Below are 115,343 nucleotides of genomic sequence, written 5' to 3' on the forward strand. Positions count from 1 at the left end.
GAAATTGAGGCTTTTCGAAAAAAAATTGAGCATAGACGTATAAGTTTATTACGCCAAGGTAAGTATTGTAGTGGAAATAGGATAGGGAAAGGCCGTAAAAAACGAATTAAACCAATTGAAGTACTAAATGATAAAATAGCCAAGTTTAGAAATGCTACGAATCATAAGTATGCCAATTATATAGTGCAACAGTGCTTAAAATATAATTGTGGCACTATACAATTAGAGGATTTACAAGGAATAAGTAAAGAACAAACATTCCTAAAAAATTGGACGTATTTTGATTTGCAGGAAAAAATCAAGAATCTGGCAAATCAATATGGGATTAAAGTGGTGAAAATTGACCCATCCTATACAAGTCAACGATGTAGTGAATGTGGGTATATCCATAAAAATAATCGGCAAAATCAATCTACCTTTGAATGTCAGCAATGTAGTTTTAAAGTTCATGCAGACTACAATGCTGCCAAAAACATTTCTGTGTACAATATTGAGAAGGTAATACAAAAACAATTGAAGTTACAAGAAAAATTAAATTTAACAAAATATAAAGAACAGTATATAGAGCAGATGGAAAATATTAATTAAATAATGTAGTAGGAAGTAGTTTGGCGGATTTCCACGCCATAAATGGAGAAGTGATACACGGTAAATTTACCAAGTGTCAACGCCCCGTAAGGTAGTATCGAATGTTAAAAAACATTGATACATAGGCATTCTGAATGCTTTGAAGGATGTAACACAAAGACCGTTACATAATACATTAATTTGCGGATAAAAAAGCAGGATATTGTTGATATATAAGGGATTGTCGCAATATTTATTGTTAATCATCCATATATTATCGAGATAAAACATAACAATAGATGTATTGAAATGCGGACAGCCAAGTAACCATATGAGTAGGAATCTTAGGAAAAACATAATAATAGATGTATTGAAATGCGTCCTCTTTTTATATAAAAGGAGGAACCTGGTAGGTAAAACATAATAATAGATGTATTGAAATACTTATTAATAAGTCGGTTAGGACCCTCTATTTAGGGTTTAACAAACTAATAGATGTATTTAAAAAGATAACAAATCATTAAGAAACCCTGGGTGCAGGAGTGTGAATTATTAAATTTTCGGCGGATTTCCACGCCATAAATGGAGAAGTGATACACGGTAAATTTACCAGGTGTATACGCTCCATAAGGTAGTATCGAATGTTAAAAAACATTGATACAAAGGCATCCTGAATGCTTTGAAGGGTGTAACACAAAGACCGTTACATAATACATTAATTTGCTGGTAAAAAAGCAGGATATTGTTGATATACAAGGGATTGTCGCAATATTCGTTATTAATCATCTATCTATTATCGGGGTTAAAACATAACAATAGATGTATTGAAATTGGGGAAATGCTCGGCACTTCACAAAATCATTGCGAAGTTTAAACAACCTGATAGATATTTAGGAGTCTCATTGAACATTGATTCGATTTGTATATAAATAGAGTAAATGTTATTATATAAGTAATCCAATACTGAAAAAATCATATTGCAAAAGGACACACCTACGCATAACCATAGCGTAGGTGTGTCCTTTTTTTGCTTAAGGAGGAAAAAGTTATGGGGAAAACATTATTTATTGCCGAAAAACCAAAAGTGGCCAATGAAATTATGAAATCGCCACGATTCCGTCACTCACAAAAGTACATTGGTAGCAAACCTTATTATGGTTATTATGAAAATGAACATTATATTGTCAGTTGGTGCCGTGGGCATCTGCTGGAATTAAAAAATCCAGAAGAGATGGATCCAAAGTACAAAGTGTTTAGTTTAGAACACTTACCTTTAATTTATGAGCCAGCTTATAAGGTGAAACAAGAGAATGCTGAACAATTACAAATCCTTGTTAAACTGCTGCAACGCCCTGATGTTGACCATGCGGTGAACATTTGTGACGCGGACCGCGAGGGAGAGTTAATTTATAGGGAAGTATATGAATTTGCAGGTGTGAATAAAAAGCAATCTCGTGTATATAAATCCTCTTTTGAAGCGGCAGAATTAGAGACAGCTCTCAATCGATTAGAAAGTGCGTCTAAATACGATGGACTCGCGTATTCTGCTAAAGCAAGGCAGTATCTGGATTATCTATTAGGGATGAATATAACCAGGGGATGTACCACAAAATTAGCACAAAATAAGTTCTTATTGTCATCCGGCCGTGTACAAATGTGTTTATTAAATGAGATACGCCAACGCGAATTAGCAATTGAAAACTATAAAGAACAATCTTATTATCATCTGCAGCTAATAACAGATTTAGGACTTAAACCGGTTATGAAAACAGAAGACCAAGTGTTAAACCCATCGCCATTAAGAAGTTTAGGAGAAGATTTAAAAGGACAATATCTTGTAGTAGAAGAGTTTAAAGAGGGAACCAGGAAGAAGAATCCTAAATTACTATATAACTTAACAGACCTGTATAAAGATGCTCATGCGCAATTACAAATTAATGCTGAAACTTCCAGAAAACACATTCAAACTTTGTATGAAGAAGGTTTCATAACCTACCCTCGCTCATCTTCTAGGCATTTACCTACAGAACAAGTGGACCGTGTAAAAGGTGTTATGCAGGCACTAGCTAAGAGTCAGTATTCTTTACTGGTACAATCCGTCGACATTGAAGCAATTGATGTGAAACATAAAACGTTCAATGATGAGCTTGTATCAAGCCATTTTGCTATTATACCGACGACTAAACAATATCAAGAGGAAGGTCGTCCAGAGATTGAAAAACAACTATATAGCCTCGTGGTAAAACGTTTTGTGGGTAATTTCATGCGTCCTGCAGTATACCTGGTAAGAGAAGTATCGCTTATTGACGCGATGGGAAATAACTATCAAACAAAAGAAAGTGTACTTCGAGAAAAAGGGTTTCTAGAAGTGTTTCAAGAGGAAATAGAGGAAGAAAGTGTGGAAGTATTTAAAATTCCTATCATGCAGAAAGGACAGGAACTTCAAATTTGCGATTTTGAGTTACAGGAATCCAAAACAAAGAAACCAGCTCTACACACAGAAAGCTCAATTCTGACTTTCATGGAAACAGCAGGACGGAAAATTGACGATGAACATTTAAAGGAATTAATGAAGGGGAAAAGAATTGGAACCGTTGCAACCGAAGCAACCTTTATTCCAGCTTTACATGAGAAGAACTATATAGCCATTGAAAAAGGGAAAATTACTACGACTCCAATTGGCCGTGCCTTTATTGAACAATTTCCTGTTCAGCAAATTAAAGATCCACTATACACAGCTGAAATGGAAGGAATGATACACCGTATTGAAAAAAATGAAATGAGTTATGAGGACTTCATTGCCCAAACAAATACATTTGTACAAAAAATAACACAAGAGATTATAAGAATACCTGACACGGTTTCGCACAACCTAATAGAGACCTGGAAGCAACAAATAGAAGTCTGCCAATGTCCTTGTGGAAATGGAATAATTTTAGATAGAGGGAAATTTTTCGGGTGTAGCAATCATCCAAACTGTAACATTGGATTACCCAAAAGAATAAAAGAAAAAACAATTCCTGCAGCACAAATTAAAAAACTGTTTGAAGAAAATAAAACGGACATTATAAAAGGTTTTAAATCTAATGGCAAAGAGTTTTCTGCTTATCTAGCATTTGTTAACGGTGAAGTCAGCTTTAATCTACCTTCAGTTGAAGAATTATCGCTAGGTCAGTGTCCAAAGTGTCAAAAAGGACAAATCCTAAACCGTAAAACGTTTTTTGGGTGCTCAGAATATCAAAACGGATGCGATTTTATGTTGCCGGCTAAAATTAAAGGCAAGAAATTATCCGATAGCCAGATTAAAAAGCTAGTTAATAACAATGTAACAGACTTCATTAGTGGTTTTAGTGGGGGAAAAGGAGAATTCACAGCTGCGATTCGATTAAACCCGGATCTTAGTATTTGTTTTGAATTTCCAACTACAGATGATCGTACAGTAGGTAAATGTCCATTATGCCAGAGTAGAGTCATAATAGGGAAAACAAACTATCTATGCGAACAATACAAGAAGGGCTGTGATTTCATTGTTTCAGGAATGATACTTGAAAAAAGAATTACAGCTAGTCAAATAAAAAAATTATTAGAAAAGAATATGACGGATACAATAAAAGGATTTATATCGAAAAAAACAGGAAAATCATTCGATGCGAAATTAACATATGACTCTTCACAGAAGAGAGTCTCGTTTATATATGAGAAGAAGAAATAATATCGCAAAATCTTAAATTTCATATATAAAATTAATTAGAACTATGATATGATAAAAGTAACAAAATACTTCTAAAACTATCTTGCAAAAGGACACACCTACGCATACATATGCCATAGGTGTGTCCTTTTTTATTTGTTTTTGAAATTTCAAGACTCAAAAGGGGGATATATATTGTGTACCACTAGTATAGCATCTACTAATGTTTCTTTTGAAAAATTGAAAAGTCAGGAAGAGAATGAAGAAAATATAGTTTCAATATGTCCAAGTTGTAAGAAACGCTCATTTAGAGCGCTTTATAATGATTATCCAAAATGGATACAGTTTTGCCTATGTTGTAATTATCGAGAAGTAAATACAATAGAGAGTCCGTTTGTTTTTTAGATGCGGCTATTCACGTATTTTGATTAGGAGGAAGAAATTTCGATATGAAAATATGGATTAAGGCTATTTGTATAACATCATTCGTATTTCAAATGGCAGCATGTAGCAATTCAACGCAAACAAAAAATGATTCAAGACCTGCCCAAGCAGTACAAAACGGTATACAACAGCACGTGGAAGGGAAAGGTATTGTTGATATTCCAGAAGCTTATAAGGGGAAAATAAAAGGCTTAGAGACTGTTAAAGGGAAGATATTACATATAAAGGACGGAGATACGATAGACGTGAACGTAAAGGGTCAGAAACAGACGGTAAGGTTACTGTTATTGGATACTCCTGAGTCTGTATCTCAAAAAATCCCACCACAAAAGATGGGAAAAGAAGCCTCTTCCTTTTTAAAGAAACAGCTAGAAGGGAAAAGTGTCACTTTGGTTTATGATCGGGGACAAAAAGAAGACAAATACGGTAGGAAATTGGCTTATGTATTTTGTAACGGAATACATATTAATGAATTAATGGTCAAGTCTGGTTATGGGATTATAGCCTATATTTCTAGACCTAATACTACATTTCTACCTGAAATGCTAGAAGCAGAAAAAAAAGCAAAAGAATTAAAGGCTGGTGTGTGGAGCATTAAAGGATTTGTAGATGAAAAGAATCGGCATTATAACCGTAATGATGCAGCTTAATATCAATACTTATTCCAAAAGGAGGTTTCTTGAATGAATGGAAACAAAAGAAACATGCTCTTATCTTTTTTTATTTCTACTTTCTTTATTTTTTTGAGTCTATTTTCATTTAGCGGTAATGAATATGTGTATGTTATATCAAAAATTGGAGCTGCAGCTGGTGTGATAAATATTGTCATAATGAGTGTGTTCTTGTATTTTCAAAGCAAAAAAATGAGACATCTCTTAAATTAATACAGCAAAAGCGCTTGTTTTCCTTACTCGTATATAACAGAAAAGGGTAAGGAAAACCGAAAGGGGAATGTTTTAGATGAGTCAAATACCAGGGTTCTTGAAGTTTGTTTTAGCAAAGGAAAGACGATATGTATATTTGGCTGTAGCAGAAAAGAAAAACAAACGAGTGAAAACACATATTGTATATAGATTCGGTCCACTAGAAACAGCATTAGAAACTATGTACGGAATGCGTGATGATTTTGAGAATTGCTTTCCACCAGAGTTGAAAGATAAGGGGTATGACTGGGAAGATCTAAATGATTGGATACTATCCATTGAAACCGGTTATTCCAAATACGGAAATAAGTTAGTGACATTCTAAATAGATAATTGAGATAATATCACATCCTTATTATAAAACCTTCAATGCAACTAAAATCGTGTGAGGAGAACATAAAATGGAATGGATTCGTAAGTACCACATTGCAATTGCTTGGACGATAGCTACTAGTGCAATGTTAATTAGTTTGTTTTTTAGTGAATGGATGAAGCTGCCGCCATGTGATTTGTGCTGGTACCAAAGAATGGCCATGTATCCATTAGTATTAATACTGGGGATAGGAATGTATAGAAAAGATCCGCACGTCAGCACGTATGCATTTCCATTTGCGTGTATCGGTTTAATGTTATCTGTCTATCAAATTACAATTCAAGCGTTTCCTATTAGTGAGATGAAGACTTGTTCAGTAGGAGTTTCTTGTACAGAGGATTACTTAAATTTATTCGGATTCATCTCAATACCTATGCTATCTTTTATTGGATTTTTAGCCATCATAATACTTCTATATATTAAATCTGATACAGAGACAAAAGAACAAACAATATAGTGGTTATGAACAATGTACTCAAGTAAAAAAACATACTTAAAAATAGATAATTAAAACAAAAAGAAATTATAAAAGGAGAAATTAAAATGACAACTATTCAAGCAAGTAATGAAATGTACAAAATCCCAGAGGCGGATGTAGAATTATTAAAGATTATGGCTCATCCAGTTAGATTACAAATTGTGAAGGAGCTAGAACACCGCAAAATTTGTAATGTAACACAATTAACAGAGCTATTAGATGTCCCTCAATCAACTGTATCTCAGCATTTATCTAAGATGCGTGGCAAGATTCTCCGCTCCGAAAGAAGAGGATTAGAGATGTACTATCATATTGCAAATTCCAAAGCATGTCAGATTGTTAGTGTACTAGGTTTATAAATACCTCAAATTAAATAGCGGATTATGAAATTAAAAATAAAATAAGGGCAGCCTAGCATAGCTGCCCTTATTTTATTTGTGATTTTGCATATATTTGTGCGCATTTAGTATAGCAAACATTAATCTTTGCTATCAACCTTCAATATTTTTTGTTTCTCAATATGTTTAGTATGCTTTTATTTTATAATAAACTTAATTCTTTTTATTTATCTATATTTCCTGGGGTGAATCCTTTTACTAAGGATTCCTTTTTTTATTTTTACAACTTCTTAAATTAACAAAATTCAATTTTAAGCAGATTTTTATTTATAAAGAAACCGTTGAAATAGCTTGTTTATAAAGGAATTGTTGCTTTCCGTTACTGGAGACTAGCACTGAAAATTTATCAACAGCAATAATGACTCCAGGTACTCTTACTCCGTTTATTAAAAATATCGTTACTACTCTTTGTTCCTCTATTAATTTCTTATAAAAATCTTCTTGTGTATGCATTAATAGTTGCGCCTCCTCTCTAAATGTCCCAATCTTTTTAACTCATTCTAATAAATGTATAAGGAATGGTGTAATTATATTTTTTTATAACATATACACTTGAACGGTTATTTTCTTGAAGGAATAAAACCACAAATTTTTTAATTTATTCTAATACATATTCATGTAGGTCTTCTTTATCAAAATACAACATTATACAACATTCTTGTTTTAATTGTCTTTTCTAATTTGTCGGGAGTCATTTTTTAATTTAAACTTTTAGTATTAAAATGCGATGTTCGTATTCTTCCTTTTATCTACCGTTTCCAATCCATAAGATCTTAGCTTTTCCCAACTCTTTTTAGGATGCCTTTTTCTTGTATGTCTTCTCGTTTGTTCAGTGGTTATAGCTTCTATCAAATCTAATGGGAAATGGTTATAAAGGGCATGCATATATCCTTGCTCTATCATACCGAAGCAATCACAATCGTTGTCCATGAAGTAATTATCTTCAATTAATCGCTCAAGTTCCCTTTCAAGATAGCTCAAGTCATGCACTTTACTTTCAGAAATTAAAATGCCATTAGAAGTTCTTTCGATCTTACCAAGTAAATGATCTCCAATTTCTTTAGATATATTATCTAATTCCTGTATTTTTTTCATATGTTCCTGATTTTCTAAGATAAATTCAATATACTTTTTTTTCATTATATTCAACTCCTAGTATCTTTCTATATCCATGCAATAATAACCTATCTCTAATTTAACAAATTTTTATGGTGTTATTAATTAAAAAAGTACAACCTTCAATGACAAAATGTATCTCTCGCTGAAATCTAGTTTTGTCACGTTAATGTACTTAAGGAGGAACTTTAATGAATTTTGGGTTGGTTACCTGATGATTATTTTATGAACAGAATTAATGAAAATCTATCTATTGTATTAGATTTAGGTACAATAATTTATAATTCTAACGATTCACCAAGAATTATAATAAATAGACAACAAAGTTTAGACAGTAAAAATAGAAAAATAACATATACAAAATAAAATAATCTAAAAAAGGGAAGAAAAATTTCTTCCCTTTTCATAATGCATGAGTTATGAAAAATGAATTAAATTAAGACTTTAACCACCATGATTTCCGTGTGCATATTGAATAACATCAATAGCTTTCTGTGTTTCTGTAGGGGATTGGGCACCAAACATTAAAGTAAAAATAGTAATTACACCAACTAAACCGAGCATTGTCTTTTTCATTTTAATGCCTCCTTCTCAAAAGCTTTTTTTCCTGCTTGAGAACATGAATAGAAATAATGACTTGCTTTAACATGGTTATTTTCTTTATAAAATGCAGTAGCAAGATATTCTTCATACTCTTTAATGTATTCGAAAAGTTCTTGCTCTTTAAAATATGATACGCCTTCTAACACTGTCTTTTCAAGTGTTTCGGCAGGAAAATCTCCATTCATTGCATCTAATATTTTAAAATGGTGCAGATACTCTATATTTGCAACCTCTTCACAAATGGAATGTCCTGTTACTATGAGATCTTTTGCAACGGAGTGATTTCCTTCTTTCATATGTTCCCTTGCCTCAATAAATAGTGCTTTATAATTGTTAGGCATTTTTTGATTTACTTCTGAAAGATATCTAATAGCTAATGACGAGAGGTTTTGAGTAGCATACATTAACCCTAAATTTTGACGCACCATTAAAATAAATTGCTCTTCGTCTATTTTTTGGAACATATCCATTGCTTTCGTAAAATACTCTTCTGCGAGTTCCCATTCTCTCAAATGAGTACAAGCTAGGCCTATAAGGTTATCACAAAAAGCGACATTAATTTCATACCCAGCATGTTGAGCAAAGATTTCCCTTGCCTCTGATACTTTTTTATAAGATAAGAGCCCTTGATACATATCATAATGGAAAGCTCCAACTTTATAATAAAATTCCGCTTTTTCCAATTCATCAGGAATGCAGTCTAAAAGTTTTTCTGCGTTTTCATAACTCTCTTTTGCGATTTGATATTCTCCAATAGTAGAGGCATGAATTCCTTTGAAAAAGTGATAATAATAAGCTAAGAAATTATCTGTAGGCATATCAAAAGCCTCAACTTTGTCAAAACTGCTTTTTGAAACGCTTAAATTATCAATTACAAATTGATATCTAAAATCTAGTAGTGAGTAGTAGAGCAATAAATTCTGATCCTCTTCAATACTATGAATCTTAGTATCAATTATTTCTTTTAATTGATGAGCATTACCTATACGTCTTGAGCGGATTTCAAGATACCAATCGTTTAGTAGCTTTGTAATTTCATTGTTTCCCTTAGTTGAAACAATCATTATTTATTCCCCCATCCTATAGAAGTCTACTGATGTTATATATTACCATTGTAGCAAAATCCCCATTGTATTTAACTGTTTTATTTTTATTTTTCAACAAAATTCAGAAAAATCAATCAACAAATAAAAGCGGAACAGATTTTTGAAGGTACTGGTGCAGATGGTATATGGAATAAGGCTATATTCAAAGTAAAAGAAGGTAGCTACTATTATATATCTGAGAATAGTACGATTGAGGTAGCTGCCAATGAGTATCTAAACGTAGAAGTGTTAGAAGAGGTCCATCAGGGAGAGGATTATAATTTATTTGCTGTAAAAGGGGACGAAAGAGACATGCTGCAGCAGTTAGAGATGGATAGATTTAATTTTGAAGATGTAGAACGGGGAGACCTTAATCTATTGGATAACGAAATTATGAGTAGTACAGGTGCTATAGAAGAGTGGGGAATTGAATCATCAACATTACGTAAAAGAATAAATGATTTCCCAAAAGGCTCAATCCGTAAAATTGGAACTACATATGCTGTGCCTCGATTTGGAATGCGCTGTGTCTTCGGTTCGGATAAGAAGTAAATAAAAATAAAATAGGAGGAGCGATCAATGAAGAATCACATAAGGAATTCTAAGAGTCAATTACTACAAACCAATAAGAAATGATCTCACCTAAGCAAAAACAGCGTGAAACCATATAAAATTGATTAAGAGAGGCTTATATAGAGAAGATTAAGGTTCATAACCGTAGATTGAAACCTCAGGAGCACGCGGATGTTTTAAGCTGGGTATTGTTTAAAATTCGTGAACACAGTATATGATATAATTTTTCTGATAGAGTTGGATAAGTTAACAAAAGGTGGTATTAGCTATGCGTAATGAAAAAGATGTTTCGGTTACCAAAAGAGCTTCTGATGATCTGAATGATTTGGATGATTTAAGAAAAAAGGTTATAGATTTAACAAAGGAAACAGGGGAATCAATCAAAAGAAATATTATTAGTTGTAAAGCATTTAAAGATTCAATCCCTATGGATTTACTTTATATGAGAAATACTAAAGATTCGAATTTATTAGATTTAGTAAAAAGTAATAAGTTTATTGTATTACTTGGGGATGCAGGTGAAGGTAAGAGTATATTTTTAAAAAGAAGTGCTTATGAAATTATGAGTAATCGCGATCCAAGTAACAACTATCTTGCCTTATATTATTCATTAAATATGTATGCAGATGAAGATATTCAAATGTTACTAGAAAAGGAATATGGAGACTTTACTAAATTTAAAGATTTAAAGTTTCTTTTTCTATTTGATGAATTTGATCAAGTCCAAAATAAGGCATTACTTATAAAAAAATTGCAGTCTTTTCGGGATAAGTTTTGTGATTCACACTTTTGTATTGCATCTCGCTCAAATGCTTATTCAAATAACTTTAATAATGCAGAATTGGTTCAACTATTACCTTTTTCCTCCCGTGATATTGAACAATTTGTAAAAAATAAATTACCTTTGAAATATAATGCACTTCTACAGGATGCTAAAATATTTAATTATATGGAATTTATGAAAAATCCATTCAATCTAAATGCAATTATTGATTATTATAAAATAAATAATTCTCTCCCTAAAAATACTGCGAAAATTATTAATGAAGTTATAAAATCTTCAATCAATGAAAAACTAAATGAATTAGAAGAAGATATCTTATTTAAGGAATCGTATGAATTAGAAAAAGTATACTTCAATTTACAAAAAATAGCATTAGTTATGGAAAGCATCCAATCAAATTTCTTAACAAATAAACAGCTTATGACAATTATCCCTAATAAAGAAACTAGGCATGTCATTAAAAATTTATCTATAATTAAAAAAAGATTTAATAATAATAATATTAGTTTCCAGTTTATTCATAATAATTACAATGAGTATCTTGCTGCAGACGCTTTAAAAAATAAGAGCCTCGATGATATTTTACAATTAATTACTATAGATGGATTGCCTGAATTTAATATTCTGCCATCATGGAAAAACACTGTAGCTTTTTTGTTATATTTGAGAGATAGCCAAGATCTAATTGAAAATCTAATTACTATAGATCCTTCAATGCTCTTAGATTTAGAAGTTGGAAGATTAACAAAGCAACAACGTAATCAAATTTTTAAAACTCTATATGAGAGATACTCCTCCCGTGATATTTGGTTAGGAGATAATCCATTTGATTTAGCAAAATTAGCGATGAATAATGAAACATACAGTTATTTAAAGGATAAAATCATAAGTTCAAGTAGTAATATGGATAAATACAACGCTGTTTATATAATTCGATACTTCAAAGAATATGCAGAAATGGATTTAAAAAACAAACTCATTGATCTTGTATTAAACATAGATATTAATACTGAATTGCGGGCAGTTAGCTTATCAACTTTAACAAGTTTGTACCAGGTGGATAATGAACTTGTTAATGCTGTATTACCTATTCTTCAAGAAAAAGAAAATGTAGGCTTAATTGGTTCTTTTTTTAGATTCTTAACTAAATATTCAACAGTGGATGATTATATTGAATTTATTATTGAACACATTCCTTTAATGCACTTTAATCTTGATTCAACCATTCATTTATCAAACTATGCTATTTATGATTGTATAGAAAAACTGCAATCACTAGATGCAATTATAAAACTACTGGATTATTTTATTGAAAACACCCAGATACTAAGGGATATTCATATTGATGATTTAATACCTAGCATAGTAGGTAAAGCATTAATTTATCAGGAATCTTCGGTTGTTTGGAATAAGATGCGGGAACTTTTAAGGAAATCAGATATCATATCTCCGCACAAAGCAATGTATACTATTTTCAATTTTTTTGTAGCTTCAGGTACTTTAAATCAGCTGTTCGATAGTTTTTACAATCGTGCGGAAATTAAAAAAGATCGTTATTATTACAAAGTAATTGCTTTATCGATGACAGAGGAGAATATACTAAGACTTATTTCCGATAAAAAAGATGATGTAATATCTGAAAATGAAATAATGAAAATAATTTTTGAAATGCGTGTGTATCATCAAGAGGAGGATTTCGTAGAAAAATTAGTACATGATCTTAATATCGAAGAGCCCACTTCTAAAAATTATGAAGAAATACAAAACAATAAACTAATGGAATTTATTGAAATTATTTTCTCAAAAGAAAAGTTTTTAGCAGAAGTTAAAAACATATTCATAGGTGAAGAAAAAGAAGCATTATGTTTCGATGATTTGGAAATCGATAAAATGTGGGATAATTTAAAAGGTGATGAGAAATATAATAGTTTTATGTTGCGGTGCTTAAGAGAAATATTGAAAATAAAACCTATTACATTTGATGAATTCGAAACATTAATTCCAGATTATGATGTATTCACACTGAATGAGGCGTATAAAATAAAAACGAATAATTCGAATATCGAATTTTCTAAAGAACAAAGAGAGAAAATTTCACAAATATGCTATGACAAAATAAAACACGTTGATTTTAATACTGCAATTACTTACAACGAAAATAGTGTAACATTTGGTTCAATATATGTGTCATTATGGTTTTTCCAAAGACTGTTTAACCTTCAATATCCGGAAAACATATTGTTGGATATGATATCATTTGATTATGTTATTAAAAACAATCATGTGGGAATTAAATATATAGAAAAATATGTTAGTTTGTCTTTAATGCAGGAAAGAATCCTTTGGAACCTAATAAATAAAGACATCAGGGAGCAAATACTATACAATCATTTAAGCTTTTGTAAAGAGTATAAGGTAAGGGATTCAATAGAGATAATAAAAAAATTATTTAGTAACAGTAATCTTTCTAATCGTGATAAGTTGGAATGTCTAAAAACTTTAATTTATCTAGGTGTAGAAATTTCATACTTAAAAGAGTTAATGGTGTCCACTGAAGACGAGAAGATTTTTGATACATGTGCCGCTTATTTAAGTCAGCTCGAACCTCAAAAAACTCAAGATATTTTAATAGAAAGTCTTAATAAAAAAGACAATATAGCTTTAAAGAGTGCTGCACATTTAATAAACTATCAAAATATAGAAGGTATTGAGTATTACATTAATTACATTCGAAAACAAAAAAAATATGGTTCTTTTACTTCACAAATGTTAATTCAAAAGATATCGAATATAGAAGCATTGGAACTCTTATTTACTTTATTAAATGATGTTGTAAGAAAAGAAATTAAGCAAGAACCATTTGAACGACTTCAAGAAGAAATAGTATCTGCGTTTAAAAATATAGCCGTAAAAGACGCAAGCAGCTTAGGAAAAGTACTTGAAGGGATTTTGGGATTTATTGAACAAAACAAAGAAGATATCGAACTAAACGATTTCCATGTAATCCACGATGATGTGTTGAAGTTTTATAAATCAAACTACAAAAAGAGCAATGATATTTACACTACTTTAACCTCAGTCAATCGAATCCTCTTTGTCCCAGAGGATGAAGAATATCGAAATAAACTAATAGCATGCATAAATCTTCAGACTGATATTATGGAGAATACGACTGCTATAGATATTTTCAAGTTACATCCTAAGAACATGGGGAATATTGCTTATTTAGTTTCCCTTAAATTAAGTAAAAGCAACCGCGAATTCGAGAATTTTATCAATTATATGCAGCAAATCTTTTTTGAATCACTTCACAAAGAGCAAAAGCAAAAGAAAGATATCGATGGGCGTATATATAAAGAACATCGTACACTTTTTGAAATCTTAAATCTGATTCGATGTTTAAGACATTACTATCTTCATATGGAACTTAATGATCTAAATGTGGTAGAAACAGTGAACAACTTCTTTTTAAGCTTTGGAGGTCAACCAGATACTGCCGAAAAGTGGATGTTATTACATTCGAAAATAATTAAAGATTTAGAAGAAGCTCTTCTGAAGACTAAATCTACTCTCTAAATCGCTGCAAATTACAAGGATTAATAATAGAATTTATCCAATATAAATTACGCGATTAGAATTAGTACCTTTGAATTAATTCATTGGATAAAAAAATCTTCAATTTCACATCGAGATTAAGCAACTATATTTTTACCCCCGTCCTATATATAGAACGGGGGTATGTTTGTTCAATTCTTTAAATTTAAATCGCTCAATTTTCGTTCTACAACAGGTGCTTAGTGAATAGATGAACTAGACTGTAATTCTCGGGAATTATATGCTAAATTATTCAAGTTGCCTTTTTTCTAAACAATCAATAGCTTCACGTTTCTTCTCATTACTAATATTTGTATAGATACTAGTAACTTCGACTGAAGTATGTCTAAGTTGATCTCGAAGTAATACTAGGTCTTTGTTTTCCTTATAATGATTGGTGGCATATGTGTGCTGTCGTTTATGAGGGCTACGTTTTTCATCAAATGCACTTGAATATTTGTCAAATAACTTCTGTATAGCTCTAACAGTTAACTGCGTATATTTCCCTTTATAATTTGTTACAAAAAGTAAGTCTTCATCTTGAGGGCAGTTATATTTATCAGGACGAATCCTAATATACCCCTGAACATCATCTAAGCAAGAACGAGTGGCTATCTTTTATTACCTTTACGAGTCGCTTTTATGGTTCCCTGACCGAAGTTTATACTAGAAATAGTAAGACTAGCTACATGGGAAACCAGAAGTCTATTGTTTAAAATGAGGCTTATGATGGCTATATCTCTTTCCTTATCCCGCCGGAAAAACTATATTTTTGTGGTGATATATTTTTCAATATTTCTCGGTAATCAATTATAAAAATAAAATAAGCCATATCTTACTTGTTATTCGTTTAAAAGCCTAAATAGAAATAAAAAAAAAGAGAATAAGAGCAGTGAAAATATGACTAAATATAAATAAAATACTTTCATTTTTGATTGAATGAGAATATCTAGAATTATGACGAATTAATATTTTTATTATTAATCCATATATCATCGAAATTAAAATGAGTAGAAGTAACAGCCAAACAAATTGCACCCTATTATAATCTATGGACGTAGCATTAATAATAGCAGGTTTTATAGCGATAAAAAAAATTATTAAATATATAAAAAGACTTAGAATACAATATAATGAAAAATTCAACAAGTTTCTGTACAAATAATTCCCCCCTCTCATAGAAGTAACCTAGCCCTATTTAATTATTACCATCATAGCAAAATAAAGTTAATCTGAAGTTGATTTTAAACTATTTATTAATAAGAATCAGAAGATAAAAATAAGTAAGCATAGAATTTCTATTAATAATTAAATGTATATATTCATAAATTTTAATGCGTGAATAGTATTATAATGAATTAAATGGATGGTAATAATATTCCTCTTTGAAAGGGTGTATATTAAATGCAGTATTCTTACATTAAGTATTTTGATGGTTGGAAAAAAATATTTCCTAGTGGTAACTTAATAGAATTTCAGGAGAAAAGTTATATAGAGTTAGATTCTATGATTATAGATAATGAAAAGGAAGCTAAGCTTATTAAAGGAAGAAAAGCTATATATCAGGCAATATGCCCTATATGCGAAGACATCATGTCGTTTAATAAAGGATCTAAGGCCGTTAATAAAAATCCATATTTTTTTCATTTAGATAAAGAACAATGTTTTTCATTTGAATCACTGGCACATGCTAGAACTAAGAAATACTTATATGAATTATTTAGTAAGGCTGGTTACATCGTAAAAGAAGAGAAACGATATAAAGACATTTCACGTGCCGACGTAGCAGTACTGCAAACAATTGATGGAAAAGAAGAGCTGAAGCTGGCAATCGAGGTACAGGCGTCAAATATTCGGACTAGTAATATTGCAAAGAGAACAAATATATATTTTGAAGAAAATGTACCAACTGCATGGGTGTTAATACTAGATAGTTTCTTTCCACCTAAGGAAAAAGAAGTAAATGGTGAAAAAATATACACGGATAGTTATAGTGGCACAAGAATTAGTAGTTTTAATCCAGAAACAAATTCATATGAGTATACATATATTGCTCCATTAAAAGAGGAGTACTTCTTTGTAACAGGGGAAAATAATAAAGCATTTAACTATTTGATGGATGTATACCATGTTATTGTAACTGTTGATCATAATGGACATGTATTTTTAATTCGAAGAACTCCCGAAAGTTCTAAGTTAAGGGTAGATGCATTATTAGAGAACCGAGAACATTCAACACAAGATGATATATTTCTGGTTAACCGAATAGCAGAGTCTGACATTGTACCAGTATTATTAGAAACAGAATTATTGCGTGCACCAAATAGTGAAAATGATACGAGGCTGAAAAAGAGTACTCAATTAAATGAAAAATTTAAAGGCCAAATTCATAGAAGTGATTCTGATCCCACGAAGTTAGTAGATGCTGCTATTGAGTTTGATAAAGCCTGGCAGATAGAGGAAGCATTAAATAGTATAGAATTAGCGAGAAAAACAAGAGAAGAAATAAAAATAGCCTATACTAACAAACTACTAGAGATAGAGCAACAAAAAGCAGAGGAGCGCAGAAGGCAAGAGGAAACATTGGCTGAACAAATGGCAAAGGATTATATGAACGACTTATACAATCAATATAAAAAGGAATTTAATATGCTAGTAGACCGCTTGGAGGCAGAAAAGGTTCAATTTCATTTATCTTCAATCGGTAAGTGGTATTCTTGGTTGAACTATTTAAATGAAGAGTGCCATAAGTGGTATATAGTCGTAAAAACTTTATTTAAAGGATTTCCAACACGTTTCTTAAGTGATAAGAATGATTATGAAATGTATTTTAATAAGGAACAAAATAGTTATAAAAAATGGATTGAGGGTAGAAGTTTAAATGAGTTTGTAGAGGAATTACAGCAACATTATGAACAGGAAACAAATAATACTAAGGAAAAAATATTTTATCAAAAGCTTTTGACTAAGTATGGACAAAAGTTAGATAAAGTGCAAAAAAAAGAAAAAATACAAAGGGAGCAAGAAGAGCTACGTATCCGTCAAGAAAAAATAAAGAAAGAGGAAGAAGAACGAAAACGCATTCAATTACAGAAAGAGCAATTATATAGAAAACAAGAACTTTTAAACAAAGATTATGATGATATACCACTTTTAACAAAAAATGAAATCGATAATTTTAGAAATAGGTTTTGGGAGGAATACAAATGTATTCCTAAAAAAGAACGCACTGCTTATGAAAGAAAGTATTTTCCTTCAGGACTACCACGGTGGTTTATGAAAGACAAGATTCTCCATGTAGAAAAAGAAATAGAAGCTGAATTAAAAAAGAAAAATAGCAAGAACAAGGAGCAAAAAGAAAACTTAAAAGATAACGACGATGGCTATATTCAGCTGAAGTTATTATAAAAGAAATTTTTGTAATTGGAAGATAACATATATATCATTAAACTTTATTTCTTTATATTATAATTTTAAAATCGTGTTTTTTAGGAGGATACATATGAGATTAAATAAAAGTGAAAGATCATTGCCTGTATTATTAGCCTATGAAAGAGATGAAAGTGGAAATCTTGCAGTTTGGTGCCCTTATTGTGCGACATGGCATCTTCATGGACGAGGAGACGGGCATCGTAGTACTCATTGTCAAAATAGGAGAAGTCCATTTATAGAAACCGGGTATATTATTAAAAAGGGATCGAAAAAAGATTATGCTTTCGGTAGAACATATTATGACAGCTATGACAAATTAGATTTGAAATATCGTTACTAGAGGGTTTTTCTTTAATTTAAGAATCAATTTATAAGTAATGCCAATAAGTTAGTCTTATATAATCAGATAAGATATTAAAAGGAAGTGGAAGTTTAATGGGATATAGTACTCTATCTCTTGATTTTAAAAATAAAGTAGTTGTCGATAAAACGAAGTGGAAAGAAATATGGGATGATTGTATGGAACCAGATAGTTTTGCTGAGTATGTGTATATAGTGATTGAAAATGCGGCGCGTCGTTATAAATTTAAACATGACTTTGAACCAGAGATATACATGTTTAATTTGAATAGACCTTATAAGGTGAATCTGAGATTGGGTAATAAAAAATACATATTGATAATGAATCCCTTTGATGAAAGTCAACTTGTTAGTGGAGAATAAGGTTAATAAAAAATAAAAGAAAACCATCGTATTTTTCATTACGATGGTTTTTTAAATGGATGAAAGCCCTAGTTAATTAAGGATGAAGTGGATATTGTAACATACGTGTCGTAGTACGTAAAATGTTTTTTCTAATTACTCAATTAGTATTTTATTTTACATTATAGATGCTTCTTAAGATATTAATGAACCCTATACAAACATTTTCAAGCCAATTATGAATTAATGTTTAATTTGAAGAAATTTAAAAATTCAACGCAACTAAAATCTGATTATTTGAAAATTAATTAGATTTTATGGTAAAATTAAGGTTATTAATACAAAAAAAGGGTGGTTTGATTATTTGATAAATTCTAAAATTGTTTCATTGCAAGAAGGTTATACTTTATCAAAAAATGCAAGAAATCTATTCATTAATAGAAATAATCGTGCATTATTAATATATAGTCAATATGCAAAGCAAAATGCTCAATCTCTGTATAAATTAGCATATACGTATTTGGATAGTCCGTCCAATGAAATTGATAAAGGGTTTAATTATTTTACAAAGGATGAAATTATTTTATTTAATGATACATTAGCAAATGTTATAAATCAGTGCAGAGATGAGTGGATTGGTGATGTAAATCCTTATGAGATTATTGAAGATGAGAAAAAAAGGAAAAAATGTACATTGTGTAAGCAGAAAAATAAATTAATTTTTCATATCAAAAATCAATTTAATGGAATGAAAATGAATGTGGGAAGTAAATGTATAACAGCATTTCATTCATTAGAATATCCTTCTGGTCTGACTAAAGCAGAAGTTATGAGACGTGCACACCGACAATCTCGTATTCAGAGTTTAACATTAAAATTTCCTGGTATAGAAAAAATAGTATCGTCATGGGAATCTGAATTAGAAAAGTATCACGTCTTAATTCCTGAATTTTTAGAGAATAAGTACCTTGATATTGGGAGTGAATTAAAAGAGATATATAATAACTATTTAAAAAGACGGGTTGGAAAAGCTGATATAAAAAAGATTTCTAAACTTTTAAAGTCAAGGGATTCTTTTTTGAGCAATATGAGGGATTATGAAACGGAAAACAAACTAAAGGATTATGTTGTTACACGTAAAATTGTTAAATGGCTTCAATTAAAAAATGATTATGAAACAATTAAGCATATAAAAAAAACTGGTTATGTCACTTCTGATATAGTACATAAAATTTTAGAACCGAATTTTTTGGAATCATTAATCCCTAAAATTAATAGGCTTTTTGAAAAGCAAGGAATTAGTGTTATCGCATATGAGAAAGAATATGTAAATTATAAAATCAAACCTTTTTCAAATTTGGAATTCTATTTAAAAGTAAACAGCAGAATATTATTAAAAAATTTTGGGCCATTGTTATTTAGAAAGGCGATACCAATCGCTCCTAGCTTACAAAATATTTTTAAAATATCACATTTATATTCAGAAAATGAACAGAACATGGTACTTAATGAATTAAATAGAATGGATTCTGTTATAGGAACTGAACTTTTAGATTATGGATATGCATACGATCATTTTGAAAGAAATGAATTAGATTTATTTGATAAGAGAATAAAAAGATTTATTGTAGTGAATTTATCTAAATTTCTTGAAGAATTTAAAGGAGTTGCTTTTGAATTAGGGAAGATAGCGTCTATTGAACAATATGTAGATTATCTCTTAAAAGAAAATACTAAAACGTATACCTATTTAGATTTAAGAGGCATTCGTGATAGAACTGATAATGATATAGATAACAAAGAATAAAAATGACATGTAGTTAAATAATAAACAAGAGTAATAGTGATAATTTATATATTACTTAAATAAATAAATAAATAAAATCTATTAAAAATTTTATTTTAAAACTGAATTTTGCTTTAATTGATTAAAAGCTGTGATATGTATAATGAATAATAAAGGAAAAGCATCCTAAATAGGATGCTTTTCCTTTATTATTCAAACTGTCTTTTTTCTAATCGATCAATAGCTTCACGTTTCTTCTTATTATTTATATTTGTATAGATACTAGTAACTTCTACAGAAGTATGGCCAAGTTGATCACGTAATAATACTAGGTCCTTGTTTTCTTTATAGTGATTTGTAGCATATGTGTGTCGTAGTTTATGAGGGCTACGCTTCTCATCAAATGCACTTGAATATTTGTCACATAACTTCTGTATAGCTCTAACAGTTAGCTGCGTATATTTCCCTTTATAGTTTGTTACGAAAAGTAAATCTTCATCTTGAGAACAGTTATATTTACTAGGGCGGACCTTTATATATTCTTGAACATCATCTAAGCAAGAGCGAGTGGCTAATATAGAAGATCTTTTATTACCTTTACGAGTCACTTTTACGGTACCCTGACGGAAGTTTATACTAGAGATAGTAAGACTAGCTACCTCGGAAACCCGAAGGCCAGTGCCTAAAATAAGGCTTATAATGGCTATGTCTCTTTCTTTATCACGCTGAAAAAAGTTATATTTTTTTGGTGATATATCTTTCAACATTTCACCATAATCATTTGCTAGAAATTGGAGAAAAGCTACATCATCTTTTTCATTAAATATCATGTTTGCAACGTCATCTGCTCTTGCTGCTGCATCTACTTTCTCCTTATGCAGTTCAATTTTCTCCATTACATTACGTGAGATGTAATTTTCCCCTTGTTCATTCTCTGTGTTTTGAGCTAAGTACTTGAATAGAGATTTTAAAGCAGAGAAAGTTCTGTTAATAGCTCTTGTCTCAATACCTTCTCCCTGGAGATATCTTTGAAAAGTTCTAGCTTCATTTAATGGTAGATTTTCTAGTGTTGAAATTGGTACATCACATATATTAGTGACAACCTTACCGTTTTCAACGGCTAATCGATTACTTATAAGCCAGTTTAGAAACTTTTCAAATTCAGTAATGTAAGCATACAATGTAGCGGGGGAGAGGGCTGTTTTCATTTCTGCATACTCTATGATATACCAGGGCATTTTACTTTTATGTTTATCTATTAGGATTTTAAACTTTTCTTTTTCTTGGTTACTCATGTTGTACACCTCAAATCAAATAATGTAAATAAATTTTTAAACTAATACTTAAACTAACTATTCAAATTTTTGAGCTAGAATACTATTTTAATAAATAGCTTGATTACATATATGGATACCATACTAGTCTTTGAAAAAGAAGAGAGGTATCAATATATGATTGATACCTCTACTATACTCAATTCTATGAAATCCATCAAACTGTTCGTTAAATACACTTTTAACGAACTATTGGATGCTGATATTCTATCTCAACTAGGTGTAGCATCACATTACTATTAAGTTAAGGTTTTGAAGTACCCTCTAAATGAAAATTTTCTTTCTCTATAGTTAGTTATTCTGAGAAGTCAGCTTATTTTTTCAATTTAGGGGTGTTTACTCTTCTTAAATTGATGGGCATGTGGCGGGATCACTATTATCCAATCAGTTAGTAAACATAACATGAATTATAGTATTCGATAGATTAAGGGATAAACTGAAATCTAGTCTCAAAAAGGTAATTAGTTTAAATTATATTTATAGTAGAAACATCATTGCAGCATAATGAGCAGTAATTGAATATATACCTAGATTTTAAGTAATGAGAAATTAAAAATCTCCAAATTTTAACAAGTGCTATGATTATCTTGTAAGTTAACTATTTACTCCAACATTTAACAATGTATTGAAGTAGTAGTACTTAGTTTAGTATATAATAAATTATTTTAATTCCTTTCAACTATGTCGCGATGGAGTATATCAAAATATTATAAAGTAATGTAGAGCCATAAACTTTTCATACAGATTATGAATTTAAACAAGAAGTAATGCAAAATGCCATGGATATTGGTATGGGACAAGAAAAGTTCTTATAACAGGCTTTAGAATATTATGTAATAAAAGTATAGAGGTATTAAGTATTAAATCAAATAAAAAAGAGAAAAACTAACTGAAATAGTTGTTCTCAAATAATAAATGAAAATTTATTATTTATAAGTTAATATTAATAAATAGTATACAAATTTCTATACATCTATCAATAATGATAGTGAGGAGAGAATAATGGCAAATAATATATCAGATATTGCAAAATTAGCTGGTGTTGCAAAAAGTACTGTATCCCGTTATTTGAACGGTGGATACGTCAGTGAAAAAACAAAACAAAAAATTGAATTGATTATTCAAGAAACAAATTTTTCTCCCAATACATTTGCACGGAGTTTAAAAGCGAAAACCACAAATTTAATTGGAGTAATCGTCCCTCGGTTAGATTCTTTTGCAACAACAAAAACACTTATCGGAATCGATATCTCACTTCGCGAACATGGCTATCAAATGCTTGTTGCAAACGCAAGCCAAAGCCAAGAAATAGAGATAGAAGCAATTGAAAACTTTGTAAAGCAAAAAGTAGCTGGTATCATTTTATTAACCACAAAATTAACTGCTCAGCACAATAAAATTTTGTGTAAGTTACAAATTCCTATTTTGTTTGTTGGCCAGCAATACGAAAATCAATACTGTTTGATTCACAATGATTTTGAAGCAGCATTTGAATTGGGATCTTATATTTTATCCCAAGGACATTGTGATATTGCATATGTAGGAGTGACGGAAGAAGATGTTTCGGTAGGTATAAAAAGAAAACAAGGTTTTCAAAAAGCAGTTCAAAAGTTTGCCCCATCATGCAATGTTACATACTATAAGACAACATTTCAAGTGAAAGATGCTATGAAACAAGTATCAGACATTTTAAATAATCAGTTTCCAACTATTATTGTTTGTGCAACAGATAATATTGCAATTGGGGCAATTAAGGTGATTCATGAAAGGAAGCTTTCTGTACCAGCAGATATATCAGTTACTGGTTTTGGAGGATATGATATTTCAGAGATGATTCATCCTAGTTTAACAACCGTCTCGTTTGATTACCATTACACTGGTACTGTTGCAGCGACATCTATTATACAATTAGTTGAGAACAAGGAAGTACCAAAAATAATCAGTTCAAAATATGAATTGAAAATTCGAGAAAGTGTTGACAAAGTGTGAAAGCGCTCTATAATCTATTGTAGAACCGGTTCCATTCCGGTAAGGTTAAGACAGGATTTTTTTACATTTAAAAACCTGTCTCCTATTTTGAATATTTACGGAACCGGTTCCATAAATATTTAGGAGGATTTCGGATGGATATGAAAGCAATTGCTAACAGTGTATTACAGCATATTGGCGGAAAAGAAAATATTGTAAGTGCAACGCATTGTGCAACACGTCTCCGCCTCGTTTTAAAGGATGACTCAAAAGTAATACAAACAGAAATCGAAAACATTGAAGGGGTAAAAGGTGCATTCTCTACAGGTGAGCAGTATCAAATTATTTTCGGAACGGGACTTGTTAACAAGGTATATGAACCTTTTGCAAATCTTATTGGCTCATCTCAAATCAATTCGCAAACAGATACAAGAGTCGTAAAGAAAAATATGAATCCAATTGTTCGATTAGCAAAAGTTTTATCTAATATCTTCGTGCCAATCATCCCGGCAATTGTAGCAAGCGGTTTATTAATGGGTCTACTAGGAATGTTGAAAGCGTTTAAAGTGGTGCCGGCTGATCATGCTATGATTCAATTATTTGATATATTTTCAGGTGCTACTTTTATAATTTTACCAATCTTACTTGGTGTTAGTGCTGCAAAGGAATTTGGTAGTAATATTTTCTTAGGAGCTGTAATTGGTGGGATTTTAACTCATCCTGCATTAACGAACCCTTGGACACTTGTAAATGCGAAGCCAACAGTTTTACATTTTCTTGGTATGGATATTGATATGATTGGTTATCAAGGTACAGTCCTTCCAGTTTTATTATGTGTATACGTTATGAGTGTTATAGAGAAACAATTACGAAAACATGTACCAAATACTTTAGACTTATTAATTACACCTTTTTTAACAGTTATGATTACAGGTTTTCTATCGCTCATTATTATTGGTCCTGCGGGTTATAAGATAGGTGATGGAATTACTTACATTTTAAATACTGTATACGAAGTTGCAGGACCAATAGCTGGTTTTATCTTCGGTGGTTTATATTCAACTATTGTATTAACAGGTTTACACCATAGTTTCCACGCAATTGAAGCCGGATTGCTTGCAAATAAAGAAATTGGTGTGAATTTTTTACTCCCGATATGGTCAATGGCCAATGTTGCACAAGGTGGAGCAGCCCTAGCTGTTTACTTTAAAACAAAGAATACCAAAACAAAGGGAATTGCAATTCCGTCTGCAATATCAGCATTTTTGGGTGTTACAGAGCCGGCAATTTTTGGTGTGAATTTAAAATTAGGAAAACCATTTATTGGTGCGGGAATTGGTGGAGCTTTAGGCGGAGCATATGTTGTGTTTATGAATGTTGCAGCAAATGCTTACGGTTTAACAGGAATTCCAATGCTTACGATTGTAGTTCCATTAGGGGTAATGAATGCAGTCCATTATATAATTGGTTTTGTGATTGCGGTAATTACAGCTTTTGTAGCAACAATTATTTTATATAAAGAAAAGAATTAATATTTTGAGGTGAATACCTGATGAGTAAATATAGAAAAATACAGGATGCAAAAGAAGGTGAATTGACTTCACTTGAAAAAGTTGCAAACCAAGACTCTTGGAAGCCAATCTACCACATTCATCCTCCATATGGATTAATGAATGATCCAAACGGTGTATCTTATTATAACGATGAATATCATATATTCTATCAGTGGTATCCTTTTGCTCCGATTCATGGAATGAAGCATTGGGGGCATGTAAAGTCGAAAGATCTCATTCATTGGGAGCGTATGCCTGTGGCCATTACGCCAACAGAAGATTACGAATCACATGGTGCTTATTCTGGTGGGTCTTTTGTGAAAAATGATATACTTCATTTATTTTATACCGGAAATGTAAAATATGACGATGGCTCCAGTAATGCGAATCAATGTCTGGCTCTTATGAATAACAAATATGAAATAGAAAAAATAGCATATAATCCGATTATTCGAGGAGTCCCAGCTGGATATACTAGGCATGTTCGTGATCCTAAAATTTTGGAGCATAATGGGTGCTATTATATGCTCCTTGGGGCACAACGGAGTAATGAGACAGGAACACTTCTCATTTATCACTCAAAAAATTTGTTTAGTTGGGAACTATATGGAGAACTACAAACTAACTTGAAGGATTTTGGTTTCATGTGGGAGTGTCCTGATTTTTTCCATTTAGATGGAAAAGACATCTTGGTTTTCTCCCCACAAGGACTTGAAGGAAAAGGGGATAGTTACCAAAATGTTTATAATGTCATTTATGCAGTTGGAACACTAGATTTAGAGAATTTATATTTTCATATTGAGTCTTATAATGAATTAGATAAAGGATTTGATTTTTATGCACCGCAAACATTACAAGATTCCAATGGAAGACGCATTATGTTTGCCTGGGCGGGATCCAGTGAAATATCATACCCTTCAGATGATTTCATGTGGGCACATTGTTTAACTATTCCTCGTGAGCTTACTCTTGAAGGGAATATATTAAAGCAACGACCTGTTTCTGAATTGAAAGAATTGCGTACATCTTCAAAGTCTATATCAGGTTGTGTGCAGAATGAAACATGTGTATTATTAGACCTCCTTAAAGAACGCTCTTACGAATTAGAAGTACAACTACAAGTGGAAAAGGCTAATGTCTTCGGTATTTCGTTATTTCATCATGAGGAAGAATCATTCCCTATTACTTTTCATCGTGAAAAGGGAACTGTTTCAGTTGAACGTGGAAATTTTCAACATCGTTTTGGTGGAGAGTACGGTTATACACGTTGCAAACAAATTCAAATTCAAGATTCGATGAGTATGCAGATTTTTGTTGATCAAAGTATTGTTGAAGTTTTCTTATGTGATGGAGACACTGTCTTTACATCACGTGTGTTTCCTCGTAAAGATTTAGAAAGTGGCATCTCACTTTTCGCAGATGAAAAGATGGAATTTCAAATTACACAATACAAACTTGGGAGAGGTTTAGAATGAAGAAAGTTTTTTGCATCGGAGAATTGTTAATTGATTTTATTTGTTGCAACAATGAATCTTTAAGTGAAGGTATATATTTTGAAAAGAAAGCGGGAGGTGCCCCAGCAAATGTTGCGGCGGCAATTACAAAATTAGGTGGTAAGGCTTCCTTTATGGGGCAAGTTGGAAATGATTCTTTTGGGACATTTCTTGAAAAAACATTACAAGAAAATAATGTTGATACTTCTATGCTTGTAAAAGAAAAACAAACAACATTAGCATTCGTTTCCATTGACCAACACGGGGAACGTGATTTTACATTCATGCGTGGTGCAGATGGAGAATATCATTTTCAACAAATTGATTTTTCTAAGATGAAAATGAATGATATTATTCATTTTGGTTCTGCAACAGCTTTATTACCTGGTAACTTGAAAGAAACATATTTTAATTTATTTCAATACGCTAAAGATCAAAATCACTTCATTTCATTTGATCCAAACTATCGTGATACACTCATTACAGATAAGGAGCAATTTTCTAAGGATTGCTTATCTTTCATTGGGCAAGCTCATTTCGTAAAAGTAAGTGAAGAGGAAGCGATAATGCTTTCAAAAGAAACAAATATGATTAATGCTGCAAAATTTTTACTTGCAACAGGTGCAAATGCTGTTGCCATTACGCTTGGAAAACAAGGAACACTTATTGCAACAAATGAAGGGGAAGTACTTATTCCTTCGATTACTGTAAAGCAAGTAGATTCAACAGGTGCAGGTGATGCTTTTGTAGGAGCTATGCTCTATCAATTTGCGCAGGAAGAAAATATATTTGATGTAAACTCAGAAAAAATACACACTTTTGTTAAATTTGCAAACAAAGTGGGAGCAATTACATGTATGAATTATGGTGCTATCCCATCATTACCTACGTTAGAAGATATTATTGAAAAATAATACTGTTTATCTATTACTAATAGAGCTTTAGTAAAGTTGAATTAAACCATTTTATTTAAAGTGTGAGTAGATTTGAGTAAATATAAAAGAGTCTTTGTACAATAGTATGTAGCAAGGCTCTTTTACTTGAAGTTGTAAATCGTTTATAAAAACAAAACAATCTACTTTCTTACCTTACAAATGTATAAGAATCTTTTTTGTGTAGAAATAATAAAGTTTTTTAATTTTGTTCTTAGAAATACAATAATCGCCTATCAATAAATTTGATAGGCGATTATTGTATTTGTTTAAAAATTGCTTTAATGCTTTCATAAAACGATATTTCATGAAAAATAAAGCTATTTAAATTTGGAAAGTGATTAGTTACACATAGCCTCCTTTTTAATTAGTTATTTTAGCGAATACAGATTTAACTAAGTTTGTTTTATCATCTAAATACTTATACTTATATTTATTATCGGGATTATCCCGCTCGAATTGAGTCTTTAACTGCTCATACTCAATTCGAGCGGTTTTATTATTTCATAAGTAATCTCTAAAACACAATTGCTCAATTAAATATTTATTACCCTTTTCATACATATGGTTTGATATGTTCTCGGTTCTCCTTAGTTAAAATAATATCTTTCAAGTAATACACCTTTTCTTTTTCTATACCCATAATATAGCTGTTCTAACTTAGCGATACATTTCAAACCATTTTCAAAATTCTTTAATTCAAGTGCAATATTAATATTAGGTTTTGCACTCAAGTTTGGAGTGACAGTACTTTCACAATAGGGTGTATTGCCAAAATGTATTCTCCAATTTGTTTTTCAATTAATTTTTTCTCTTTTAAGAATTCTACCTCCTATTCCTTAGTCAAAAAAACTAAAAAACTTTACTACAGGGTAATCCTAACATTTAATTAACTCCTCCTGCATACAGCCCTTTTTTTAACAAGAAATGTTACAATATTCCTTTTTATTGAATAGCACAAAATAAAATAGAGGGCATAAAATCCTAATTCAGCCCAGCCTGTTAAATAACTATTCTATTTTTAAAAGGCTTTATTGTAATTTAGACAACTTTATTATCCATGCACATTCTTGCATTTTCTAAATTGTTATATCATTGAAGATGTTTTATGAATAGAAGAAATAAGTAATTTTAAAGGTTTTTCTGAAATGAATTTTTTTAACAAATACATACGGAGCGATAATAAATAATTTTACTTTAATATATAAAACGACAAGGATCCAAATAAATACATAATTTAACGAATAGTTTATGTAATAAAGTTATTGTCAACCTAATGCTTTTTATTACATTATATGTGCTATTGAATAGTGAACTACTGTATTGTTAAATTTATTCAACTATTAATTCTCCAAAATGGTCATAAAGTAATTTTAAACCAATAGCATGGTTTTCGTTTAAAAGTTCATATGCTTCACGAAGTAACTTATGTCTTTTGTTATAAAGTGTAGTACATGTAAATGTGTTTGAATAGCAACAAGGACAGACAATCCCCATAATGGCCGTGTTAAAAGCAACAATAGTATTCTGCTCTGGATCAATCTTACAATATAAACGAATAGAATTACCTGTGTCTGTATTTGCAATGATTGTAGCCATGTTATCTTCCTTACGAATATTTCCGTTAGAATCCATCTCTAAAATTGCACTTGTTAGTTTCAATTACTTTCACTCCTTAATTTTATATACAATTAGAATTTGAGGAGTATCTAAATAAACAAAGCTTATATTTAGATACATGACATTTCATAAGTTAATACAATTAATATTATATAATATATATATTAAAAAATAAAGTGTTCGTTAAATAGGAATTTAACGAACAGTTGAGGAAATGTGAGTTAAACTCCCCTCCTATCTTAATGTACTGTACAAAGGCATGAAACTCTAAACTCTCATTTTTGGGACTAGCTTGGGCCAAGAAAATCCAAACTAAAGTTTTATAGATTTACAGAACTAAATACATGTGATCTTGTGTGAACGTATATGTTTAAATACTACGTTACTTTTATTTATAAAAAAGGCATCCTAAGATGCCTATCTATTCTGTAACAAATTTAAATACATAGTACATAAAAAATAGACAAGATAGATAGGCTAGCCTGCCAGCAACGGATTCTCTCATAAATTTCATAAGTATGACTTTGACAAGCAATGCTAAGAATAACGGTATAAATAGTACCATAGCAAGTTTGATCGCTATGTCATTCATTATTGGATTAAATGGTTCGAAATTAATTATAATATTCACTTACCTTTTGTAATCAACGATTGTAAAATACCCAATAACAACGGTTTTAAATTCCCCAAAAATAACAGATAATCGTTTCGAAACAAACATCAAAGATGGAGTGAAGAAACGGTGCTGAAGATTGGGGAGTTTTTTATGATTAGAGAGTTATTTCAGAAAGGGTGGACGAAAACAGCCATTGCAGAAGCAACAGGCTTCGATCGTAAAACGATCAGCAAATATCTAAAAAGCAATCAGTTGCCGGAACGTAAGGCAAGCGAGCAGCAGAAAGAGAGTAAGCTCGAACCCTATAAGTCCTACATCCTTCAACGAGTCAAAGAAGGAACAACCAACTGTGTCGTACTGTTAGAGGAAATTCAAACGATGGGTTACGAGGGGAAGATGACAATTTTAAGAGACTTTGTTCGTCCTCTTCGTCAACAGCCAAAGAAACAGGCAACCTTACGGTTTGAAACACCACCAGGGAAACAAGCCCAAATGGATTGGGCGTACGTGGGAAAATACTTAGTGAATGGCAATCTGCAAGACATTTATGCATTTGTGATGATATTAGGTTATTCCCGAATGAAGTACGTAGAGTTTACAACCAACATGAATCTCGAAACCCTCATGAAGTGTCATATGAATGCTTTTTCTTACTTTAATGGGGTACCAGAACAAATTCTCTATGATAATATGAAAACCGTTGTAATCAAGCATAGTCCTGTAGAGATTCGTTTCAATCGCAAGTTTGAGGATTTCTTAGCCTACTATGGGATTGTGCCAAAAGCCTGTCGTCCTAAACGTCCGCAAACAAAGGGGAAAGTAGAAAGAACCATTAAGTATTTGAAAGATAACTTCTTTCAGCGAAAACACGAACCAACTTTACATGCATTAAATGAAGCCGTACGTACATGGTTGGATCAGATAGCTAACAAGAAAACCAATCAGACTACTAATGAGTCACCATTTCAACGATTTGAGCAGGAACAGAAGTTCCTGCAGATATGGGGAGTGAAGCCTCTGTTTCCCACTTCACATTGGGAAACCAGAGAAGTCAGTCGGGACTGTGTGGTGTCGTACCGCGGAAAAAGGTATTCAGTTCCTTACCGTTACGCTGGACAAATGGTTAAGATTAAAGAAACACTCGATCATCATTTAGAGATTTACGATGAACGTGAATGTATCGCAAAACATCCGGTTCTTACAGGAAAAGCAACTACTCATATCCGAATGGAACACTATGATGGGCTACATACAAAAGAAAAAGGGCAGAAAGCGAAGAACGTTGAAGATTTGGCGACCGACGGTCTTCACTCTCATACCCCATCTCCAAATGTGGAAAAACGCCCTCTCGCTGCTTACGCAGCACTGGAAGAAGGTGAGTCTGTATGATGAACGAACTCTTATTGGAGCGTTTAAAGAAGCTCGGCTGGCATCATACAGCCAACCAACTTGATAGTTTACTAGAAGACGCTTCTAAGGATAATGTATCATATTCTGAGTTTCTTCACACTATCGTTTTGCATGAAACGGAGCAACAAGATTCTGATCAACTAGAAAAGCGAATGAAACGGGCAAAGCTGCCTTACACCAAAACGATTCATGATTTTGACTTTACATTTCAACCAAGTCTGAGCGAGAAAAGGGTCAAGGAAACCTTAACATGTCGCTTTATTGCCAATGGGGAAAATCGCATATTACTGGGTCCTCCGGGTGTAGGAAAAACTCATTTAGCCGTCTCCTTTGCGATTGAAGCGATTACCCAAGGATATACAGCCCTATTTTTGTCGGCCGACGACTTAGTGGCTCAGTGCCGCAAGGCCAATGATAAAGGGACACTCCAGCGACTCGTAAATCGTTGGAGTCGTCCAGACGTGTTAATTGTAGATGAAGTAGGTTATTTTCCTTTTGATGAACTAACCGCCAATGTTTTCTTCCAGGTTGTTTCAAAGCGATACGAACAAGGAGCAATGATTTTAACATCTAATAAATCGTACCTTGAATGGGGAAAAGTTTTTGGTGACGATGTATTGGCAACGGCTATCTTGGATCGCCTCTTACATCATGCGATTACATTTAACATCAAGGGTGACTCCTACCGTTTGCGAGAAAAGAAAAAAGCAGGAATTTATCCTGCCCAAACAACGATTTAGCCGTTCATAATGGGGAATTTCATTTCGTTGAAATTGGGGAAATTTGAATCGTTGTTGACACCTTTCTCTTATCGTTCTATTTAAAGAATAAAATTATACAAATAAACTCGCTAAAAAGATACCATAAGGTTCCTTCCTCCAACTGAACAATCTTAATTTTAACCGGTTCTTTTGCAAATATAAGACGCATTTCAGGGAACAATCAGGATTCCTACCGAAATTGTTCTTTTTTGTCATATGCATGGCTTCTACTCCTATATAATATTATCCTTTATAACAAAAAAGCACTGCTATGATTTCTAGGAGTATTGAAAATGTTCTATCGTACTAAATTCACTTTATAAATAGAACATATAATAAAAGACCTTGCTACACAAAATAGCAAGGTCTAGATATAGTAAAATAAGCACCTTAGAGATTTATAGGTGCTTTTATTTAAATTCATTTCCACAAAATAAAATGTAAAAAACTAAAAAAGCAAAAAGGACACTTTTTTAGTTTTTTAGCTTCCCAGCACAAATTTGAAAAAAGATTTCAAGCTATCCTTCACTATCTTTAAATTTTCCTCTTAAATTCTTCTCAAAGATAACCCTATTATCTTCCATCTTATTATAAGTTTGAAATAAAGCTTCTCTTTTCTTTTTTCTTACCCTTGGTTCTGGAGGATAACATGACGGACATTTTGCAGCCCCTTCATGTCTAGCTTTGACCATTGCTTTATATTCATGTCCACACTTACCACAAATCCACCATGCTCTTTCGTTACATCTGGTAGATGTCTCCTCTGGTGTTGTTACACCATATACTTCTTTATTCTTTGTAGGATGCCATTCTTTTGCTATTTCTGGGTTATGAAGAGCAATTGACTGTTGATACTTTTCACAAGTTCTACATCCCTTACCATTTTTCACTCTTAAATTTATTTTTTCTCTCCACATATGACCTTCTTTACAAACCCACATTACTTCTTCATTTGAAGTATAAATTGCCTCATATGGATTTCGGAATTTCTGCCGATAACATGTGTCAAAGATACAAAACTCCTTTGCTATCTCTGGATACATTGTTGCTAATGAGTTGTCTTTGCAAACTTTCTTATTTGAACAGTATGGACACACAGTTTTATCATGAAGTCTACTTCTAACAGACTCCTTCCACTCATGACCCTTACCACATATCCACCATCTAACATTCCAATTCTCTTCATCAATCATCTCATTATCAGGTGTTACATCTGCATTTCTTTTGAAATTCCATTGCTTAGATAAATCTGGATCAATACATCTAAGTGATTTAGCTTCTATTTTATTAACATTGTTTAATTTATCTAGCTGCTGCTTTTTCTTCATACACTTTGGACAAAGCTCATCTTCAACTTTCAGCCTATCATTAGGAGTTGATCCCCAAACATGTCCCTCAGAGCACTCCCACCAAATATATTCGTAACTTCCATATGTAATATCTTCAGGATTCAAGTGACCATTCTTGATAGGATGCCATTCACTTAACAGCTTTTTAGAAAGACCTGTATTTATAAGTAAATTAATCATAGTATTCTCACCTCTACTTTTCTGATTCAATCCACCATTTGTCTGCGTTCAATTCTTCTGTAGTCATCTCATACTCATCTAATTTAACAATTTCATTTTCCCTATTAAAAAAGCAAGGCTTTACAAATATAGAAGCATTTCTATAACTATAACTTTCACCTTTATACGCTTCAATTTTAGAAATTTCTAGCTTATAAACATATAATGGATGTGAATATATTTGTCCAACTTTAAAAGTTTTATCACTATTGTTTTCCGAAGAAATCTCTTCAACTATCACTTTACTTGGAGTACCATGGAAATGACTATCCCACATTACGTTTCACCCTAACTTTAAATTTATTTAATTCTATTGTATCAGAATATTCACACGTGCAATTAGGAAAAAGGTATAATTTTATCATTATTTTCATCTATTATAATAAAATAAGTTAAAGATATTACTGGCTAAGTAGTTTAGAGTTTTTTGTCCTATGTTCAAAAGGTTTAGACTTTCATGTCCTGTTATTAAGACATGAAAGTACCTACAAAATTTATAATAATGGCTATTTATCAAAGATTCTTTATAAGTTTTTAGTTTAGAGTTTTTTGGAACTTGATTGGATAAGAAAATCAAGTTCCAAAACTTTATTGATATACAGAACTAAATACATGTAATCTTGTGTGAACGTATAGGCTTAAATACTACATTACTGTTATTTATAAAGAAAAGACATCCTAAGATGTCTTTCTACTCTGTAACAAATTTAAATACATAGTACATAAAAAATAGACAAGATAGATATGCTAGTCTGCCAGCAATCGATTCTCTCATAAATTTCATAAGTATGACTTTGATAAGCAAGGCTAAGAATAACGGTATAAAAAGTACCATAGTAAGTTTGATCGCTATGTCATTTATTGTTGGATTAAATGGTTCAAAATCAATTATAATATTTACTTACCTTTATGCAACTTCTTATTTATATAGTTTAATATAAATAAACTCGCTAAAATGATACCATAAAGTTCCTTTCTCTAACTGAACCACCTTAATTTTAACCGGTTCTGGTGCAAATATGCATGGCCTCTACTCCTATATGATATTACCCTTATATAACCAAAAAAAGCAACGCTATGGACGCTTTAGCCTACATATTCTTCAACTTTACTAAAGATACCATTAATAGATGGAGGGGTATAATTATAATCGTTATCAGTGAACATTAAAAAAGATGATTCCGATTGAATATCGGAACCATCTTTTCCGGGCTTGATTTTTCAGTTTTTTTTTATTAAACTGTCCATTTTAAAGGGTACATTTCAGTTGACTCCGCACCTTTTTAAAAATAATTTATATGAATGTAAATCGCCTTTAACACCACAGTAAAATCTATAATATCAATGTTACATCTTACTACTTTGTATCCCATTTTTCTAAATGGAAGTAGAACAATACCCCATCTTTTGTATTAGTTACACCGTACTTTACATTATGTAAATCTAATATATTTTTTACAATTGAAAGTCCAAGACCCGTTCCACCATATACTCTTTTTCTTGATTTATCCACTCTATAGAATTGATCCCATATTTTATCTATGTTTTCTTCTGCTATATGTGCCCCTTTATTTTCAAACCCTATATATACGTCATGTTGTTTCTCGTTTACATCTATCACAATGGTTCGATTCGCATCTGTATAGCGAATCGCGTTGGTAAACAAGTTTGTTATGACCTGTTCTAACAGATGTGTTTTACCTTTAACACAAACATTATCTATATTTAATTTGATGTGTAGTGATTTTTCTTTAATTTGAACTTGTAAATCTTTTGCTGCCTTTTGAATTAAATTCCCTATATTAACCTGCTCCATCTGTATTTGGTACGTTCCGGATTCATATTTAGCCAAATTCAACATTTCATCTATTAACACATTCATTTTCTCTATTTCTTTTTCTAATGCTTCCCAATAATATTGATTCATTTCAGGCGCGATTCCATCTTGCAGCATAGATGCAGATATTTGCATGACACTGAGTGACGTTTTTAATTCATGCGAAACGCCTGCAATGAAATCTTTTCGTGTCTGTTCTAATTTTTTCTCTTTTTCTAAGTCTGTTTTTAACTGATTGATATATCCTTCCATTCTTTCTGAGAGTTGATTAATATTAGAGGAAAGCTCACCAATTTCATTTTTTGATTTGATAGAAAGCTTATCTTGAAATTGAAATTGCATTATTTTTTTCGTTGCTTCATTAATTTTTAGTAATGGTTTGGTAATAATTCTTGAATAATATAAACATACAACCAGCGATAGAATCAGCACAAATGCTATAATATATATATAATAATCACTCATTACATCTGTCACTTTTGTAATCGGTTGTAACGAAGACAATGTATAAATGAATTCATTTACTTGTCCATTTTGCATGAGTGGTTTTATCGTTTCTAGATACTTGATTCCATCTATACTGATTTCATTCTGAACCCATTCGTCTCCTTGTAATTTCACTTTATCGCTGATCCATTCCGATTGAAATTGCAAAATACGATTTGCAAACACCTCATTACTATACAATGTATTATTCATTTTTGAATTGAAGTAAACTGGGAAATTTATCTCTGTTACAATTCCCTCTAAGAAATAATATTTCTCACTTTCTTCTTTTGAAAAAACCTTCATACCATTTTTAGCACCAGACATCATATATTTATCAATCTGATAATAAGTAGGTGCAACAAAATTTCCATCATAACCTTTTATTCTCAATGTTGTAGGAATCACTATGTCTTTATTCGATCTTTTACTTACTGTATCCATGATAGCTAGTTTAGTCGTTTTATTGAGTAAACTTGTAATTAATATACTGAAATTAGGATCCATATCTTTCTTTGCATTGATTAAATTATTAAACACAACCTTAGAGGATCGACTCGAATCATTTTTATCAACTGTTTTTATATAATGATCTCCTGATGGTAATTTCTTGATATTGGCTTCTTTATCGAGCCTAGCAATCATAATACCCTGCTGATTAGCATACGAGAGTTCCTTCCTCTGGAGTGTATTTTCATCCTGTTTATGAGCTTCATAAAATGTATAGTACCGTTGTAATTGCTTCTGAACATTTTCTTTTTCTTTATCTATATATAAGTATTTCATCACATACATTTGTCCGAAAAAGATAGCTGCGATAATCATGCAACATAGTAAAAAGGTAAGAGAAAATAACTGAAACACAATCTTCTTTCTCATCATTTTTCTACCTCAAATTTATAACCCGTACGAACAACTGTAATAATGTGTTTTGCTTTCTCACCAAGTTTTAATCGTACATTACGCATATGTGCAGTTAGTGTTTTATCATCTCCATCATAATCGTATCCCCAAATATTTGTGATTAACTGCTCTCTTGATAGTACTTGTTCCTTGTGTTGCATTAAAGAGTGTAAAATTTCATATTCTGTATGTGTAAAATCTATTTTTTGTCCATCTATTGAAACAGAACGTGCTGATTTATCTAAGCGAATACCACATAAATTAATACAGTCCTGATATTGTACTTGTTGATTTGTATCTTTGAACAAACGTTTTGCTCTCGCTAATAAAATAGACGGTTTAAATGGTTTTGTTACATAATCGTCTGCCCCAAGTTCAAATCCAAGTAACGTATCATCTTCATCACTTCGTGCCGTTAATAGGATAATAGGAACATTAGAATTCTTTCGAATACGTCTACACACTGACCATCCATCCATTAATGGGAGCATAATATCCAAAATAACTAAACTGATATTATGCTCTTGTTCAGCAAACAAATCTAGCCCAATTTGACCATCTTCCGCTGTAATTACTTCATATCCATCATGCGAGAAATAATGGGCTACAGTCTCTCGGATAATCTGTTCATCTTCAACTATTAAAACTTTTTTCATCTCTATTCTCATCCAATCTACGTTCGTTTTACATTGAAACTGTCATCGCTTGTCTTCCCATTTGAATCCAGGCTTGTTCAAAACTATTCCGATCAATTGCTCTGTGTTTGTCCTTCTTTAGTGGATCTTTAATATATACATATTGTTCATCATAATCGGTCACAACGACACTATGCTGGTGATATGTCACTTTCATTTCTCCTGCATCTGTACGCCATGTATAAAATTCATCATCAGGTAACCGTTTAAAACGGGCATTTGTTAATACCCATACAGGTTGCCCTCTGTCTATCGCCTCATATATTTGCTGAGGTTCTTTGTGACTTAGATCCTTCACTTTCTCTTCTGAAACATACTCCTTTGCCAATTCTAAAATCGGCTCTACATAAACACCTAGTCCAGGTTTATCAAATGTAGCTATATCCCCAATAAACCCTTTGTGCATATTCCCCTTTATACCCTTTCCCTGAAATGGTACAGACTTTATCTTTGCAGCGAGTTCCATCTTATCGACTTGTACACCTGAAAATTGCAACACCATAGCAAGGCTCGTTACTTCACAACCTCTCATTAATTCTGGTTTTTGTAGAATCAGCGGCACATCCAATGGCCTTACTATCACTTTTTCTTGCTCTATGGGCCTATTTTCTTTTTCAAGTACCTTTTCTGATTCTACTGATTCATTTCTCATATATTCTACTTCTGATTTTGCATTCTCCTCTTGTGGTATTGCAGGTTGTATTTTAGTAAATATAGGAATATCACCATGTGACATACCAATGTTTGTATTTAATACTGATAGTGTAAATACAAACAGGGTTGTTTTTCTAAATGGATTCATCATTATCTCTCCTCGATGCTTTATAAGGAGAGTGTAATTTGTTTATATTTAGATAAAATCATATTTATAGAAAGACAAAGTAAAATTCATATCAAGATTATATAAAGATAATTGCTTTACGTATTAATCTTATGTGCTACAAATATTGCTTTCAACAAGCAATATTTAACTTCTTTAAGTTCACGTTCTAATTTTTCGTACTTTGCAAAAAGTCCTCGAATTCTTTTCATTAAAGTATAATCTTCGAGATTTTAGGTATGTGGTTTGATTATTATTTACAAATCCTATTGCTATATGGTAATTACTATTTATCAACAATTATTTGTGAGATTTTAGTTTAGACTTTTATGTCTTTCTACACTTGTACATGGACATAAAATAGATACTTTTTAGAAGAGAAAGTATCCATTTTCATGAATATCTTTTGTTACTTATGTAGAATTAAATTTTAGTTGAATTTCACATTTAATTAGGTTTTACTATTTAGTTTTGTTTCAAATGCAGTTAAATTAGTTGAAGCCTTACTAAAATTTGGTTCAGAAAGTTGTTTAGGTCTTCGTACTTCTGTCTTCTATTGGAGCTACACCTTGTATCTCTTGTAATATAGAATTTGCTACATTTTCTCTATAAAATTCTTCAACTATATTTTTCAAATAAATACAATTTCTTTATTCCTTGAATAAAATCAATAACTCGGCATACAATACCTCTGCATCGAGCAGTTAGACTGGGCTAACTGCTCTTTTATTGAATAAATTTTTAGGGCATGTTAACAATATAGGTAATCCAAGTTTGAATACGAATAAACATTGTATTCATAGTATTTACTAGAGCAGTTAGTTTTTTCTAGCTGCCTTTTTGAGTTTTTCCGAATAAAATTCTAAATTATGTGTTCACGAGTAATAATGGTAGATAAAGAAATAGGAATTCATCATTTATTTAGTTGAGTGGATATGCAGGGGAATTTACTCCGTTATTGGATAAGGACGGAAAGTCAATGTTAAAACTATATATTCGAATAAAACAATTTATATTATTCAACTATATGGTAGCTTTAGTTTCACAAGGAAATAAACAACTTTATTATCTGTTTTGATTTCAGAAGTAAAGCTGAACTTAACTTTTTTAAAAGGAGATACTACAATTTAAGCAGTGCCTCCTTTACGTTTTTATAAGTGAGTTTTAATGACCTTATTGTTTCTATTCATTATGTCCAATGCTATAGATGGGCTGATGCAGCTTGAATTCACAGTGACTTCTTTAATTTTGTTTTTCCTTTTCTTCTAGGAATGAGCAGTTAGTTTTCTGCTGAATGCTCTTTTATATTAACTTGTTTGTCATCATATATTACGGATATGTAGCTATTAACTCATAGGGTCTTCTTTTAAAGAGCACTTGTACCTAGTGCTCTTTTTAGTTTCCTTATTTAGCTCACTTTTAATTTTACATAATATTTTTAATTCCGTTTATACTATAGTTGTAACTTTAAGTTACAACGTATTGTGGGTATCGTTATTGTTGGACAATAAAGCAGTTAGTTCATTGAGCTAGCTGCTTTATTATTTAAATAATAACAACATTAAACCTCTCCCTATAAATTGTTATTCATAACATCATTAGTTACTATATTTTAGTTTTATTTCCCACTTTTCCAGCATATTCTTTAAGAAGGGTGTTTAGCTAAAAAAGTTACCTCCTTATCGATGAGCACTCACTTATGTAGTGCTCCTTTTCATGCTGTACAATTCTGTTTTACTTGTATAATTATATATAGTTTCTTTTTTGAACCTCCCACATTCTTTTTTACAAGTTGCAATGAAACAGTTAGCTTTTTTCTAACTATCCTGTTTTTATTTTTCACTTTTTAGTTAAACGTACATATATTAACTTTGAACAATGGCCAATAGGATACTTAACCTACCTCTCTAAGAGCACATTTATATCTGTGCTCTTTTTTGAGTCACTTTAAAATAACGATTTTGTTTAGTTATCATTTGATTAATCATATTTAAAATTTTTTAACATATCTTAATTTTAATCAGGAATTACACTACCCCCCAGTAGATCTGTAGTTCCTGTAATTGAGCCTATAACTCTGATTAGAACCTGTTATAAACAACAGGTTCTATTTATGGTCATTCTTCATCCCCATCGTTGCGATAGGTAAGACTTTGAAGTTATCTCCATCTTTTGCGCCACTTAACACTGTACGTGCGAAATTCACTACATTCAAACACCTCTAGGCTACATTAAGCAATACAAACTTTATTAATGTATTCATTTCTAGCTTGAAGATAAAAAAATTCATGATTCCACATATTTATATTCTCTATCCATTTTGGATACTTTAAAAATGGATACTTATTTTATACATATTTTACTTGTATGATTTTAATCAAAATGTGAGGTGGTCGTTTATGATAAAAGGCTATGCAGCATTGCTTATTATAGATGTACAAGTGGGTTCATTTAAAGAAGAAAGAATGCTATATAAAGGAATTGAATTATTAAAAAACATTCAATTGTTAATCCATAAAGCTCGTACTGTCCAAGCGCCTATTTTTTACATGAAGTTTAATGGGAAAACAGGATCTTTATTAGAGCATGGAAATCCGGAATGGGCAATTCATGAATCTGTAGCTCCACTATCTGAAGATATCGTTCTTGAAAAAAACCACCCTGATTCATTTCATGAAACAAGTCTTCAACAAGAATTGAATAAAAGGGACATCGAACACATTGTGATTACAGGCGTTCAGTCTGAAATATGTATAGATGCGACGTGTCGACGTGCATATAGCTTAGGGTATGATGTTACTCTTGTTGAAGATGGGCATAGTACATATGACACTACATTATTATCGGCATCCCAAATTATTAAGCATCATAACGATATAATAGGTGAATGGTTTGCTGATTTGAAAAAAGCTCAGATAATTGAATTTTAATTAATCTTGAATAGGTTTTTCTTGATAGATATAGTACGAATCATTTAAATTTAGCTAAGGTATTAATCCTGTTTCCTATTATTAAATATATGTTTTACTGTATGCGATAATGTAATAATTATATTCTAATAATTAAATGCCCCTTTTAGGGCTACAGACACACCGTTATTAAGTAACAAAAAGCTTATTTTTTTCATTTTGGGGTAATTCTAAATTCTTAAGTTGATGGGCATGTGGTGCTATCCAAAAGTCAAAATAAACAAAATAGAGGAACAAATGCAGTTTTATAAATCAATGTTTGTGTCCCTGGAGTTTCCTTTAATGTTAATATTAACTGATTTAAAAATAGCCCTTGTTACTATTAAATTCCTTCCAATGATTAAGGAAGGAATTTATAGTTCAATTATACATGTTCCTTTTGATTGTTTATATGCATATCGTATTTTGACCAAAACTATATGCAAATGAGGTGAAAAAATGCCCATTACGAATCGATTTTCTACCACTACTAACGGGGCACTTGCGATTACAGGGAACACACTAGGTTTAAGTAAAATTAGTAACCAAAACCGTGCTGGTACAATCGGGGCAATTGGTGCATTCGTAACTACGAATACCGCTTTACAAGTACCTACTTTTCCTGCTGGTACAACGTTAAACTATACACAAAATAGTTCTACCGCTGTATTAAATATCCCTGCTGGTAGTACGATTCTTTACGCAGAACTCGTTTGGGGTGGAAACTATTTATCTCGTGATCAAAACATTACGAGTGTTTTAGGAAACCCTGTTTCTTTTACTACACCTGTTTCAACATACCCAATTACCCCTTCGGCTGTTACAGCTTCAAATCAAACTTTCGTTTCTGGATCTGTCACATTTGGATTCTATACACGTTCTGCAGATGTAACATCTCTCGTTCAAGCTGCTGGATCTGGCTCTTATACAACTGGCTCTGTCCCTGGACTTGTTGATCCTTTAGATGCTTCTAATGGGGCTATCAATTCTTCTGGATGGACGCTCATTGTCGCTTATCAAAATGGGACATTGCCAGCAAGAAACTTAACCATTTATGTAGCGGGTAACCGTGTTTCTGCTGATACCGGTAGTGCAGATGTAGCTGTTTCAGGATTTTTAACACCTTCCGGAGGACCTGTAAGCGGACGATTATTTTTGAGTTCTACCGAAGGGGATGCTGATTTAATTGGGGATCAGGCTCTATTCGGACCAAATTTCAGTTCATTAAACGCTTTATCCGGACCAAATAATGCCATAAATAATTTCTTCGGTTCCCAAATTAATAATGCTGCAGGAAACTTAGATACAACAGGGACATTTGGAACGCGAAATCAAAGTGCTTCTTCAGGTACAAACATCTCTGCAGGAAGACAAGGCTGGGACATTACTTCCATTGATATTTCTCCCTATTTAACAAATTCTCAAGTATCTGCCGCAATCCGTTTAACAACTAACGGAGATGCATACATGTTAAATACAGTCGGTTTACAAATTAATATAAACTCACCTAATATACAAGCAACGAAAAGCGTGAATAAAAGTGTAGCTACAATTGGAGACATTCTCACTTATACAGTTACTATCCCTAATACCGGACTTCTTCCCGCCAATAACGTTATTTTGACAGACATTCTCCCTAATGGGACTTCCTTTATACCTGGCACTGTAATGGTAGATAACATACCACAAACAAATGCAAATCCTGCCGCTGGTATATCTCTTGGAACAATCAATAATGGTGCTTCTCGTACAGTAACTTTCCAAGCGACTGTCGTTTCTCTGCCAAATCCAAATCCGATTTCTAACACTGCTAATATTACATTTCAATATACACCAATCGCCGGTGGAACGACCTTTAACGGTCTTGCAACAAGCAACTCTGCTGGAACACAAGTTAACCTCGCAGATATTAATGGCACAAAATCAGTTAATAAACTTTTTACCGATATTGGTGAAACGCTAACTTACAGTATTGCCTTAGCTAATATAGGAAATATCGCTGCAACAAATGTTATATATACGGACCCGATTCCTAGCGGGACTACTTTCATTCCAGGGAGCGTAACTGTGAACGGAGTTACCCAAGCTGGCGCAAATCCCGCTACTGGTATATCAATTGGATCTATTGCTGCTAATTCTACGACTACGGTTTCATTTCAAGTATTCGTTCCTTCTATCCCGCAAACAAATCCCATATTAAATAGTGGTACAACAACTTATCAATACATTCCTGTGCCAAATCAACCGGCAGTAAGCGGGACTGATACGACGAATATTGTCTCCACTCAAGTGAATAATGCTACTGTAACAATGACGAAAGCAGTAGATAAAAATTTTGCAGATATTGGTGATATACTAACGTACACCGTTTCCTTTACAGGTACAGGTAATACGAATGCAAACAATGTTATTTTTACAGATGTCATTCCTACTGGAACAACTTTTGTTGTAAACAGTGTAACAATTGATGGCACGACACAAGTGGGCGCAAATCCCGCTAACGGTGTGAACATTGGATCCATCCCAACTGGTACAACAAAAAATGTTTCATTTCAAGTAGTAGTAAATACAATACCCGCGTCAAACGTCGTATTTAATGGATCAAGCGCTTCTTATCAATATACCGTCAACCCTAGCCAATCACCAGTTACAAAAAACATTTCTTCTAATCTCGTTTCCACTCAAATTAATAATGCGAATGTAACATTAACAAAATCAACTAACAAACAATTTGCCACAATTGGCGAAACGATAAGTTATACAATCCTTATTACAAACAGTGGAAATACAGCTGCAACTAACGTACAGCTAACAGATTCACTTCCAAATGGAACGATATTAACACCAGGTTCGGTAACACTCAACGGTGTTTTACAAAATGTAGATTCACTCGTTTTCGTACCTATTGGTACAATACCAGGAGGAGCTACTTTCACCTTATCCTTTCAAGTAACAGTCATCAATATTACGACCCAAAATCCTATCATTAATAACGCCTTCGCTTCTTATCTATATACTGTAAATCCAAGTTTGCCACCGACTTCAAAAACAGCAAATTCTAATTCTGTTACATCAACAATTAGACTAGCAAATCTCCATGCTAATAAATCTGTAGATAAAACGTTTGCGGAAGTTGGTGATGTATTAACTTACACCTTTGCTCTTACTAACGATGGAAATGTTGCAGCGAACAATGTATTACTATCTGATTCAATTGCGAATGGAACCGCTTTTGTCCCAAACAGCGTTATAGTTAACAGTGTTACTCAGCCAGGCGTTACACCAGCTAGCATCAATATTGGTAGCATCAATGCTAATACTACAATTACAGCTTCATTCCAAGTAGTAATCACTAGCATTCCAAATCCAAACCCTATTTCAAATAGCGCTTCCATCTCCTATAACTTTATCGTTGATCCAAACACTTCACCTGTAAGTAAGAACACTACTTCAACCACTACATTTACTCAAGTAAACGATGCAAATGTCATTTCAGCCAAAACAGTGGATCGAGCGTTCGCTACCGTAGGGGATATATTAACTTATACTGTTACTTTGACGAATGCAGGAAGTGTTTCTGCTGATAGCCCTACTTTCGTAGATACGAATCCAGACGGTACTACCTTTATTCCAAATACTTTTCTTATTAATGGTGTACTTCAAAATAACGCAGATCCAAATATAGGTGTTCCACTACCTTCCATTGCTGCTAATGGCTCACTTACTGTCTCTTATCAAGTAACCGTCACCTCTTTACCAACACAAAATCCAACATTAAATTCATCTAGTACACAGTATAGCTTTATTCTAAATCCGGGCGATCCACCAACTATAGAAACATCTGTAAGTAACACTGTAAGTACACAAATTAATTTAGCAAATGTAGTGATTGTCAAAGAAGTAGATTTAACTATCGCCGATGTCGGGCAACCAATCACATATACAATTTCTTTAGCTAATCTTGGCAATACTACAGCAAATAATGTTATTGTTACCGATATAATCCCTAATGGCTCCACTATCGTACCAAATAGTATTTTTATAGGTGGTACTTTACAACAAGGTGCAGACCCTAGTACCGGTCTTCAAGTCGGCTCCATTCCTTCAGGTGGTTTTACAACGATTGTTTTTCAAATAAGTGCAAATAGTTTACCTTCACCAAATCCAGTTCAAAATAGCGCTGCACTTCAATATAGCTTTATCGCAGATCCAAGTTTACCTGCCGTTGTCAGAAACGCTACTAGCAATATAGTAACGACGCAAATTAATACTGCTAATATTGTTGCCACAAAACTAACAAGTACAAATTTCGCTGATGTTGGCGCTGTCATAACGTATGCAACAATTTTAACAAATAACGGCAATATCCCTGCTTCTAACGTAACGTTTACAGATATCATTCCAGCTGGTACCATCTTCCTTCCTAATACTGTAACGATTAACGGTGTCCCTATAGCAAATGCAAACCCTGCTAATGGCATTTTAATTGGGACGATAGGAGCGAATTCATCACGTACTGTTGCATTCCAAGTTTCTGTACCAACTATTCCTAGTCCAAATCCGATTACGAATCAATCGAGCACTACATTCCAATACACATACGACGCATCCAAATCAGTTGTAACGCAGATGGTGGCCTCTAACACCGTACAGACAACTATTAATAACGCTACGATTGCCGCTGTAAAATCGGCAGATAAACACTTTGCTAACGTAAATGATATTATTACGTATACAACTACTTTAACGAATAACGGGAACACACTTGCATCAAATGTAATTTTTACAGATGTAATTCCAAACGGAACATCATTTATTCCTAATAGTGTAACAGTAAATGGCAATACACTTCCTAATACAAACCCAGCAAGTGGAATTGCAATTGATCCAATAAACCCTAATACAAGTGCAACAATCTCATTTCAAGTAATAGTAAATTCCATTCCTAGTCCAAATCCAATCCCGAACCAAAGCAATACAGCGTACCAATATGTCATAGATCCTAACTTACCTCCAGCGTCCGCCAATGCGTTAAGTAACGTAATAACAACTCAAATTAATAACGCTACAATCGTCGCTACGAAGTCAGTGAATACACCGACAGCTGCAATTGGGGATATCGTTACTTATACGATTGCAGTTACGAACACAGGGAATATCCCTGCTAGCGCTACAGTTTTAACAGATGGACTCGGTGCAGGCGCCTCATTTGTGCCAAACTCTGTAACTATCGATAATATTCCGCAGCCAGGGTTAGATCCATCACTTGGTATTCACTTAGCAGATATTCCCCCAGGAGATACTGTATTCATTACTTTTCAAGCACAAATTTTAGCGATACCACCTAGTGGCACATTAACAAATAATGCTCTTGTAAATTATGAATATACCGTAAATCCAAACCAATCACCCGCTGTTGGTAGTACAGTTACGAATACGACGGTTACGCCAATTATTGATGCAACTCTTTCTATAAATAAAACTGTCAATTCAAGATTTGCTACTATTGGAGATACACTGACTTTCACTGCTATCATTACTAATTCCGGTAATACTACCGCAAACAATGTTATTTTTACAGATGTAATTCCAAATGGTACATCATTTATTCCAAACAGTTTTACGGTAAATGGAACAACTATTCCTAATGCAAATCCACAAAATGGTATCAATATTGGCAACTTGAATTCAAATGCATCTGCTACACTCAGTTTTCAAGTAAACATTACATCACTCCCAAATCCGAATCCAATCCCAAACCAATCATCGCTTCAATATAGCTTTATTGTAGGTATAAATGAACCGCCAGTTTCACGAACAGTTCAATCTAATAAAACTTTTACACAAGTAAATACTGCTTCCGTTATCGCAACAAAAACTGCAAGCAGTGCATTTGCTGCTGTTGGAGATACAATTACGTATACAACTACCCTCACCAATAGCGGAAATACTACCGCAAACACACCTGTTTTTATCGATATATTACCACCTGAACTTTCATTCGTTCCTGATAGCGTACAAATTAATACCATCCCACAACTTGGATTTAGACCAGATAGCGGGATTTCTTTAGACTCAATTCCAGTTGGAGGAACGACAACAATTAGCTTTCAAGCTATCGTTGGCTCAATACCAGTTACAAATCCAACTTTGAACCAGTCTAGCACGACATACTCGATCATTGTTGATCCTACCCAGCCGCCGGTGACAGAAACAGCTACAAGTAATCCAACTTTAGTTCAAATTAACGAAGCGATTATTCAAGCAACGAAAAGTGTGGATCGACTATTTTCTGACGTAGCACCTGGAAATTCATTTTTAACGTATACTGTTTTATTGGAGAATATAGGAAACACAACTGCTACGAATATCATTTTTACAGATCCGATTCCAAATAATACAGTGTTTATAGCGGATAGCGTTCGAGTAGGCGGGGTTTTATTACCTGGGGTAAATCCAGCGAATGGGGTACCAATTGGGGATATTATTGCAGGAGATTTTACAAACATTACCTTCCGCGTGCAAGTAGTTAGCATTCCAAATCCAATTTTCACAATTGGACCTGGGGGGCCAAACTCACCAGTTGTAAATGGCGCTTCTATTGATTATCAATTTATGACAGGACCTAATTTACCACTCGTTTCAAGAAGTACGACATCCAATCCGGTTTCGACACAAATAAATTCCGGAGAAATTACACTTGTTAAATCTGTAGATAAAACTTTCGCAACAATTGGCGATACAATTTCTTATACGATTACATTAAGTAACCCTGGAAATGTTACTTCACAAAATATAATTTTCACAGATATTTTACCTGACGGAACGACATTCATATCTGGCACTCTTACAAACGATTCTGGTACACAGCAGATCGGAAATCCAGCTAACGGGATTCAGATTGGAAATATAAATCCAAACGGAACGGCTGTGATTACTCTCAACGTACTTGTTACAAATATTCCAAGTATAAATCCAATTTCTAATTCTAGTTCTGTACAATTTTCACATGTGGTCGACCCTAGCCAACCTTCCGTATCACAAATGAATGTATCTAATGCTGTTTCGACAACTATTAATAGTGCAATTTTAACAACCCAAAAAAGTGCTGATAAATCTATCGTTTCAGTTGGAGATACGATTACGTATACAACTACTATTACAAATACAGGAAATACAGCCGCTACGAATATTACTTTCACAAGCGCTATTCCAGCTAGCATTACCTTTATACCAAATTCATTCACGATAAATGGCGTTCAGCAGTCTGGTGCACAACCAGCACTGGGAGTAACTATACCAAATATCGCACCGGGTGAAACAGTAACTGTTACTTTCCAAGTAAATGTTATTTCTGTTCCCCCTTCAAATTCGATTATGGGTAATGACACAATTTTATATTCTTATACTGTCGATCCAAACGGAACTCCTATTACAACTTCTATTTCAACAAATATCGTTACAAACCCGGTACTAGATGCTATGATAACGATGGTGAAATCTGTAGATCAAACACTTGTAACACTAGGTGATACCATTACCTATACGACAATTTTAACGAATAGCGGTAATACAAACGCTACGAATATTACTTTCACTGACCTCATACCAGATGGTACGACGTTTATAACTGATAGCGTTACAATAGATGGCATCACACAAATCGGGCTCAACCCTAATACAGGTATTACAATTGGATTAATTGCTCCTAACAGCTCAATATCTATAGCATTTCAAGTTACCGCTACTTCTACACCAGCCCAAAATCCTATTGCCAATTCCGCTACTGCTTCTTACACATTTATCGCTGATCCTAATGCCCCTATTGTTTCAAGGACCGTTACTTCAAACACAGTGTTCACTACGATTAATACAGCTACCATTCTTTCATTAAAACAAGTCGATAAATCCTTTAGTCGTATTGGAGACACACTCACTTATACTGTCGCTTTAACAAACAATGGAAACTCATCTGCGCAAAATGTTATATTCACAGATACCGTACCGAGCGGAACAGCATTTATTGCAGACACATTTTCTATTAATGGAATTCTTCAAAGTGGTGCAAATCCAGTGAACGGTGTAAATATCGGAACTATAACAGCTGGGACTACAGTAACAATTTCGTTCCAAGTTACTGTAACGTCATTACCAACTGAAAACCCCATTGTAAATTTCTCATCAACATCGTACCAATTAGTCTCACCGCCTGATGCAGAAACTTCAATTAGCAATCCTGTTTCAACGCAAATTAAAGAAGCACTATTATCCATGACGAAAAATGAAAGTGTATCCTTTGCAGATATCGGGCAAACTGCTTTTTACACTACTTCTATTTCGAATATAGGAAATACAGATGCAACTAATATTGTATTCACAGATGTATTACCAAATGGAGTCACATTTGTTCCTAACACATTAACTGTCGATGGTGTTTTACAACCTGACGCGAATCCAAATACAGGTGTATTACTTGCAACACTTCCGCCTAATGAAATATATAGTATCGTCTTTCAAGTTACAGTGAACAGCATTCCCCCTATTAATCCAGCACCAAATACAGCATCAACAACATATGAGTTTACTGTTGATCCTGTTAATCCTCCAGTATTAAGTGCGGCTACTTCCAACACTACGCTTCTTCAAATAAACAACGCGAATATTATAAGTACAAAAACAACAGATCTTACTTTTGCGGATGTTGGTAATACAATAACATTTACACTTAACCTCCCGAATACAGGGAATGTGACTGCAACTGATGTTACCGTTATCGATACGCTTGATAGCAATTTAACTTTTGTTCCAAACAGTTTCACAGTTAATGGGCAAACCATTCCAAATGCTGATTTATCTACTGGTGTAAATATCGGTTCAATTAACGGTGGTACTGCAGCAATTATCACATTCCAAGCTACCGTTACAACCCTACCAATCAACAACCCTATTTCTAATTCAGCTCTTACCACTTATCGTTATATTGTTGATCCAGACCAGTCACCTATTACAACTTCCAATCAATCTAATACAACGACAACACAAATTAATAGTGCTATTCTTACTGCACAAAAAAATTCAAATGTGTCAACAGTAGATATTGGGCAAGATATCATCTACTCCGTTACAATTACAAATAGCGGAAATGTTAATGCAACGAATGTTATTTTTACCGACGTTATTCCAGACGGAACTTCCTTTGAACCAAATAGTTTTACACTTAATGGAACTATTATCGAAAATGCAAACACCATTACAGGTGTCCCAATTGGTGATATCGCGCCAAACGAATCTGCCATTGTAGAATTTCATATTACTTCAAATGAAATCCCGGCTATTAATCCAATTACGAATCAAGCTAGCGTTAGCTTTCAGCATATCGTTAATCCAGATAATCCTCCTGTTTCAAAAAACATTACTTCAAATAGTGTTATCACAACAATTGAAAGTGCTATTTTAACTACTACTAAAATCGGTGATAAAGCTTTTGCAACGATTGGTGATACAATTACGTATACAACTACAATTACGAATACTGGAAATATCCCTGCCAATAACGTTATTTTCTCAGACCCGATACCATCGTGGACACAATTTGTTGCCGGATCCGTTATTGTTGATGGCACTCCATTACCATCCACTTCTATTACCAGCGGTATTGGCATAAATACGATCATTCCAAATCAAACTGTAACAATCATATTCCAAGTTCAAATCGTAAGCAATCCATCAACATTCACACCTGAACTCCAAAACTTAGCATTTGTTAACTTCCAATATAACGTAGGCAATGCATTACAGGCTCAGCCTGGCAATGTGGAAACGAACGTCTTCGTTACTTCTATTCATTCAGCAATACTTTCAGCTGTAAAAACTGCTAGTACAGCCTTTGCGAATATTGGAGACACGATCACTTATACAGTTTTAATACAAAATAGCGGCAGTACAAACGCTACGAATGTAAATTTCTCAGACCTCATTCCAGCTGGAACGACCTTTATTGAAAATAGTTTTGCCGTAAATGGAAGTACCATTCCAGGTGCAAATCCAAATAACGGAGTTAATATCGGAACCGTTAGTACGAACAGTTCCTTAACCGTTACTTTCCAAGTCATAGTTACATCTACTCCGCCTTCAAACCCAATTACAAACGTTGCATCCGTTCAATACGAATTTCTTGTTGATCCGACTTCTCCTCCTGTTACAGGCACAATTACTTCTAATAGTGCTTCTACACAAATTAATAATGCTACTGTTACAACGGTTTTAGAAGCAAATCGAACAATTGTATCTATCGGAGATATAATTACGTATACAGCAACATTAACAAACACTGGAAACTTCCCTGCAAACTCGGTATTACTCATTAACGGTGTTCCTGAAGGGGCATTATTTGTTCCCAATAGTGTTACGCTTAACGGAATTTCACTTCCAGATGCAAGTCCAACTCTCGGTATTCCAGTTGGCATTATCGCACCAGGTGATTCTGCTACAATTACGTTCCAATTTCTTGCAAACTCTATTCCGCCACAAGGAGCAATTATAAATCAAGCACTTACAAGTTACACATATATTGTCGATCCAAGTCAACCTCCAGTTACAGCAACATCTTCATCTAATACGGTTAATACAGCTGTCGTTGATGCATCACTATCTGTAATTAAAAATACAGATTCCCTCGTACAGTCTACTGACGGTACAATCACTTACACTGTAGTCGTTCAAAATAACGGGAATACAACTGCAAATACAGTTACTTTAACAGATTTGGTCCCAGAGGGAACTGCATTTATTCCGGATAGTGTGACCATTAATGGTGTTTCAGCTCCAGGTACTGATCCAAACGTAGGGATCTCATTAAACTCCATTGCACCTTCGGAAATCGTCACCGTCACATTCCAAGTTATCGTTCAATCCATTCCAAGCGTGAATCCAATTTCTAATATAGCTCGTATTGACTATACTTTTATCGCTGATCCAACTGCTCCTATCATCTCTCGAACAATTACGTCTAATCCAGCTTTCACACAAATTTCGGATGCGAATGTTCTTTCTTTAAAAGCAGTCAATGCACAACAAGCAACAACAGGTGATATTTTGACCTATACGATAACGCTAGAAAATACCGGAAATATTCCAGCTACGAATCTCATATTTTCAGATACGCTTCCAGAAGGGACTACATTCGTAGACAATAGTTTTACACTTAACGGAACAACTATACTTGGTGCCAATCCAAATGTAGGTGTTACTTTGCCTAACCTAGCAGCAAACGCTACTCACCTTATTGCTTTCCAAGTTCTTATTAACGATCCATTCTCGCAACAATCGATTACAAATCAATCTAATACAACATATACAATTCAACCAGATCCAGGGCAACCGCCTATTACTGAAACATCTACAAGTAATATTGTCATTACAAATTTCGTGCAAGCACAATTAACAATTACAAAAACGTCCAATCCAATAACTGTAGATATTGGCGGAACTATACTTTATATTTCTGAAGTGAAAAATAGCGGCAATGTTGACGCAATAAATATTATTTTTACAGATTCGATTCCAGTTGGGACTACATTCGTTCTCGACAGTGTCACAATTAACGGTGTACTTCAGCCTGATGCAAATCCCGAAAACGGAATACCAATTGGAAAGATTCCACCAAACAGTTCCAAAACAATACTATTTCAAGTACAAACAAATAATCCACCTACTGAAACCGAAATTGTAAATCAATCTTCAGTAACTTACCAATATATAAGTATTCCTACAGCTCCACCAGTGAATCGCTCTGCAAATTCTAACATTGTTACAACATCACTTCAAAATGCGAATATTATTTCCGTTAAAAGCGCAGATGTAACTTTCGTCTCCATCGGGCAATTTATTACCTACACAAATACACTACAAAATATCGGAACGGTTCCAGCTAACAATACGGTGTTCATTGACAACATTCCAGAAGGGACAATATTCATTGAAGATAGCTTATCAATAAATAATGTCATTCAGCCTGGTACGAATCCTGAAAATGGAGTAACTCTCGGCACGATACAACCAGATGAAACAGTCACTATTTCATTCCAAGTACAACTTACAAATATACCTGAAGACAATACAGTCATTAACATCTCAGACACTTCATATGAATACCAAATTGACCCTAGTTCTCCAATTATTCAGCGTAGATCATTATCAAATACAGTAAACACGGAAGTCCGTACAGCAAATGTTAGTGCAATTAAATCTGCTAACAGATCCATTACACGCATCGGTCAAATTATCACATATACCATCGCAGTTACAAATGCTGGTACAGTACCTATTACAAATACTCTCCTAATTGACGCAATCGCTGCTGGCACCACATTCGTTCCAGATAGCATTCTTGTAGATGGCATACCAAGACCTAACGAAAATCCAAGTACCGGAATCTCACTTAATATTATCCTTCCAAACAATACAATTATCGTTACATTCCAAGTAAATGTAGACTCGATACCTTCTCAAAATAACATGAATAATATCGCCGTCATCCACTATGAGTATCAGCCAGACCAAAGCTTACCACCAATTTCAGAAACGACATCTTCCAATACTACAAATATACAATTTATTGATGCCATTCTTATCGCTACAAAATCCGCTAATACAGTATTAGCTAATATTGATGAAACTATTGAATATACAGTACTCATTCAAAATAACGGATCCACTACAACTAACTCCATCTTTTTTACTGATATTATAGAAGATGGAACAGTATTTATTTCGGGGAGTGTAACAGTTAACAACACTGTACTTCCTGCAGCAGATCCGAATATCGGCTTTTCCATCCCGAATATCACATCAGGTCAAGTAGCTACAATAACATTCCAAGTTTCGGTTACGAATTTACCTGCTGCAAACCCAACACCTAATACTGCAAACATCGTCTACGACTTTATTTTCAACCCTGACTTTGCACCAATTCAAAAATCGACTACTTCCAACACTACTTTCGTTCAAATTAATGATGCTGATATCGTTTCACTTAAAACTGTTGATTTGACTTCTGTAACAATTGGTGATGTTTTAACTTATACAACAACTTTAACAAATACAGGGAATACGGATGCTACTGCTCTTGTATTTACAGACAATATTCCTGGTGGAACAACCTTTATAGACGGTAGCGTTTTAGTAAATAACATTCCGCAGCTTAATGCCAATCCAAGTACCGGTATATTGTTAGGAACGATTGCTCCTAACATTTCTATCCCAGTCACATTTTCTGTTACTGTCGTAGCGCTTCCAGCTAGTGGTCGTATTCAAAATCAATCCACTTCTCGTTATACAATTAATAGCGAAGAACAAATATCAACTAGTAATATTACCTTCACTGAAGTTATTTCTGCTAATATAATTGCAACAAAAACAACGCCTATCCAATACGCTGACCTACAAACGATTATCCCTTACACTATTTCCATCACAAACAATGGGAATATACAAGTGGAAAATATTATCGTTACAGATATCATCCCAGCAAATACGAGCTTTATAGAGAATAGTGTTATTGTGAATGGAAGCGCTCGTCCAAATGATAATCCACTTAGCGGGATACAACTTGATAACATTCCGCCTAATACGACAGCAACTATTCTATTCCAAGTACGGGTTACTTCAATTCCGCAAACAAATCCAATCTCTAATACGAGTACAATTGAATACCAATACACGTTACCAAACCAGCCGCCTATTACCGAAACTATTATTTCATCAGCTGCCGTAACAACAATTAATCATGCGACTTTGAATAGTAATAAAACTGTTGACCTTGCATTTGCAACGGTTGGTGATGCGTTAACGTATACGATTACACTAAATCAAACCGGTAATGTTGCAGTAAATGATGTAATCATTCAAGATATTATTCCTCAAGGTACTACGTTTATAGAAAATAGCGTCATTGTAAACGGAGAAACTCTTCCAGGAGTGAATCCAGTAAGCGGCATACCAATTGGTACTATAATTGTAGATGGAGATGCTATCGTTTCATTCCAAGTAACTGTGACTACTATTCCAACACCAAATGAACTAAACAACAACGCAATTACTACTTTTAACTATATAGTCAACCCAAATAACGTACCCGTTACAAATACGACTACAACAAATACCGTCACAACTACTGTCCAAAATGATAATGTCATTGCCATAAAATCTGTTGATGTAACGAATGCCTTACCTGCTCAAACTTTAACGTATACAATTACGATTATGAATAGCGGTAATGTAACGATTGAAGACCTTCTTGTTATAGACACCATACCAATAGATACGACTTTTGTTGCTGGTAGTGTTACGATTAACGGAATCAATCAGCCTAATGAGAATCCGGAAAATGGTATTACGTTAGGAAATCTTGCTCATAATGACTCTGTCATTATTACGTTCCAAGTGACAATATCTTCTTCTACTCTTCAACCTACAATTAATAACGATGCTACTGTTTCCTATACCGTTATCATTGATCCAGATGAACCACCTATTACAATTACAAAGCAAACAAATACCGTTACAACAACATTAATCGAGCCAATAATTAACATTGAGAAAACAGCAGACAAATCTATCGTCGTTATAGGAGATGTTATTACATTCACATTAGAGGTATTTAATGATTCCACAATTCCGACAATTAGTACTTCTGTTATAGACACAATTCCAGCTGGTACAACATTTATAGAAAACAGCGTAACTATTAACGGTACTTCGGTTCCAAATGTTCGTCCAGACACTGGTATTAATATTGGTTCTTTATCTGCAGGTACAGTAGCAACTATAACATTTCAAGTCCTCGTAACTTCTATTCCTTCAAACAGTACAATTATAAATTCTGCAACAGTTACCGCTGCTTTTCAATTGACACCACAGGATCCAATTATTACTTTCATTGTTAATTCAAATATTGTTCGTATACCAGTTCAATTTATAACTACAACAGTCACGAAAAATGCTTCCGTCAGCTCAGCTTATTTAAATCAATATTTTGATTACACGGTACGCATTACAAATACTTCCAAAATTTCACTCTCAAATATTTCGTTACAAGATACTATTCCAGCAGGTTTACAATTTATAAACGGCACTGTCTTTATTAACGGTGAACGCTCTCCACTAGCGAATCCGAATATCGGTTTCCTAGTTGCCACTAATTTAGAGCCAAACGAAACAATTATCGTGTTATTCACAGTACAAGTAATAAGTCCACCTGTTAATAATGAGTTTAAAAATACGGCCAATATTTCGTTACAACTTCAAGTCTCGCCTACCGATCCACCAATTACAGTAACCGTTACAAGTAACGAGAACATCGTCACCTTTGTTCCAGAAAATCCAGATGAAACACTTCCAAATTTAAATTGCTTCTTTGACGGTGAACGCTTCATTCGCATTACTCCTCGAAATATAAGAAATTACCTTTGGGCTTGGATTTGGTGGCAGTAATTAAATAAAAAATAAAAAGCTTGTAATTTGGATGTTATCCAAATTACAAGCTTTTTTGACATGGTACCTCTAGTTACTTAATCTATTTCAAACCTCTGATAAAAAATTATTCAGTCAATTTTTTAGTTGAAAAGAAAATATTAAGAAAAGTAAAAGGTGAAATTGAAAGAAAAGTGTAAAAGCTTGTTCACTTATATAATTTATGTAAGAAATACAGGTAATGTATATGAAGCAATCGAAGTTATGAAAATAAAATATATAATACGGGGTATAGCTAGTATTGATATTTGGCAGCTAATATCTAATTCGGTAACCAATCAAATTAACTCATTTTACTTTCTTGGGTAAAGCTGAACCTGAATGTTCAATTATTGAATGAACATGAACATTAATTTGGGCATCACTAAAATAATTTTCGCCTTGATCCCAATTCTTACGTATTTTCTTCCATTTTTTATAATTATGCCGCTTATATACTTCTCCTAACGCTAATACATCTACCTTATATTTTTTTTGAACAAGCTTTATTGATTTTTGAATCCTTTGTTCCACCTCTTTTGAAATATCCTTCGTTAAGCGTTTTTCATTCATGAATTTTTTATGATCACTAAAATGCAACTCCGCTAAAGCACCTTCGAGAAATAGATGAATATCAAACTTCGGTTTTGTAGTATTTTCAGTAAATACCTGTATTTTTCGGTGTAGCTTATGAATTTCATATGTAATAAGCTGGTCCTTTTTACGTATGGTAAAATAACCTCCTAATTTTTCACCGATTATAAAGTTTATTCCCACTGTCTGTTCGCCGTTTAACATTCCAACACACTTGTTATCCTTCCCACGAAACAACGCAGCCCCATCCATTTCTATCCCCTGTTTTGTAGGTTTTAAGACAGGTAGTACAAAACTTCGGTTTGAAATTATCTTTTCCTGCACGTCACCAATTCTTGCTGCCTCAACCATCTGAGCATTTTTAGGAGGGTGTTCAGCTAGCATATCAATATACTGTGCCGGTAAATTTTCTGGTTTTGCATTTTGTTTCAAGATTGCTTCTGCATTTTTCTCAGAAACAAATAGACGAATATTTCTTCTCATTTCATGATCTCGAATGTATACATCTAACGTATTTTGTAAAACATTTGGATTCGATAGTAATTCTTCAGAAAAAATGATTACTTGTATATGTGGAAAAAATAAAGTACGACTAATCTTTTTAGCGATTATTCGTATTTGTTCAAACACACTATCTCCTTTTGCACTCACATCAATATAATTATTCCCTGCGCCTTTTCCACCTTCTTGCGTTAACTTACTGGGAAGTACCATTTGATACGTCCCTTTCATAATTGGATTAGATTTCTTTTCCTTAACAATATCGTAAGCGGCACCTACTACAAAGCCTCTTTCTTCTATCTCCGCTAACTCAGAGCAACCGCTGATAGCCCCAGCTATAAGCGCAATTGTTATAACTTTAAAAAGACATTTCATTTCCACCATTCCTTCATTTTATCTTATATACAATAAAAATTAGTAAAGGCGCTAACACAATAAATCTCATATCAAATCACTTAAAATCCAAATAAGCCCACTGTGTGAAAAGAAAGTTTGGATAGCGATATCTCGAGGCATAGAAGATGCACCTATACATCACTGGTTGAAGATGCCACAAAAAACAAGTTCCCAACATCTAAGTTTTTCATCTCTATACTCAAATGATTTCAATTATTTTTGCTTCTCAAGATTCATTATAGAACCTTTATTTTTTTGATTAACTTAACAATTAATCTTCATGTAATTAAAAAGATAGATTATTGATTTTTATGAAAGGAAAAGATGTTTATGACACTACATGGACGTTCAGAATATTTACTGAAAGAATGAATGAAAAAATTACACTGTAAGAATAAATTTAATTTTGTGTTTTTTGAAGACAGCAGATGCAACGGACCTGAAGGTAGCTGTTTTAAGATGGGTGGTGAATTCGAACTTTTATTACAAAGAGCAGCTAAATTAGATCCCTTGTTTATTATTCATGGAGGAGACAAGGTTTATACAGTAGAAAAGAAATATGTATAACACTAAACAAAATCATTATCCCTAAAAACAAAATATACGGATTAAATAATTATAAAGTAGACTATTTAGAAAAATAATTATATCTTACCCGGCTTAATCCTATTTTAGCAATGCATGCGCAACCTAATATAGGGGTAGCGTCAGGAAAATGCGGATTTACAACGTTAAGGAATTCAATATAAAAAAGCCTAATTTCTCGGTGTTGCAAGAGCTTAGGCCTTTTTAAAAAACTATAAATACCGTTTGAATTAATATTAGGATCCATCTTGGTACTTCAACTTTCCGGAGTTAACTAAATTAACTTTAACTTTTAAATTCTTTATACTGTGTTCATTTAAGTAAAACGAGTCTGTTTTTACTTCTTCTTTCCATTTTCTTGGATTCTGACGGTATAATGATTCACCTAATTTGTAGATATCTGCATTTATTTCTATTCCTTTTTCAAAGGATTTTAGAATTTCTAATTTGATAATATCTTCAGTTTTTGTAATCAACTCTTTATCACTAATTTCCTTGATCTTCTCATTTATTCCAGCTTGAACTTCAACTCGAATATTAAAAAGTATGGGCTTACTACTCATAATAGGGGAAGTTGTAATCTTAGGTTTCTCTATCACTACGGAAACAACAGCGCTATCATTCTCAATAATCCACACAGGAGATCGAACGTTTTTTTCATCCATCCATCTTAGACCGTTTAAATCAGTCTCAGAAAGCCATCCTTCTAGGCGATTATTCCTTACAAAGAACGCTCCATCATTTCTTAATAATGGTGCTTTTTTGGATTCTTCTTTCCAATTTTCTGTTGAAATTTTAAGTGATGGGATATAAGCAGTTTGCCCCATCGGATCACTATCTCTAATAAATTGATAAAATTGTTTAGGTTGTATGTAAGACCGTTGTTTATACCTTTCCTTTGGTTCATGGAGAATGGTAGACAACCCCGATAATGTAAAAAAGGCTTTTGTTTTAAGTATATCATCAATGGGTTCCTTTGTAGCGTATAAGAGAATATTATAGCGTATTTCTCGGTACCGATTAATAAAATCAATAGAGTCTTTAATATCTTGTCTGAGCAGTCTTTCGCTTAATATTATTGTAGATACATGTCCCCAAAAAAGTCTTTGTTGAGCATCCTTATATAATTGATTTAATGCTTCCGTAATGGTAAAACCTTCACCTCTTCCTATCCACACTGGTGGTTGTTTATCAGGTCTAGCCCCCTCTAACTTAGCAACGTTAGAAAAGTCAAGTAACTGAGCATAAGCTATATATTTTCCTTCTTTAAAATCTATACCAAGAGCTGCAACATAATAAATATCTTGAACTTCTTTAATATTCCAACATCCAGATAACATTGCACTAGTGATAAGCATCATAATTATTAGTTTTATTTTGTGCAGCTTCACTGTTTTCCTTCTCCTTCGTCCGTTTTAGAACTATCATTGGTTCGGAGATAATCAACTCTATGTCTATAACTTCTCCACGGTAAACGAAACAATCCCTTGAAAAAATCTGAACTAGATTTTGGGAAAACTAAAGCTAAGTAAGGGATTCCAAAGGAACGTAATCTTGAGATATAAAGAACGATTACGAATCCGGCAAGCATAAATCCATATAACCCCATCAAAATTGAACATAATAGTACAAACCCTCTGAGTATGGATACTGCTCCTGCTAATATTTGGTTTACTAAGGTATATCCCGCAATAGCAGATAAAGCAGTAATAACAATGACAGAAGGGGAGATAAAACCCGAACGGATTGCAGCATCCCCAATGATTAGTCCGCCTACCACTGAAAGGGTTTGACCAAGGGGGGAGGGTAATCTTTGACCGGCTTCACGGAACATCTCAAAAAGGAACAAAACAATTATAAGCTCAAGTGGTGCTGGAAATGGTAGACCTGATCTTGCAACAGTCACAGTCGCAAGAAGAGGGAAAGGAATTTGATCTTGGTGATAAGCAAGTAATGCCATCCAAAATCCGGGTAGGAAGACAGCTAAAAGAAATCCTATCCACCGATAAAAGCGTGCAAATGATACAGTTAGAAAATTAAAGTGGGAATCTTCTGCAGCTTTTATTAGGGGTACCGCCACATGCCCATCAACTTAAGAATTTTCACTACCCCCAAGTGACAAAAAACGTTATTCTTTCTAAAAAGCTAGCTAGAAAGGGTGACATTTTTTATGAATCTTTCGATTCAAGATGAATTACAACTATTTTCTGAAGAACTGTATCGTCATTTAACCCCTTCTCTTTTGGAAGAACTCGCAAAAGAATTAGGTTTTGTAAAAAGAAAACGAAAGTTTTCTGGAAATGAATTAGCTACCATATGTATTTGGGTAAGTCAACGTACAGCGAGTGACTCGCTTGTTCGACTATGCAGTCAATTACATGCGGCTACAGGCACTCTTATGAGTCCAGAAGGACTCAATAAACGCTTTGATAAAAAAGCGGTTGAATTTTTGAAATATATTTTTTCGGCATTATGGAAAAGTAAAATCTGTGAAACATCGGCCATTTCAAGCGCGGCGCTCACGTATTTTCAACGAATTCGTATTTTAGATGCGACGATTTTCCAAGTACCAAAACATTTAGCCCATGTATATCCTGGATCAGGTGGTTGTGCACAAACAGCGGGTATCAAGATTCAATTAGAATATGACTTACATAGCGGACAGTTTCTAAACTTTCAGATAGGTCCAGGAAAAAATAATGATAAGACCTTTGGAACAGAATGCTTAGACACATTACGTCCAAGCGATTTATGTATCCGTGATTTAGGTTATTTTTCATTAGAAGACTTAGATCAAATGGATCAACGAGGTGCTTATTATATATCCAGATTAAAATTAAACCATACCGTGTATGTAAAAAATCCGTTTCCAGAATACTTTCGAAACGGAACCGTAAAAAAGCAATCACAGTATATCCAAGTTGATTTAGAACATATTATGAACAATTTAAAACCCGGTCAAACATACGAAATAAAAGAAGCTTACATTGGAAAGAATCAAAAACTATTCACACGTGTAATTATCTATCGTTTAACAGACAAACAGATACAGGAACGTAGAAAAAAACAAAGTTACACTGAAAGTAAAAAGGGTATTACATTTTCAGAAAAGAGTAAACGATTAACGGGTATCAACATATATGTCTCAAATACGCCTGAAGGAGTTGTTCCGATGGAACAAATACATGACTTTTACTCCCTTCGCTGGCAAATAGAAATTATTTTTAAAACGTGGAAATCCTTATTTCAAATTCATCATTGGCAAACTATCAAAAAAGAGCGATTAGAATGTCATGTGTATGGAAGACTTATTGCCATCTTTATCTGTTCTTCTACGATGTTTAAGATGCGTAAACTTCTTTTGCAAAAGAACAAAAGAGAATTAAGTGAATATAAAGCCATTGGGATGATTCAAGATCATGTATCGCTGTTATATCAAGCGATACAGAGACCAAAATCTAACAAAGATTTTAATCCGTTTGTTCGACCTCCTACAGAAGAATGGACGGAAATCTCATCGATATGAGAAGAAAACTATCTTTGATATTATGGGTGTTGTCTATGAGTATAATGGGTTTGGAAAACAAAAGAAAGCTGCATAATTTTTAAAATGAAACTCGTTAGAGTTTATTTGGTGTGTGTACTTTTCAATACCAAAAGTACATTACGTGTTTTTTAGTTTGTTTGAACGAAAGTTCATTTTGTTTTCGTTCTTAAGTTGATGGGCATGGGGTACCGCCAGCATTTCGGAAAAAAACCACGCTAAGAGAATATATATAAGAAAAGAGCCAGAATTTACCCCGCTAAGAGTAAATCGGCTCTTTAATATATAAAGGATGCACAGAAAAACCTAGAGGGGTTCAGCCGAGATACTTGTAGAAATGGGTCATAATCATACATTATTTTACAAATACATCTTATCTTGAAGGTATATGGATTATATAAAGTTAAAAATATAGTGTTAAACCCAAAAAAACACCATAACAGTGTTCACGGTGTTTTCCATATTAAAAATAAGACTATTATTTAAGTACTCTGAAACTGATTCATATTGTAGAAATATCCATTTTAAGATAATGATACGCTTCAAAATCTTCATTAAATATATCTGTAACTAATTTTATAGCCTCCGTATCATAAAAGCTCTGATATGTCGGCAGCCGAGGGAAAGATGGATCTGTAATGTCAGCTTCAGCGTAGTTTCCCTTATGAATCATCTTAGGCGCCTGATGATGCCATGATCTCGTTAATGTGTCTAGTGGGATAGTCTGTAAGTTATATTTGTTTTCTATTTTTGAGATTTCATTAGAGAAATTCTCTAAATATATATAATTGGTTACAAACTCTTCTTCTCCTTGAATATATTGTTGTGAATAGTGTGGATTAAGATAGTCAGAATCTGCCCCATTCGCGTGAAGATAATGTAAAAAATGTTTAAATGATTTTTTCTTTTTGCATGTACTGTCGTTATAAATAAACTTTCTAATAGGTTCCCACTCTGGATTTTCTATACCTGGTGGAGCAATAAGGGGTCACCATACCCAAAAAAGAAAATTGTACATTTAGACAAAATTTAGACACATTTAAACTGATTCCTGTACGTTAAGGAACCGATTACTTAGTTTACTACTTTTTTTAAAGAATCAAATAGTGAAAATTTCGTGGAAATTTGCTTAACGTAAGTTTTATATCAACTATTACGTTGGAGTACAGCCAAGGTACGTGTATTATCTACTATGAAAATCAGGAATATTTAAAGTATTCTAAGAAGAAGAATTGAGTGATAAGCTACGTTAACTACTTGATATCTTAACTAAGTAAATTATGTATTTAATGTATTCAAGGTAGTGCAATGAGAAGGTATCGAATAACCTTGCTTGGATAAACCGTGTCTCTTAAGAGCTCCTTAAGGCGCGTCCGTTACCTTGAGGGCAACGAACGGTTGTAGACTTCGATGTTGCAAGGATCGTTGTCAAACAAATTGTTTACATGTATTCAATGTAAAACTCTTATTAAATTAAGGTTTTTACTCCTAAGTATAGATAACATGTATATCTCGTCTGTATCCCTTTTTGACTTGCTCTTGATTGACCAAATAAGTCAAAATACCTTTCTAAATTTCCCTCTGATATTCCCCTATTTTATCTTATTCAAACTTGCATTCCAATAACCCATTTCTCATACGCCTGTTTCTAAAATAATAATTTAAATTGGGACCTCTGAGAGATCCCAATTAATTAAAAAGTAATGTCTCCTCTTGTTACATCATTTACAATTTTTATACTAATCCCTCTAACATCTCGAAGACTTCTAAATTATTTTTTTGGTAGTTCAGGGAATAAATAATGTAATATACAGATGGTCAAACGTCTGGATTTGCCTTTATACGGATATATATGCATATACATCGATGGATTAAAGTTTGCCTCAATAATTCCATAAGCATTTTTATTAGCTGCAGGAACTTCTGTATTTTCAATAATCAAATCAATACCACTAATATTTGCTCCAAGTGCCGACACAGCATCTACGGCAATTTTCTTATAATCATCGGGAATTTGATCTGTCATATCAATTGAGTCTCCACCTGTACTGACATTAGAATTTTCTCGCAGAAAAACAATTTCATCACTTGTTGGAATAGAATCTTTTCGATACCCTTGAGCTTTAAGCATTAGGACCTCTAATTCACCTAATTGTATATTTTCTAAAGGTGTTCTATGGTCCATTCCTCTTAATGAATTCAGGTTCTTTTGAGCGACTAACTCTTCAATCGTATGTGAACCGTCTCCTATAACATTGGCTGGAATTCGTAATAAAACGGCAGAAACTTTGCCATCTAGCACAAAAAATCGATATTCTGTTCCATTAATAAATTCTTCTATTAATACTGATGAGTCCTCTTTAAATGCTATTGTGAGTGCTTTTTGATAGTCTTCGTAACTTGCTCCGTTTTCTTTAAAGATAGATATTCCTAAACCATAATTTGTTGTTTTTGGTTTAACGACAAAAGGCTTTCCTGCAAATATATCATAGGAACGTAAGGCTTTTTCTATATCACTAAATTCCTCACCTATTGGTACACGAAATCCATGCTGTTGAAGAATTTTCTTTGTTACTGTTTTATTTTCCATAATTAATGGTGATATATAACTATCTTTACTTGTCATATTCCCATTTTTCACATATTCAACATGATTTCCTAACTGTAGTTTTAAAAATTGATCTTGTCGATCTAAAACGTCTACTTGTAATCCTTGTTGAATAGCATCAAACATTAAAATTTGTGTAGACAACTCCATGTCAGTAAATCCTGATAGTTGATATGGTTTATCCCATGCTTTTTTATAATTTTCTTTAGCAATACGGGAAGCTACCTGACTTTGACTACTTTTTATAATCTCTTTATAAAGTCTTCCAGCTAAAGTCTTACTTGGATCTGTTAGCATTTCTCTCAAGTTAACAAATAAGGTATTCGAAACAGTTATGTCTAACAGCCCTGTTAAATGTTCCATCTCATCAATAATACGCTCAGCATCTGTTTTAAATTGCGTATGTTCTAACGGATGTTCAAGAGCCACTAAATTATTTTGAAAATCACCGATTTTTACCCATTCATCATTATTATCGTCTTGATCAATCCAGAGTAAATAGATGAGGAAAAGATGTAGAAATTCTGCTTGTTCATGGCTAATTCCATATGTTTCAAAAGGATTTAAATCTAGGTTTCTTAATTCAATATAACGAATCCCATGATTTTTTAAATCTGAAACTTGAGGACCGCCCCTTAAACGGACAGATGCATAAAATTCTTTTTCTTCTAATAAAACCCCTTTACTTACCAGCGAAGAAAGATCAGATATATAGTTCTGTAAACTACTATAGGATACTTGAACATCATTTTCATTACTATAACCATATTTACTATTTCTAATGCTTCTTACGGCGTCATTTAAAGGATTTATTTCAAAGAAATTCTTTTCACTACTAGGAGAAGCACCGAAGAAATAAGTTATTAACCATCGATAGTGTAAATAATTCCTTGTGACTTTCAGATAAATTTCTGTTTTAAATTGATGATAATCTTTTATTTCTGATTGTAATTCAAATAATGCCTGAATCAAATTATCGCTAAATTCAAAATTGTAATGAATACCACTAATCATTTGTTTTCGTCGACCATAAGAATTAGATAAATATCGACGATATAAAACATTTTCATGATTATTAAGTTTCGCAATAACAATATCTTCTTCTTTTTCGGGCAACTGTGGTGGCATGCTTAATGGCCAAAGCATTTCGTTATTTCCCATAGAACGATAGGCAACATCATGGATAGCTGCTAAATAATTAAATAAATCTCCTAGTGTCTCAGTAACTGGTGTGATTAATTCCATTTGTGTTTCAGAGAAATCTCGCTGAATATAAGGATGTTCATCTCTTACTGAAATACTTTTGGGATGTTCCGTTTTAGCTAAACTTCCTGATAGGTCAACTCGTTGACTTTCTTTTTCAACTCCAAAACGTGCTTTTAATAAATATGGTTTAATACGGTCATTGTTTAACATTTTTTTCATTTCCATACAAACTGTACCTCCCATCAACTCAAATATTTGATATAGAAATAGCTAAAATTATAACCATTATTTTTTTGAATTTAGCATTTGGATATTAATGGCCAAAGCATTTTATTCTTATCCACGGAAAGAGAAGGGATTTCACGAATAGCTGCTAAGTAATTAATCATGTCTTCTAATGTTTTAGTATTAGGCTGAATATATGATCTTGTATCTCTTATCGAAAACGGTTTAGACGTTTCAGTTGAACTTTCAAATAAGTCAACTTGTCGATTTTCCTTTTCAATCTCATAACGAGATTTTAATAAGGATGGTTTAACACGGTAATTAAATAACATTTTTTTAATCCACATGAACTCTTCCTCCCAATTTATTTGTTTTTACAAACTATATAATATGACAAAATATAACAATCAAAAGCACCCACATCTCTACATGCGGATACTTTTGTTACTATATTTTGCTGTAAACTTAAATACTTCATATGCCATTGGAAGTGGGTATTGTTGTAAATAAGAATCATCTTAAATACTTCATATGGAAAGAGAAATGCTCATTTAAGAAAGTGGAAATAAAGAAGTAGCTATGATCATAGCCCTCCATTTTTTTATAAGTTACCATTTGACTATTTTTTTGAGCGTTCTCTAAGAAAATATGTTCTTCCAATTGTTTCGGATAAAACTCGTCTTGACTACCTTGCATAATAAGAATTGGTGGAATAGTAGCTTCTTTAATTAATTCTGAAGCATCCCATTCTTTCCAAGAATCTTTGTCTTCACCTAAATAAGAGGTGAAAGCATTTATTCCCCATGGTACTTGACTAGGAGTTAAGATTGGAGAAAAAGCAGAAACCGCTTTGAATCTCTTAGCATTTTTCAAACCGATCACTAAAGCCCCATGTCCTCCCATTGAATGCCCCATTATGCTTTCTTCACCTGAAAAATTAGGTACTATAGTCGAAGCAATGGATGTTAATTCATCTACGATATACGAATACATTTTATAATGCTGTGCCCAAGGATCCTGGGTAGCATTTAAATAAAAACCTGCCCCTTGTCCAAGATCCCATGCTGCAACATCAGAAACGTATTCTCCACGTGGTGAAGTATCTGGCATAATCACTGCAACTTGATGTTTTTCAGCCAAACGTTGAAATCCACTTTTTTGACTAAAATTATCATCTGTACAAGTTAAACCAGATAACCACCATATAAGTGGAATTTTTTTCTTTTCTTTATTTGATGGTAAGTAGATACTAAATTTCATATCACATTGCAAGACTTCGGAATAATGGCTATACTTACGTTGCTCTCCTTCGAAAGAACGATGTTGTTCAATACATTTAAGACTCATTATCTCACTCTCCGTAAGTTAAAATCGTACGAATGGATTCACCTTTGTGTAATAAGTCAAATGCCGCATTGATGTCTTTAAATTCTAAATGATGAGTAATAAATGAATCTAAATCAATATCACCATGCATATAATCTTCGACCATTTCTGGAAGTTCAGATCTTCCTTTAACTCCACCAAAGGCTGATCCACGCCATACTCGGCCCGTTACTAATTGGAATGGACGAGTATGGATTTCTTTACCAGCACCAGCTACTCCGATAATAATACTTTCGCCCCAACCTTTATGACATGCTTCAAGAGCGGATTTCATTACTTCAACATTACCAATACATTCGAAGCTATAATCCACGCCACCATCTGTCATTTCGACTATAACTTCTTGAATTGGGCGATCATAATCTGCAGGATTCACAAAATCAGTCGCTCCCATTTTTTTAGCGAGTTCCCATTTTTGGGGATTCAGGTCAACTGCAATAATTCGGCTTGCTTTTGCTTGAACCAATCCTTGAATAGCTGCTAATCCAATCGCTCCTAAACCAAATACAGCTGTTACAGCTCCTTCTTCAACTTTTGCAGTGTTGTGTACAGCACCAATACCTGTAGTCACACCACATCCTAATAAAGCAACTTTATCTAACGGAGCGTTTTCATCGATTTTCGCTAAGTTAATCTCATTAACAACTGTATATTCACTGAATGTACTAGTTCCCATGTAATGATAAAGGGGCTCTCCATTATAAGAGAAGCGAGTTGTTCCATCAGGCATTAAACCTTTACCTTGTGTTTCTCGTACAGCACTACATAGGTTTGTTTTACCAGAACGACAGAATTTACATTCTCCACATTCAGGTGTATATAGTGGAATAACATGATCCCCAGGTTTTACTGAAGTAACTTCATCACCTACTGAAACGACAACACCAGCACCTTCATGGCCTAATACAGCAGGAAATACTCCTTCTGGGTCGTCACCTGATAATGTAAAAGCATCTGTATGACAGACAGAAGTATATAGTATTTTTACTAATACCTCTTTTGCTTTTGGCTCTTCTACATCGATTTCTACGATTTGAAGTGGCTCCCCTGGCTTAAATGCAACAGCAGCTCTACTTTTCAATTGAATCCCTACTTTCTTTTTTTATTGTTTACACCACTAAGATTACACTTTATAATTTTAATTACAATACTGACAAATTTGTCACTATAAACATTTTTTTCGCGAGAGGAAGGTCAAAAATTATGGTTATTCATTATAAGGACAAGGAATTTTTCACTGGAAAAGATTTAGCTTTATCTGTGATAGGAGGGCGTTGGAAAATAGCAATTATATGGTGTTTGTTACAACGTTCGCCATTAAGATTAAGTGAAATACAAAAAAAGCTGCCTGAAGTTAATCAACGTATGTTGATTAGACAATTAAGAGAATTAGAAGACGATAAAATAATTACTCGATGTGTATACCCCGTAGTGCCTCCTAAGGTTGAGTATGAACTTAGTGAAATTGGTCATCAACTAGAGAATGTTGTAACAGCCATCTGTGATTGGGGAGATGACTTTAGTGATTTTGTAGAAAAAGATTCGGACGAACTTAGTTGAAGAAACAAGTAAATATCGATTCATTAAAAATAGTGCGTAATTGTATGACTTAATCCATAAATTTGCATACAAAAAACCGATAACTTTGCATCGAATGCTGTAAAGTCATACGTAACGACTAGTTAAGATAATTAACGAAAATATACGCTAAGTAAATTTCGACATAAAATGAGCCGAATTTCCTACTCTAAGGGGTCCCGCCAACCAAATGACATAAAACCCACGTTAATAAATTTTATGGAAAATAAAAATCCGGTTTTCCTGTATTAAAAAATATTTTACAAAGAAAAAGCTGATTTCCTTATCTTAAAGAAAATCAGCTTTTGGCGTAGTTATTAATTTAGAGGTTGATGGGGTTCAGCCGAGATACGTGTAAAAACGGGGCATGAGCTGTAATATATTTCCATTGTTGGGTTTTTAGATAAAAATATCTACCTCATGATTAACAAAAAGCTGATTACCTATGCGCTATAAATGAACTGCCCCAATTGTTAAACAAAACCTAGCAATTGGGGCAGTTCATAGTTATCATTTGACTCTTCTAGTGACCTTCTCAAGTAAAGCACCCTTTGGTTGAATAAGATTTATTTATTCATTCCCATCAATCGCTTAATTGTTCTTATTTGGGGTACAGTCACATGCCCATCAACTTAAGAATTTTCACTACCCCCAAGTGACAAAAAACGTTATTCTTTCTAAAAAGCTAGCTAGAAAGGGTGACATTTTTTATGAATCTTTCGATTCAAGATGAATTACAACTATTTTCTGAAGAACTGTATCGTCATTTAACCCCTTCTCTTTTGGAAGAACTCGCAAAAGAATTGGGTTTTGTAAAAAGAAAACGAAAGTTTTCTGGAAATGAATTAGCTACCATATGTATTTGGGTAAGTCAACGTACAGCGAGTGACTCGCTTGTTCGACTATGCAGTCAATTACATGCGGCCACAGGCACTCTTATGAGTCCAGAAGGACTCAATAAACGCTTTGATAAAAAAGCGGTTGAATTTTTGAAATATATTTTTTCGGCATTATGGAAAAGTAAAATCTGTGAAACATCGGCCATTTCAAGCGCGGCGCTCACGTATTTTCAACGAATTCGTATTTTAGATGCGACGATTTTCCAAGTACCAAAACATTTAGCCCATGTATATCCTGGATCAGGTGGTTGTGCACAAACAGCGGGTATCAAGATTCAATTAGAATATGACTTACATAGCGGACAGTTTCTAAACTTTCAGATAGGTCCAGGAAAAAATAATGATAAGACCTTTGGAACAGAATGCTTAGACACATTACGTCCAAGCGATTTATGTATCCGTGATTTAGGTTATTTTTCATTAGAAGACTTAGATCAAATGGATCAACGAGGTGCTTATTATATATCCAGATTAAAATTAAACCATACCGTGTATGTAAAAAATCCGTTTCCAGAATACTTTCGAAACGGAACCGTAAAAAAGCAATCACAGTATATCCAAGTTGATTTAGAACATATTATGAACAATTTAAAACCCGGTCAAACATACGAAATAAAAGAAGCTTACATTGGAAAGAATCAAAAACTATTCACACGTGTAATTATCTATCGTTTAACAGACAAACAGATACAGGAACGTAGAAAAAAACAAAGTTACACTGAAAGTAAAAAGGGTATTACATTTTCAGAAAAGAGTAAACGATTAACGGGTATCAACATATATGTCTCAAATACGCCTGAAGGAGTTGTTCCGATGGAACAAATACATGACTTTTACTCCCTTCGCTGGCAAATAGAAATTATTTTTAAAACGTGGAAATCCTTATTTCAAATTCATCATTGGCAAACTATCAAAAAAGAGCGATTAGAATGTCATGTGTATGGAAGACTTATTGCCATCTTTATCTGTTCTTCTACGATGTTTAAGATGCGTAAACTTCTTTTGCAAAAGAACAAAAGAGAATTAAGTGAATATAAAGCCATTGGGATGATTCAAGATCATGTATCGCTGTTATATCAAGCGATACAGAGAAACACCCAAAATCTAACAAAGATTTTAATCCGTTTGTTCGACCTCCTACAGAAGAATGGACGGAAATCTCATCGATATGAGAAGAAAACTATCTTTGATATTATGGGTGTTGTCTATGAGTATAATGGGTTTGGAAAACAAAAGAAAGCTGCATAATTTTTAAAATGAAACTCGTTAGAGTTTATTTGGTGTGTGTACTTTTCAATACCAAAAGTACATTACGTGTTTTTTAGTTTGTTTGAACGAAAGTTCATTTTGTTTTCGTTCTTAAGTTGATGGGCATGGGGTACAGTCAGGAAAATGCGGATTTACAACGCTAAGCCCATTTCCCCGACTATTCCCCCAGTTTTAACAACGTTAAGAAAGTTTCAAGGGTCTTAAAGAATCTAACGAGACCATTTTCTCCGAATTAAAATGGTATTCTCCAAGTAAATTAATATGTTCCCAACCTAGAGGTGACATATGGTGCAATAATTCTTCATTAAAACTACCTGACCGTTTTTGATATTCAACTGCCTTTGTTAGATGTAAAGTATTCCAGATACTGATGGCATTGATAATGATGTTTAAAGCACTGGCTCTTTGCAATTGATGTTGTATAGTCCGTTCCCTAAGCTCACCTTGTTTTCCGAAGAAAATAGCTCTTGCTAATCCGTTCATGGCTTCTCCTTTATTTAATCCCCTTTGTATTTTTCTTCTTAATGATTCATCCGATATATAATTCAAAATAAAAATTGTTTTTTCTATTCGACCCATCTCACGTAAGGCTATAGCCAAGCTGTTTTGTCTTGAATAAGATCCTAGTTTCCCCATAATAAGGGATGCTGAAACTGTTCCTTCTCTTATTGAGTGAGCTAATCGCAAAACATCCTCATAATTTTCTTTAATGACCTTTGTATTTATTTGTCCACGTAAAATGGCTTCTAATTTTGGATACTCACTTGCTTTATCTATTGTAAATAATTTTGAGTCTGCTAAATCTCTTATTCTTGGGGCAAATTTAAATCCTAATAAATGAGTCAGTCCGAATATTTGATCTGTGTAACCAGCTGTGTCTGTATAATGCTCTTCTATGTTTAAATCCGTTTCATGGTGCAACAAACCATCTAAAACATGAATCGCATCCCTTGAATTAGTATGAATAATCTTTGTGTAGTAAGAAGAGAATTGATCACTAGTAAAACGGTAGATGGTGGCTCCTTTTCCAGTTCCATAATGTGGGTTTGCATCTGCATGTAGTGATGAACACCTAACTGCATTCTCATACCGTCTGATGAGGATGTTGTACCGTCTCCCCAATAGGAAGACAATTGTAATTTGTGATGAAAATTTACTAATACGGCTTGGGCTTTATTCATTGCATCTTCATACATGCGCCATTGAGATACATTGGCTAATTGCTTATATGTAAGTCCGGGTGTTGCTTCAGCCATCTTGCTTACACCTATATTCATTCCCATTCCTAAAAGGGCAGCCATAATAATAATCGTTTCTTCTTTATCCGGTTTTCGATTATTGGAAGCATGAGTAAATTGCTCATGAAATCCTGTTATATAAGCAATATCCATCAGTAAATCGGTTAATTTTATTCTTGGTAGCATCTGATAAAGGCTTGCACTAAACTTTTTTGCTTCTTCTGGTACATCTTTTTCTAAGCGTGCAAGTGACAGCTTTCCTTTATCAAGAGAAACTCCATCTAACTTGTTGGAATTGGCAGTTAACCACTTTAACCTTTCATTAAGGCTGCTGGTTCTCTCCGTTATATAATCTTCGAATGATAAACTAACTGATAATCTCGTATTCTCTTTCGTTTGATTCCATGTAAATTCGGAAAACAAATATTCCTCAAAATCTCTATATTGTCTGCTGCCAACAATGGAAACATCTCCTGCCCGAACATGCTCCCGAAGTTCTGTTAAAACAGCCATTTCATAGTAATGACGATTGATTGTTGTACCATCATTCTCGTATAAATGCTTTTTCCAACGTTTTGAAATAAAATCCACAGGTGAGTCATCAGGTACTTTTCGTTTTCCGGATTCGTTCATTCCTCGGATAATCTCTACAGCTTGTAAAAGTGGCTCATTTGCCTTTGTAGAATGAAATTCCAACACCCTTAATAGCGTTGGCGTATATTTTCTTAGTGAATAAAATCGTTTTTGCAGTAAGTCTAAATAATCATAGTCAGCAGGACGTGCAAGCTCCTGGGCTTCTTCGACCGAAGAGACAAAAGAATTCCATTCAATAACGGATTCTAAAACCTCAAAAACGTCTAATTTTTCCTGTTTTGCTTTGATCAAAGCTTGTCCGATGTTCGTAAAGTGTATAACTTTCTCATTCAGCTTTTTACCGTTCAGTTTCTGAATTTCCTCTTGAGCCTTACGACCTTTTGATAAGAGACTAAGTATTTGTCTGTCATGAATTTCAAAAGCTTTATCCGTCAAATCTTGATTAAGATGTAATAAATAGACGGTTAGTATTGAATATCGTTTATTTTCCTGAAAATCACGGAATGCATAAGGTTCATATCTTGAACCCAAGCGAGACAGCTGTAACAGGCGATTGCGGTGCAAATGATTAATTTGCACCGTTTCTAATTCCATTCCTCGTATGTATTCGAGTCGTTCTATTACTTTTAAAAAGGTTTCGGGTGAAGGATGTCCCGGTGGTTCTTTTAACCAATCCAATATCGTTTTATTGGATTCTGACGAATGCTGCAAGGTAATAATATCTTCAAGTTTTTCTTTTTGTTCATTTGTTAGGGATTGACTAACCGTGTTAAATAGCTTCTTTTCAGCCATTGCCCTTGCTTCCCACACTATTCTTTCAAGTGTAGTGATAGCAGGCAGTATGATTTTGTTTTTTCTTAGAAAATCTATGCATTCATGTAGTAGATGAATGGCATCACCATTTTCCAAAGCCAATTGATGTAGGTGCTTAAATGTCATTCTATATTCTTTCAGGCTTAATCACAGGGTTACTGCTCTAGTCCGTCAGATATATTACAATAAAAGGAAAATGGTTTAGCTTTGCTGCTTTTCTTAGTTATCTTGATGGTCTCTATGTTTGAAATTATACTATTAAAAAAACATGTAGATCAGAGGGAGAACCAGTGAAGAAAAATTGGAATGAAGAAGAGCTTTTAGCAAACTTTATGTTAATGCCAAATGAACTACATCTATCTATGGGGAATAAAACAGAAACGAACCGTTTGGGCTTTGCCGTGTTACTAAAGTATTTCCAACAGAAAGCTAGATTCCCTAGCCAAAAGCAAGACATCCCAAAAGTAGTGATCGAGTACATAGCGAAACAGCTTGATGTTTCGCATGATCAATTTGATGAATATAGTTGGGGTGGAAAAGAAAAGACTTATACCCGACATCGAAAAAATATAAGGGATTTTTTTGGATTTCAGGAGCTTACACGTACAGATAATGATCGTTTGGGACAATGGTTAGAAGAACAAGTTCAGTCTACACATGATACAGACTATTTAAAAAACCAAGCATACAGTCTCTTTCGTAAATGGAAAGTTGAACCTCCTTCTATTGGGAGCTTAAAGCGTATGATTGACTCTGCCATTGATACTTTTGAAAAGAGCTTATATAAAATGACATATCAGCAATTATCTGCTAAGACGTGCACTCGGTTAGATGCTTTACTTGAGTCCCATGCTGATGAGGATTCTGATGGAGAGGAAACCGACATTTTAACTTTTCGTCAACTATTATCTTCTCCTCGTAAACCAAGTGTAAATGCGATGGAGATGGAGGTTAAAAAACTGTTAGCTATACGACATCTCCAAATTCCTAATGGTTTGTTTCATCATATGACTCCAAAATTACTAAAGAAATATCGACTTCGTGCAGCTACTGAGACTGTAACGGAATTGCGAGCACATCCAGCACCCATTCGCTACACCTTACTTGCCATCTTATTTTGGCATCGTCATGCTGAAGTTATCGACTATTTAGCTGATCTGTTGGATGAAATCACTCTCAAGTTCGGAAATAAGGCCAAGAATACTACCCGTAAAGAAGCAGTAGAAGAGTTGGAAAGGGTTCAAGGGAAAAATAAACATATTATCAACTTATTAAAAGCGACGGTTAATCATCCAGATGGAATTATTCAAGATACTCTATATCCGATTGTAGGCGCTTCAACAATTCGGGATATTATTAAAGACATGACAAGAAATCACCGAGAATACAAAGAAAAAATCTATATAAAGATGCATTCTTCCTATCGGGGGCATTATCGGATTGCTTTCTGTAATATCTTAAAAAATCTTACGTTCAGATCTAATAATCAATCTCATCAACCTGTCATTGAAGCTCTTCAACTAATTCGAGAATATGGTGATAGTGGTCAACGTTTTTTTGCAGCTAATGACGAAGTTCCTATTGAAGGAGTGATCCAGCCCAAATGGAAGGATATCATTATTGAGACGGATAGTAAGGGAATGGAGAGGGTTAACCGAATCAATTATGAGATTGCTGTTTTACAAACACTTCGAACGCGCCTCCGGTGTTTTACCGTTAATATCAATAACATGTGTTGTATTATCGATTTTACGAGTACTGATGTTAGAATTTACTTTATCAAAAGATAATGTAGAACTGCCCCACATTTCATTAAATTCAACCTCATATATACCAGCTAGTTCTGGCCAATTGATTTCTACAACATGTTGTTGGTTACCATCTAAAATTCCTTGTTCCATATTCGTTTCAGAACCATAGGTCCTAAAATTACTCTCAATCCTTACTTCTTTATTAAAACAAGTATAAAATGATTCCTACTTCAAATACTAAAAAAAAACTATTGAAGGATATGATTCAAATGACACTCCATCTAAATAAAAATAACTGCCCTAATTATGAAAAAATTAAATACATCCTCAACGAATCACCAGACTTAATGTGTAGAACACTTGAAGTTGGTGGAGATTGTCTCGAAGTTATTTTCATGAAAAATTTAATTAAACAAGAGTTTCTAAATGAGTATGTAATTAAATACATTCAACAACTTCCGATAGAATACATAACTTACTCTTATTTATTGAAAAACATACCAATGAACGAAGTAAAGAAAAACCTTAAGGAACAAGAGATTATCTCTTCCCTCTTAAATGGATTCGCTTATATTTACTTATCAGACGAAAGTAAAGCATTTATGGTAAATTGCGCCAACCCTATTGAAAGATCTATTGAGAAAGCAGAAACAGAATCATTGGTATACGGTCCTAAAATATCGTTTACAGAATCATTATCTTCTAACATTAAAATTATAAGACGAAATCTAAATGATTCTAATTTGTGTACAGATGAATTAAAAATAGGAGAACGTGTTAAGAAGCAAGTAAGAATTATATATCTTAAAGATATAGCGGATGATGACACACTTAAAACACTTAAGGAGAAGTTTGAAAATATAAAAACTGATAATATAAGTGACAGTTCAGTATTGGCACAATGTCTTGAAGATAATCATTACTCATTTTTTCCACAGTTTATATTAACAGAGTTGCCCGATAGATTCCTCTACTCTATTTTAAACGGACGGATTGGTGTTCTTATAGATGAAAGTCCAATTGCTATTATTGGACCTGCTAATTTTTTTTCGTTTTTTGAATCAACAGAAGACATATATTTGAGATGGTCCTTAAGTACTTTTATAAGATTTATACGATTATTTGCTATGGCAGGGTCACTATTTCTTACAGCATTTTATGTTGCAACCATGACATTTCACTCTGAACTAATTCCATCTAAATTGTTACTTATAATTGGGCAATCACGTTCACAAGTTCCTTTTCCACCTTTGCTAGAAGCACTTTTACTCGAATTATTAATTGAATTACTTAGAGAGGCTGGGGCACGCCTTCCGTCAAAAGTAGGGCAAACAATGGGGATTGTTGGAGGTATTGTTATTGGCCAAGCAACTGTTGAGGCAGGTTTAACTAGCAACATTTTAATTATTATTGTGGCATTTAGTGCATTAGGGGCATTTACGGCTCCTATTTATGAAATGGGCACTGCTATAAGAATTGCTAGATTTCCTTTCATTATTCTAGCAGGTGTTGGGGGATTAAATGGGATTATTATCGGTGTCTGTGTAATGATGGTCCACTTGTTAAAATTGACATCATTAAACAAACCTTATCTTGCACCTCTATACCCTTTTAGGATTAAGGATATAAAATACTTCTTAATACGTCTACCCCACCATTTTTATATGAGACGTCCTGTTGTCAATCGCCCAAAAGATTCATTCCGCACAAGGTGGAGATTTAAAAAAACAGAAAAAGATTTAGATGAATTTTGAGGTGGATAATGAAATCAAATATTAGTTTTGTAAATGCCTATATGGCTTTCTTTATCATACACACTTCGCAAATTGGTATGGGCATACTTGGAGTCCCGAAAATTATTTATCTTGAATCTAAGAAAGATGCTTGGATCTCAGTTTTACTATCCGGTCTATTCATTAGTATTATCACTTGGATTATTATTAGCATACTTAAAAAACATGGAAACTGTAATCTTTATGAAATACACGAAAATTTATTTGGTCGCTTTATAGGAAGTATCATCAATACCTTAATTGTCATTTACTTTATTGCTGTACATTACTCTATCATCATCAGTTATGTTGAATTGTCCCTAACATGGGGATATGAAGGAGTTTATGAATGGGTAGGCACCTTAGCGCTATTATTAATAACAATTTATGCAGTATCAGGTGGATTCAGAGTAGTTGCAGGGATATGCTTCTTATCCTTTTTAATGACTATATGGCTGCTATTTGTGATGTATCAACCACTTGATTCCATAAACTTAACTAGAATTTTACCCATCATGTCGACAACTCCGTCAGAAATGATGAAAGGAGTTTTTAAAAGCAGTTATACAATGTTGGGTTTTGAGACTTTATTTTTTATTTTTCCTTTTATAAAGGAGAAAAAAAAACTACTTCTATTCAGTCAATTAGCAATCTGGTTTACCACACTTCTTGTTTTAATTGCAACTGTTATTTCCATATTATTTTTTAGCCCTAAAGAATTAGAAAAACATATCTGGCCTATTGTCAGTATGATAAGCGCTGTCCATTTTCCATTTATTGAGCGCTTTGAATCTATAGCAGTTTCATTATGGATATTAGTTATTTTTCCAAATTTATGTATAATCCTATTCATTTCTTCCAAAGGAGTTAAACAAATATTTCATTTAAAACTAAAACATGGAATATGGGTAATCTCAATAATCATTTTTATCACGAGTTTTTTTATCACAAAAAGAGTCGACAATAACCTTTTGATTGATAAAGTTGGTCAAGTAGGCTTTTACCTATGGTTTATCTATCCAATATTCTTATATTTCATTTCAATCATTAAATCTAAAATCTTTTCACGTTCAAAACGGAGTTGAAAAAATGAAAATATGGCTTATTCTACTACTTTGTTTCTTTCTCTGTACGGCATGTATGCTACCTGAAAAAATATTAGAAAGGCAAGGAATTTCAACTATTATTGGTTTTGACTTACTTGATGAGAATACATACAAAGGCACTATTAGCTTGTTACAATTCGACCGTAAAGAAGAAAAGACGAGTGTAACCCTTTCTGCCGTCGGAACTACAAGCAAACAAATAAGACAAAATTTAGAACAACAGACAAGCCACGACCTTACTTCTGGTCAATTAAGGACAATTTTATTTGATAAATATATGACAGAAATGATAGGGATTTCATCTTTTCTAGATACAATGCAACGAGATAGTAGCATCGGATCTTTAATTTTTTTGGCAATTACAAACAATGCTGAGAGTACAATTAATAATAAAAACTATGAAGAATACCCTGAAATAGGGTCATATATTTATCAATTATTAGATAAGCACGAAAAGAAGGAAATGTTAATAAACTCCAACTTGCATGATTTTATTTCCACACTATATGAAATTGGTATCGATCCTACCTTACCTATTCTATCGAATGAGAATGGTGTAGCACCCTATTTAAATGGGGTTGCATTATTTAGGGATGATAAAATGGTTGGTTCTATTTCCATGAAAAAAACCCTGTATATAAAATTATTCACCGATCATAATGCTTTTTTGGGGGATATAACTTTAAATATTCCTGCAGAGGTATTAGAAGAAAAGGGAATAAAACTAGTCGAAAAGCAAAAAGGAGATAAATTTAATATTACAATTCACCCAATAAAGTACCGCGGAAATGTTGAATTATCTCAGGAAGAGTCGGTTAATTTAAATGCATCTATTTTAGTTTCAACTATAGAATTACAGCCTTCTGTTACTCTTAAAAATAAGGAATCAATAAAAAAAATGGAGCTAATAATTGAAGAAGAACTAAACAAAGAATTCGGGGATATTCTTGAGAAGTTTAGAAAATTAAATACTGATCCAATTGGCATTGGAAGAAAAATAAAAAGTATAAGAAAATATTCCAATTTAAATGAAAAAGATTTGAGAGGAAAGTATTCCACATTAAATTTAAAACCAAATATTAAGGTAGAAATAAAACGAACTGGGGCAGTTGATTAGTTCACGAATTACTTGTGAAGAACCTCATTTACTTATGAAAAGCTCACCGAGGTTGATATTAAACTTATCTTCCAATAGTTCAATAATTGTATGTAAAACCATAATTAACTACAATCCTTATTCAACAATCTGGCCCTATTGCGGAACAAAAATAAAAGAGCTCTCTTCAGTCATACTGCGGCTGGTTAGTTTAATAAAATTAGCCCCATAAACGGACATTTATGGGGCTGGTCCTTATTGGAGCAAAACACACTCTATTTACCCTGATCTTTGGTACCAAAACTCATTCCCAAAATCAAAGTAACATTTTTAATAACAAACACCGTTTTTGGTGCTAATATATTCATATAAATAGTTTTTAGTAGGTGATTAATTATGATTTTTGGTTACGCGCGAGTGAGTACGGAGGAACAAAACCTAGATATGCAAGTTGATGCATTAACACAATTCGGGGTTGAGAAGATTTATAAAGAAAAATTAACTGGCACACGAAGAGATAGGCCTCAATTAGAAGACCTTTTAAAAATTTTACGAAGTGGCGATAAAATTGTTGTATATAAACTTGACCGTATTTCACGTTCCACAAAACATTTGATAGAACTGAGCGAATTATTTAACGATATGGGTGTACATTTTGTATCAATTACTGACAGTATTGACACTTCAACCGCAATGGGAAAGTTTTTCTTTCGTACAATGGCAAGCATCGCTGAACTAGAAAGAGATATTATTAGTGAACGAACAAAGTCTGGTCTTCAAGCAGCAAGATCAAGAGGAAAGAAAGGTGGGAGACCTACTAAGAAAGAAGATAAAGTGGAAATGGCTGTTAAGATGTATAAGAGTAAAGACTATACAATTAAGCAAATTACAGTGGCGACTGGTATCAGTAAGACCACGCTGTATAGGTATTTAGACAAGGCGCTATAGGGTTGCCTCAGTAATTTAGTTATTAACGATTTGTAAAGATCTTATCGATTAAACCGTATTCTAAAGCTTTTTCTGCTGTCATGAAGTTGTCGCGGTCTGTGTCGCGTTGTAGCACTTCAAGTGGTTGACCAGTGCGGTCAGCAAGAATTTGGTTTAGTTTTTCACGTAAGAATAGGATACGTTTAGCAGCGATTTCGATTTCAGTCGCTTGACCTTGTGCCCCGCCAAGTGGTTGGTGAATCATTACTTCACTGTTTGGAAGTGCATAACGTTTTCCTTTTTCACCTGCTGCAAGTAAGAATGCACCCATAGATGCAGCCATACCGATACAGATTGTTGATACTTGCGGTTTAATAAACTGCATTGTATCGTAAATTGCCATACCTGCTGTGATAGAACCACCAGGGCTGTTGATGTAGATGTGAATATCTTTTTCTGGATCTTGAGATTCCAAGAATAAAAGCTGGGAAACGATTGAGTTAGCTACGTTGTCATCAATTGCGCTACCAAGCATAATGATGCGGTCTTTTAATAGTCGAGAGTAAATATCGTAAGCGCGTTCTCCACGATTTGTTTGTTCAATTACTGTAGGAATTAAATTCATCTGTTATTTCCTCCTTATAAAGCTTTCTTAGTCTTATAATACAATTATGGTCAATAAAGGTCAAACGAAACCACTTTAAATCAAAAAAATATGTAGTTGTACCATGAAATATTCGCTATGTTTTTGAAATTCCCTGCTTATGTATCTTCAACATCATAACCGAATTACATAAATTTAAACGTTATAAAAACTGTAGAAAAAAAGAAAAGAACGCCTTTTGACTGAAGCGTTCTTTCGATATCTATTCTTTTAAAAGATAGGTTACTTTATTTAAAATCTTTTCGATTTGTTTCGCGTTTTTACTATACATTTCGCTCGCTGATTTCGACTTTGTTTCTAAGGAAAATAGTTCAAGATCAGCATGACATTTTTTTAATGATGCTAATAATAAAGGTTTGTTTTGAGGAGAAGGCATTTGTAGTTTGTCATTATAAATGTCGATAGTCAGTTGTCCGTATGAATCAACTTGACCGAGAAAGACATTTTCGATAACAACACCGAGCTTTTCTAGTTCAGCATGTAGCCAAGCGCGGTTATGTCCACTTGCGGATAGCGGTTCATCTAAGACATTGCCATCCATAATAACAGTTTGTGGTTCTTTTTCGTTTGCTACTTTTAAACCGATGTCTTTTGCTGTGAGTGGTTGGCGATCTTTCTTTAATAATACATTTAATTCTCCGCTCGGTTCTAGTACAGCAAATTCAACATCAGCTACGCTGAAGGCATCTTTTCCACGAAGAAGTTCCAGTAATTCGTCACTTGTATATTTTTCTTTCTTTAAGTTGTCTTCGAGTATCTTTCCATCTTTTATTAATACGGTAGATTTCCCTTCAAAGAAGTCCCGAGCTGTTTTGTTCTTTAAAGAAAGGATTCCTGTTAAAAAAGGTACCACAGCGAAAATGAGTATCGCAAAGACGCCGTGAAAAAATTTTGAATCGAGCCCTGTAGATACTTGGGCAGCGATGTCACCGATTGTCATTCCGGCTATGTATTCAAAAAAGGAGAGCTGAGAGATTTGTCTTTTCCCTAACCATTTCGTAATAGCGAATAAAATAATTAATATGAATACAGAGCGAAGAATGACAAGTGTCCATTCCGGCAGGTGAGACATAGTCATTTCCTCCAGTCTACTTAAAACCCTTTATATTGAGGTTCTTCACGTTCTAATACTGAAACTCTATTTTGTAAATCCGCGATGATGCTCTCCATTTCTAACATACATTCATGAAATACACGTTTTGATTTTGCGTCCTGTGAATGTAGTGAAAGGGAGCTCAAACTTGCTTGAGCGCCCCTTACACTAGCAAGGCAGGTTTTGACGCTAGCGATAACTGTCATACGAACACCTTATCCTTTCGGTTTGAATAGCAATGCTCCGATGAAGCCGAAAATAATAGCTGCGGATACACCGGCGCTTGTTACTTTAAACATGCCGGTAATAACGCCAACGATGCCATGTTTTGCAGCTTCTTCCATTGCACCGTGAACGAGGGCATTACCAAAGCTTGTAATAGGTACAGTTGCCCCAGCTCCAGCGAAATCAATTAATGGTTCATACAAATTGAATCCATCTAATATAGCTCCAGCAACAACGAGTGTTGCCATTGTATGAGCTGGTGTTAGCTTTCCAACATCAAACATAAGTTGGCCGATTACACATATAAGTCCGCCAATGACGAAAGCCCAGAAAAAAATCATTGCGTTGCACCTCCAAATTCAATCGAAACGGCATGAGCGATACACGGAATCGTTTCTTCTTGTTGGAATGTAAGTGGAGATAGTAAAGCGCCTGTCGCAACGACAAGTATTTTATTAAACTCTCCTCTTTTCATTCGGTTTAATAAGTGACCGTATACGACCGTTGCGGAACACCCTGGTCCACTAGCGCCAGCGATGACAGGTTGCCCTTCTCTATAAATGAGCAGCCCGCAATCTTGAAACTGTTCGCTCGTTACTTTCGTTCCGTGTTTATGTAATAAGTCATAAGCAATTTCGCGTCCTACATGTCCGAGGTCACCCGTTACGATTAAATCGTAGTAAGAGGCATCAATTTGTCGTTCGCGTAAATGGGCTTCAATTGTATCAACGGCAGCTGGAGCCATTGCACCTCCCATATTAAATGGATCTGTTAATCCCATATCAACCACTCGTCCGATTGTGGCAGATGTTACCCTAGGACCGTGTCCAGTATCGCTTAAAATAGCAGCTCCTGCTCCGGTTACTGTCCACTGCGCGGTAGGTGGTTTTTGCCCACCATATTCGGTAGGATAGCGGAACTGTTTTTCTACAGCTGTATTATGACTGGATGCACCAGTTAATAAATATTTTGCGCCTTTTGCATTTACGATACTTGCTCCAAGTGCTAAACCTTCCATAGAAGTAGAACAAGCGCCGAATAGTCCGAGATAAGGAGTGCCCAGTGTACGGCAAGCAAAGCTTGTAGGGGTAATTTGATTAATTAAATCGCCTGCGAGTACAAATTGAATATCGTCTTTACGAAGTTTTGCCTTTTCAGTAGCGCGGCTACAAGCTTCTTCGAACAAAATTTTATGTGCTTTTTCATAGGAATCTTGTCCGAGCCATAAATCTTCATGGAGGGTATCGAAGTCTTCTGGAATTTTGCCTTTAGCTTCAAACGGCCCGCCAACGACTCCCGTCGAAATAATAACTGGTTTGTTTTCAAATACCCACGTTCGGTGTCCTTGTAACATTTATAGCCCTCCCCATTGAACGAGAATCGTTTTAATAAGTGCGATGACGAAAGCGGAAAATACACCAAATAAAATAACAGAACCAGCTAATTTAAACATGTTACCACCAACGCCGAGTACAAAACCTTCTGTGCGGTGTTCGATACATGCGGCAATAACGGAGTTACCAAATCCAGTGACAGGTACAGCTGTGCCTGCTCCGGCAAATTGACCAAACCGATCGTATATACCAAATCCAGTTAATAACATGGAGATGAAAATAAGAGTTGCGACTGTTGGATTCCCTGCTGAGCGTTCAGTGAAATCGAAATACGTAATATAAAAAGTAGAAATGAGTTGCCCAATTAGGCAAATGAAACCACCAACGAAAAAGGCTTTTATACAGTTTTTTAAGACAGGACGCTTCGGTTCGCGTTCTTGCTCGAATTTTTTATATTCCTGTTGCACAGGGGTTAAGTTTTTATCTTTACTAGACATTGCAAACCTTCCTTTTCTTTTAAAAAGCGTTAAGTGTTAGACTCCATTTTTTTACCAATGAATTTTAATTGTTTATTAATTTCATCTTTAGATACTTTCTTTTCCTTAATTTTTCTTTCAAGCTTTTCAAGTAACATAAAGATTTTTTTATCTGTACTTACACGAACATCGAAAGTGGGGTGCTCATCACTTAGCTGCTTTTGGAGCTTCTTACGGAGAGGTTTTAATCCAAATCTTTCGTGATGCTCAGGTGTAACTGCTATGTAGAGATCTAAATTTGAATTTACTGCTGTACTTTTTATAATTTCATCCATAGTGAGAGCTCTTTTCTTGGCTCCTTGTGATATAGATTGATTAAAGGATTCCATACTCGTTTTTGTTAACTTTGGACCTTTCTCTTTCTCCGTTCGTTTTGCTTCTTCTTTCACTTTTTTATCTAAAGGACTATTATCACATCCGGTAAAAGAGCTAAATAGAAGGGCAAATAATACGGTTATGAGTCCGAGTTTTTGCATATTTATCATTCCATTTCTATTGCAATATGTAATGTGATAGAAAAAGGATGACTGCATATCATCCTTTTTCTATTTCACAGCAAGACTGATTCGTTATTGCTGTGAGTATTGTGGTTCTTCTTGTTTGACTTCTTCAACGCGTGGGTTTAAAGAATCGATAATCGTTTGTGTTTGCTGTGCAGCTGTTTGGAAAAGTTGCTTAGCTTGTTGGTTATCCGTATCAAGAGCGAATCCCTCTAAGCTAGCTTGTGCACTTTTTAATCCAGAAACAGTTTGTTTTAATTTCGTAATTACAGTCATTGAATGAAGCCCCCTTTGGAATATCAATTCAAAGATTATAATTTGTGAGTTGGGGTGAATTTATGATTGGAAAATTTAGGGGGGTGCTTTGTTAATATACTCATAACTAAGCGTCATAAAGGATTACGGGGATATTTTTATTGATTTAGATGGATTTTATTGCTATTATTATGAGAAGAAAATGAAGTGTTTTCTATTATCATGCGCCCATAGCTCAGTCGGATAGAGCGGTGGTTTCCGGTACCACGTCTTATATGACAAAGGAAACCAAATGTGCTTTAGGGTGCGGTATAAAGCTGTTTGTCGGAGTTTTTAACGCTTAACTTGAGCGGGAACAAACCGCAAACGTCCTACGTAGGCATTAGCGAATTATTGTCGCATAGTAAAAAGGTGCTACGTGTAACCAAATGAAGATAATGATAGTACATATGCGGAGAGCTTCCGTCTGAAATTCGTTTCAGATAGGGGGCTCTTTTTTTATTATGTCTAAAAGTATACGAGTAGTAAAAAGACGAAGAGAAGTAGTTGGGTGTTTTTGCCCATCCCCCCGAAAAGGTGGAATAAGGAGTACCTCACTGAAAGATTAGGGAAGTACTCCTTAAACATCGCTTACTCTGTTTCCGATATTACGTTTAATTGGGCTAATTCTTGAATAATTGCATCCAAATCAACAGACTCTTGTTGTATATTAAACTCGTATCTTCCATAGAAGTTAATATGTTGCCATGCAACTGGGGATATTTTTTTCATAACGGGGTAGCGTCAGGAAAATGCGGATTTACAACGTTAAGGAAACCAAAATATAAAAAGTCTAATTTCTCGGTGTTATAAGTGAAAAATTAGGCTTTAGTTACTTCATTAAAGCGCCTGATTGTTGAAGACTAAAGTTTATATTCACCAAGAAAATTGATGTGCTCTTATCCTAACAAATTTTATTTAGGACTTACATGTATGCCTTCACGCTCTCGCCAATCTGCGTAAAGTATACGCTTTACATTATCATATCCATTGGTAGTTAATTGGTTATCTAACCACTGTTGATCAAATCCGAGTTCATGTAAATTATCCCATAAAATTTCCCCATCTATAATTAACGATGTTGGGAGGTCTACTGGACTTTCTGGAAGATTGAGATCTGGTTTTTGATACTTGGATTTTAATAATAAACTTATTTGCCCATTAGCTTCCAATATACCGTATTTGACTTCGCGAACTGAAAAGACATTATTTTGACGGAGTATACTCAATACTTGATTTACATCCAATTTGTTCTTTGTAAGTAACTTTCTGTCCATAACACCATCTCGAATGATGATGTTAGGATTGCCTAATAAGAGAGAACGTGTCGATTTATTTTTTAGAGTCATAAACTCTATTCCCAACATAAGAAACGTCCACAATCCGATGGCATATAAAAAATGAAAAATCCCTACCTTATCTTCATAAATGTTATTTCCTAAAAAATCTCCAAGTACTAACACAAAAACTAAGTGAAACGGGGTTTAACTGATAGATGGATGTTCTGCCTGTTATGATAATGATAAAAAATAAAGTTGCAAAACCTACTATGACTTTGATTGCCAGTAAACCCAAAAAAACTTCACCCAAAATTTATTCCTCCATTTTATATTTCACTCGATTTCAAAAATCCTCATGTTTTAAAATATTTATATTACAACATGTAAGCTAATTAAAATCAGAAAGATAAATAATACCGGTTTTTTCAACTTATAATAATGGAGAAAGCACGCGAGCACCCTGTTCAACAATGCGCTCGGTCAGGGATCGTTGCACCAAGTCTTCAATTCTTAATGGTACAGAATCAGTAAGATCCCTCTCGAACTGCTCTGTGAGTTCCCTTGTCACATCAGCACTGTACACGACTTGACACACCTCATAATTCAGGCGAAAACTTCTCATATCATAGTTTGCTGAGCCTACGGCAGCAATCTCCTCATCGATGGTCAACACCTTCGCATGTATCATTCCTTTGTCGTACTGGTAGATTTGAACTCCAGCTTCTATAAGTTCTCCGTAATAAGTACGGCTTGCAAGACCCACGATTTTTTGATTATTGTGGCGAGGAACCAGCAATCTTACACGGACACCACGAGTTACTGCTGTCTTTAATGCCATGATAATATCCGTTTCTGGTACAAAATAGGGTGTTGTTAAATCAATAGTCTTGGTCGCCTGTGTTATACATATAAAGTAAGCTTGCCGAATGACTGGGGTAGGAATTCCAGGGTTTCCTTCCAACGTATGGATATACGCTTTATGCAATGTCCTAGTTTTTCCGGATATGTCCATTTTTTTATCATCAAGGGTGCTCAACTCTGATCCCAATTCGGCTGACCATTTGGAATGATCTGCTCTGCCGATTGAATTGATTTTCGTTACCTCTGATTTTGTTTTCAAATTTGTTTTTGATTTTATCCTTTCCGGCACAGCGATTTCCCAATGAACATCAAAAACAGTCTGCAAGTCGCCTGTTGCTTCCCCTATAATTTGCAAATGAGTGTCCCTCCAAAATCCTACGTCTGGCTTTAATCCTGTATATTCATACCCAACGTTCATACCGCCAGTAAAGGATTCCTTTCTGTCAATCGTCACAATCTTACAATGATCCCGATAATTCCAATTGGACAAAATCCAGGGAAATCGCAGAGGAAATATTGTCCTGCATTCTATCCCTGCTTCAACCATCTGCCGGATTTTTTCACGCGGGAATTTATAACTCCCCAAGCTATCTCTCATAAAACGAACCTGCACTCCATTTAATGCTTTTTCGATTAGCAGTTCTGTGATTCGATTACCAATTTGGTCGTTCCGATAGATGAAATATTCCAGATCAATGGTTTCTTGGGCTTTTTGCAGGGATACAAGGAGTTGATCATATTTTGCTATCCCATTGTTAAACACTTGGACTTGGCCCATTCGAAGCCCATTCACAGTGAAATGCCGTAAAGCATTGGCAATTACCGATGCTGAAGCACCGAATGTCTCAGGTAATTTGTTAGATTCATTTTTAGAACAGGTCAATCTTTTTCGATGAATAAACTTAGGGTTTGATATGCTAAGATATAGCCAGAAACCAATGACAGGTAAAAAAAGGACGATTATTATCCAATTCAAAGCCTTGGCAGGCCGACGAACTTCCCAAATTGCTATGAATAAGATAAAGAACGTATTTAACAGGTATAGATAAAAAATCCACTCCAACTGGAATCCCTCCTTCTGTTACTCTTAACATGTACAAACTATGTAACCAGTATACGTATGGAATATGAAGGGATTGTCTGTTATATATTATGGACTACCTTTATAAGAACTTGTATAAGATATTAAGAACGAAAAAAAGAGAATTAAGGTTGGGAAAGTTCTGACATCAAGAAAGGCGTAATGATCTGGGCACTGTCCTAACTAGAGACTTAGTGATTTTGAAAATTACCATCTGGTAAATTCCTAAATATAGGTATAATTTTTTATAAATTTGGAAAATGAAAGTGGTAAATGCAATAAGAAGTAAATAAGAGAAAACATTAATTTATATTGGGAGGAAATCGTCTTAAAATTAGTCGTTAACATCTTTTTTGTTAATGGTTAATGAATGATCGGTATCTCTAACAGCAGCATAAAAAAAATCTTTGATTTGAAGATATCCCTTTGCCTTTAGTTCTTCCTTTAACCACTTTTCATTTTTGTTGATAAATTTTAATTTACGCTTTTGCACTTTCCCTTCAATGACAACGGCTATGGGTAATCCGCGGTATTCCACTTTCATATGTAAATCTTTTGGAGTAATAGGAACTAATTCTTTTCTTGGAAAAATGCTAATTTCACCTGTTGCTTCCAAAATCGCATATTCATTATCGTGAATATCCGGATATCCTGTTGTTCTTAAATTAGACAACAGCTCAGGTAAAGGATATCTACTTTCCTTTAACTTTCGATTAAGATAAAAAAAGAATCGCTCCAAAATCATGAGGGGTAAGTTGGGCTAGAGCTGATTTCCCTAAAATATTTACTGCTACAATAAACACAATATAGATAAAAATAACTTGGGTGTTTTTGCCCATCCCCTCGAAAAGGTGGATTAAGGGATCTCCCTAAAAACAAATCCCCGTTAAAAGGCGCTTCCTTATGCAAGAATAGCGCCATTTAATGGAATAACTAAATTCTGACCTCTTCCATAAAATTACTTAATAAACTAACGCACCCCGATAGCGAGTATTTGGGTTGGGAGAAAATCGTATTAAACTGAGGGAGTTTAAGGTTTAAGTATTATCCTCCACAATTTAATTTTTAAAAATGTCAATTAGCTTTTTTATCGCACTAACTACTACTTCTGGTTCATCATTTTGTATAAAATGAGCACTGTTTTCAGCAATCACCAATTCACCATCTGAGGATATTTCAAGAATCTCTCTCTGCATGTCATTCCATAACTCTTGTGATTCCTTTGAATAATGAGCTTTCTTACCAGCTGAAAGAACAATTAATGGGACATTTAATTTAAGTCTGGTTTCTTTTAATTGCTTTAGACTTTCCATAAATTCATCATAATTGCCTTCATAAACAAATTGCTTGTTGTATGCTTGTTGAAAATCTTGTGACATCGTTGGGAGAAATCTTTCTCTGTAATCTTCAGGCGTAGAGTCAACTAAGACAAGTCCGCAAACTTCATTATGATATTCAGTTGCATATATCCGCATATTAACTCCACCAAATGAGTGACCAACTAATATGTACGGAGGTTTAATATTGGCTTCAATAAGAAGTTCCTTCAATTCTTTTACCATCTCACGGCTGGTTCTGGGGTTTGAACTTGTTTCACTTTTCCCAAGTCCTGCTCTATCATAAATTAGAACATTAGAGAGCATTGAAATATCCCCAATTACTGAATCCCAAGCCTTGGAAAAGTCTCCATATCCAGCGTCCATTATTATTGTTGGTTTTCCATTATTTTCCCCTATCAATTTAGCATATAGTTTACAATCACTTATTTGCACAAACATTTCTTTAGCCATTTAGTCCATTCCTCTCTTTTAGCCAACTATCATTAGTTAAAATTCAACAATTTTATGACATTCCTTCTTAATGTGTTTAAACTATCAAATGGTTGATTCTTGATTGTCAATGTCACTTTGATATTCAAGAATATCCCCAGGTTGACAGTCCAATGCCTTACAAATAGCTTCTAAAGTTGATAATCGAATCGCTTTAGCCTTTCCATTTTTCAAAATAGAAAGGTTAGCCATTGTGATTCCAACTCTTTCAGATAGTTCTGTTACACTCATTTTTCTTTTAGCTAACATCACATCGATATTGATTATAATTGCCACTGTTTCACCTCAGACCGTAAAATCATTTTCTGATTTTATATCTAAAACGTTTTTTAATAATTTCTGAAGAACCGCAGTGAAGACTGCAATAACAACAGAAGTAAAAATAATTGTTAATCCGATAATTGCTATTCCTGGGTGTAAGGCGTTTTGAGACATAAGAACGATGGTCCCTATCAAATATAAGATACTGATTGTAATTGCACAGTATTTTATATATTTCAAAACCTTTACAGACAATTCCGAAAAAGCATTGTTATTTTCAATGTAGTTTAAAAGTTTTAAAGCTTGATACAGAGCAAGGAAAAATGGTATCACAGTTACATACAAACCGATTAATACAGGATATTGCAAAAAAGCAAACTCCGGAAACATTTCTGCCGTATCATTTGCTAACCAAGGCAACCAAAATATACACAAGGCGAGTACCGTAATCCCAATAAGAAAAACAGCTATCTTTAAAAAAACAGTTGTTCCTCGTTTCATAAAAATGCACCTCACTTATTTATCGTTTTACAATAAATCATTATCCATATGCAATATATTATTGTTTTTTTTAAACAACCCCTTTTATTCTTATTTTTAGACTAAAATAAAAAGCATTCATCATTATAAAATACTTCACAATCCTTAGCTATTTAATTTATCTCTTGTTCAACTAAATGGTCCGTACGTGGAGCAAAAATTCCACACTCAATTCTTTGGGTTCTTTTTTGTTTATAAAGGTGTACTTTTAAAACCTGTCTAATAAAGGGTGGTTCTTGCGTTTATAAATCTATGAAAATATTTTTATAAACGTTTACTAAAATCGTCATACCTTTAGAAACTAAATATAGTAAAATAGTAGAAGAAAATATATCTTCTGGAGGAAGTTCATTGTGAAGATCGGTTATGTTCGCGTTTCATCTACAGATCAGAATGAAGAACGTCAAATCAAAAAAATGTTAGCTTTAGGCATCGAAGAGCGAATGATCTTTGTTGATAAACAAAGTGGAAAAGACTTTAATCGCCCCAGCTACCAGACGATGAAGCGTATCCTGCGGAAAGGGGATCTCCTTTATCTGGATGCCCTAGATCGATTGGGGAGGGATTACGAAGGGATTATCTATGAATGGAAACACATTACAAGGAACATTCAAGCAGATATTGTCGTGTTGGAAAACGAAACGTTATTTGATAGTCGTAAATATAGAGAGATGGGAGATATCGGAAAGTTAATGGAAGATCAGTTTCTAAACCTTCTCTCTTATGTGGCCGAACAAGAACGAAAAAAAATCAAACAGCGCCAAGCCGAAGGCATAGCGCTCGCCAAATCTCAAGGTAGACATTTGGGACGACCAAAGCTTAATTTACGGACCCTTTCCCATGAACAGCGCCAATTATTAGATTCTCACTATCCGAAGTGGAAAAATAAAGAGATCACGGGCGTTGAGTTCATGTGTTTACTTGGGTTGAAAAAGAACTCATTTTATAAAGTAGTCAGGGAATTTGAGATTGGAATATGAATATGGAGAATAATACAACTACCCAAAAACGGTTGAGGATTCTTAGCGAAGATGAAGTAAAGATCATTTATGACAGACCAGGTTTCTCATACGAAGATCGCTGTTCTTATTTTTCTCTTTCACAGCCAGAGAAAGAGCTGCTACACACATTGCGTTCTGTCAAATCTAAGGCTTATTTCGTTTTACAACTGGGTTATTTCAAAGCCAGACAACTATTTTTTACATTTGACCTCCATGAGGTAGAAGAGGATCTTCAATATATTCTGAAGGAACATTTCAACAACAGTCAAATTGATGACTTGAGTTCAATTGATAAGTCCACTAGGTTAAAACAACAACAATTGATTCTTAAATTATTTAACTACCACAGTTGCGGTGCCGAAGAACGGCGTAAGATGGAGGAAAAAGCTCAAAAGTCTGCGGCGTTTTGTGGTAAGCCGATTTACATCTTTCGAGAAATCATGAATTATTTGTCTGAAAACTGCATTGTTGTTCCTGGCTATAGTTTTATGCAAGATATGACAGGACAGGCAATAACCCATGAGCAAAACCGATTAATTTCATTGATGCAGGATCATCTAAAACAGAATGATATGGAATCCTTAGATCGATTACTTGAAGATTCTTCAGGGCTGTATGAAATAACACTACTGAAACACGAACCGAAAGACTTTAGCGCCACTGAAATAAAGCTTGAAATGAATCGTGGTAAACAAATACAGCATTTATATTACCTTGCTCAAGAACTGTTACCAAAGTTAGGTATTTCCAACGAAAGCATCAAGTACTATGCTTCATTAGTAAGTTACTACTCTGTCTACAAGCTCAAACGGCTGAATGTATGGATTGTTTATGTCTATTTGTTATGTTTTGTATCCCATCGTTATCAACGGATGCATGACAACCTGATCAATACCCTCATATATAGTGTAAGGGGGTATGCAGATGAAGCTAAATTAGCAGCAAAAGAACGAGTTTACGAGTGCTATACAGAGAGTAATCAAGACATCAAAAAAGCAGGGGAACTGCTTAAAATATTCACTGATGATCATATTCCTGCCAATACTCCCTTTAGGGATATTCAAGACCGTGCATTTACTATTTTGGAACGTCAGAAACTGGAATCCGTAGCCAAACAGATTACTACAAATATAAAATATGATGAAACTGCCTTCCAATGGGAACATATTGGTCAGCAGGCACGACGATTTAAACGTTATTTAAGACCTATATTTTTGCAGGTTGATTTCGTAGCTCCTTCACCAAATGATCCATTAATTAAAGCAGTGAATTTTATGAAAACTGCTTTTAATAAGAATAAAGCGTTAGGACAATATCACTCAGATGATTTGCCAAATGGTTTCATATCCGATGGTGTGAAGCGTTATATCTATGAACAAAAAACAATTTTAGCAGATCGATATGAATTTTTAGTCTATCGCCTCCTACGCAACCGTTTGGAAGCAGGAGATATTTTTTGTCGTGATAGTATCCGATTTCGCAGTTTTGAGGATGACCTGATCAATGATCGTCAATGGGAACAGAAAGAAATGTTGATCGCTGACACTGGTCTGACGATTTTCAACCAACCCATTCATAGTCATTTAGTGGAGCTTGAGAAGCGATTAGAAGATCGCATTACTAAAGTTAACCAGAGTATTTCATCTGGGAAAAATGAGCATCTTCAAATCAAAAAACGGGGTTCACATACCCGATGGACATTACCTTATACTCGTGACACAGAATCTATTAATCACTCATTCTACGATACATTAAAGCAAATAGACATTAGGAGTGTCTTGCATTTTGTTCAACAGCACTGTCAATTCCTTGACTCATTTGAGCACATCTTGGGACGTTATGCCAAACAGAATAAAGACAATCGAATTCTTGTCGCCTGTCTGATTGCTTGGGGAACCAACATGGGGTTAGGGAGAATGGGGGAAATTTCTGATATTAGCTATCCGTTACTGGCTGCCACATCTGATAACTTTATTCGTCTGGAGACTTTAAAAGAAGCGAATGATTGTATCAGTAATGCAATAGCCAAACTCCCAATCTTTAAACATTATGACATTGGGGAGACGATTCATTCTAGTAGTGACGGGCAGAAAGTTGAGACTCGAATCAATACCATTAATTCCCGTCATTCACCTAAATACTTTGGTCTTGGTAAAGGGATTGTTTCCTACACAATGGTAGCCAACCATATCCCTGTTAATGCTCGAATTATTGGGGCCAATGAGCATGAAAGTCATTATGTATTTGATATTTTATTTAACAACACAACTGATATTCAGCCTGATGTGCATTCCACGGATACACATGGAACCAATGAAGTGAATTTTGCTATCCTGAACTTTTTTGGTTATCAGTTTGCGCCTCGCTACAAGGATATTCACGATAAGGTCAACAAATCTCTTTACGGATTCAAACATCCAAGCCAATATGGAGATAACCTGATCAAGCCAGTTCGAAAGATTAATACGAATCTTATTATAGAGGAATGGGAAAATATTCAACGAATTATGTTATCCCTTGCAGTTAAAACAACCACACAAAGCATTATTATTGGTAAGCTAAGCGCTTATGCACGGAAGAACAAAACCAAACGTGCTTTATGGGAGTACGATAACATCATAAGAAGTCTATATTTTTTGGATTATATTGATTCTCCCCCTTTACGCCGGAATGTTCAAAAGGCATTAAATCGAGGGGAAAGTTATCATAAATTACGCAAAGCAGTATCCTTTGCCAATTTTGGAAAATTACGTTTCAAAAATGAAAATGATCAACATATTTGGGGCGAATGCAGTCGCTTACTCTCCAATTGCATTATTTATTACAATGCCAGTATTTTATCTAATATGTTGGCTTACAGAGAAACAAAGGCTCTAGATTCGGATGTTATGAAAAAAATATCCCCAGTTGCATGGCAACATATTAACTTCTATGGAAGATACGAGTTTAATATACAACAAGAGTCTGTTGATTTGGATGCAATTATTCAAGAATTAGCCCAATTAAACGTAATATCGGAAACAGAGTAAGCGATGTTTAAGGAGTACTTCCCTAATCTTTCAGTGAGGTACTCCTTATTCCACCTTTTCGGGGGGATGGGCAAAAACACCCATCCATGTTTCTGTTTGTCCCATTTTAGCTACAACATGTGGTTCGTCGATAAAAGTAACTTCTTTACCTAATAAGCGTTCATAAGTATCTTTAATATTATTTACTTCAAAATAAATTACTGAACTTGAAAGAGCGAATTCCTCTTTTTCTGGAAGTGTTAACATGAGACGCAATCCGTTGCATTCAAAGAATGCCATACTATTAGTGTTAAACAAAAGTGAGAGACCTAATTTTTCTTTATAAAAATCTAGTGCTCTATTTAAATCTTTTACAGGTACTCCAATTTGTCCAATTTTTTGGATTATATTAGTTTCCATAAAAATTTGCTCCCTTCAAAATATCTTATTATTAAAAGGATAAATTATTTTACCTAATTTTTCTTATCCAATATCACCTTTTTTCGATATTCTTTAGGAGATATGCCAACATGTTGCTTAAACATTTTGCTAAAGGATACAGGATTTTGAAATCCAAGTTTAAAGGTTATATCGGTCATATTATTACTTAATTCTGATAATAGTTGTTTTGCTTTTGTTACTCTAAACTCTGAAATATGCTGATGAGGAGTTTTACCATATATTTGTGTGTATGTTCTTAATAAATGATTTGGAGATAGACAAGAAATTCGTGCAATGTCATTTAATTTAATAGTTTTGTCATAATAAGCTCTTATGTAATCATGGGCTATACATATCCTTCTATATAATTCTTCACGTGTAGAGGTCCTTATTGCACTTAAAGATTCAACTTCCTTGTATGTATTAAAATGTTCATTCAAAATATATTGCATTAACTTATGAAATTGTTCCTCATAACCAACAGAATTAATTTCGAGACTAGGTAAAATATGTTTGAAAGTTTCAAGTTGAAAAGATAAAGTATTATTTTTATGATAGGTTTTATCAAAAAAAACAATAGAACTCGTATCCATAAATGGATCGTTTAGAAGATTATCGTTTGTTTCTTTTAATGAATTAAAGACCTCGGCTTCAAACCCATCTTTAAAGAAAATACAAAAAGATTCCACATCCTTCGTTTCATCAATTGAAATTGTGTATGAACCTTTATTAAGGAGTAGGTATCTACTTTCTTCAACAGCAAACATGCCTTTATTAGTCTTATAATGGGCTTTACCATTTGAAAATGTTTTTATGGACAGTTGGCCAATTCCTTCCCAGTAAAATTGGTCACTTTTTGCATGTAAAACGAAATTGGTAGAATCATTTTTTGACATAATACACTCTCCATAAGTGGCGTCATTATTTTTTTAACTTTATTATACATAATAATGGAATCTAAGTATGAAAATATATATTATCAATCTAAAACAGTACGGTGGATATGCGTATTGTAAGTGTTAAACTTAAACAACTTATTGTAATCTTAACGTATCCTTATTGCAAATGGTGACAGCTTCGCTGGTACTCACCCTAATATTGCCGTCTATAGCAAAAATATTCATTTTAGTTACAACCCTTAGCGTACCTAAATCAAGGATTTGAATTCCAAAAAATGTCTTAACGTGGGTTTTATGTCATTTGGTTGGCGGGACCCCTGAACGAACAAAGTCTGGTCTTCAAGCAGCAAGATCAAGAGGAAAGAAAGGTGGGAGACCTACTAAGAAAGAAGATAAAGTGGAAATGGCTGTTAAGATGTATAAGAGTAAAGACTATACAATTAAGCAAATTACAGTGGCGACTGGTATCAGTAAGACCACGCTGTATAGGTATTTAGACAAGGCGCTATAGGGTTGCCTCAGTAAGTCGGTTGCAGAAATTACATTTTATGTAAATCATCTGACGGACTAGAGCAGCAACCCTGTGACTAGGCCATATTGAAAGTGTTGTATTTGAAAATGATAAAGCTAAATGTTTTTATGATAAATTCCCAGTAAATAAAGGTCATATGTTAATAGTACCGAAGAGACACTGTGAGGATTATTTTGGTTTAACTATTGAAGAAAAACTTTCAATAGATAAATTAGTATTGAGATGTCAACAGCGGTTCTATTTTCCCTAATTTCAGCGGTCCAAAATTCCCTATTACTAATTAACGGCCGGTTGTATGCCGGCTTTTTGCTTTTCACGAAGTCTAAATGATTGTCCTTTGATATTGAAAGTTGTGGAGTAATGCAACAATCTATCCAAAACCGCTGTTGCTAGGACGTCATCGCCAAATATTTTCCCCCACTCAATATACGATTTGTTAGAGGTTAAAATAATTGACCCTTTTTCATAACGTTTTGAAATGATACGAAAGAATAAATCTGCACTTAACTCATCAAACGGAAAGTATCCCATTTCATCAATTATGAGTACATCGCACCTACTTAACGATCGGACCAGGCGAGAAGTGGTTCCCCTTTGTTCTGCCTTGCGGCAGGAAGTAATGAAATCATCGGCCCGGGTGTAGTAAGCTGTGTATCCTTGACGAAGTGCTTCGATAGCGAAACCTATCGCCAAGTGGGTTTTACCAACACCTGGCGGTCCTAATAATAAGATATTTTCTCCATTCTCAATATAACGACCAGTTATTACTTCTTTTACACGCCGTTCGCTAACACTTGGTTGAAATGAGAAGTCAAAGTCTTCGATAGTCTTGTGAAACGGTAGCTTTGATTTCTTTATTCTAGTTTCTAGTGCTGCACCTTCTTTGTGTTCAATTTCATGTTGAAGAAGGGTGTTTAGAAATTCAGAATATGTTACATTATGTTTAGAGGCATCTTCTAGGATGCCATCTAATTGATTGGCTATGTAAACCAAGCCAACTTTCTTAAGACGTTCAGTTATAAGTTGTGCGTTCATTTGTGATCACCAGCTTTTAATTGTTCTTCATACACGTGAAGTGAACGTTGTTCCACTTCATGATTAGAGGGCTGAATGTGACGGGTCGCCAAACCGTTTTGTGTCACATCTGGCTCTTTTTTTATGTTCTTTATGTGGTTGATATCCGTTAATGATTTATTGATCCCAGAAATAATCGGATGAGTAGCGATGCACTCTAGATCAAAATAGATCTCTAAATGATGATCAAGAGTTTCCTTCACCTTTACTTCCATCCCTTTATAACGATAAGGAACCGAATAGTTTCGATCATTATAAGAAATCATGCTGCTTTCCGTTACGTAAGTAACCTTCCATTTACTTATTGGGAATAAGGGTCTCGTATTCCAATGTAATAAGTGTTTTTGTTCCTCTTCAAAACGCTGTAGAGGTGGCTCAAGCGTCGTTTGATTCGGTTTTTTATTGGCCACTTTGTCCAGCCATCCACTTAACATCTCATTCATCTCATGAAGTGTATTCTTTTGTTTTCTTTGCAGAAAATTCTTCTTAAGGTAACCAACCGCACTTTCTACTTTCCCTTTGGTTTGTGGTCTTGCTGGTTTACACGCTTTCGGAACAACTCCATAGTAAGCTAGGAATTCTTCGAACTTTCGATTAAAACGTATTTGTGTTGGACTATGTAAGGTGACTACCGTTTTCATATTGTCATAGAGTATGTGTTCAGGAACGCCGTTAAAATAGGCAAATGCATTCATGTGGCATTTCATTAGCTGCTCCATATTCATCGTATTTGTAATTTCCATGTATTTCATACGGGAGTAACCTAAAACGATGATAAATACATAAAGCTTTTGTTTCTTCCCATCAACCTCATGTTCTCCAATCTCTGCCCAGTCCATCTGTGCTTGCTTTCCAGGAGGTGTTTCAAAACGGATACTCGATTGTTTCTTTGGTTTCTGGCGATAAGGTCTGATGAAAAGTCATCTTTCCTGGATAACCCATAGATTGAATTTCCTCAAGAAGCACTTCGCAGTTAGTGGTACCTTCCTTTAACCGTCTTAATAAATAGTCTTTATATGGATCTAAAAGGCTTGTTTTCAATTTACCGTGAGGTTGTTTTTTTTTCTTTGGTAACTCATTTTGATTTAAGTATTTTCGTATTGTTTTTGGATCAAAGCCTGTTAATTCTGCTATAGCAATCTGAGTCCAACCTTTTGAGTGATACTCTTTAATCATAAAAAATTCCCCATCCTTGATCATTATCTCTCTACACTCCAAGTTGTTTTTGAGATAATTATCCGTTATTATTGGGGAATTTCACACCGTTGTTATTAGGGATTTTACCACCGTTGTTTTCAGAGAAGTAAATCATTATTGGATTCAAGGTATAAACCGGAAGGTTACAACATTGGAGTGAATTGTGGGGAGACAGCAGGTCAAACGATTTTTCATTGTCACATACACTTAATACCAAGATACTTTAACGATATTAATGACCCCACAGGTGGTGTTAGAGGAGTGATTCCACAAAAAAGGATTTATAAATAATTATACATATTATTAGGAGGTTCCAATGCTAACAAATTTGTATTTGGTTAGACATGCCCATTCTACTTACACACCAGAGGAATTAAAAAGACCCTTATCAGAAAAAGGACTAAAAGATGCTTACAAAGTCAAAGAGTTACTAAGAGAAGAAAACATTGATCATGTTATCTCAAGTCCATATTTAAGGGCTATACAAACGGTTGAAGGAATAGCATTAACACTGGGCAGGGAGATTCAAATTGTAGATGAATTTAAAGAAAGAAAGCTAACGAAGGAAGATGTTAATGATTTTGAGCAAGCAATTAGAAAGGTTTGGGACAACCCTGATTTTTCTTGGGAAGGTGGAGAGTCAAACAAGAGTGCCCAACAAAGAGGAATTAAAGGCATTGAAATGGCTTTAGATAAATATGAAGGCAAAAATGTTGTTGTAGGAACACATGGAAATATTATGGTACTAATGATGAATTATTTTGATGAACAATACGATTTTGAATTCTGGAAGAAGCTTGCTATGCCAGATATATATAAACTTTCTTTCCAAAAAAAAACCTTAGTTAATTGTATAAGAATATGGAAAGATTCTAACTTAATTTAACTTGTGAAATCCTTATTAATAGTGAAGTATAAAGTTCTATTTCAAACGGTAGCTTGTTTAGTTGAACAAGTCAGTTAAAAAAAGTCGGTTCCTTAGCGTACAGGAATTCGACTTTTTTTAGTTAAAATTCGCTTAGCGTACAAAACTTCCGAAATGTTGGCTGTACCCCTATAATTCCCTCAACAACTTCGTTCTATTCATCTGATATTAAGCTAGTCCTGGCTTATATCGGCCGGACTAACTTAGAGCAAGAAAAAAATGCTAAGCCCGTCACATCAAAGGCTTAGCGTATATTTTGTTCATCCAGCCTAGTTATCCATTTTGATAAAACTTTAAGGTGCTCGCAGTCAAGCAACCGTTTTCCCAACGAAACTACACATTTTCAATAATAATCCTTTGTGCTGTTCTCAGGTTGCGTTTTACAGTTCTCAACACATTTTCTTCTTCTGCGTAAGCACCTACTTGCACACCGTCAACAATTACACGTTTAATAGCCATATTGCTTTTCAGATTAGTCGATTTTCTCTTCAAATTAAACGCGCGTGCTAACCCATTAACATGCCCTTGGGCAACCGCTTGCCGCCAATTCGGGTCTCTTAATTTTTGGGCATCGCTTGCATGATCAATAAATCCGTTCTCCGTTAATAAAGCGGGCATTCTGGTTTCTCGCAGTACATGGAAATCGGCCTTTTTTTTACCACGGTTATGCAAGTTATTTACTTTGACAATTTCTTCATGCATAATGTCCCGAATTAACGCTGTTCTCGATGAATCAGACAAACTGTTATGAATATAATCTTCATACCCATGAGCTGAACCGTTAAATGCATTAACGTGGATGGATAGAAAATAATCTGCACCCCAAGCATTCGCATCATCTGTACGTTCTTTCAAGCTGCGCGTAATATCTGCTGTTCTACTCATTTTAATTTGCAGGCCTTCATAATGGTTTTCCAAGAGATTCCGGATGCTATGGGAAATATTTAAGGTAATTTCTTTTTCCTGCATCCCATTGCCAATAGCTCCTGGGTCCACTCCCCCGTGACCAGGATCTAAATATAATTTAAACATTTTACACCACCTCGTACAAATACAATATGATCGAAGAGTAACGGAGGTATAGGAATTCGTCTGAGGTACATATAAAAATAGGTGATGATAGGCATTACATTTCATTGAATCAGATGATTTATTTTAAAGCTAAGAAATTTTCCAAATGCGAGACCATATGTATGAGCAGCAGGAATTAATGTTCCATATTTTTCGTGGGTCAGGCAAACTCTTTTCATCTAGACAGTAGGCTGATTGATTATTGATGCTTCTTTCTTAACAAAACACCTAAGTGATTCTCTGTGCATATACTGTATCATTACTACAGGATTATGATTAAATACAACTCAATCCATACATAAAATAATCAAGGAGAGGTTAATTTTGAAAATTCCAAAGACAGCCAAAGTTAGTATCCCCTTTCCATCCGTATGGGGGATTGATGCTTCTATTGCGGGGAGATCCATTATTAGAGGTATACTTACCATTGATTCCATTGTAGACAACAAAGTAGTAGGTACAGTTAATTTTCGTGGTATACCTATTCCGATTAATGGGTATTGGGACGAAAGCGCTAAACAAATAAGTTTCGATTCACCATATGCCTCCTTTTTTGGCAACTTGACAATATTTGATGAGACCGCTATAAGCATTCGGCATTTCGTTTTAAGTGGACGGTTTATAATGAAACCTCCCTCTTTGCTGGCTGGTGAATATGGAAATTGGATTGCTACAACCTTTACACCCCGTTTGGGACCTCCCATATATACTAATGTTTTACCACCTGCTGGTGCCTTTTCAGTCTCAAGTATGCTCTTGGGACAGCAATTGTTTTAATTAGACCATGACTTTATAAAAACAACCTTCGTTTGTGATTGACTAAGGTTGTTTTTTATAAAGTGTTCTCGGAAAATACAGCCTTGCTTTAAATCTGAGTTTAGCGTATATCTCCGTTAAAATGTACTCGGAACCCTTTGATGATCGTGCCTAGTTAGATAAACAAATATTGATACTTCCTTATAGAAATAGCCTGCTTGGTTAGGTACGTTGTTTCACAATCCCCGGAAATTTTTAATATAAGTAATGAATGCTTATTTTTTTCCTTCCGATAGCTTTCTATATAAAGAAGCTCTAGATACATTTGTAATTTCACAAATTTGATTTACAGTCATATTTCCTTCTTTATATAGCTTTACTGCATAATTCATTCCTGCGTGATTTTTATGATATTTCTTTAACCGTCCTTTAAACTTCCCTTCTTTCTTTGCGAGCTCAATTCCTTCACGCTGACGCATACGAATAAGGTCTCGCTCTAATTGGTTAACACCAGCCATTACCGTAATTAAGAATTGGCTATATGGATTATCTTCTGATAAATCTAGCCATGTATCCTTAAGTGATTTTAAGCTTCCCTTTTTATTTCGTATTAAATCAATCAATTCAAATAAATCTTGCGTACTTCGAGTGATCCGAGTTAAATCTGTAACATAAATAATGTCACCTTCCTGTAAATCCTCTAACATTTTTTGAAGTTGTTCACGATCTTTTGTGGCTCCTGAAGTTTTTTCTTCATAAATAATATCCATTCCAATTTCGTTCAATTGCCGAAATTGTCTTGAAGGATTTTGGCTAGTCGAACTGACGCGTACATAACGGGGTGGCGTCAGGAAAATGCGGATTTACAACGATAAGGAATTTCCAATATAAAAAGCCTGATTTCCCATCACCTAAATTGAGAAATTAGGCTCTTTTTTCGTTACTCCATAAACAGCATTCTATTACTGAATATGTAATTTACTTCGGGATAACAGGGACCCAGAGTTCGTGTCTTGGTTTATGCTTCGGACCGTAATAACATTCTATACACGGTAAATTTGCAAGTTCATACTCGGAGGTAGGGACCCACTCGGAATATAAACGTTTCCATGCATCCACTATGTTCGGAAAAACTGCCCATGTACTTGCGGGAATAATAAGCGTCTCCATATTTTCTGGGGATTCCCCATCGTATCTTACGCCCATGAAATAGGAAAATTGTTCATCTGTGATGGCAGCTTCTTTTCCGCAAACCCCCAGAAGGCTTTCAAGCGTGCATTTTGGATTTTCCCATGACATATCTACTAGTTCTTGCATAAATCCATCTTTTTTCGCAGTGTTCCAAAGCGTAGGGATTGTTTTAAATGCTCTGCTTGTTTTTACTGGCTTGCTTTTTCCGACAATTCTTAATTCAAAATCAAGGTTTTCAATTCTGTAGTCCATCTCGGTATCTCCTTTAATAGAAATTTGAAAGGAAATTTTGGGAAAGGCTTTTAACTGTACCCCTCTATTACGAGCATTGGAAGGGGTTACCCCATGCATTTTTTGAAAAGCACGTGAGAAAGTATCAGAAGAAATATAACCATATTTAATTGCCACATCGATGATCCGAATATCACTTTTTTGAATTTCAAATGCTGCAAGTGTTAACCGTCTTCGTCTAATATATTCTGATAGCGATACACCTGAGATTGAAGAGAACATTCTTGAAAAATGAAACTCAGAACAGTTAGCTGCTTTTGCAATCTCTTTGTAGTCTATTTCTTCATCCAGGCTATTTTCAATGTAGTTTAACGCATTGTTCATTCTTTCTAGCCAATCCATAAGTTTACTCCCTTTCAATATTTACTTTAAAACAAAATAGATAATAATTACCGACATTTCATGCCTAAAAATGTTGGTGAAAAAATACACCTTTTGATAGAATCAGGACAAACTATTTGTTTCTTTCCGATAGATTTCTATATAATGAAGCCCTAGATACATTAGTAATTTCACAAATTTGATTTACAGTCATGCCGCCTTCTTTATATAGTTTTACTGCATAATTCATCCCTGCGTGATTTTTATGATACTTCTTTAAACGCCCCTTAAACTTTCCTTCTTTCTTTGCTAACTCAATCCCTTCACGTTGACGCATACGGATAAGGTCGCGCTCTAATTGGTTCACACCAGCCATTACTGTAATTAAGAATTGGCTGTATGGATTATCCTCTGATAAATTTAGCCATGTATCCTTGAGTGATTTTAAGCTTGCCTTTTTCCTTCGTATTAAATCAATCAATTCAAATAAATCCTGCGTACTCCGAGTGATCCGAGTTAAGTCTGTAACATAAATAATGTCGCCTTCCTGTAAATCCTGCAACATTTTTTGAAGTTGCTCGCGATTCTTTGTTGCACCAGAAACTTTTTCTTCAAAAATAATATCCATCCCGATTTCGTTTAATTGCTGAAATTGCCTTGAAGGATTTTGGTTAGTCGAACTGACACGTATATAACCAATTTTCCGCAAAATATCACCTCATTTTTGAGATAAGTCTTATGAGACACTCTTAACTATGATTTTATCAGTCTACTATAATTGTATCAATAGAGTACACTCTATTGATTTATAATTGAACTAATTAACTGAACAATTACAGAAATGAGATGATACTGTATGAAAGTTGCGAGAGGTAGAGAATTGCTTACATCGGAACAGCGACAGGTCCTTATGCAAATTCCTGAAGACGAGTGGGTGCTAGGAACCTACTACACTTTTTCCAAACGGGATTTAGAAATTATCAATAAGCGAAGGAGAGAAGAAAACCGTTTAGGGTTCACCGTTCAATTAGCTGTTCTTCGATATCCCGGTTGGCCATACACTCATATCAAAAACATCCCGGATTCAGTCATACATTATATATCAAAACAAATCGGTGCTAGTCCATCCTCGCTAAAGCTTTATCCTCAAAGAGACAATACACTTTGGGATCATTTGAAAGAAATTCGAATTGAATATAAACTAGTAACTTTTACTCTGAAAGAATATAGAATGACATTTAAGCACCTACATCAATTGGCTTTGGAAAATGGTGATGCCATTCATCTACTACATGAATGCATAGATTTTCTAAGAAAAAACAAAATCATACTGCCTGCTATCACTACACTTGAAAGAATAGTGTGGGAAGCAAGGGCAATGGCTGAAAAGAAGCTATTTAACACGGTTAGTCAATCCCTAACAAATGAACAAAAAGAAAAACTTGAAGATATTATTACCTTGCAGCATTCGTCAGAATCCAATAAAACGATATTGGATTGGTTAAAAGAACCACCGGGACATCCTTCACCCGAAACCTTTTTAAAAGTAATAGAACGACTCGAATACATACGAGGAATGGAATTAGAAACGGTGCAAATTAATCATTTGCACCGCAATCGCCTGTTACAGCTGTCTCGCTTGGGTTCAAGATATGAACCTTATGCATTCCGTGATTTTCAGGAAAATAAACGATATTCAATACTAACCGTCTATTTATTACATCTTAATCAAGATTTGACGGATAAAGCTTTTGAAATTCATGACAGACAAATACTTAGTCTCTTATCAAAAGGTCGTAAGGCTCAAGAGGAAATTCAGAAACTGAACGGTAAAAAGCTGAATGAGAAAGTTATACACTTTACGAACATCGGACAAGCTTTGATCAAAGCAAAACAGGAAAAATTAGACGTTTTTGAGGTTTTAGAATCCGTTATTGAATGGAATTCTTTTGTCTCTTCGGTCGAAGAAGCCCAGGAGCTTGCACGTCCTGCTGACTATGATTATTTAGACTTACTGCAAAAACGATTTTATTCACTAAGAAAATATACGCCAACGCTATTAAGGGTGTTGGAATTTCATTCTACAAAGGCAAATGAGCCACTTTTACAAGCTGTAGAGATTATCCGAGGAATGAACGAATCCGGAAAACGAAAAGTACCTGATGACTCACCTGTGGATTTTATTTCAAAACGTTGGAAAAAGCATTTATACGAGAATGATGGTACAACAATCAATCGTCATTACTATGAAATGGCTGTTTTAACAGAACTTCGGGAGCATGTTCGGGCAGGAGATGTTTCCATTGTTGGCAGCAGACAATATAGAGATTTTGAGGAATATTTGTTTTCCGAATTTACATGGAATCAAACGAAAGAGAATACGAGATTATCAGTTAGTTTATCATTCGAAGATTATATAACGGAGAGAACCAGCAGCCTTAATGAAAGGTTAAAGTGGTTAACTGCCAATTCCAACAAGTTAGATGGAGTTTCTCTTGATAAAGGAAAGCTGTCACTTGCACGCTTAGAAAAAGATGTACCAGAAGAAGCAAAAAAGTTTAGTGCAAGCCTTTATCAGATGCTACCAAGAATAAAATTAACCGATTTACTGATGGATATTGCTTATATAACAGGATTTCATGAGCAATTTACTCATGCTTCCAATAATCGAAAACCGGATAAAGAAGAAACGATTATTATTATGGCTGCCCTTTTAGGAATGGGAATGAATATAGGTGTAAGCAAGATGGCTGAAGCAACACCCGGACTTACATATAAGCAATTAGCCAATGTATCTCAATGGCGCATGTATGAAGATGCAATGAATAAAGCCCAAGCCGTATTAGTAAATTTTCATCACAAATTACAATTGTCTTCCTATTGGGGAGACGGTACAACATCCTCATCAGACGGTATGAGAATGCAGTTAGGTGTTCATCACTACATGCAGATGCAAACCCACATTATGGAACTGGAAAAGGAGCCACCATCTACCGTTTTACTAGTGATCAATTCTCTTCTTACTACACAAAGATTATTCATACTAATTCAAGGGATGCGATTCATGTTTTAGATGGTTTGTTGCACCATGAAACGGATTTAAACATAGAAGAGCATTATACAGACACAGCTGGTTACACAGATCAAATATTCGGACTGACTCATTTATTAGGATTTAAATTTGCCCCAAGAATAAGAGATTTAGCAGACTCAAAATTATTTACAATAGATAAAGCAAGTGAGTATCCAAAATTAGAAGCCATTTTACGTGGACAAATAAATACAAAGGTCATTAAAGAAAATTATGAGGATGTTTTGCGATTAGCTCACTCAATAAGAGAAGGAACAGTTTCAGCATCCCTTATTATGGGGAAACTAGGATCTTATTCAAGACAAAACAGCTTGGCTATAGCCTTACGTGAGATGGGTCGAATAGAAAAAACAATTTTTATTTTGAATTATATATCGGATGAATCATTAAGAAGAAAAATACAAAGGGGATTAAATAAAGGAGAAGCCATGAACGGATTAGCAAGAGCTATTTTCTTCGGAAAACAAGGTGAGCTTAGGGAACGGACTATACAACATCAATTGCAAAGAGCCAGTGCTTTAAACATAATCATCAATGCTATTAGTATTTGGAATACCTTACATCTAACTAAAGCAGTTGAATATCAAAAACAGTCTGGTAGTTTTAATGAAGAATTATTACACCATATGTCGCCTCTAGGTTGGGGTACGGCAACGATTTCTTCTTTTTGGAGCCACTTACAAAACTAAAATAAGAATCTGTACCAAAAAGATTTTTTTGGTACAGATTCTTATGTTGAAATATTAGTTTTTATTATTAATATAAAATGAACATACAAAAATCAATATAAAAGCACCTAAAGACATTTGAGGGATAGTTAAAAATCCCATATATACGGTCTGAATCGATGAGCAATCATTACTTGTAAAACTACAAAAAGTACTTTTTATAGCGAAATACTGTATGATACATTGATACAAAGCAATTATCATACCACAGAACGATAAAACACGAATATAATACTTGATATTATCATCCTTTTTTATCATTGCAATAATAATTAAAAATATTAATGGATACATGAATATTCTTTGATACCAACATAGGTTACAAGGAGTAAAACCCAAAATTTCACTGAAATAAAGACTTCCACAAGTAGCAATAAGAGAAATAAACAAACATAATCTAAGTATTTGAATAACCTCCCTTATATTTTTTTGTTGATATGAGTAGTTATTGTTTTGACTGTACGTAAAAATTTATTTCTAGCCTCTGTTGATTGAAGTTCATCAAATAACGTAAATGCGCCTTCCCAATCATCTATAGAACAATATAACTCTATTAACAATGCCTTAATGTGATCTTTTGATGAATCAATAAAACTATATTTGTTATTTTCGAGTTCACTCAATTTTAGCGCATCTAACAATTTTCCCGTTTTTAATCGAATATCATAAAATAAAATAAGTGACCTATAGTAATTCACATCAGAACAAAGCGGCTGTAGTTCTTCTAATAAATCAAGATATTCATTTAACTTTCGGATTTGTCTCTTTTGAAATAAAATATTACATAATAATAATATTGCTTCAGCTTGATATCTCTTATATGTACTTTGCTTATATAAATCAATTGCTTTTATTAAATTTGTTTCAATTATATGCATGTCTTCATTCGCATAGTGTAATTCTTTAGCATAAAAATATAACCATTTTGGATTAGTGGGTTCATCTTCCATCATTTGTCTTGTTAGTTTTATATTTCTATCATTTTTTTCGGACAGATTAATCACTTCAGGATCATACCCATCATGGCGAATCATGATATCCACTGTAATATTTTGTGGAATACTACCATCAGCATTTATAGGCTCTTCATGAACTTTTCCTTTGAATTGAATCCCTTTTTTTACAGAAAACATTTTTCTATTGTCAGTATATACATGGCCAATATGTTCTTTTATCATCGGACTAATTATACAATCTATAGAAAGAAATTGAATCAATTTGGCTACTCTTTTAAATTTATTCGTACTATCGACGCAATAGTTATCAGCATCTATATAATAAATCCACTCTGAACTTGTTAAACTTATAAGTTTATTTCTGTGAAAGGAAAAATCATCAATCCAAGGCTCATATACAACTTTAACCATTGGAAAATATCGGTTAATGATCTTTGTAGTATTATCTGTTGAATGAGAATCCAATACAAGAATTTCATCAAATTGATTTCCAAGGCTATCTAAACATCTTTTAATACATCTCTCTTCATTATAAGTAAGTATTCCACAAGTAATTGAAGGATACGGTGCCTTTTCATATTGAAAAACTAGTTCATTTAAATTTTGACTGTTGCTTAAACCTACCCAATTAATATAGTTATATTGTTCATTTCCTTGTATTAAACTTAAATCTTTTAATAAAGAAGAATGTGGGTGCGAATGTTCTAATCTAGTTACTAAGTCGTTTAATGTTTCCACTATATAACCCCTTTTAAATTATTTCATATATTTTTGTACAAATGTATTCAGTTCCTCTGTGGAATGGAAGCCCTCCAAGCGATCTAGCTCTTTTCCATCTTTGTAGTATAATAAGGTAGGTGATTTATTAAGTTTATTCTGTTCAAAAAAATCTCCATCCAAATTACTTGGTTCTTCAGCATTCAAAGCAAAAATCTCTGCCTTTTCCTGTTTGATTACTTTATTCATTGATGGCTTCATTTCTTGACATACACCACAAGAAGTTTTATAAACATACATAAAATAAGAGTTTTGAGAACTTATTTTTTGTTTATATTCTTTTAAACTTACATTTTTATAGTCTGGTTTTTCTAAAGTATTTGAATTGATAACGATAAATACAACGGCAGCTGTTAAAACAAGTGTAACTAAAGTGAAAATCCATTTTTTCATCCTTCATCCTCCTTAAAATACTAATTCCTATTAATTTTTATGCATCATTACTGGACATACAATAATGTCTCACTAACAGTCCCCCCTTTATAATTCCAACTTTTAAGGGGAGACTGTAAATAAAAACTTACAGTTATCATATTAAATGAAAATGTGATTTTATTAATGATCACATTTTTACTGGATACTTTATTCAACCACCATAGCACCTTTAAGATTGCTTACTTCTGTTATTTTATTATTATCTAATTTGAATTTCCTATCATACGATATAACATTTTCGGGATTGTGTGTTATGAAGATAAGCATGCAATTTATACTCATTAAATTAGACTGAATTTGCTTAAAGTTATCTATATCTACATTACTTAAAGATTCATCTAAAATAAGTATATTGGGTCTATGTAAAATGGCCCTAGCCATTGCTAACCTTTGTTTCTGGCCTGTAGATAGGTTAGCAGCATTCTCATTCAAATGAAAATCCAATTGATTTGGTAATGAATAAATAAACTCATGAACATTAGCCACTTTACAAGCTTGCATAATTTCTACATCACTAAAATCTTCTCCCATACATAAATTTTCTCTGATTGAATCTTTAAATAAAAATGGGTGTTCATTTAAATAGACAATGTTTTTTCTAATAGTATCTTCACTGATATTATTGATATCTACTCCATTAAGAAAAATTGTATTATTTTCTACTTTGTAAAGTTTAGTTAATGTTTTTGCGAATGTGCTTTTCCCTGTACCACTTTCGCCAATAATCAATATTTTTTCATTTTCATTTAATATAAGGTTCGCTCCCTCAATAATATTTCGGAAAGTGTCAAAACTAAAATTCAGATTTTGTATTTCAATATGTTTGATTTTTGATTCCTGTTCTTGTTGTTTTTCAGGATGAACAGGATATTGTAAAATATCCAAAAAACGATTTCCTGCTACAAAAGCTTTTTGCAATTGTGATTGTAATCCAATAAGTCCTTCTAAGGAACCCATTAAAAACATTAATAAGGAATTAATGAAAAGTAATTCTCCTAAAGTCATAGCATCAGACATAATTTGTTGTGCACCAACCCACAATATTAATACGGTAGAAGAACTTTGGATCATTTTTTTTAGTGCCCCATTGTTATTGGCTGCATACTGCTCTTTTAGAATTGCTTTTAATTGACTTTTAAATACGGTATTAAAGCTATTTAAAAAGTATAGTTTTTTATTTAGTGCATATATTGTAGGCATATTTTTTATAAATTGAACTAGAAATGAATTTGTATTTGCCTTTGTTTCCATTACAGTTCTATTTCGTTTACTTAAAAGGTCATAAAAAAGTACTGTTAAACATATTAGCAATAATAGTGGAATTAGAGTAGTAAGAAATAATGTAGTGTTCACTCGATATAGTACAGAACCAATTCCAATTATAATTATTAAATCTAATATTCCTGATATGACACTTGTGCTCACAATATTTCTAATATAAGATGCATCATTAAAACGAGAGATAATGTCCCCTGATTCTCTATTTTCAAAAAATCGGATGGGTAACTTAACAATATGGTTAAAGTAGTCTTTAGATATATTGTTATCGATATTATTTGCCATTTTAACAATAAATAAGGACCGGAAGTAATCAAAACATATCGATATTATAAATACCCCTAACATAGATAGCCCCCAAACAAATAGGTAATATTCTAAATGTCTAGGAAGTATCTCATCAACAAGGAATTGAATACAAAAAGAACTTGCAACTGAAAGAAATACAAATAATATAGACAAAATAAATACAATACCTAGCTGGAGAATATTTTTCTTCACAAGTTTTTTGACAAAATCTATTTTGGTATTAATTATCTGTGCAGGTTTATGAAATTCCGAACATGGTTCAATCATTAATAAAACCCCTGAAAAAGATTTTGAAAAGTGATCCATTTTAATTGCTGTAATTTGTTTATTTTTTGGGTCACTTATTATAAGCTTCCCTCGTTTCTTCTTGTAAATAACAATATAGTGCCCCTCATTATTTTCATTTACCAAAGCTATACAAGGTGTGCTTATGTTATCAAACACTATATCTAATCTGTTCTTATCTACCTCAACAGGTTTATAAGTTAAAAACTCAAAATTTCTAAGTACAGACAAAAGATCTTTTAAGTTATACCCCTTTTTAACTACTGTGAAATCTGTTAAATAATTGATACCATAGTTATATCCATAAAATTTCAAGATTGAAGATATACAAGCCAATCCACAATCATATTCGCCGTGTTGTTTTGTATGTATATATTTCATATATTTCATATATTTATCGCTTCCTTAGATTGTTGATTTCGTGAAAATAAAGAAAAAATCTCGTTATACAACGAAATTTTTTCTTTATTTTCTGAAGATTATTAACAGTATTTTCTTGCTAATTCACAATTATTTTGAGTTGAACCGCATCCACCATAACCACCAAGCCATTCACTACCTCCTGAATAACACAGTGCTTTAAAGTATGCACATTGAGCAGTTCCGATACCGCTACCGCGACCAGCGCCGCCACCATCATGTTGATGCATATAATTTACTCCATCATGTCCACCTTCAAAAGTCTCTAATTCTTCCAAGTTTAATTCTTTGATTAAGTCTTTCATAATTATTCCTCCATATAAATTGATTTATTGTTGTTACATTTCGAATTATATAACTATAATGAATATTCTTTCAATTGCTTTCTGTAAAAAATATACATAATATGCAAAATTGCATATTATGTATATTCGATTTAAAATTCTATGAATTTTCTGATATAATAATTGATATTAGATAATAAAGGAGTCCTACAATGCAAAATATATTAGACCAAGCCAAGACAATATTATCTTCAGATGAAAAAGTTCTAGATTTTTTACATGGATCTTTAGACGTTTTTGAATTTAGGCATCCTGTACGCCCTGGAGTATTAATTGCTACAAATAAAAGATTATTCTTTTACGGCCCTGATTTAGTTGGTGATGCATGGGTTAATGAATATTTTTATGAAAATATATCAAAGCTGAAGGAGAAAAAGAATTTATTTGGTGTACCTAGTATACTTTTTTGGAATAAAAACGAAAGAGTAGGCATCAAAAATATTCAAAGCAAAAATCTTAATGAATTTGTACAGATAATTAGAGAGAAAATAACCAATGAATAAATAGACTCTACAATTTAATCTTGTCAATAAAAATCCAATTTCTCAAAAATGTAGAAATTGGATTTTTTAATTCCTCTAAATTTTTATGTATCATAACTTTCAAGTTTTGACCCCTAATTTAAGATTCAGTAAAATAAGGGTGTTGACTAGTATCATAACTTATAGTCATAAGTGAAATGAAAAAGAGGTGCATTTTCGTGAAGTATGGTTATGCAAGAGTATCTACTTTGAATCAAGATTTAGAAAACCAAATAGCAACATTAGAGAAAGAAAATTGTGATTTTATTTATTCTGAAAAATATACTGGAACAAAAACAGATCGGCCAGAATTTCAAAAGTTATTGGCCAACTTAAAAGAGGGAGATACTTTAATTGTTACGAAATTGGATCGTTTTGCACGATCGACAGTAGACGGGATTCATACAATTAAGAATCTATTTGAAAAAGGAGTAAAGGTGCATATTTTAAATATGGGCTTAGTTGAAAATACTCCAACTGGAAGACTTATTTTTAACATTATGAGTGCATTTGCAGAATTTGAACGTGATATGATTGTCGAAAGAACGCAAGAGGGAAAAGCACTTGCTAAATTACGGGCGGACTTTAGGGAAGGGCGACCTAAAAAATATCAAAAAAAACAAATCGAACACGCCTTATCTCTTCTCAATCATCATTCTTATAAAGAAGTAGAAGAAAAGACTGGTATTTCGAAAAGTACACTTACAAGAGCTAAGCGACAATTGAAAAAAGAGCAAGATACTTAAATTAAATTATATTTTTAACAGGAAAACATTACGGACTAGAGCAGCTATCCTGTCAGTATGCTGATAAGATGTCATCTAGTTAATAAAGGAGATATGTTATGGTTAGTATGCAAGAAACAGCTTATCCCCGATTAAAGAGTTGTCCAAGTTTTACAGAATTAGAAAAACTTTTTTCACCCAGCTCAAGTGAAATTTCATGGGCAAAACAGAAAGCACGTAACTCGTTTTCGCAATTAGGTCTATTAACAATGCTAAAAACATTCCAATGTCTAAATTATTTTCTTCCAATCAGAGATACTCCACCAGTTATTATTGAACATATTGCGAGAAAAGCAAAGCTTAATCTACCAGAGCGAGAAGAATGGAGTTCTTATCATCGTTCTGGTACAGGAATCCGTCAAATCGCTATGATTCGTGAATATCGTCGAGCTAAAATGTTTAATGACCAAGCTCGTCAAGTCATGTTTAATATTATGAAAACATCTGTATTGGAAAAGGACGAAAAAAGCGATATCATTAATATTGCAATTGATGAGCTAGTCAAACACAGCTATGAGCTTCCTGCTTTTAGTACACTTACAAAAGCTGTAGACCATGTACATGCTGAAGCATATCGTACTTTATATCAATCCATTTCAGATGCATTAACAATTGAAGAAAAACAAAAGATAGATCAATTGTTTCAGAGTAGGGAAGGTTCTACTTATTCTGATTGGAATGTAGTGAAACAAGATCCTGGACGTCCGACTTTATATCAATTAAGACGCTGGATACATCGAAAAAACTGGCTCAACGAACGGTATGTAGGTTCTGATTTTTTTCAACGTCTCCACATTCCGCCTGCAAAAATTGAAAGATTAGCAGCTGAGGCTAAAACATTAGATGCATCTCGAATGAAAGAATTGGAGGCGCATAAAAGATATACATTAGCTGTCTCACTATTATCTGTCCAATTTGCAAGTACTATTGATGATATTGGAGAAATGTATATAAAGAGGATTGCTAGTTCGCATAAAAAGTCTGAAGGTTCCCTTCAAGAATTGAAAAAAAAGAAAGAAAAACAAACTGATAACTTAATTGCGATTCTACATAATACGGTACTTGCATTTCAGTCCGAAGGATCGATAGAGGAAAAGGTGCAAGAATTAGAAAATATA

At 33.7% G+C, this 115,343-nt stretch carries 81 protein-coding genes and 13 pseudogenes (2 of these 94 running past the window's edge); 41 read left to right on the forward strand and 53 right to left on the reverse strand.

What is annotated here, in order from left to right; translation table 11 throughout:
• The 7 genes from LMD38_RS27885 to LMD38_RS27915 form a co-directional block, all read left to right on the forward strand.
• Nucleotides 1–588, forward strand: the 3' portion of a protein-coding gene (locus LMD38_RS27885; protein WP_080344570.1) for an RNA-guided endonuclease TnpB family protein. 774 nt of this gene lie to the left of the window's left edge; the window shows 588 of its 1,362 coding nt (coding positions 775–1,362); the start codon falls outside the window, past its left edge; the stop codon is at nucleotides 586–588.
• A 1,027-nt stretch (nucleotides 589–1,615) separates the two neighbouring features.
• Nucleotides 1,616–4,279, forward strand: a complete 2,664-nt coding sequence (locus LMD38_RS27890; RefSeq protein ID WP_046648653.1) for a type IA DNA topoisomerase — start codon at nucleotides 1,616–1,618, stop codon at nucleotides 4,277–4,279.
• A gap of 428 nt (nucleotides 4,280–4,707) precedes the next feature.
• Nucleotides 4,708–5,352: a thermonuclease family protein gene (locus LMD38_RS27895; protein ID WP_000708129.1), complete on the forward strand. Its 645-nt coding sequence runs from the start codon at nucleotides 4,708–4,710 to the stop codon at nucleotides 5,350–5,352.
• Nucleotides 5,353–5,385: 33 nt separating this feature from the next.
• Nucleotides 5,386–5,586 carry a hypothetical protein gene (locus LMD38_RS27900; protein ID WP_044797021.1) on the forward strand — a complete coding sequence of 67 codons (201 nt, stop codon included), beginning with the start codon at nucleotides 5,386–5,388 and terminating at the stop codon, nucleotides 5,584–5,586.
• Between the two features lie 76 nt (nucleotides 5,587–5,662).
• The gene (locus LMD38_RS27905; protein ID WP_000078380.1) at nucleotides 5,663–5,950 is read left to right on the forward strand and encodes a hypothetical protein; all 288 of its coding nucleotides are present in this window, start codon (nucleotides 5,663–5,665) and stop codon (nucleotides 5,948–5,950) included.
• 76 nt (nucleotides 5,951–6,026) lie between these two features.
• Entirely contained in the window at nucleotides 6,027–6,455 is a 429-nt protein-coding gene (locus LMD38_RS27910; RefSeq protein ID WP_046648657.1) for a disulfide oxidoreductase, read from the forward strand.
• An 86-nt stretch (nucleotides 6,456–6,541) separates the two neighbouring features.
• Complete coding sequence (locus LMD38_RS27915) at nucleotides 6,542–6,835, forward strand: ArsR/SmtB family transcription factor (RefSeq protein WP_000207870.1); 294 nt, start codon at nucleotides 6,542–6,544, stop codon at nucleotides 6,833–6,835.
• Nucleotides 6,836–7,141: 306 nt separating this feature from the next.
• Here LMD38_RS27915 and hfq read toward each other — a convergent pair whose 3' ends face one another.
• The 4 genes from hfq to LMD38_RS27935 form a co-directional block, all read right to left on the reverse strand.
• On the reverse strand, nucleotides 7,142–7,327 hold the full coding sequence (gene hfq, locus LMD38_RS27920; RefSeq protein ID WP_046648658.1) for an RNA chaperone Hfq: 186 nt from the start codon (nucleotides 7,325–7,327) through the stop codon (nucleotides 7,142–7,144).
• A 264-nt stretch (nucleotides 7,328–7,591) separates the two neighbouring features.
• On the reverse strand, nucleotides 7,592–8,014 hold the full coding sequence (locus LMD38_RS27925; protein ID WP_046648660.1) for a hypothetical protein: 423 nt from the start codon (nucleotides 8,012–8,014) through the stop codon (nucleotides 7,592–7,594).
• A gap of 420 nt (nucleotides 8,015–8,434) precedes the next feature.
• Complete coding sequence (locus tag LMD38_RS27930; protein WP_086706967.1) at nucleotides 8,435–8,566, reverse strand: Phr family secreted Rap phosphatase inhibitor; 132 nt, start codon at nucleotides 8,564–8,566, stop codon at nucleotides 8,435–8,437.
• Complete coding sequence (locus LMD38_RS27935; protein WP_046648662.1) at nucleotides 8,563–9,657, reverse strand: Rap family tetratricopeptide repeat protein; 1,095 nt, start codon at nucleotides 9,655–9,657, stop codon at nucleotides 8,563–8,565. Before LMD38_RS27935 ends, LMD38_RS27930 begins: the two co-directional genes overlap by 4 nt.
• 123 nt (nucleotides 9,658–9,780) lie before the next feature.
• On the opposite strand from LMD38_RS27935, the gene LMD38_RS27940 reads away from it, so the two are divergent.
• The 3 genes and pseudogenes from LMD38_RS27940 (at nucleotide 9,781) to LMD38_RS27950 (ending at nucleotide 14,611) form a co-directional block, all read left to right on the forward strand.
• The gene (locus tag LMD38_RS27940) at nucleotides 9,781–10,230 is read left to right on the forward strand and encodes a helix-turn-helix domain-containing protein (protein WP_046648664.1); all 450 of its coding nucleotides are present in this window, start codon (nucleotides 9,781–9,783) and stop codon (nucleotides 10,228–10,230) included.
• Between the two features lie 27 nt (nucleotides 10,231–10,257).
• Nucleotides 10,258–10,466: pseudogene (locus LMD38_RS27945) on the forward strand (transposase); the annotation flags it as partial.
• A gap of 53 nt (nucleotides 10,467–10,519) precedes the next feature.
• On the forward strand, nucleotides 10,520–14,611 hold the full coding sequence (locus tag LMD38_RS27950) for an NACHT domain-containing protein (RefSeq protein WP_046648666.1): 4,092 nt from the start codon (nucleotides 10,520–10,522) through the stop codon (nucleotides 14,609–14,611).
• Nucleotides 14,612–14,878: 267 nt separating this feature from the next.
• On the opposite strand, the pseudogene LMD38_RS27955 reads toward LMD38_RS27950, so the two are convergent.
• Both LMD38_RS27955 and LMD38_RS28760 read right to left on the reverse strand, forming a co-directional pair.
• Nucleotides 14,879–15,440, reverse strand: a pseudogene (locus tag LMD38_RS27955) (tyrosine-type recombinase/integrase); the annotation flags it as partial.
• A 47-nt stretch (nucleotides 15,441–15,487) separates the two neighbouring features.
• Nucleotides 15,488–15,790, reverse strand: a complete 303-nt coding sequence (locus LMD38_RS28760; RefSeq protein ID WP_061130459.1) for a hypothetical protein — start codon at nucleotides 15,788–15,790, stop codon at nucleotides 15,488–15,490.
• A gap of 243 nt (nucleotides 15,791–16,033) precedes the next feature.
• Between LMD38_RS28760 and LMD38_RS27960 the strand changes: the two genes are divergently transcribed.
• From LMD38_RS27960 to LMD38_RS27975, 4 genes are all read left to right on the forward strand, one after another.
• Nucleotides 16,034–18,037, forward strand: coding sequence for a competence protein CoiA family protein (locus tag LMD38_RS27960; protein WP_046648668.1), 2,004 nt, complete (start codon nucleotides 16,034–16,036; stop codon nucleotides 18,035–18,037).
• A 94-nt stretch (nucleotides 18,038–18,131) separates the two neighbouring features.
• On the forward strand, nucleotides 18,132–18,401 hold the full coding sequence (locus LMD38_RS27965; protein ID WP_228920426.1) for a hypothetical protein: 270 nt from the start codon (nucleotides 18,132–18,134) through the stop codon (nucleotides 18,399–18,401).
• A 95-nt stretch (nucleotides 18,402–18,496) separates the two neighbouring features.
• Nucleotides 18,497–18,784 (forward strand): hypothetical protein, encoded by a 288-nt coding sequence (locus LMD38_RS27970; RefSeq protein WP_046648672.1) that lies wholly within the window; start codon nucleotides 18,497–18,499, stop codon nucleotides 18,782–18,784.
• 343 nt (nucleotides 18,785–19,127) lie between these two features.
• Entirely contained in the window at nucleotides 19,128–20,570 is a 1,443-nt protein-coding gene (locus LMD38_RS27975) for a hypothetical protein (protein ID WP_046648674.1), read from the forward strand.
• Between the two features lie 188 nt (nucleotides 20,571–20,758).
• On the opposite strand, the gene xerS is transcribed toward LMD38_RS27975, so the two are convergent.
• Nucleotides 20,759–21,844: a tyrosine recombinase XerS gene (gene xerS, locus LMD38_RS27980; RefSeq protein WP_046646355.1), complete on the reverse strand. Its 1,086-nt coding sequence runs from the start codon at nucleotides 21,842–21,844 to the stop codon at nucleotides 20,759–20,761.
• Nucleotides 21,845–22,885: 1,041 nt separating this feature from the next.
• Between xerS and LMD38_RS27990 the strand changes: the two genes are divergently transcribed.
• From LMD38_RS27990 to LMD38_RS28005, 4 genes are all read left to right on the forward strand, one after another.
• Nucleotides 22,886–23,872: a LacI family DNA-binding transcriptional regulator gene (locus LMD38_RS27990; RefSeq protein WP_046646353.1), complete on the forward strand. Its 987-nt coding sequence runs from the start codon at nucleotides 22,886–22,888 to the stop codon at nucleotides 23,870–23,872.
• A 134-nt stretch (nucleotides 23,873–24,006) separates the two neighbouring features.
• Nucleotides 24,007–25,383 (forward strand): sucrose-specific PTS transporter subunit IIBC, encoded by a 1,377-nt coding sequence (locus LMD38_RS27995; RefSeq protein ID WP_046646351.1) that lies wholly within the window; start codon nucleotides 24,007–24,009, stop codon nucleotides 25,381–25,383.
• 20 nt (nucleotides 25,384–25,403) lie between these two features.
• Entirely contained in the window at nucleotides 25,404–26,879 is a 1,476-nt protein-coding gene (locus LMD38_RS28000; protein WP_046646350.1) for a glycoside hydrolase family 32 protein, read from the forward strand.
• Complete coding sequence (locus tag LMD38_RS28005) at nucleotides 26,876–27,811, forward strand: carbohydrate kinase family protein (RefSeq protein ID WP_046646349.1); 936 nt, start codon at nucleotides 26,876–26,878, stop codon at nucleotides 27,809–27,811. The genes LMD38_RS28000 and LMD38_RS28005 overlap by 4 nt, the downstream gene beginning before the upstream one ends.
• Before the next feature lie 381 nt (nucleotides 27,812–28,192).
• On the opposite strand, the pseudogene LMD38_RS28010 reads toward LMD38_RS28005, so the two are convergent.
• The 3 genes and pseudogenes from LMD38_RS28010 to LMD38_RS28020 form a co-directional block, all read right to left on the reverse strand.
• Nucleotides 28,193–28,714, reverse strand: a pseudogene (locus tag LMD38_RS28010) (GrpB family protein).
• 447 nt (nucleotides 28,715–29,161) lie between these two features.
• A complete protein-coding gene (locus tag LMD38_RS28015) occupies nucleotides 29,162–29,491 on the reverse strand; it encodes a hypothetical protein (RefSeq protein ID WP_225991072.1) in 330 nt (109 codons plus the stop codon).
• 379 nt (nucleotides 29,492–29,870) lie between these two features.
• The gene (locus tag LMD38_RS28020; protein WP_001021329.1) at nucleotides 29,871–30,080 is read right to left on the reverse strand and encodes a hypothetical protein; all 210 of its coding nucleotides are present in this window, start codon (nucleotides 30,078–30,080) and stop codon (nucleotides 29,871–29,873) included.
• 111 nt (nucleotides 30,081–30,191) lie between these two features.
• Between LMD38_RS28020 and istA (LMD38_RS28025) the strand changes: the two genes are divergently transcribed.
• Both istA (LMD38_RS28025) and istB (LMD38_RS28030) read left to right on the forward strand, forming a co-directional pair.
• A complete protein-coding gene (gene istA, locus LMD38_RS28025; RefSeq protein WP_002073783.1) occupies nucleotides 30,192–31,454 on the forward strand; it encodes an IS21 family transposase in 1,263 nt (420 codons plus the stop codon).
• Nucleotides 31,451–32,215, forward strand: coding sequence for an IS21-like element helper ATPase IstB (gene istB, locus LMD38_RS28030; protein WP_000980839.1), 765 nt, complete (start codon nucleotides 31,451–31,453; stop codon nucleotides 32,213–32,215). The genes istA (LMD38_RS28025) and istB (LMD38_RS28030) overlap by 4 nt, the downstream gene beginning before the upstream one ends.
• A 539-nt stretch (nucleotides 32,216–32,754) precedes the next feature.
• On the opposite strand, the gene LMD38_RS28035 is transcribed toward istB (LMD38_RS28030), so the two are convergent.
• The 5 genes from LMD38_RS28035 to LMD38_RS28055 form a co-directional block, all read right to left on the reverse strand.
• A complete protein-coding gene (locus LMD38_RS28035; RefSeq protein ID WP_000609152.1) occupies nucleotides 32,755–33,765 on the reverse strand; it encodes a zinc-ribbon domain-containing protein in 1,011 nt (336 codons plus the stop codon).
• 13 nt (nucleotides 33,766–33,778) lie between these two features.
• Nucleotides 33,779–34,081: a hypothetical protein gene (locus tag LMD38_RS28040; RefSeq protein WP_000263523.1), complete on the reverse strand. Its 303-nt coding sequence runs from the start codon at nucleotides 34,079–34,081 to the stop codon at nucleotides 33,779–33,781.
• Nucleotides 34,082–35,161: 1,080 nt separating this feature from the next.
• Nucleotides 35,162–37,006 (reverse strand): sensor histidine kinase, encoded by a 1,845-nt coding sequence (locus LMD38_RS28045; protein ID WP_046647183.1) that lies wholly within the window; start codon nucleotides 37,004–37,006, stop codon nucleotides 35,162–35,164.
• Nucleotides 37,006–37,686 (reverse strand): response regulator transcription factor, encoded by a 681-nt coding sequence (locus LMD38_RS28050; RefSeq protein ID WP_000756749.1) that lies wholly within the window; start codon nucleotides 37,684–37,686, stop codon nucleotides 37,006–37,008. The genes LMD38_RS28045 and LMD38_RS28050 overlap by 1 nt, the downstream gene beginning before the upstream one ends.
• Before the next feature lie 28 nt (nucleotides 37,687–37,714).
• Nucleotides 37,715–38,530: a C39 family peptidase gene (locus LMD38_RS28055; protein ID WP_046647181.1), complete on the reverse strand. Its 816-nt coding sequence runs from the start codon at nucleotides 38,528–38,530 to the stop codon at nucleotides 37,715–37,717.
• A 2,414-nt stretch (nucleotides 38,531–40,944) separates the two neighbouring features.
• On the opposite strand from LMD38_RS28055, the gene LMD38_RS28060 reads away from it, so the two are divergent.
• Complete coding sequence (locus LMD38_RS28060; RefSeq protein ID WP_000589748.1) at nucleotides 40,945–41,475, forward strand: cysteine hydrolase family protein; 531 nt, start codon at nucleotides 40,945–40,947, stop codon at nucleotides 41,473–41,475.
• 477 nt (nucleotides 41,476–41,952) lie between these two features.
• Nucleotides 41,953–56,985: a beta strand repeat-containing protein gene (locus tag LMD38_RS28065; protein WP_001123145.1), complete on the forward strand. Its 15,033-nt coding sequence runs from the start codon at nucleotides 41,953–41,955 to the stop codon at nucleotides 56,983–56,985.
• 327 nt (nucleotides 56,986–57,312) lie between these two features.
• Here LMD38_RS28065 and LMD38_RS28070 read toward each other — a convergent pair whose 3' ends face one another.
• The 3 genes from LMD38_RS28070 to LMD38_RS28080 all read right to left on the reverse strand — a co-directional run bounded on the left by LMD38_RS28070 (nucleotide 57,313) and on the right by LMD38_RS28080 (nucleotide 61,159).
• A complete protein-coding gene (locus LMD38_RS28070; protein ID WP_000649885.1) occupies nucleotides 57,313–58,473 on the reverse strand; it encodes a Ger(x)C family spore germination protein in 1,161 nt (386 codons plus the stop codon).
• A gap of 842 nt (nucleotides 58,474–59,315) precedes the next feature.
• Nucleotides 59,316–60,470 carry a Ger(x)C family spore germination protein gene (locus LMD38_RS28075; RefSeq protein ID WP_071713416.1) on the reverse strand — a complete coding sequence of 385 codons (1,155 nt, stop codon included), beginning with the start codon at nucleotides 60,468–60,470 and terminating at the stop codon, nucleotides 59,316–59,318.
• Entirely contained in the window at nucleotides 60,467–61,159 is a 693-nt protein-coding gene (locus LMD38_RS28080) for a spore germination protein (RefSeq protein WP_000290474.1), read from the reverse strand. The genes LMD38_RS28075 and LMD38_RS28080 overlap by 4 nt, the downstream gene beginning before the upstream one ends.
• Nucleotides 61,160–61,249: 90 nt before the next feature.
• On the opposite strand from LMD38_RS28080, the pseudogene LMD38_RS28085 reads away from it, so the two are divergent.
• Nucleotides 61,250–62,681, forward strand: a pseudogene (locus LMD38_RS28085) (IS4 family transposase).
• A 444-nt stretch (nucleotides 62,682–63,125) separates the two neighbouring features.
• On the opposite strand, the pseudogene LMD38_RS28090 reads toward LMD38_RS28085, so the two are convergent.
• The 5 genes and pseudogenes from LMD38_RS28090 to LMD38_RS28110 form a co-directional block, all read right to left on the reverse strand.
• Nucleotides 63,126–63,608, reverse strand: a pseudogene (locus LMD38_RS28090) (sulfotransferase family 2 domain-containing protein); the annotation flags it as partial.
• Between the two features lie 786 nt (nucleotides 63,609–64,394).
• Entirely contained in the window at nucleotides 64,395–66,662 is a 2,268-nt protein-coding gene (gene gshAB, locus LMD38_RS28095; protein ID WP_000425291.1) for a bifunctional glutamate--cysteine ligase GshA/glutathione synthetase GshB, read from the reverse strand.
• 74 nt (nucleotides 66,663–66,736) lie between these two features.
• Nucleotides 66,737–67,009, reverse strand: coding sequence for a hypothetical protein (locus tag LMD38_RS28100; protein ID WP_000264853.1), 273 nt, complete (start codon nucleotides 67,007–67,009; stop codon nucleotides 66,737–66,739).
• Nucleotides 67,010–67,175: 166 nt separating this feature from the next.
• Nucleotides 67,176–68,009 (reverse strand): S-formylglutathione hydrolase, encoded by an 834-nt coding sequence (fghA, locus tag LMD38_RS28105; protein ID WP_000053341.1) that lies wholly within the window; start codon nucleotides 68,007–68,009, stop codon nucleotides 67,176–67,178.
• 4 nt (nucleotides 68,010–68,013) lie between these two features.
• The gene (locus LMD38_RS28110) at nucleotides 68,014–69,129 is read right to left on the reverse strand and encodes an S-(hydroxymethyl)glutathione dehydrogenase/class III alcohol dehydrogenase (RefSeq protein ID WP_000842153.1); all 1,116 of its coding nucleotides are present in this window, start codon (nucleotides 69,127–69,129) and stop codon (nucleotides 68,014–68,016) included.
• A gap of 122 nt (nucleotides 69,130–69,251) precedes the next feature.
• On the opposite strand from LMD38_RS28110, the gene LMD38_RS28115 reads away from it, so the two are divergent.
• Nucleotides 69,252–69,608: a winged helix-turn-helix transcriptional regulator gene (locus LMD38_RS28115; RefSeq protein WP_000234699.1), complete on the forward strand. Its 357-nt coding sequence runs from the start codon at nucleotides 69,252–69,254 to the stop codon at nucleotides 69,606–69,608.
• A 728-nt stretch (nucleotides 69,609–70,336) separates the two neighbouring features.
• On the forward strand, nucleotides 70,337–71,773 hold the full coding sequence (locus LMD38_RS28120; protein ID WP_001053964.1) for an IS4 family transposase: 1,437 nt from the start codon (nucleotides 70,337–70,339) through the stop codon (nucleotides 71,771–71,773).
• 201 nt (nucleotides 71,774–71,974) lie between these two features.
• Here LMD38_RS28120 and LMD38_RS28125 read toward each other — a convergent pair.
• A pseudogene (locus LMD38_RS28125) lies at nucleotides 71,975–74,583 on the reverse strand (Tn3 family transposase); the annotation flags it as partial.
• Nucleotides 74,584–74,729: 146 nt separating this feature from the next.
• Here LMD38_RS28125 and LMD38_RS28130 point away from each other — a divergent pair.
• From LMD38_RS28130 to LMD38_RS28150, 5 genes and pseudogenes are all read left to right on the forward strand, one after another.
• Nucleotides 74,730–76,148: pseudogene (locus LMD38_RS28130) on the forward strand (DUF4158 domain-containing protein); the annotation flags it as partial.
• Between the two features lie 311 nt (nucleotides 76,149–76,459).
• On the forward strand, nucleotides 76,460–77,944 hold the full coding sequence (locus LMD38_RS28135; RefSeq protein ID WP_000172442.1) for a spore germination protein: 1,485 nt from the start codon (nucleotides 76,460–76,462) through the stop codon (nucleotides 77,942–77,944).
• A gap of 8 nt (nucleotides 77,945–77,952) precedes the next feature.
• Nucleotides 77,953–79,047, forward strand: a complete 1,095-nt coding sequence (locus LMD38_RS28140; RefSeq protein ID WP_000841206.1) for a GerAB/ArcD/ProY family transporter — start codon at nucleotides 77,953–77,955, stop codon at nucleotides 79,045–79,047.
• A gap of 4 nt (nucleotides 79,048–79,051) precedes the next feature.
• Nucleotides 79,052–80,185 carry a Ger(x)C family spore germination protein gene (locus LMD38_RS28145; protein ID WP_000708190.1) on the forward strand — a complete coding sequence of 378 codons (1,134 nt, stop codon included), beginning with the start codon at nucleotides 79,052–79,054 and terminating at the stop codon, nucleotides 80,183–80,185.
• A gap of 375 nt (nucleotides 80,186–80,560) precedes the next feature.
• A complete protein-coding gene (locus tag LMD38_RS28150) occupies nucleotides 80,561–81,112 on the forward strand; it encodes a recombinase family protein (protein WP_000576160.1) in 552 nt (183 codons plus the stop codon).
• A 22-nt stretch (nucleotides 81,113–81,134) separates the two neighbouring features.
• On the opposite strand, the gene clpP is transcribed toward LMD38_RS28150, so the two are convergent.
• The 16 genes and pseudogenes from clpP to LMD38_RS28225 all read right to left on the reverse strand — a co-directional run bounded on the left by clpP (nucleotide 81,135) and on the right by LMD38_RS28225 (nucleotide 91,550).
• Nucleotides 81,135–81,716, reverse strand: coding sequence for an ATP-dependent Clp endopeptidase proteolytic subunit ClpP (clpP, locus tag LMD38_RS28155; RefSeq protein ID WP_001049162.1), 582 nt, complete (start codon nucleotides 81,714–81,716; stop codon nucleotides 81,135–81,137).
• Nucleotides 81,717–81,957: 241 nt separating this feature from the next.
• On the reverse strand, nucleotides 81,958–82,827 hold the full coding sequence (locus tag LMD38_RS28160; protein ID WP_000018909.1) for a DUF421 domain-containing protein: 870 nt from the start codon (nucleotides 82,825–82,827) through the stop codon (nucleotides 81,958–81,960).
• A gap of 20 nt (nucleotides 82,828–82,847) precedes the next feature.
• Nucleotides 82,848–83,054, reverse strand: a complete 207-nt coding sequence (locus LMD38_RS28165; protein WP_000215902.1) for a DUF1657 domain-containing protein — start codon at nucleotides 83,052–83,054, stop codon at nucleotides 82,848–82,850.
• 9 nt (nucleotides 83,055–83,063) lie between these two features.
• Entirely contained in the window at nucleotides 83,064–83,414 is a 351-nt protein-coding gene (gene spoVAE / locus LMD38_RS28170; RefSeq protein WP_000575919.1) for a stage V sporulation protein AE, read from the reverse strand.
• Nucleotides 83,411–84,427: a stage V sporulation protein AD gene (spoVAD, locus tag LMD38_RS28175; protein WP_000938965.1), complete on the reverse strand. Its 1,017-nt coding sequence runs from the start codon at nucleotides 84,425–84,427 to the stop codon at nucleotides 83,411–83,413. The genes spoVAE and spoVAD overlap by 4 nt, the downstream gene beginning before the upstream one ends.
• Complete coding sequence (gene spoVAC / locus LMD38_RS28180; protein ID WP_000095403.1) at nucleotides 84,428–84,904, reverse strand: stage V sporulation protein AC; 477 nt, start codon at nucleotides 84,902–84,904, stop codon at nucleotides 84,428–84,430.
• Nucleotides 84,905–84,933: 29 nt separating this feature from the next.
• Nucleotides 84,934–85,419 (reverse strand): YhcN/YlaJ family sporulation lipoprotein, encoded by a 486-nt coding sequence (locus tag LMD38_RS28185; RefSeq protein WP_001170598.1) that lies wholly within the window; start codon nucleotides 85,417–85,419, stop codon nucleotides 84,934–84,936.
• 93 nt (nucleotides 85,420–85,512) lie between these two features.
• On the reverse strand, nucleotides 85,513–85,719 hold the full coding sequence (locus LMD38_RS28190) for a DUF1657 domain-containing protein (protein ID WP_000216164.1): 207 nt from the start codon (nucleotides 85,717–85,719) through the stop codon (nucleotides 85,513–85,515).
• A 609-nt stretch (nucleotides 85,720–86,328) separates the two neighbouring features.
• Nucleotides 86,329–86,469 (reverse strand): hypothetical protein, encoded by a 141-nt coding sequence (locus LMD38_RS28195; RefSeq protein ID WP_000724271.1) that lies wholly within the window; start codon nucleotides 86,467–86,469, stop codon nucleotides 86,329–86,331.
• Nucleotides 86,470–86,651: 182 nt separating this feature from the next.
• A complete protein-coding gene (locus tag LMD38_RS28200) occupies nucleotides 86,652–87,086 on the reverse strand; it encodes a DUF421 domain-containing protein (RefSeq protein ID WP_014315598.1) in 435 nt (144 codons plus the stop codon).
• A 60-nt stretch (nucleotides 87,087–87,146) separates the two neighbouring features.
• Nucleotides 87,147–87,200, reverse strand: a pseudogene (locus tag LMD38_RS28765) (hypothetical protein); the annotation flags it as partial.
• 247 nt (nucleotides 87,201–87,447) lie between these two features.
• Complete coding sequence (locus tag LMD38_RS28205; protein ID WP_000454745.1) at nucleotides 87,448–88,941, reverse strand: phospholipase D-like domain-containing protein; 1,494 nt, start codon at nucleotides 88,939–88,941, stop codon at nucleotides 87,448–87,450.
• A gap of 352 nt (nucleotides 88,942–89,293) precedes the next feature.
• A pseudogene (locus LMD38_RS28210) lies at nucleotides 89,294–89,798 on the reverse strand (DUF421 domain-containing protein).
• 219 nt (nucleotides 89,799–90,017) lie between these two features.
• A complete protein-coding gene (locus tag LMD38_RS28215; RefSeq protein WP_001040756.1) occupies nucleotides 90,018–90,749 on the reverse strand; it encodes an alpha/beta fold hydrolase in 732 nt (243 codons plus the stop codon).
• Between the two features lie 84 nt (nucleotides 90,750–90,833).
• Complete coding sequence (locus LMD38_RS28220) at nucleotides 90,834–91,064, reverse strand: helix-turn-helix domain-containing protein (protein ID WP_000974627.1); 231 nt, start codon at nucleotides 91,062–91,064, stop codon at nucleotides 90,834–90,836.
• A gap of 9 nt (nucleotides 91,065–91,073) precedes the next feature.
• Nucleotides 91,074–91,550, reverse strand: a complete 477-nt coding sequence (locus LMD38_RS28225) for a DUF2975 domain-containing protein (RefSeq protein ID WP_000820334.1) — start codon at nucleotides 91,548–91,550, stop codon at nucleotides 91,074–91,076.
• 392 nt (nucleotides 91,551–91,942) lie between these two features.
• On the opposite strand from LMD38_RS28225, the gene LMD38_RS28230 reads away from it, so the two are divergent.
• Complete coding sequence (locus LMD38_RS28230; protein WP_000690663.1) at nucleotides 91,943–92,569, forward strand: recombinase family protein; 627 nt, start codon at nucleotides 91,943–91,945, stop codon at nucleotides 92,567–92,569.
• A 2-nt stretch (nucleotides 92,570–92,571) separates the two neighbouring features.
• Nucleotides 92,572–95,619, forward strand: coding sequence for a Tn3 family transposase (locus tag LMD38_RS28235; protein WP_012477907.1), 3,048 nt, complete (start codon nucleotides 92,572–92,574; stop codon nucleotides 95,617–95,619).
• A gap of 45 nt (nucleotides 95,620–95,664) precedes the next feature.
• On the opposite strand, the gene LMD38_RS28240 is transcribed toward LMD38_RS28235, so the two are convergent.
• Nucleotides 95,665–96,018, reverse strand: a complete 354-nt coding sequence (locus LMD38_RS28240) for a VOC family protein (protein ID WP_000449611.1) — start codon at nucleotides 96,016–96,018, stop codon at nucleotides 95,665–95,667.
• A gap of 53 nt (nucleotides 96,019–96,071) precedes the next feature.
• Nucleotides 96,072–96,935 (reverse strand): helix-turn-helix domain-containing protein, encoded by an 864-nt coding sequence (locus tag LMD38_RS28245; RefSeq protein WP_000041618.1) that lies wholly within the window; start codon nucleotides 96,933–96,935, stop codon nucleotides 96,072–96,074.
• A 322-nt stretch (nucleotides 96,936–97,257) separates the two neighbouring features.
• Here LMD38_RS28245 and LMD38_RS28250 point away from each other — a divergent pair.
• A pseudogene (locus LMD38_RS28250) lies at nucleotides 97,258–97,449 on the forward strand (helix-turn-helix domain-containing protein); the annotation flags it as partial.
• Between the two features lie 85 nt (nucleotides 97,450–97,534).
• Nucleotides 97,535–97,720, forward strand: coding sequence for an HIT family protein (locus tag LMD38_RS28255; protein WP_078214948.1), 186 nt, complete (start codon nucleotides 97,535–97,537; stop codon nucleotides 97,718–97,720).
• A gap of 26 nt (nucleotides 97,721–97,746) precedes the next feature.
• Here the strand turns inward: LMD38_RS28255 and istB (LMD38_RS28260) are convergent, their stop codons facing one another.
• Both istB (LMD38_RS28260) and istA (LMD38_RS28265) read right to left on the reverse strand, forming a co-directional pair.
• Nucleotides 97,747–98,505, reverse strand: a complete 759-nt coding sequence (gene istB, locus LMD38_RS28260) for an IS21-like element ISBce16 family helper ATPase IstB (RefSeq protein ID WP_000993737.1) — start codon at nucleotides 98,503–98,505, stop codon at nucleotides 97,747–97,749.
• Nucleotides 98,502–99,744 (reverse strand): annotated as a pseudogene (gene istA, locus LMD38_RS28265) (IS21-like element ISBce16 family transposase). Before istA (LMD38_RS28265) ends, istB (LMD38_RS28260) begins: the two are co-directional and overlap by 4 nt.
• A gap of 105 nt (nucleotides 99,745–99,849) precedes the next feature.
• Between istA (LMD38_RS28265) and LMD38_RS28270 the strand changes: the two are divergent.
• Together LMD38_RS28270 and LMD38_RS28275 are read left to right on the forward strand one after the other, a co-directional pair.
• Nucleotides 99,850–100,032, forward strand: a pseudogene (locus LMD38_RS28270) (HIT family protein); the annotation flags it as partial.
• Between the two features lie 25 nt (nucleotides 100,033–100,057).
• Nucleotides 100,058–100,627, forward strand: a complete 570-nt coding sequence (locus tag LMD38_RS28275) for a histidine phosphatase family protein (protein ID WP_000957215.1) — start codon at nucleotides 100,058–100,060, stop codon at nucleotides 100,625–100,627.
• Between the two features lie 372 nt (nucleotides 100,628–100,999).
• Here the strand turns inward: LMD38_RS28275 and LMD38_RS28280 are convergent, their stop codons facing one another.
• The gene (locus LMD38_RS28280; protein WP_000475617.1) at nucleotides 101,000–101,698 is read right to left on the reverse strand and encodes an N-acetylmuramoyl-L-alanine amidase family protein; all 699 of its coding nucleotides are present in this window, start codon (nucleotides 101,696–101,698) and stop codon (nucleotides 101,000–101,002) included.
• A gap of 363 nt (nucleotides 101,699–102,061) precedes the next feature.
• On the opposite strand from LMD38_RS28280, the gene LMD38_RS28285 reads away from it, so the two are divergent.
• The gene (locus LMD38_RS28285) at nucleotides 102,062–102,514 is read left to right on the forward strand and encodes a hypothetical protein (protein WP_000701227.1); all 453 of its coding nucleotides are present in this window, start codon (nucleotides 102,062–102,064) and stop codon (nucleotides 102,512–102,514) included.
• Nucleotides 102,515–102,768: 254 nt separating this feature from the next.
• Here LMD38_RS28285 and LMD38_RS28290 read toward each other — a convergent pair whose 3' ends face one another.
• The 3 genes from LMD38_RS28290 to LMD38_RS28300 form a co-directional block, all read right to left on the reverse strand.
• Nucleotides 102,769–103,344 carry a recombinase family protein gene (locus LMD38_RS28290; RefSeq protein ID WP_033656251.1) on the reverse strand — a complete coding sequence of 192 codons (576 nt, stop codon included), beginning with the start codon at nucleotides 103,342–103,344 and terminating at the stop codon, nucleotides 102,769–102,771.
• Between the two features lie 127 nt (nucleotides 103,345–103,471).
• A complete protein-coding gene (locus LMD38_RS28295) occupies nucleotides 103,472–104,317 on the reverse strand; it encodes an AraC family transcriptional regulator (protein WP_000383881.1) in 846 nt (281 codons plus the stop codon).
• 112 nt (nucleotides 104,318–104,429) lie between these two features.
• The gene (locus tag LMD38_RS28300; protein WP_001226074.1) at nucleotides 104,430–105,005 is read right to left on the reverse strand and encodes a recombinase family protein; all 576 of its coding nucleotides are present in this window, start codon (nucleotides 105,003–105,005) and stop codon (nucleotides 104,430–104,432) included.
• A gap of 147 nt (nucleotides 105,006–105,152) precedes the next feature.
• Between LMD38_RS28300 and LMD38_RS28305 the strand changes: the two are divergent.
• A pseudogene (locus LMD38_RS28305) lies at nucleotides 105,153–108,076 on the forward strand (Tn3 family transposase).
• A gap of 54 nt (nucleotides 108,077–108,130) precedes the next feature.
• Here LMD38_RS28305 and LMD38_RS28310 read toward each other — a convergent pair.
• From LMD38_RS28310 to sunA, 5 genes are all read right to left on the reverse strand, one after another.
• Nucleotides 108,131–108,505, reverse strand: a complete 375-nt coding sequence (locus LMD38_RS28310) for a disulfide bond formation protein B (protein WP_225991074.1) — start codon at nucleotides 108,503–108,505, stop codon at nucleotides 108,131–108,133.
• Between the two features lie 29 nt (nucleotides 108,506–108,534).
• Nucleotides 108,535–109,809, reverse strand: coding sequence for a SunS family peptide S-glycosyltransferase (locus tag LMD38_RS28315; protein WP_048533119.1), 1,275 nt, complete (start codon nucleotides 109,807–109,809; stop codon nucleotides 108,535–108,537).
• An 18-nt stretch (nucleotides 109,810–109,827) separates the two neighbouring features.
• Nucleotides 109,828–110,241 carry a thioredoxin family protein gene (locus LMD38_RS28320; RefSeq protein ID WP_046648572.1) on the reverse strand — a complete coding sequence of 138 codons (414 nt, stop codon included), beginning with the start codon at nucleotides 110,239–110,241 and terminating at the stop codon, nucleotides 109,828–109,830.
• Nucleotides 110,242–110,430: 189 nt separating this feature from the next.
• Nucleotides 110,431–112,545, reverse strand: a complete 2,115-nt coding sequence (locus LMD38_RS28325) for a peptidase domain-containing ABC transporter (protein ID WP_052760947.1) — start codon at nucleotides 112,543–112,545, stop codon at nucleotides 110,431–110,433.
• A 92-nt stretch (nucleotides 112,546–112,637) separates the two neighbouring features.
• Nucleotides 112,638–112,880 (reverse strand): sublancin family glycopeptide, encoded by a 243-nt coding sequence (gene sunA / locus LMD38_RS28330; RefSeq protein WP_046648574.1) that lies wholly within the window; start codon nucleotides 112,878–112,880, stop codon nucleotides 112,638–112,640.
• Nucleotides 112,881–113,071: 191 nt separating this feature from the next.
• On the opposite strand from sunA, the gene LMD38_RS28335 reads away from it, so the two are divergent.
• The 3 genes from LMD38_RS28335 to LMD38_RS28345 all read left to right on the forward strand — a co-directional run.
• Complete coding sequence (locus tag LMD38_RS28335) at nucleotides 113,072–113,422, forward strand: PH domain-containing protein (RefSeq protein ID WP_046648576.1); 351 nt, start codon at nucleotides 113,072–113,074, stop codon at nucleotides 113,420–113,422.
• A gap of 197 nt (nucleotides 113,423–113,619) precedes the next feature.
• Nucleotides 113,620–114,186 (forward strand): recombinase family protein, encoded by a 567-nt coding sequence (locus LMD38_RS28340; protein WP_046648578.1) that lies wholly within the window; start codon nucleotides 113,620–113,622, stop codon nucleotides 114,184–114,186.
• Between the two features lie 98 nt (nucleotides 114,187–114,284).
• A protein-coding gene (locus LMD38_RS28345) for a Tn3 family transposase (RefSeq protein WP_046648580.1) crosses the window boundary here: on the forward strand, nucleotides 114,285–115,343 show its 5' end (the start). 1,986 nt of this gene lie beyond the right edge of the window; the window shows 1,059 of its 3,045 coding nt (coding positions 1–1,059); it begins with the start codon at nucleotides 114,285–114,287; its stop codon lies beyond the right edge, outside the window.

It is taken from the genome of Bacillus pacificus (assembly GCF_020861345.1).
Classification (GTDB): Bacteria; Bacillota; Bacilli; order Bacillales; family Bacillaceae_G; genus Bacillus_A; species Bacillus_A pacificus.

What these genes read in the sequence shown, in the direction of transcription:
- LMD38_RS28280 (WP_000475617.1), bottom strand. Translation starts at nt 101,698, where the DNA reads ATGTTTAAATTATATTTAGATCCTGGTCACGGGGGAGTGGACCCAGGA.
- LMD38_RS28335 (WP_046648576.1), top strand. Translation starts at nt 113,072, where the DNA reads ATGCAAAATATATTAGACCAAGCCAAGACAATATTATCTTCAGATGAA.
- spoVAC (WP_000095403.1), bottom strand. Translation starts at nt 84,904, where the DNA reads ATGTCTAGTAAAGATAAAAACTTAACCCCTGTGCAACAGGAATATAAA.
- istB (WP_000993737.1), bottom strand. Translation starts at nt 98,505, where the DNA reads ATGAACGCACAACTTATAACTGAACGTCTTAAGAAAGTTGGCTTGGTT.
- LMD38_RS28245 (WP_000041618.1), bottom strand. Translation starts at nt 96,935, where the DNA reads ATGTCAAAAAATGATTCTACCAATTTCGTTTTACATGCAAAAAGTGAC.
- LMD38_RS27930 (WP_086706967.1), bottom strand. Translation starts at nt 8,566, where the DNA reads ATGAAAAAGACAATGCTCGGTTTAGTTGGTGTAATTACTATTTTTACT.
- LMD38_RS27950 (WP_046648666.1), top strand. Translation starts at nt 10,520, where the DNA reads ATGCGTAATGAAAAAGATGTTTCGGTTACCAAAAGAGCTTCTGATGAT.
- LMD38_RS28240 (WP_000449611.1), bottom strand. Translation starts at nt 96,018, where the DNA reads ATGGAAACTAATATAATCCAAAAAATTGGACAAATTGGAGTACCTGTA.
- LMD38_RS28275 (WP_000957215.1), top strand. Translation starts at nt 100,058, where the DNA reads ATGCTAACAAATTTGTATTTGGTTAGACATGCCCATTCTACTTACACA.
- LMD38_RS28040 (WP_000263523.1), bottom strand. Translation starts at nt 34,081, where the DNA reads ATGTGGGATAGTCATTTCCATGGTACTCCAAGTAAAGTGATAGTTGAA.
- LMD38_RS27900 (WP_044797021.1), top strand. Translation starts at nt 5,386, where the DNA reads ATGAATGGAAACAAAAGAAACATGCTCTTATCTTTTTTTATTTCTACT.
- LMD38_RS28215 (WP_001040756.1), bottom strand. Translation starts at nt 90,749, where the DNA reads ATGGCTAAAGAAATGTTTGTGCAAATAAGTGATTGTAAACTATATGCT.
- LMD38_RS28150 (WP_000576160.1), top strand. Translation starts at nt 80,561, where the DNA reads ATGATTTTTGGTTACGCGCGAGTGAGTACGGAGGAACAAAACCTAGAT.
- spoVAE (WP_000575919.1), bottom strand. Translation starts at nt 83,414, where the DNA reads ATGATTTTTTTCTGGGCTTTCGTCATTGGCGGACTTATATGTGTAATC.
- LMD38_RS28120 (WP_001053964.1), top strand. Translation starts at nt 70,337, where the DNA reads ATGAATCTTTCGATTCAAGATGAATTACAACTATTTTCTGAAGAACTG.
- LMD38_RS28115 (WP_000234699.1), top strand. Translation starts at nt 69,252, where the DNA reads ATGGTTATTCATTATAAGGACAAGGAATTTTTCACTGGAAAAGATTTA.
- LMD38_RS28055 (WP_046647181.1), bottom strand. Translation starts at nt 38,530, where the DNA reads ATGATGAATCCATTTAGAAAAACAACCCTGTTTGTATTTACACTATCA.
- LMD38_RS27925 (WP_046648660.1), bottom strand. Translation starts at nt 8,014, where the DNA reads ATGAAAAAAAAGTATATTGAATTTATCTTAGAAAATCAGGAACATATG.
- LMD38_RS28165 (WP_000215902.1), bottom strand. Translation starts at nt 83,054, where the DNA reads ATGACAGTTATCGCTAGCGTCAAAACCTGCCTTGCTAGTGTAAGGGGC.
- LMD38_RS28100 (WP_000264853.1), bottom strand. Translation starts at nt 67,009, where the DNA reads ATGTGGATTAAAAAAATGTTATTTAATTACCGTGTTAAACCATCCTTA.
- LMD38_RS28185 (WP_001170598.1), bottom strand. Translation starts at nt 85,419, where the DNA reads ATGCAAAAACTCGGACTCATAACCGTATTATTTGCCCTTCTATTTAGC.
- LMD38_RS28070 (WP_000649885.1), bottom strand. Translation starts at nt 58,473, where the DNA reads ATGAAATGTCTTTTTAAAGTTATAACAATTGCGCTTATAGCTGGGGCT.
- spoVAD (WP_000938965.1), bottom strand. Translation starts at nt 84,427, where the DNA reads ATGTTACAAGGACACCGAACGTGGGTATTTGAAAACAAACCAGTTATT.
- LMD38_RS28195 (WP_000724271.1), bottom strand. Translation starts at nt 86,469, where the DNA reads ATGAAAAAAATATCCCCAGTTGCATGGCAACATATTAACTTCTATGGA.
- fghA (WP_000053341.1), bottom strand. Translation starts at nt 68,009, where the DNA reads ATGAGTCTTAAATGTATTGAACAACATCGTTCTTTCGAAGGAGAGCAA.
- LMD38_RS27895 (WP_000708129.1), top strand. Translation starts at nt 4,708, where the DNA reads ATGAAAATATGGATTAAGGCTATTTGTATAACATCATTCGTATTTCAA.
- istB (WP_000980839.1), top strand. Translation starts at nt 31,451, where the DNA reads ATGATGAACGAACTCTTATTGGAGCGTTTAAAGAAGCTCGGCTGGCAT.
- LMD38_RS28295 (WP_000383881.1), bottom strand. Translation starts at nt 104,317, where the DNA reads ATGGATTGGCTAGAAAGAATGAACAATGCGTTAAACTACATTGAAAAT.
- gshAB (WP_000425291.1), bottom strand. Translation starts at nt 66,662, where the DNA reads ATGGAAATGAAAAAAATGTTAAACAATGACCGTATTAAACCATATTTA.
- LMD38_RS28065 (WP_001123145.1), top strand. Translation starts at nt 41,953, where the DNA reads ATGCCCATTACGAATCGATTTTCTACCACTACTAACGGGGCACTTGCG.
- LMD38_RS27990 (WP_046646353.1), top strand. Translation starts at nt 22,886, where the DNA reads ATGGCAAATAATATATCAGATATTGCAAAATTAGCTGGTGTTGCAAAA.
- LMD38_RS28045 (WP_046647183.1), bottom strand. Translation starts at nt 37,006, where the DNA reads ATGAGAAAGAAGATTGTGTTTCAGTTATTTTCTCTTACCTTTTTACTA.
- clpP (WP_001049162.1), bottom strand. Translation starts at nt 81,716, where the DNA reads ATGAATTTAATTCCTACAGTAATTGAACAAACAAATCGTGGAGAACGC.
- LMD38_RS28160 (WP_000018909.1), bottom strand. Translation starts at nt 82,827, where the DNA reads ATGTCTCACCTGCCGGAATGGACACTTGTCATTCTTCGCTCTGTATTC.
- LMD38_RS27970 (WP_046648672.1), top strand. Translation starts at nt 18,497, where the DNA reads ATGGGATATAGTACTCTATCTCTTGATTTTAAAAATAAAGTAGTTGTC.
- LMD38_RS28235 (WP_012477907.1), top strand. Translation starts at nt 92,572, where the DNA reads ATGGAGAATAATACAACTACCCAAAAACGGTTGAGGATTCTTAGCGAA.
- LMD38_RS28050 (WP_000756749.1), bottom strand. Translation starts at nt 37,686, where the DNA reads ATGAAAAAAGTTTTAATAGTTGAAGATGAACAGATTATCCGAGAGACT.
- LMD38_RS27960 (WP_046648668.1), top strand. Translation starts at nt 16,034, where the DNA reads ATGCAGTATTCTTACATTAAGTATTTTGATGGTTGGAAAAAAATATTT.
- LMD38_RS28005 (WP_046646349.1), top strand. Translation starts at nt 26,876, where the DNA reads ATGAAGAAAGTTTTTTGCATCGGAGAATTGTTAATTGATTTTATTTGT.
- LMD38_RS28320 (WP_046648572.1), bottom strand. Translation starts at nt 110,241, where the DNA reads ATGAAAAAATGGATTTTCACTTTAGTTACACTTGTTTTAACAGCTGCC.
- hfq (WP_046648658.1), bottom strand. Translation starts at nt 7,327, where the DNA reads ATGCATACACAAGAAGATTTTTATAAGAAATTAATAGAGGAACAAAGA.
- LMD38_RS27910 (WP_046648657.1), top strand. Translation starts at nt 6,027, where the DNA reads ATGGAATGGATTCGTAAGTACCACATTGCAATTGCTTGGACGATAGCT.
- sunA (WP_046648574.1), bottom strand. Translation starts at nt 112,880, where the DNA reads ATGAAAGACTTAATCAAAGAATTAAACTTGGAAGAATTAGAGACTTTT.
- LMD38_RS27965 (WP_228920426.1), top strand. Translation starts at nt 18,132, where the DNA reads ATGAGATTAAATAAAAGTGAAAGATCATTGCCTGTATTATTAGCCTAT.
- LMD38_RS28190 (WP_000216164.1), bottom strand. Translation starts at nt 85,719, where the DNA reads ATGACTGTAATTACGAAATTAAAACAAACTGTTTCTGGATTAAAAAGT.
- LMD38_RS27890 (WP_046648653.1), top strand. Translation starts at nt 1,616, where the DNA reads ATGGGGAAAACATTATTTATTGCCGAAAAACCAAAAGTGGCCAATGAA.
- xerS (WP_046646355.1), bottom strand. Translation starts at nt 21,844, where the DNA reads ATGAGTAACCAAGAAAAAGAAAAGTTTAAAATCCTAATAGATAAACAT.
- LMD38_RS27915 (WP_000207870.1), top strand. Translation starts at nt 6,542, where the DNA reads ATGACAACTATTCAAGCAAGTAATGAAATGTACAAAATCCCAGAGGCG.
- LMD38_RS28225 (WP_000820334.1), bottom strand. Translation starts at nt 91,550, where the DNA reads ATGAAACGAGGAACAACTGTTTTTTTAAAGATAGCTGTTTTTCTTATT.
- LMD38_RS28325 (WP_052760947.1), bottom strand. Translation starts at nt 112,545, where the DNA reads ATGAAATATATGAAATATATACATACAAAACAACACGGCGAATATGAT.
- LMD38_RS28000 (WP_046646350.1), top strand. Translation starts at nt 25,404, where the DNA reads ATGAGTAAATATAGAAAAATACAGGATGCAAAAGAAGGTGAATTGACT.
- LMD38_RS28140 (WP_000841206.1), top strand. Translation starts at nt 77,953, where the DNA reads ATGAAATCAAATATTAGTTTTGTAAATGCCTATATGGCTTTCTTTATC.
- LMD38_RS27995 (WP_046646351.1), top strand. Translation starts at nt 24,007, where the DNA reads ATGGATATGAAAGCAATTGCTAACAGTGTATTACAGCATATTGGCGGA.
- LMD38_RS28035 (WP_000609152.1), bottom strand. Translation starts at nt 33,765, where the DNA reads ATGATTAATTTACTTATAAATACAGGTCTTTCTAAAAAGCTGTTAAGT.
- LMD38_RS28135 (WP_000172442.1), top strand. Translation starts at nt 76,460, where the DNA reads ATGACACTCCATCTAAATAAAAATAACTGCCCTAATTATGAAAAAATT.
- LMD38_RS28060 (WP_000589748.1), top strand. Translation starts at nt 40,945, where the DNA reads ATGATAAAAGGCTATGCAGCATTGCTTATTATAGATGTACAAGTGGGT.
- LMD38_RS27905 (WP_000078380.1), top strand. Translation starts at nt 5,663, where the DNA reads ATGAGTCAAATACCAGGGTTCTTGAAGTTTGTTTTAGCAAAGGAAAGA.
- LMD38_RS27935 (WP_046648662.1), bottom strand. Translation starts at nt 9,657, where the DNA reads ATGATTGTTTCAACTAAGGGAAACAATGAAATTACAAAGCTACTAAAC.
- LMD38_RS28200 (WP_014315598.1), bottom strand. Translation starts at nt 87,086, where the DNA reads ATGACTCTAAAAAATAAATCGACACGTTCTCTCTTATTAGGCAATCCT.
- LMD38_RS28145 (WP_000708190.1), top strand. Translation starts at nt 79,052, where the DNA reads ATGAAAATATGGCTTATTCTACTACTTTGTTTCTTTCTCTGTACGGCA.